The sequence below is a fragment of the Halocatena marina genome (genome assembly GCF_023276375.1).
GTDB lineage: Archaea > Halobacteriota > Halobacteria > Halobacteriales > Haloarculaceae > Halocatena > Halocatena marina.
Window position 1 is genome coordinate 3041403 of record NZ_JALLPK010000001.1, and the last position, 115343, is coordinate 3156745.

Sequence of the window (115343 nt, forward strand, 5' to 3'; positions counted from 1 at the left end):
GATGTGTTCGCTGACGAGCCACTCTCTACAGACAGTCCGCTGCTTGCTGTCGAAAACGTCGTTGTCACACCGCACCTCGGTGCAAGCACGGAAGCCGCACAGGAGAACGTCGCAACGAGTATCGCAGATCAGATCGTGGCTGCCACCAACGACGAGCCGGTGATGAACGCGCTCAATGCTCCTTCGATCGATGCGAGCGCGTTCCCGCGGGTCGAGCCGTACATCAAGCTAAGCGAGACCGCAGGCCGGATCGCAATGCAACTGTTCGATGGACGCGCCAACGAAGCGCACGTCGAATACGCGGGGGACATCGCCGGAGAAGAGATCGATATCGTCACTGCAAGCGCACTCAAAGGGATGTTCCGTCCGCTCGAACCACAGGTCAACGCGGTCAACGCTCCATCTGTCGCCGAAGAGCGGGGCATCGATGTTATCGAGTCGAAAACGCAACAGGCAGAGGACTTCCAGAGTCTGGTTACAGTGACCGTCAGAAATGGAGAGGACACTATCAGCGTCTGTGGAACGCAGTTCACCGGGAGCGACCCGCGTATTGTCCGTATCGACGGTTATCGTGTAGATGCGATCCCGCACGGACACATGCTCGTTGCCCGCAACTACGACCGACCCGGTGTTATCGGCTTCATCGGTACCGTGCTGGGCGATCACGAGATTAACATTGCAGGGATGTACAATGGCCGTGAAACCATCGGCGGTGAAGCACTCACCGTCTACTCGCTCGACAATGAGATCCCGAAAGAAATCATCGATCAACTGGAAGCCGACGAGCGAATCATCCGAGCGAAATACCTCGCGCTGAACAACCAGTAGGTCTACTGTTGCTTGGTTTGTGAAGTGATTTATCGTCCGTCTCCCAGCCGTCGTGGTGTTTCCGGCACGCTTTAACCCAATCTGTTCGTACTGACGGCATGGAACTCGGTGAGATGGTGATCGCAACGGTCGCGCTCGTGGCGGTCACGTTGAGCTTCCCGTTTCTCCTCTATGGCGCATGGATCGTCATCGACGCCGAGGAAGTCACGTGGGACGTACTCACCCATCACCTCAAATACATTCTCACCGGACTCGCGCTGACGACGATCCCAATGGTGACGTGGATGATACCGCGAGTGTTCGATCAGTTGCGGGGAGCGGCCGTGGTGCACGCTATTCTCGGTGTGCAGGCCTACGCGATGCTCTTCTTTGCATTCACTGGAATCGTTCCAATCTTCCGCGCGAAACGCGAGTACGATCTCTATCACAGCTACGACGAACAGCTGTTACTCGATGAGATCGGTGATGAGAACATGCGCCACTGGCGCCGTCATCTCCGTATTGGTGTGTTCGGCTACGTGATTTTGTGGATTCTTACCTATTTCGTCGGCGTCATTCGGTACGTCACACGCTACCTGATTGGGTGAGCACTCGACGATTCGTTCGTATCGAAAATCGACTACTGTTCCCACGGCTCGCCGCTTGCCAGATCCACTTCGCTATCGAGTTTCGATGATGGACAAATATCTTCGAGAACACACCCCTTACAGTCTGGGTTGCGTGCCGTACACGTCGCCCGACCGTGGTCGATGAAGAGATGAGTGAGTTGCTGCCAGTGTGTCTCCGGAACGATTGGCATCAATTCCTGTTCGATTCGTTTTGGAGCAGATTCCTGCGTGAGGCCGAGGCGCTGGGAGAGGCGTTGGACGTGCGTGTCGACGACGATTCCCTCGACGATATCATGTCCGTGCTGGAGAACAACGTTCGCGGTCTTGCGCCCGACGCCAGACAGCGACGTGAGCTCTGTCATCGTATCTGGCACCGTACCGTCGTACGCTTCGATGATGGTTTGGGTCGAACTACGAATGTACTTCGCCTTGTTGTTGTAGTAGGTGATCGAAGAGATGTCCGCTGCGAGTTCTTCCTGATCGGCGTTCGCGTACTCTTCTGCAGTTTCGTATTTCTCGAACAGGTCGGCGGTGACTGAGTTCACTCGCTCGTCGGTACACTGTGCCGAGAGCATGACCGCGATGAGGAGTTCGAGACGATTCGAATAGACAAGCGAGATGGTAGAGTCAGGATATTCGTCCTCCAACCGATCGATAACTTCCGCAACTTGGCTCTCTCGAGGCTCCAAGCTCGTTCCCATACCGAATCGCCGACCGGTTCGAACTTGTGAGTATCGGCTTCGATGGATGTTCACGGAGTCGAAGGCGACTCGATATCATATTTGAGATGCGAAACTAATTTGAGAACACTTTTGTTGGGAGTCCGCGTCCACTCGGCCAACGATGTACACGGGTGTTGTCGAAGCGACCGGCGAGGTTACTGCGAACGAGCGGACTGGAGATGGTCGTCGACTCCGGGTGGCGCTCGATGCGGCCGATATCACATCGGGAGAGAGCATCGCGGTGAGTGGTGTCTGCTTGACTGCAGAGCGTGTCGGTGACGGCTGGTTCGAGGCGTTTCTCTCTGAGGAAACTGTTGCCCGAACCAACGTCTGGGAAGCGGGCACGACAGTCAATCTCGAACGGCCGCTCGCGCTCGACGACCGACTTCACGGACACGTGATGAAGGGAACCGTCGACGCAGTCACTGAGGTCGTCGGAATCGAACAGCGCGGTGAGGGATGGTGGTTCGAATTCGCCATGCCAGCAGCGTATGCCCCGTATTTCGTCGAGAAAGGAGCAGTTGCACTCGATGGCATCAGCCTCACTGTTGCGTCACTTACGGACGAAACGTTCGCTGTTGCGGTCGTTCCGGCGACCTACGAGCGAACGACACTGTCCGAGATGGCTGTCGGTGACCGCCTCAACGTCGAAGTTGACATCCTTGCCAAATACGTCGAACGCCAGCACCAGAGCCTGCAATGATTCAGACAACGCTGTTTCAACTGGACGATTACGGTCCGTGGACGGTTCAGCCCACCCCGAGATCGGAGATGGATCTGCAAGTGCTGCAAGCGCGATTGTACGCGAATATTGCAGCGTTTGTCGGAGATCGGGAGGGATACGCGTTTTACACGCGAGGAGACAACATCATCGGGATCACGAACGGTCTCGACAGAGAGGAACACGAACGACTGCAAGCATCACTCCGAAACAGATATCCCGTGACGGTCAGCTTCGGGATCGGAACCGGAGAGACACCACGAACGGCGCTCGAAGCAGCAAGCACAGCGCTACAGACCGCTGGGAGCGCTCAAGACGAGACGAGAACAGGAGTGTGTCGAGGGAAGACACTGATTGAAGACCGAATGAAAAATGGAACAAGTGATGAAAATACCGTTCACGTCGCTCATTTCGACATAGAGAGCGCGACAGAACAGTTCACCGACCGTCTGGACGCGTTCGAGACCTACACTGCGATCCATCGCTGGTGTGGGTCACTCGCTCGCCATCTCTACCGCACACACGACGCTCTCTCGTTTTTCGTCGGCGGTGATAACGTCGTGTCGATCTGTCCAGCGATGGACGAACAGGCCTACCACGACGTGATCGACCACGTCACTGAGAGTGTCGGAATTCCGTTTCGTGTTGGTGTTGGTGCTGGTCGAACGGCACACAAGGCGGGACTAGCAGCAAAGTACGGGCTCGAACGAGGACGTGAACGAAAACAGCCTGTCGTGATCACCGAACAGCCACAGACTGTGAGTCTTTGAGGCTGTGTTTTTCTCCACATAGATACGGCAGTCGTTTCAGAAGTCATCTGTCGATCACGATTGGCCGTCTCGAAGTACAAGCGATAGCACGATGATGAATGTGGGGCATGGCTTCTGCAGATTACAAAAGTAGTAACCTCTTGGTGCAGATCCGATTACATATTGCCGAACAATATCACCAATTAACCACAATAACTCCTTGCTACTGAAAGAAGAGCTTTTAAATCTACTGTGGTAAGTGATACCTATGAGCAGAGCATCGAGTAGAGAGTCAACCGTCTTTCCCAGCCCTCCATTTATGGCAGTGAGAGACCTGCTTCGTCGACGTATCGTTGCTCTACTTTTAGACCGAGTCTCATCAATTGATGAAGAGGAGCTAGCCATACAACTCGCAGCCTTGGAAGAAGAGAAGTCGCTCATCGATGTCACCAAAGAGAGTGCGCAGTCGATTCGTGCTGAACTTCTCCACGTCCATTTACCAGCACTCGAAGACACTGGTCTCATCGAGTGGGATAGAGAAGCCAAAACCGTCACAACAACGGATCATCCGGTTCTCGACGATCCAAAATTCAGGCAGATCATTGAGACAGAAGCGACAGAGTGGGATGGCATCTTAGCCAATCTTGCAAACCAACGGCGGCGAATCGCACTCTCGGTGCTCAAAAATAGGGAGGAGCCGATGGCGAGAGCCGACCTCGCTGGTCGGATCATCCAGCACGAAATGGACGAGGAGATCACACCAGACCTCGAAGCCGTTGCAGATCTGTGCATCGCACTTCATCACATCCACCTCCCGAAACTGGAGAAGGCAGGGCTCATAACGTACGATATCGAGACTGAAACGGCGACATACGAAGGATATTCAGAGTTGGATGACGAATGGCTGGACTTCCGTCTAAACGAAACACCGCGCGCTATTTTACCGTCTGCCCACCAATCCGAGAATATTTGGAGCATTGAAGGCCGAGACAACGTTATTGCCCGGGGCCAGTCACTGTTTGAACAAGCAGACGACGAACTCTTCTTAATGTTTACCACGGATGGATTGTTAGAAGAAGGATGTATCCGGAGACTGAATGACGCAGTCGATCGAGATGTGGACATCTATCTCGGATCACAAACTCCCGAGGTGCGTGATCTCGTTCGAGAACACGTCCCAGATGCTGTGATTTGGGAACCCCAGATGGATTGGTTGAATCTCCCACCAAAATACGAGAAGGTCGGGCGTCTTGTCTATGCCGACAGAAATGCCGTTATGCTCGCAACACTCGGTGAGGAGGACGGCGAAGGATTTCACGATGAAACGGCGATTACGGGCGCTGGTGAAAACAATGCTCTCGTCATTTTGCTACGCGACTTGCTCGGCTCGCGCCTTGATCATTTGGATGCACAAAGCGAAGACTTTCGCTCACAGATTCCACTGTGAGTTCTAACACGGATAAACGAACACCGGAAGCTCGTTCACGAGCGTAGGACGCTCAGTTCGTGTGAGGAGCAGACAGTGATTTATTTACAATCCGATTTCGCGTCCGAGCACCAGCCGCTGAATCTCGCTCGTCCCTTCTCCGATCTCCATGAGTTTCGCGTCGCGGTAGTACCGTTGTGGGGCAAAGTCGGTCGTGTAGCCGTAGCCGCCGAGTACTTGGACGGCGTCTTCTGCGACCTCACGGCTCGTCTCGCTTGCATCGAGCTTTGCGAGCGATGAGAGACGTGTCACTTCATCGGTGTCGTACTTCGTTGCCGCTTTGTGCGTCAGGAGGCGCGAGCGTTCGATCTTACGATCCATCTCAACGATCATGTCCCGGACAGCGTCGAACTTCGAGATTGGTGATCCGAACTGCTCGCGTTCGGTCGCGTACTCCCGGGCGGCTTCAAATGCCCCTTGTGCGAGACCGGTCGAGAGTGCCGCGATGGAGATGCGTCCGCCGTCAAGGGTCTTTTTTGTCTGCTCCCAGCCCTCTCCTTCCGTGCCGAGTAGTCGATCCTCGGGAATTCGACAGTTCGTGAACTGAATCTCACAGGTCGGAGAGGCGTTGAGACCCATCTTGTCCCACGTTGTCGTCACCTCGAAACCGTCGTCGGCGCGTGGATCGATGATGAACGTAGAGATGCCGTCATACCCTGCACCGGGGTCCGTGACTGCCTTGACGAGAATGGACCCTGCTTCACTGGCGTTCGTGATGAACTGCTTCGTACCGTTGAGGACGTACTCGTCGCCGTCCGTCTCCGCGTGTGTCTGCATGTCGCTCGCATCGCTGCCGCTTCCTGGTTCGGTCAGCGCCCACGATCCAATGTACTCTCCTTCTGCGAGCGGGCGGAGCCAGCGCTCCTTTTGTTCTTCGGTGCCGAACATCTCGATCGGCTTCGAGGCGAGACTCACGTGGGCAGCATAGGACAACCCCACAGAGCCAGAGGCGCGCCCGATTTCCTCGGTAACGAGCGCGTACATGAGCTGATCGCCACCGAGACCACCGAACTCCTCGTCGATCGGGACGCCCATCATATCGAGCTGGGCTAACGAATCGAAGATCTCGGCGGGATAGCGGTGCTCCTCCTCAATTTCCTGAGCGATCGGAGCAATTTCTTCATCACAAAACTCCCGCACCGTCTCTCGGATCATCCGGTGCTCGGACGGCAAGTTGAAGTCCATATCCATGCTGAACGAGGGGTGCGTATAAAAACTCCGGCAATCTTTGTCTTTACCGGAACGATACCCAGCAAACAGAGACCCGATAATTCGTCGGCACGTCGAAAGCTGCTCGGTTCCAGAAATCGCAGTGAGGCAACGAGAGAAGACACGTATCAGACGACAGTACGCATCGAACGTTTCGTGTTAGAATGCGTATTCGATCGCTTCGAGAAAAGCGGACGATCGAATTCGAAACAACAGCGCGAGGAAACCACGACCGGATGGTGTGTGTCCGGCGGTAACACTCATACGCCGGGATCACGATCATTCAAGTGAATGGTGTTTCGTCGGCTCATCAAAGGGAACATCGAGTGGGACCGACTGGAGAGCGTCATGCGTGAGTTTGCGCGCCGGTATGGGGAGGACGAACTCCGTGTCGAGTTCCTCGAAGCCAACAACTGGCTATCGACACCGTGTGTGGTCAACGACCGGTGGTTCGTGAAGGTCATTTCGGACCAGCACACACTCGTCCACACGCTGATCACCACTGGCCGGAATCTCGGTGCGCTCTCAAGCGGTCGGATGCGGTTTTTCGAACACGTCGGGACGCCGTTCGAGATGGCAGAACAGGAACTCCACGCGACGCAGACGATGCACGAGATCGGAGCGAACGTTCCCGAGCCGATCGAGGCGTTCGAGCACGACGGACTCGGCGTGCTCGTCGTCGAATACCTCCTTGATTTTTCCACGCTGAGCGAGCTTCAGGACGAGTCGGTCGAGCGATTCGCCCCCGAGCTGTTCGCGTCGCTCGCTCGTATCCACGACATTGGTCTTTCTCACGGTGATCTCCGGGCAGAGAACGTGCTCATCGCAGACGACGAACTGTATCTCATTGACGCGACGAACGTCCGCGAGGATTCGATCGAAGAAGCGCGCGCGTACGATCTCGCCTGTGCGCTCGCAGCACTCGAACCACACACCGGCGCACGTGTCGCTATCGACGCCGCGGCGAAAAGCTACACTGTTGGCGATCTCCTCGCTGCTCGTGAGTTTCTCGATTTCGTCAATATGCGACCGGATCACGATTTTGATGCTGCAGGGCTCAAAGGCGAGATCGAGAAGGATGCAGACGAAGCCGGTTCACCAGCGAGCACTGCTCGGTAGCTCTGTGCGCAGTTGCGATTCTGACGCGGTGTCATTCCATCATCGGCCGGTCGATTGATTAGTATCTATCCCCGAGAGAGTGTATGGATCGTGCGGTGCTGCGAGACGACATGGTTGACAGCCTCGAACACGAAGCCAAGGGCTGGATCAATACCGAATCCGTTAGTCTCGCCATGCGGTCAGTTCCGCGTCACGAATTTGTCCCCGACGAACAGCGCGCGTACGCCGATTGCTCATTCGAACAGTTCGGAACGCGTGTGCTCGCGCCGAGCACCGCTGCACGGCTCGTCGAAGCACTCGATCCGACACCCGATGATTCCGTTCTCATCGTCGGCGTTGGCGTCGGATACACTGCCGCAGTTGTCGCCGAGATCGTCGGTGATCAGAACGTACAGGCGATCGATATTACCCGGCGGTTGGTCTGGGAAGCCCGAAACAACCTCGCAAGAGCAGGCTACAACGGTGTGCTCGTCGACCGTCACGACGGAAGCGATGGGTTACCGGCGTATGCTCCCTACGACCGAATTCTACTCGAAGCTGCGGCCATCGAACCACCGCAAACGCTTCTTCGACAGCTCGATGCCAGTGGACACCTCGTTATGCCACTCGGTGCGAGTACGCAGCGACTTGTGAGTGTTTCAAAAGACGGTACCACAGTCGATGAATTCGGCCGCGTCGCGTTTTCACCGATGCTCGTCGACGGCGAACAGGTCGATACGGTTGAGCGAAATCGAACGGTGCGCGAAGACCGTGAGTTCGCTGCGCGAGAGAGCGAGGGGCGACACGGCTGGGAACAACACTGGATCGACTGGACACACGGTCAGAAGCACTAATCGGTACTGATCGGTAATTGTATTGAATGAGAAGACGGACAACGGGATTGCCCGGCGTTCCGACACGGGGAATGCTGCGCACCTTCTCCACCCCGCGACCCTTCGAGCGGCAGGTGTCCATGGTTCCGCTGCTCGCTTCCGCGCCTGGCGGGATAACCATGATCAACCACGCTCGAACGCCCCTGCAGGCGTTCGGTCGTGGACCGCTGCCCCCGACGGACGAGGCTTCTAAGTTGGCTTGCAGGGCCCGTGCCGGTCGGACCGGACGCACCCGGGTTCGGTCCCCGCTGAAGACCATAGTGCGGGTTCAGAGCAGGGCCTAACTGCCCGACCTAGTCCATCGTCTTGGTAGCCGGTATCGGCATAAACCCCTTTCGGTATCGTGGTTTGTATGACGATGACGCGGAACAAAATTCCCCATCCATCACTGCGTAGACGGTAAAACAACGGTTAACGCTCTCGGTGGACGTATACAGTCCGAGTACTGTCCATTTGTGTTCAACCAAGATCCGCATCGGAATTCACTCCGTGAACGAGCTGGCTCACGTGCGATGGGATCGAAGCGGAGACGGGGGAAATGTATCAAAGAGATTTACAAACTTCAGTACTGCACATGCGAGGAAAAGAGAATCCTCATTCGAGACTGCAGATGGACTACTACTGATAGTCGACTTCACCTTCTCCTTCGCCGACCCACGCGCCGCGGTCCGGTTCGCGCGAGGCGAGCGGGTCAATGTCCTTGTACCACGGGACGTTTTTCAGCTGCTCTTTGTTGTACGCGAACTCGTCTTTCGTGTCTGCAGTGAACTCGAAGTTCTGTGTGAGCAAGATGGCGTCAACGGGACAGACTTCCTCACAGAGGCGACAGTAGATACACTGGCCGATGTGGAGGTTGTACTGTTCGCCGTTTCGCTGTTCGTCCATGACGATCTGTATCGTGTCATTCGGGCAGACGTTTTCGCACTGTCGACACCAGATGCAGCGCTCTTGGCTGAACTTGTGAACACCACGGAACCGGGGGCTGACCTCCGGTGGGTCATCTGGATACTCGACGGTGAACGTCGAGCCATCGAGTGCGTGTTTCATCGTCGTCGCCATACCCTTGAGAATTCCAATCATTGTGTGTTTGTAATTGTGAGAGTGGTTTGAGTCCACCGCTAGGGTTAGACGATCACCCCAACGATAACGGCGGTGAGGATGAGGTTAGCGAAGCTCAGCACGAGCATTCCCTTCCATCCGATTTCGATGAGCTGATCGATACGCACGCGGGGCAGTGCCGAGCGCGCCCACTGTGTGAACAGGAAGAACGCCCAGATCTTGATCGTGAACCAGACGAATCCCGGCAGCACCGGCCCGGCCGGTCCACCGAGGAAGACGGTTGCGAGGATAGCCCCGCCGAGGAAGATGTGGATGAACTCACCGAGATACATCAGCACGAAGTAAACACTCGAATACTCCGTCTGGTAGCCAGCGACAATTTCTGTGGGTGCCTCGGGAACGTCGAACGGGTTACGTCCGACCTCTGCCATGTTCGCCGCGACGAACAGCACAAATGCGAACGGGTTGACGAACGCGTACCACGATGGGATTGTGACTCCCGCGAGCGTGAACAGTGGTTCGGCCTGTGCACCGACGATCTGGCTCGTCTGTAGTGAGCCAGTGAAAATGACGACCGATGCGGCCGTGATGACAAGTGGAATCTCGTAGGCAAGGTTCTGTGCGACCGCTCGCAGCCCACCGAGGAACGAGTACTTGTTGTTCGACGCGTAGCCTGCCATCACCAACGCAATACTAGCAATCGATGCGACGGCAAACAGGTAGGCAAGACCAACCTCAGGGTCAGCGAGCTGAATCCCGTTGCCCATCGGGATTACGGCAAAACCCATCAGCGCCGACGCGACTAGCACGAGCGGTGCGAGGTCGAACGCCGGTCGATCAACATCATCGGGGATGATGAGTTCTTTCGAAAGCATCCGGACAGCGTCTGCGACGATGATGAGCAGGCCGAACGGGCCAACGCGGTTGACCGCGATTCGATCGGTGAACGCGGCCGTTATCTTTCGTTTTGCCCACGGTCCCGCGATAGCGGTGTTGAGCAGGATGAATGTCCCGATGAACGCTGCACCGAGAAACGAGATGAGTAAATCCTGAAGCGGTCCGAGTTCGCCGAGACCGAGCGCGCCACCAATGATGTCCGTGAGGCTCATCGATCCACCTCACCGAGCACGATATCGAGACTCCCGAGTGCTGCGACGAGATCGGGGATGTACTCCCCTTCGGACATCTCTGGGAGTGCCTGCAGGTTCGAGAAGCACGGACTGCGGATCTTAAAGCGTGCGGGTGTGTCGGTGCCGTCGGCGCGGATGTAGATTCCCAGTTCGCCCTTGGCTGCCTCGACTGCCCGGTAGATCTCCTGGTCGGCGTCCGGTTTGAGTGTCCGAGGAACGTTGCTCTGGATCTCTCGATTGTCCTCGGGCCAATCCTCGAGCAGATCGATGCACTGTTCGATGATCTTTGCGCTTTCTTCGACTTCGCGCAGGCGCACCAGCACGCGTGCGTAGTTGTCACCGCCGTCTTCGGTGATGACGTCCCAATCGAGTTGGTCGTAGTAGCCGTAGGGATCGTCTCGTCGGAGATCGTAGTCGATTCCAGATCCACGCGCGACCGGACCCGTACAGCCGTAGTCCTTTGCGACCTCAGGTTCGAGGACGCCCGTGTCGAGACAGCGCAGCTGGAAGATCTCGTTTCCAGTGATGAGATCGTGGTATTCCTCAAGCTTTGATGGCAGCCCGTCGAGGAAGTCCCGCGTCTTTTCGAAGAACTCGTCTCGGGGTTCGGGGAGGTCCCATGCAACGCCGCCGAGACGGAGATAATTGAACATCAGCCGTTGGCCGGTGAGGTCTTCGAGAATGTTCTGGGCAATCTCCCGGTCACGAACCGCGTACTGGAAAATAACCGTAAAGTCACCGTAGATATCGAGCGCGAACGTTCCGACCGCGAGCATGTGCGAGGCGATGCGACACAGCTCCGCGCTCATTGTGCGGATGACTTGTGCGTACGACGGAACCTCGATGTCAGCGAGGTCCTCAGCAACCCGAGCGTACGCCCATTCGTTCAGGATACCAGCCGAGATGTAGTCCCACCGGTCTGGGTAGGGCATGATCTGATGGCGGTAGGTCCCCTGCTGGCACATCTGCTCTTCACAGCGGTGCAGGTAGCCGATATCTGATTCGACGTCGGCGACCTGCTCGCCATTGAGCGTCGTCTTGAGGTGGAGCACACCGTGAGTCGCTGGGTGGTGTGGTCCGATGTTGACGAACATCGTGTCGGCCCCGGTGGCGTGATCTTCCTGAAGCGGATTCACGTGCTCGCGCAGTGTGACGACCTGCGGTTGCTCTTGATCGTAGTTCAGATCGAGCGGATGACCCTGCCACGTCTCGGGCAGAAGAATCCGTCGAAGATCGGGGTGTTCGTCGTACTCGATTCCGACGAGGTCGTAGGCTTCGCGCTCGTGCCAGTCGGCCGTCCGAAATACCGCTTCACCGCTCTGGCTCGTCGGGTTGTTCACGCTCGTCGGAACGACAACACCCACCTCCTGTGTCGGATCGTCGTACTTTTTCAGGTGGTAGATGCTCTCGTATCGGTCTTCGTACTGCTGTGCTGTCACGCACGAACAGTGATCGAAGCCAGCGTCCTGTTTCAGTGCCGAAAGGGCATCGACGACTCGCTCTGGACGAACGACGAACGCCTCGGCGTTGCGGTGGGTCTCGCGGCCGATGACCGCATCACCCAATAAGGCCTCCAGAACGTCGTAGTCGAGACCGCTCTCGGTCACGCCAACGTCAGTACTTGCGTCAGAGGGTACTTCCAGACTCATGGCGACTCAGCCCAGTTATACCGCATTACGAGATCGTCTTCGTCGATCTGATCTGCGAGATGCTGTACGAGTTCGTCCTGTTCGAGATCGCCGAACTGTTCGAGTTCGTATGGCTTGACAGTCACTGGAGAACTCTCGCCGTTGGCGATCCGCTCCTGAAGCTTTGCGACACCGTAAATGAGTGCCTCGGGTCGGGGAGGACAGCCCGGAACGTGAATATCGCATGGAATGACCTCCTCTGCTCCCTTGATGACGTTGTACCCCTCTTGGAAGGGGCCGCCAGAGCATGTGCACGAGCCCATGCTGACGACGAACTTCGGCTCGGGCATCTGGTCGTAGACTCGCTTCATCCGGGGGGCAAACTTCGAGACAATCGTCCCCGGAACGATAATAACGTCCGCCTGACGCGGCGAAGCGCGGGGGACGCCCGACCCGAATCGATCGAGGTCGTGTTTGACAGCGTACGTATGCATCATCTCGATGCTACAGCAGGCAATTCCGAACTGTAGCATGAACATCGAGGAGCCCCGGACCCAGTTCATGAACTTGTCAAATTTAGTCAAGATAAACGGAGAGGATCCGAACGCCTCGCGGAGCTTCGAATTAAATCGATCATCGACACCCTCGCCCATGCGGGCCTCCTGTTTGGTCTGTGCGCCTGTCGTGTCCTGGTTGTGGCTACTCATGACAACTGATTCATGGTTGTGTTATGATTCTCTCGGTCGGGTCGATTCGCGCTGGGGAGCTCGTACCCAGCGAACCGCGCCGTTCCGCCACGCCCACGCGAGTCCAACGAGGAGGACACCGATGAACACCAGCATCGGTACTAATATTCGAGTGAGTCCGACTTCGGGCCGAGAGACGGCATTTCGGTAGATAACCGTCCACGGGAAGATGAGAACCGTCTCGATGTCGAAGACGACGAACAACAGCGCAACCATGTAGTATTGGATGTTAAACCGGATGCGCGTGGTCCCCGTCGGCACCTCGCCGCTCTCGTAGGTCGTGGTTTTTCCCTGCTCGGGCACGCGGGGGCGCAGGAGGCTCGAAATGGCCATCATGCTGAGCGGGATCGCAACCGCTACTACCGCCAGCGCGCCGATCGCTATCCATGGATTACTCATCGTGCTTGTATCGTATCGCCGCTTAGAATGCCATCCATATAAGGATTCATTTCCACAGATCCGGCGGTTTTCGGTCTCGCTGGCGGTTTTTCGGTCATTCGATCGATTCGAGCACTGGAAGCGACAGTGCCTATATCGGTCCGCCTCAGCGCTGTTCTCGGAACGTCTCTGTTCCGGACGCGTGGAGGTCGCGCGAGACGCTTCCCACGTTGGCTTGGAGTCCGTCGTGGTATCGGAGAAGACGCTCTTCGAGCTCAGCGTGTTCGCGGGCCAACATTTGGATCGCAGACAGCGCGGCATTGAACGATTTGCCCGCATCGACGGCGGTGATTGGGGCTCCAGTCGGCATTCCGATGACCGAGTCCACTGATTTTTCCTGAACTGGAACACCGATCACGGGCACTGGGAAGGCGAGCGAAGCGGTCATGTTCGGCAGATCGGCCGATTTTCCGCCCGCGCCGGCGATGATGACATCGAGCCCGCGGTCACTGGCCGTCTCGGCGTAGGTGTACATCAGCTCGGGGGTCCGGTGTGCGGAGACGACGTACGTTTCGAAGGTGAATCGGGATTCAGGAATCTCGTCGCCAGTCTCTTCTTCGAATCCGAGTTCGGTCAGGGCTTCGTAAGCCCCGTACATGGTGTCGAGATCCGAATCTGAGCCCATGATGATGCCGATATCAGGGGTCTCTTCAGCGGAGCGATCGCTGGTTGCTTTGGCTTCTAAGTCGTCGATGAGTGATTGGATTTCGCTCACAGTCATGTGAAGGTCACCTCCTCACGGAGAGTACGCGTTCGCTGTAAGAGTGTGTTGACGCTGTCCACAGCGCTGTCGGCCGCATCGCTAGTAACGGCTGTGACGTGTCCCATTTTTCGCAACGGTCGCGCTTCGTGCTTACCGTACCAGTGAAGGTTCGCTTTCGGTTCATCGAGGATCGATTCGACGCCGCTCAGTTCAGCCGCCTGAGGTTCGGCAACATCACCGAGGATGTTGCTCGTCACCGTTGGACACCGCCGTTCGGTCGAGCCGAGCGGCCATCCCATCACCGCTCTGACGTGCTGTTCGAACTGTGATGTAAACGCTCCCTCGATGGTCCAATGACCCGAATTGTGGGGCCGTGGGGCGATTTCGTTGACGAGGATTCGCCCGTCGACTTCGAACAGTTCGATCCCGTAGACGCCACGCCCATCGAGCAGAGAGAGGACATCGCTTGCCACGTCTGAAGCTTCCGCTTCGATGTGCGATCCGTCTCTGTCCGTTCCTCTCCCGACGCGGGCCGGAACAACCGTCTCCCGGAGAATTTCATCTTCGTGGATTGTCTCTGTAAGCGGAAACGCGTCGATCGCCGACGCTCCTTTCGCTCCGATAACGGAGAGTTCTCGGTCGAACGGGACGAACGCTTCGGCCATCGCTTTACCAGCGATGGCTGCCATTGCATCCTCGGCAGCGTCGGGTCCATCGCAGGGTACGTTTCCTCGACCGTCGTAGCCGCCGCGGCGGGCTTTCAGCATGACCGGCCATCCCAACTCGTCGCCAGCAGCTCGGAGCTCGTCGGCATTCTCGACACCGATGAATTCGGGAACCGGAATTCCAGCCTCGGTCAAGGCCTCCTTCTGGACGAGCTTGTCCTGAATCATCCGGAGCGTTGCTGGCGACGGCTCGACGGGAACACCAGTCTCCTCCGAGACGGTCTCTAACAGATCTGGGTCGGCGAGCTCAATCTCGAACGTCAGTACGTCGGCGCGATCAGCGAGTTCACGCAGTCCAGCGGGATCGTCGAACGCACCGACGATCTGCTCTCTGACGACGGGGGCGGCCGGACAGTCGGGAGTCGGATCGAGAACAACGACCTCGACACCGAGTGGGGCGGCTGCCTCACCGAGCATCCGACCGAGCTGCCCACCACCAACGACGCCGAGTGTTGGACCCGGCGATGTGAGTGTCACGCTCATGTCCGAACCGTTCGTAATCCGGCGCATAACCGTTGTCGATACAGAAGTTTCGCGACTGGTATCCACGAGAATCAGGTGTCTGTTATCTGTAACATCTCGTTCGCTCCCGTCTGGAACTCGAATGGAACACGCCTCCGTTCGACGGTGAACCCGTCCGATTGGAGCTCTTCGATGATGGCATCGAGCTGTGAATAGACGCTCGTGTCAAGTTCTGTGAGCGGGAATATCCGTACCTCATCGGCCGCAACACGGGCCAGTTCACGGAGGGACGTGATATGAAATTCGTAGTCCAACCGATCACCGTACAGAAACAGAAAATGCGCAGAAAGCACTACCGAAAACGCATTCGACACGAACGGGAGTTCGGGAAGCGCCGCGGGGACATATCGATCGCTGTGTTTTGGATAATCATCGAGAAATGTCTCGTACGCCTGTCGCAGTAATTGGCAACGCTGCTCGACATCACCGTAGAAATCCCACTCGAACAGCTCTTTTTTCGCCGAGAGTTCAGAAACAGCGTGTTCGTAGTCTCTCTTGCACTGACGTTCGAGATCACTGACCGATTGTCCGTAGATCAGATCAGCGCCAGTGGCTGGAATTTCACGCTCATGAGCAGTCGCAACGAATGATGCAACCCCAGATGGACAGTCGAGGACGGACCGATCGGTGAGTGTGGCCGGCTCAAGATCGAACATATGCGCGTACTCCTCAAACGTGCGCCCGATACGTGCGAACTCCTCGACCTCGTACGTGTCTGTATCCGTCATTCGTACAGACAACAACACTCACTAATGAATAAATCTATTCACTAATGATCAGTGTTGTACATTACACGAATGTCGACACAGACGTTTCGTGAGAGGTACGAACACTGGAGGAGTGAGAAAAGTGTTATCCTGATTCAGTCAACTACAGAGTGTGACGCCCATCGCCAGGCGCAACGTGACGGTCAGGTGGAGAAGCTAACTCGTTCATCTGTGAAGCATTCTGAGTGCCTTGCAGTTCATTGCGGTCGATGAGGAACACGATGTCCGTATCCGACGTTCGTATTCGCTTGATTCTCGTGTCGTACCCCTCGAATCGGGTCTTGAGTTCGTCTGGAACGGTCGGGACGGTGACGGTCTGACCGCTCTCGTTTTTCGTGACGTGCTCTGCTTGCGTGATGATCACCGGGGGCGTTCCGTTGATCGCGTTGAGATCAGACTCGGATTCCGCACAGGCAACGGTTGCTTCGCTCCGGACGAGATACCACGGTAAGGGCAGCGTATCGAACCACCCCTCATTGCGCGTACACGATGGTTTGTTGTAGATCGGATTACCCTTGACGAGCGGCGAGCCGTAGATCAGAACATCAGTTCCCTCGTCTTCCTTTTGTGCGATCTGTTCGATCTCGTGTACTGTTGGGTGGATATCGTCCGTCGGCTGGGCGTACTGGACGAGTTCGTTGTCAGGTGATTGTGGTTCGAGATAGACGCTGTGAACGGCCATACCGACAACCTGTGTGCTGGCGAGCAAGAGCACCAATCCAAGTACGCCCGCGTTCGCCCATCGACGAGCAGTAACGGCCCCATAGGTCTTTCTGACGATGACTCCAGCACCGACTGCTGCTGGCACTGCCAGTGGAAGCACCACGTGAACTGCAGCCCACGGGGCCTTGATGTCGGTGATAAGTGGATAGCCGATCAGCGATGCCACACCCCAAGCGAAGGTGAACGTGACGATCGGGCGCGGTTGATCTGCGGCGTAGCGGTTTACCAGAAAGCCAATGAGTGCAAGTAGACAGAGCGCCACCGAGCCGTAGCCAATCGTTAGGAGAAGATCACCAAGATACGGCAGATAGGCGTGCTCTGCCCGTCCACCGACGACCCAGAAACTGTAGAGGCTGCTGAACGAGCCGGCGGTCGATTCTACGACAACGTCGAATAAGAGCGACGGATTGGTTATGGCGTTCAACCCGACGTTCGTCTCCGAGACGTGAATGGATCCGTTCTTTCGTGGGGCATAGAACATCACGCTGATAATCAAGAACTCGACGAGACCAGCGAGAAGAGCGGTTCGGTGTCGTGAAAGTCCATCAATAACGCGTTTGCTATTATCTACGGCGACGGCCAGCCATTCTTGATCTCGGTACCGCGCGACGAGAAGTCGCTGATCGAGAAGCACAGCGAGCGCACCGATCCAACAGAGGAGATACACGAGCGCGTTTTCTTTCGCACTGAACCCCAACGCAATCGCTCCAGTGGCCCCCAAGATGTATCGGGTCCGGGGGGTATCGACCGCCCGTACGAGAAACGCAAAGGCAGCGAACATGAACGCACCAACGAGTGGGTCACCACGCATGAACCGCGAGTAGTAGAGAACGACGGGGTCGATAGCCAGAAACAGCGCCAGTGCGACAACTTCGAGGCGTCGTAATCGGTCACGGAGCAAGAGCGCGGTGAGCGGGAGGAGACCAGTCACCAACGCCGGAGCAATGCGCATGGTTGCATCAGTGGTTCCGAATAGCTCGAACAGGAGCGGGTTGACGTGGTGATAGAACGGCCCGTGGATGACGGGCATGTAGCTGTAGTTCCCGGTCTGTATGTAATCGAGCGTCCAGAAGCCGACACGAGCCTCGTCCCAGTGCGCAACTCGGTCGCCGAGGAGCATGAACCGGGCAATCAGCGCGAAAACGGTGATCGAAACGACGAATGCTATCGTCCGATAACGATCGCTATTTCGTTCCCAATCCCGGTTCGTGTGGGCGGGGAGTTCCATTGTATGCTCCCTGACCACCTCGGGTTAGAATTCTTGTGATTCAACTCGACAGTCGCTATCGATCGACATACGTCGACCATTACTGTCTCCTCGACTCGATTCAAAATCCACTATCTTCCATTATAATTCAATCAGCTTATCTATAAATTATCTATTTATAGTGTGTATTTTAATTCGGTTTTGCTATTAGATGGACAGATAACAGTCGTTAGACAGCGGTACACCTTTGAGTGTCCCTCGCCACGCGGTGGGTATGGTTTCACTCGGGTTAGTGGTTGCTCAGTTCAACAAGGAAGAGCCGATCACCCACGAGATGGAAGAGCGTGCGCGGACAGCGGCGACAGAACGCGGGGCCGAAATCGTCGAGACGCTCGCGGTTCCAGGTTCGTACGATACACCGCTTGCGGCCGATCGGTTGGCGCGCAGAAAGGACATCGACGCCGTCGCAGTGCTCGGTGCAATCATTACGGGAGATACCGATCACGACCGCGTCATCGCCGATGCTGCTGCGCGCGGACTGACCGACGTTTCGATTGACCGGGATACGCCAGTTACACTTGGAATTACTGGGCCAGGAATGAGCGCATCGGAGGCGAAAGCGCGCATCGACTACGGTGCGACTGCTGTCGAAAGTGCTATCGATCTTGCGAAAGCGTTGTGAGTATGGGCATGGATTTCACGGAGCGCGTTCAACGAGTTGAACCGAGTGCGACGCTTGCGATCAGCAACCTCGCATCGGAACTCGAAGCAGATGGTACCGATATTGTCGATTTGAGCGTTGGTGAACCCGATTTCCCGACGCCCGAACCGATTGTGCAGGCCGCAAAGGAGGCCATCGACGCTGGACACACTGGCTATGCCCCATCCAACGGGATTCCTGCGCTTCGGTCGGCGATCGCGGATTCGCTTACCGACCGCGGTCTCTCGTACGCTGCCGAGAACATCATCGTCACGCCGGGCGGGAAGCAAGCGCTGTTCGAGGTTGTGCAGGCGCTCGTTGAGGATGGCAGCGAGGTAGTCCTGCTCGACCCCGCATGGGTTTCCTACGAAGCGATGGTGAAAATTGCTGGTGGATCGTTGAAACGCGTCGATCTCACGCCGCACGACTTCCAGCTCGAACCTGCACTCGACGAGCTTGCGTCGACCGTCTCCGAAAACACCGATCTTCTCATCGTGAACTCACCGAGTAACCCCTCGGGTGCGGTGTTCTCTGATGCGGCGCTGCGCGGTGTGCGCGATCTAGCGACAGAGCACGATATCACAGTTATTGCGGATGAGATGTATGATCAGATCACCTACGGCGTCGAACCGACGAGCCTCGGGACGATGGCTGGTATGGGTGATCGGACAGTCACCGTCAACGGCTTCTCGAAAGCGTATTCGATGACTGGCTGGCGGCTCGGCTATCTCGCTGCACCGTCTGAGCTTGTCGGGCAAGCCGGAAAGCTCCAGTCCCATTCGGTTTCGTCTGCGACGAACTTCGTCCAGCACGCGGGTGTCGTCGCGCTCGATGAGTGCGACGACGCAGTCAAAGAAATGCGGGATGCATTTGCGCGAAGACGCGACATGCTTGCTGATCTCTTTGCCGATCAGGGCGTCGATGTCCCGGTCGGTGACGGCGCGTTCTATATGATGGTACCCGTTGCTGAGGACGATCAACAGTGGTGTGAGGGCGCCATCTCCGACGCCCACGTCGCTACTGTCCCCGGAAGTGCGTTTGGAACGCCCGGCTACGCGCGACTCTCCTACGCAGCGAGCACCGAGCGACTGAAAGAAGGCGTCGAGCGGTTGGTCGAAAACGGATATCTATAACACAGTCGAAACAATTCCTATGCGAGAATCGTACGGGCGACCGGATAGTGCTGTGTGATGCAGACTGAGCGTCGGTTTTGTATTAACAGCGTTCCTGACAGATCCGGTCGATGATCCGTCCCGTAGAAAACAGCTCGCTCTCGGATCGTGGCTCCATTCCTGATGCCCGCTTGACTGCACAGGAAATACCGCGTTCTTCGAGCGCCGATTCGATCGCAGACTCATCGTGGTGTTGGTCGTGTCCAAGAAGAATAATGTCTGGCCCGATCCGTTCGATTGGAATGAAGATGTCCTCGGTGTGACCGAGGTGCGCTTCATCAACCATATCCAACGCAGCAACCATGTCCCGTCGTTGGCGATCTGGCAGGATCGGCGACTCCTTGTGTGTGACGTTGTCCCGTCGAGCGATAATAACGTGGAGTTCATCGCCTATCTCCGCCCCCTCACGAAAATAATGTAGATGTCCGGGATGGAGAATGTCGAATGTTCCCTGTGCGACAACCGTTCGCCAGCCTTCTCCATTCCCATTCCCGTCCAGTTCGACATCCGTGTTTGTATTCATACTCATATCTAGATCCGGAGCCACATTCTCAATCTCGTTCTCATTCGCATCCACATTGATATTCAAAGTTAGATTTAGATTTGGATTCAGATTCGGATTCAGCTTCGAATTTGGATTTATCGGCGTAGTTCTTCGTCGATATCCTCTTGTGTGAAGTCGAAGAACTCCTCGTCGGGGAGTTCGACATCGAGAACTGGAAGAGAGGTTGGTTCTCCTTGCCGGTCGAATGCCTGCCAGTGGTGTGGACCGTAGGGTGCACCGAGGATGATGTGGACTGGTCCTTTCCCGAATGTTGCAATATCGGCGTCACTTGGTCGAAGCACACCGTTCGGATGGGAATGGATCGATCCGATCGTATGGCGATCGTTGGGAACCATACTTGTTTTCACCGTTGCACTCACAGGATTCGATTCCGTTCCGGGAATAACGAGGACCTCGGTTATGACGGTCCCTGATTTATCGAGCCCGAGCGTCTGAGCGTCTTCGCCACGAAGCAGCCCCATATACTCGTTCGGATGGGTATTCTCCGCGGCCTCACGCGCGAATGCGAGCGTCTCTTCGGCGATGCCGAGGATCTCGTCCGACCGGAACAGACCCATACATATGTGAAGTCGCGGTTTCCATCTAAGGGTTCCGAAACGAATGTCGCTTTCCTGAAGCGCTATCCTAAGACGATACGAGGGGTGATCACGTTAGAATTAAAACGTAGGTCTTCCATCAGCTATCGGAAAGGGAAACGTTAAAACCGATGAGAGACGAGTACGGGGAAATGTCACCTTCGCGTGTCTCTGTCACTATTGTCTACGATCTCGCACCGAACTGTACAATTGACGATGTCGAGGTCGGCGAGCACTACCACGCCACTGTCAACGGTGTTGTTGACTACGGTGTTTTTGTTGACCTCTCGGATCACGTCTCGGGACTTGTCCACGAGTCCGAACTCGATGGAAGCTACGAATATGGCGATTCGTTCATTGTTCGCCTCGAAGAAGTGCTTGAAAACGGCGATCTGAGTTTCAGTGAAACTCGTCCCGTAGAGTATCGCACAGATATTGTCGAACCGGGACGACTCATCACGGCCGCAGATCTTCAGGACGCTGTCGGTAAAACGGTCCATCTCGTTGGTGAAGTTGTTCAAATTCGACAGACATCGGGACCAACGCTCTTTCAGATCCGGGATGAGGTCGGAGTCGTGCCGTGTGCAGCCTTCGAAGAGGCTGGTGTCCGGGCGTATCCGGATATCTCGGTGGGTGAAGTTGTCCGAGTAATTGGTACCGTCGAACAACACGGTGGCGCTCGGCAGCTCGAAATCGAATCACTCGAACCCGTCCCGAACCCGGAAGAAGTTCGGGCACAGCTCGATGAGTCGCTCGACGCTATTGCGGAACCGAACGAAGTCGATCCACTCGTTGACTGGTCTGGACTTGAAACGCTTCTTCCTGACCTCAGAACCGTCGCGAAGACGCTCCGCCGTGCCGTGCTTGACGGTCGACCGATCAGAATTCGCCATCACGCAGACGGTGATGGTATGTGCGCTAGCGTTCCGCTGCAGCTCGCGCTCGAACGGTTCATCGCTGAGCGCTACGAAACGCCCGACGCACCTCAGTACCTCTTGCGACGACTGCCGAGTAAAGCACCCTTCTACGAAATGGAAGACGTTACGCGTGATCTCAACCACGCGCTTTCCGATCGTGACCGTCACGGACAGAAGCTTCCGCTGTTCTTGATGCTCGATAACGGCTCGACGGAAGAGGACACACCCGCATACCGGACGCTCGCCGAATACGACGTCCCGATTGTCGTCGTCGATCACCATCATCCAGATCCAGAAGCAGTCGAGCCGTTCGTCGCAGAACACGTCAATCCGTATCTCCACGGTGAGGACTACCGTGTCACGACCGGGATGATGTCCGTCGAACTCGCACGGATGATCGACCCCGAACTAACCGATGATGTCAAGCACGTTCCTGCAGTTGCAGGACTGTGTGATCGATCGCGTGCGGACGCGATGGACGACTATCTCGCGCTCGCCAGCGAAGCGGGCTACAGCGAAGAGAACATCGATGACATCGGTGAAGCACTCGATTACGCCGCGTTCTGGCTTCGATATGACGATGGAAACGGATTCGTCAACGATGTTCTGGATGTGGGATGTGACGATGCTGCTCGTCACGAAGAGCTGGTTTCGTTCCTCGCAGACCGGGCTAGCCGCGACCGCGATCGACAGCTCGATGTGACGCTCCCACACACAGAACACGAGCAGCTCGACAACGACGCACACCTCTACCGCGTCGATGTCGAACGTCATGCTCACCGCTTTACCTACCCTGCTCCGGGGAAGACGACCGGCGCAGTCCACGATCACATGGTCCGCGAACACGATGGTGATCCAGTAATCACGATTGGCTACGGACCCGATTTCGCTGTACTCCGAAGTGACGGTGTGCGCCTCGATATTCCGGAGATGGTGTCCGCACTGGCTGATGAGCAGCTTGGAGCGGGTGTCAGTGGTGGCGGTCACCTCGTCGTAGGGAGTATCAAATTTGTCTCCGGACGACGCGAAGAAGTGCTCGACGCGCTCGTCGAGAAGATGGCCGACGCAGATATCGATGAAGAGCTCCGAAGCACTCTTCTCCGTGATTAATGAGACAGTATCTGGATTATAAGTCTCAGATCCAGATTCTCGAACATTTGTTCGTATGAGTTTGAACTCACCATTTGGGTTCGAATTCGAGCGCGTTAGCGAGCACTAACGCTATCAGGATGGCGATACCGAGGGCGGCGATGATTCCGACGGGAATAGGAGTGGGCAATTCCTCGTTCTTACCGCGCCAATCCGCATCAAACACGCTGCTGAAGTACTCCCCGACCGCATCACCCATCAACACGACTGCTATTTCACGATTTTCCCGCGCTGAATAGGGATTCCAATTGAGACTTCCAACGACTACCTGATCGCTGTCGACGATCACACCCTTGGCGTGGATCTTCTCAAACCGTCCGTTTGGCTCTGCCAATCGCACTTCGAGCGGTGAATCTCCTGCGAGCCGATTGAGCCGCTCGGCGAGGGCTCGGTTCTCGTCTTGCACATACCAAGCGTTACTCAGAAGGATACGAACCTCGACCCCACGGCGTGCGGCTTGGAGTGCCGCCTGTGTGAATGGACCGTCGAATCCCTCTATCGACACCTGTACGACACTAATGCTCTCGGTGGCATTGTTCATCACTGCAAGAAGCTCCGGTTCCGCATTATCGGGTGCAGCGAGAAGTCGTGTCTGTTCGACTGGAACTGTTTTCGGTGGAACGGTCGAAGGATACGATTCGAACGACGGCTCCGATGGCTCGAACGTCTCATTTCGACTGAATTCTCGCCACCGTTTCGTGTCCAGCCATCCAGTATCGGCCGCAAATACTGCTGCAAGCTCATCTGCGGTGACTGAATCGCGAACGATCGCTCCCCACCCCCGGTTCGAGTGACCGCCAACGCCGGACGGTTTCCAATTTTCGGTCATCACGAGCGCCCGGTCGTCGACGACAGCGTACTTCGCGTGATGATAGGCATATCGCGCACGCTCCCCCCCGAGAACGTGGACATCGATGCCAGCGGCTGTCAACCGATCGAGTACAGTTTTTTCCTGTGTTGTGATGCCACCGACTGGCCCACTCTCGACGAGCACCTCGACGTGGACACCACGGCGGTGCGCCCGAACGAGTGCAGAGGCGATCCGATCGGACGTGAAGGTGTATCCACCGAGGAGAATTCGATCGGTGGCCGAATCGAGCGTCGAAGCAGGGGCTTTGGGTGCGTCCGGGAGCACGAACAGCCGAGCGGCGGACGGGCCACTTTCGACAACCGAAAGATCGGTAGCACCGAACGGTTCCCACGTCCATTCTCCACTATCCCGTTGATACAACTCACCTTCCGGCGCATCACTGTATTCGACCGTTGTGACCGAGGTGCCATCTCTCACGAGACGAACCCGTTCGCCGGCGTTCGAGAGACTGATTTTGCCTGTCAGTTGCAGAACCGGCTCGTCGGTCATATTTTTAACCGCTTTCGGTTCCGTCGAAAGCACGATCCGGCCGCTCACGGTTCTGTTCGGCAGTGATACCACTGATTCCTCATCACGAAGCTCCCAACCGCTCACATTCGTTTTCCGAGGCACATCGATAACGACGAACTCACCTCGATCATCGTCAGTGACAGGATTCGGATAAACGCGAACGATTTCGATTCCAGCTGCGCGTTCGGTATCAGAAGCGATGGTTGTAACGCCCGTACTGTTCGTGGGTCCGACAGCAAGAGCGATCGAAGACGTTCCGAGGAGCAAAACACTCGCGACGAGGATCAGCTTCAGACCCCACCCTCGCTCAGACCCCGACTCGGACTCGGAAACACGCTCAACTGTGACCACACGGTCCGCTGGTTTCGGTATTGAATATAAAACTACGGATGAGCTGAGTCTCGTTACAGCGCTGTTTCCGGTTCGGCTGTCGCTTTTGCTGCTCGTTCGGCCTCTACTTGCACGATGTACGAACGGTCGTCGGTGTATTCACGGGTACGTTCGAGTGCGCTTTGGGTGCCAATCTGGTTGAGTGACCAAGCTGCGCTCGCCCGTACATTGTCGTCTCCGTCGTCCGCAAGGAGGTCCGAAAGCGGTTCGATGGCTCGGGTATCACCGATGCGTCCGAGTGCTCTCGCAGCTGCACTACGGACCTCCGGTTCATCAGCAACGAGTCTGTCAGCGACGGTTTGGGTCGCTTCGTCTGATCCGATCTCCCCGATAGCTTTGAGCGTTACTTTCTGCAGAGCGGGATCAGTGTCGCCCTCGATGTACGGAAGGACCGTTTCGAGAGCTCTGTCGTCGCCGATTTTTCCGAGCACTTCGATTGAATCTTTGTCCCGCTTTTGTGCGCGCTGATTCATCTCTTCAAATGCCGCATCAGGACCCATCCGACACAGCGCATCGATGCAGTTCTCCTGCATGAACTGGGAATCGAGCTTATCTAGCGCGAGGAGAATCTTCTCAGGATCATTTTCCGACTCGGCAATGCGCACCACACTGAGTTCGGGTGGGTAATCCTTGCGATTCTCCGACGTCAGCTCGTCGTAAAATCCCAACTGTTTGAGCTGTTGGTGGACAGTTAGATCGCTCCACTCCTGTGCTTCTTCGAGCTCGTTTTGCAGCTCTTCTGACGCTGCGAGAAGCGTATCGATGGTTTCCGCGTCGTCGTCTGGATCGAGGTCTGCTGATTTGGTCGCATCCATCACGTTCGTGATGGTTCCCGTCACCGATTCGATGGATTCGTTTTCGATGGTGAAATCAGAATCGAGCGCCTCATTCGCCGCTTCGAGAAACGACGCGACAGCTTCGATGACTTCCGATTTACCCTGCTCGGTCCATTGGGTCTCTGCGATCTTGACGCCGACCGAATCGAGTGTTTCGACGACGTCGCTCGCGTACGGACCGCGCTGTTCCTCGATCGCGTCACGAATCTCTTCGATACGCTCTTCGAGTTGAACGCGTGGATCCTCCTCATCGTCATCGTCATCGCCGTCGTCTTCGTCTTCGGCGTCTGCATCGGGTTCTGGCAGTGCTTCGACGTCAGTGGCGACCGCATCGAGTCTTGCTTCGATTTCGTCGAGATCTGACTCCGTTTCTGCTGATTCGAGGTCTGTTTCGATCGATTCGAGTCGTTCAGAGAGCGCTTCTGGAGTGACTGGCTCATCGTCGTCGGTCGTTGGCTCCTCACTCTCGTTGGTCTCGGAAACGTCGGGATCGGTGTCTGTGGCTCCCGAGGCCTCCGTCGCGTCGGTCGTGGCCTCGGAGTCGTCATCCCCGTTACTCATGCATCAGAATGCGATAGTCGGAGCCAAGAGCGTTTCCTTTCATCACTGATCGTGCGATCCGATTGGGTTGGGTGCTGATGTCAATTCAGGGATTGTAGCAAACCGCGAGATCTATACCTCGGTGCTCGCTACCGGCGAGTATGGACCGTCGCACATTTCTCGCGACAACAATCGGTGTTACGAGTGTCGCACTTTCTGGATGTCTCCGCCGAAGCGGTGCCCTCGCTTCCGATGAGTACGATATCGGAATGTCGTCGAATGCATTCAAACCCGAACAGTACACTACATCGGTCGGAGAGACTGTCGTCTGGGGCAACACTAATTCACGTCCACATTCCGTGACGGCATACGAAAGCGCGATCCCGAACGACGCTCAGTACTTCGCTTCAGGAGGATTTGAGTCCGAACAAAATGCACGAAAGTCGTGGCAGAATCAAAAGGGACGCAAAGGCGGGAAAATACTCACTGGTCAAACGTATTCACACACGTTTGAAATCCCCGGCACGTACAGCTACTTCTGTATCCCACACGAACCAGCTGGAATGGCGGGCTCAGTTGTTGTCGAAGAGGAATAAGAGAGTATAAAACCTTGTTTGATTCCTATCTCCTTCTGCATCCAATAAGCGAGCGCGATTGTAGGTCGTGAATCTGATACTAGAGACGAGAAGCCCCAACAAGAGGTAGTACAGAATATCATCCACGACCTCCGACGACATTCACACGTGATCGTTCGTATGACAGATCGCTCGTACAACAGAGTTATAGTACACGTGTGACCGTATCGAACAGCATGTGTAGACACATTTCTTTGAATCTGGCAAACTACACACATTTCCAATACGGCTATAGACAAACAGTACTATTGACATATCCTGTGTCTAAAAGCGCACAATAATTACGAAGGCAACAATAATAATGTCAATACCGAATAGACACCCGCTCAGTCTTCGATTTCGATATCGTCTTCTTCAATACTGACGGAAGTCTCTTCTTCTTCTGCGACTTCGTCAGGATGCGCTTCGAGCGTCGTTTTCTGGACTTCGACGCGTCGGAGCGGATAGATCGTTTTCGCTTCGTTGTAGATGCCACCCGAGAGCCGTCCGGTGACGATGCTGTCGATTAGCTCTTCGAACGTTCGCTCGGTGGCAGCGTTCTCGACGATGTCGATCATCTGTCGCCGGATGGCCATCTCTTGGCTGTGGTCTGCCTTTTTCGTCGTGTACGCGACAGGCTGGACCTGAAGACGGTAATCATCGGCCGTAAGAACGGTCACGTACGCGCTGATTTTCGAGGATCCTCGACGGACGAGGCTCCGGAGATAATCGCGCGTGAGTTCGTGCTTAACGAACCCTGTGTACGCGCTGTCGCTTCCCGTATCCGTGATTCTGAATGTAAGCTTCGTGTTGTTCTCGCTGGCGTCGCTTTGCAGCGCGCCGAGCGTCGTTTCAATAGTGCGCCCGATGACTTGATCGGGCTCTCTTGCTACAGTTTCGCCGAGTTCGGCCCGGTCGAACTGCTCCGGGGCGAACACCGTATACCAGCGTTTCTCTCGTCTTCGTCGTGAGACTGATCGTTCACTCATGATTAGTTTCGTTCACTCATGCTTTTTCTCGTTCGTAAGCTGTGCTGCAACCGTGAGATTCGTGACATAGTCGTCGGCTGTTGTTCGTAGCCCACCCGTCGTCGGCCGCTCGATGACGGTTTCGACCGTCGCGTCGGTTACGGTTGTCTTCATTTCGGCGGTGTTGTCGGGACAGAGTGCGTCCGCGATGACCGTTGCGCGCTCATCGTTCCATTCCGTCCGGATAATCGCACGTCTGGCAGGCATCAGATCGCCTCCCGAAATGCGTCGACAAACGCGTCTTTCCGCGTCGTGATCGCTGATTGTGCGTACGCGTACCGTCCACGACCAGTTGCGCTCGCTTTTTCATCGACAGCAGCCACCGCTTCAGTCAGTGCCGCCGTTACATCTCGTTCTCGCTCGACTGCAGTTCCCGCAACCGCATCGTCTGCGATAGCGAGTACGACCGGCTCCTGCGAGCGGTAATCCCGAACGAGTCGGGCAACCGTTCCGATCGTTCCACTCTCGGAGGTCGTTTCGGTGATATCCGCAACGACGAGTCCCCGATATCGGGAGATATCGGCGTTGTGGATGGCTGTGTGAGCAGCGCGAGCGTGCTCGCGCCAACCGTCGAGTGCAGCCTCATAACAGTCGTGGCCAAGCGCCAGAGCGAGACCGATGCCGGGCCACGAACGCGCGAGCGCATCGAGCACGTCGGCATAGCCCGCGAGCGTGGCAAATGGCAGCTGTGTCGTTCCACCGACCTCCGCTACTCCGTACGGACAAACCGCCCGATCAATCGTCTCTGATGCCCGCGTTTTCGCTTCTCGAACGACCGAAAGAGCGAGCATCGACGCGACTACTCTACCGTGTTCGTCAAGATCGGGAGTGGCGCTGTCGGGAACGATGTCAGAAAGCGCCTCTGTTGCTGCTTCGAGATCACCGGAGAACGGCGCGTGGACGAGCGTCGTGTGCGCTAGTCCGTCAGCGAGATCCGTCGTCGGAACGCCGATTCCCGGGGTGCTATCGATGTCCGTCGCTTCGATGTCGAACGCGTCCGTGTGTGCGCTCAAGTCTCGTTCAGCTGCAACGATTCCCGCGAGCGCGAGCACGAGTACAGGACCAGGATCTGAAATAGAATTAGAATCCGATTCCGATTCATTCAGTGCCTGTGCAACTTCGAAGGCTCGGACGGACAGTGGCTCCTCGATAATCGCTACGTTGCCATCTGCGCGGCCGATGGTAACCGTCATATCCGCTTCACTCTCGCCAACCTCGTTTCGGGCGACGCTCGCCTGAAACGGTACTGTAAGCGTCTGAGCGAGGACGCCCGTTGCAGCTAGTGCGTCACCGTCGGGTGTCGTAACGAGGCGGACGAAATCCGCCTCGCAGAGCTGTGCAGCGATCTCGCTCGCTGCGGGGGCAGGCTCAGATCTGGAATGATCGGCGGTGGACATCTGTCGTGTCTGGTTCTACGCTGTGCTTTCCGCTCTTACTCGTCTTCGAGGAGGCGCTTTGCCGACTCGTAGGTGTACTTGAACTCCTCATCGAGGACGTCGCCACGGTGGTAGTCCGCCAGCCGGCGAACCTTCGATTCCGTGTTCTGGAGCGCCCGTTTGTTCTGGTGGTCGCCAGGATTCTTTTCCATGTGTTCGTACAGACGAACAGCACGTTCGAGGAGATTCCTGAGATCTTCTGGAATGTCAGATCTGGCGTCGTGCTCCTCAAGGATCCCGGTTACTTTCTTCCCTGTCGCCAACTTGATATTTGGAATTGGGACGCCCTGTACGCCCTCGTCGCGGAGCTTGAGCCCGATGGTACTCGGGTCGTGGCCCTGCTCTGCAAGGTCGACGACGCGCTCTTCGATTGCGTCGGTGTCTACGTCACTCCACTCCGGTGGTTCGTCTGCCGCAGGGCGGTCCGAACCGGACGACCCTCGACGGCGTGTATGCATTCGTGCCATAGAGATGAATTGGAACCGCACGAATCGCTACTCCATGCAGCCGCTCATGCGAACGGCTGCTGCACTACCGCACTCCCAGAGCCGCGAAATCTCGCGGCCACGTCGGATATGCGGCCGTGCCGTTCCCATTTGGAACTATCCCGTCGTCCTCAAAACGGTTTCTACTCTCTTGCGGTCTCGACGCTTCGATGGGGTTAAGTTACAGGACAAGGTACGATTTGGTGCGGGCTCGTAGATCAGGGGTAGATCACTCCCTTGGCATGGGAGAGGCCCCGGGTTCAAATCCCGGCGAGTCCATTCACGTCGTGTGTTCCCACACTGAACTGACGGCGATAACTTCTATTTAATCTTTCACCACGAAATAGATCCGTTTCCGGAGTCATTACAATGACTGGAGTCGGCATCCATCACGGAGTCCCATCCCTCGCAGTAGAGCGATTAGGCGCATTGAAATAAGTTGGTTGACAATAAGACGTTCGCAGATATTGGTGTGGGTGGGAAGTTCCTCATTTTTGATAATAACTTTATATTGTTTTGTGTGATAGAGGAGATTATGTTTGTTCCGACGGGCACTAATTCTCCTCTCAAAACAGTTACAACAGATCAACGCGAGGCTCTCCGGAATTTTTTCGGAAACTGTGTCGAGAATGATGTATTTGATTTCACTGACCCATTGATGGTTGCACTTGTGTTATCTGGAGATAAGCCCGCTGCATCGATTGACCCATCAACAGATCACTTTCCAGACCATCGGTGGACACCGCACACGGGACTCAAAGAACTGTGTGATACGATGAATATCGTCGCGTATAAGCGCCGAGACCTTGGGTGGTGGTTCGTTGCCCCCGTGTACGGACGGCTCGATCTTTTACCGTCAAGCAATCGTACCGAACGCAGTGATGAATGGATGCGGCGTCTCGGCGTCATCTTCGGATATCCATCCAGTGCCATCGATTACTTTCTTGGAGCCAAGGGAGAGTGGACAGAGCCACGAGAGCGTGTTGCAAACGGCCAGTTTTCGTCCGACGAAATGGTCGATGCAGGATTCGTCGTCTATCGGCATGATGATTCGGTTGAGGGATACGAACGGGCGATTGAGACAGGGAGGCGCATCCGCGATCGACTCGAAGGGCTTGCCGAGGAGTGGGATGTACCAGAACTCGCAACGGTAGTCTCTGAACATCAACAGCAACTACTCGATGAAGTCACACCCGAAAAAACAGTCCAATAGGGCCTAAAGGAACATATTGCAGCCGTTACATCTTTGACTCCCGTTCGCGCTGGGGTCGATTTTGTGCTTTCTACCGCAATTATCACATACTACTGTCTTTTTCGCCATCATATATTAACCTCCAAATTAATACAATGTCCTTTGAAAGATTATTTGTTGTCGTTCAACAGGATACCGGCCATGTGCGGCCAGTACGTCCTCAATCACGAAGCGGTTATTTTTCGGTAGCGGTCGGTGCCTCCCTCTGTGTAGACTGGAATGTCTTATTCGTCTCAACTGAGATCTCTTCGACTGTTTCTCCGTTCTCCGATAACAGTATCCAGTCTCCAGACCCCGGAGTAAAATAAACCGTCAGCAGACTGTGTTCAAATCCGGTTAATCACAAATAGAATAAAGATTCGTGGATAGTTCACAAGCACAAAGCAGTCGATCGCTCCTCGTCACGAACAACTAAATCGAGACATCATCGAAGGACGAACGAGTACGCCGACCCTATATTCATGAAAACATCATCGATAGATAATAATAGTGTATTTTTTGCAATAAAACTGTGCTATACGCCGTCTGATTACCTCAGATACCTGTCTCTCGACACTCCTAAATGAAAATACGTGTCAAAATTAATATTTATAGAATATTCCGAACGCTAGCGAATGACGATTCTCGCTGATGACTCGAAGAGCTATCAGTAGTATCCGATCTTTACTCTCGATCCAGTATGGAAAAATTTAATACTGGCGGAACAATCAGGTTGATAGAACCAATGTCTAAATCAGAACGGTTCAAATTCGGAGAGATAACTCTTCCGAACGCCTCACTTCCTTCTTCAAAAGACGTTTACGACGCGGTCAAAGCGATGGGCAAAAGCGGTAAAAAAATCGATCAACAAAATCAAATCACAGACAGTGTTTCACCGAGCGGTAGTGAAAGCGGTCAGGCTGCGTTTCTCGGAGATGCTCACGACGAATACTCGTACTGTCATTTCCAATACCAGTTACAGACAGAGAGTCGAACGATTATCGCGAAAAACACCAGGAATCACAGAGAATCAGGAACGGAATCGGCAGCGGTCTGCTCTCGTGTCTTCTATTTCGAAAACGGACAGTTCGCAGTCGAATCGACACGAGACGACGTAGATCGACGGATACCAGAATTCATCGGAGAGATAACAAACACCGACACAGACGGTGGATACGAATTTTACGACACAGTCCCAATTGCTGCAGAACGCAGAGTGTGGGAGCACGATCTGGATAACAAGTCAGATTCGGTAGACCGGAAAGATAACGAGAGTGGCATTCACTCACGGCAACAGACATCAATTGATCTCACAGAAGAGACAGCGTATGCAACATCCCGCGAGACGTCAGACGCCAATCAAGAGACTGATATCGTCGATGAAATGGCGAAGAAAATGCACCAGTTGGGCGCTGGAACACACGATGACCAAACTGGCGAAATCTTCGCCTCGGGAACAGTGGTGACAACGTGGAGTGAAACGGACTGGCCGAGTGACGCAACGACAGAGCGGAGAGCCGAAACGATTCGTGAGAAGATTGTGCCCTATCTCCGTCAACACTCTTAATTGTGCGATCGTTGAATCCGAGTATGACCGAATATATCGGACAGAAGATTATTTCCGCTACCGAAATAGGAAATCACCTCCTCGTCGTAGTGTCTGTCCGAAATGTATTTTCTCATTGAATTTCAAATTTTATAACCATAATGGATTCGATGCACGTGCTAATAGAAATGCAGAGATGGCTGTGTGACTTCGAATCACGAGTACCATTGTGGTATAAAGTGACTGAAATATGTTAAGATCGAAATTATGAAATTCAGAGTATACTATTTCTAATAATTATTTCAACATATCATGGAAGACTACTGAACGTTATAATCGGCAAAATAGACGGTGGTGGCAGTAATTTTTTAATTCTGTATTTACAATAGTCCGATATATGTTATATCTTCTATCTGTATCAGAACCATTCATTTCTGATTACGACATAAAATAAAATGATATACGAACAGTCATATTATCTCTTCACTTGAGCACACATAATCGATAGGTGGGCCATGCTTCAACTCATCATCATCATGGGATTCGAGATATCTTATTTGATTTCTTATACAATACGATTGCAGTAGCATTGAGAGTACGGTAATAGGATCCGGTAGGTCTCAACCACTCATCACAGGCCTCTACGAGAGAATAACTGGGTCTGAGTCATAATGATCGATCACAGCATCAGCGACTTTGCTTGGTACAACAGTTTCCTCGAACTGTCCACACAATTGTTGGCAACGAAAACAGAGCGAACAACTAACAGTCGACACGTGAGTGATCGAAGAGATAAAGTAACGAATGGGAAATCAACGTTGCTATCGCAAGCAGATACATCAAGAACAACTGAAAATTCAGTGAGTGATTAGCAGAGATATTCACGGTAACGAAGTCTCTAATTGACGTTGACGATGAATAACTCCTTTGTAAACGGGAGAATCAATGTTCTCGAATCATCTGAATACGTTGCAGCATCTCGATTACGAGTGCATCAAACCGGCAAAGTGTACTCGACATCCGTCGAAAGATCAATTGAGAAACATTTATCGGTGGGTTTTTTGATAGGAACTAAGCAAACAGTATCGATACCGGTACTGTCGATACGATTCGGTAGACGAAACCGACCAACTACTGGTCGGAAATTTTGACGATATACCAGTAAGTCCACATTAACCAAATAGACAATCCCCGGTATTAAACGGTCTTAGTCAATTTTCTGTTATTAAACTCAGAGGACAGCATGATGCATTCGTGAATCGGGCGACAATCGGTAGTATATCCATCATTCTCGGTGTGCCAAGGAGTTTCTTGTATTCCCCAACGATAGACTTATTTGTGAACGGATACAACGTAGGCATATGCACGACTTGACTGGTTTCCAGCGTGACCTGCTGTACGTGATTGCTGGTCGTGAAGAACCACACGGTCTCGCGATCAAAGATGAGCTCGAAGACTATTACGAAAAAGAGATTCATCACGGCCGCCTATATCCGAATCTCGATACCCTCGTCGAAAAGGGGCTGGTCGAAAAGGGACAGTTAGACCGACGCACCAACTACTACGAAGTGACTCGACGCGGGCAGCGTGAGATCGAAGCCCGCAACGAGTGGGAGGATGAATATCTCGAAGCAGAAGGCGTATAACGTCAACGAAAAATTATTTTTGGCAGAGAATCACCGACAACCGATCCAGAACTACTGACACCGCTGATAACTATTGAGGAAGTAAGCGCAAGTAATCTTTTTCTGGTTGTCTCCTGATTCTACGAATCATGTCGGATACGACCGCACCCTCCCGTACGCTCGAATTGTTTGTCCGGTCGTTGTCATCGAGTGATATGGGTGTTCGAATCGACGAAGTACTCGATCAACTCAATCGGTTACGGGCTGATGGGTGTGTTGATGAGTATACAGTGACTGTCTGGGGTGAACGCATGAGTACTAATCCAATTACCACCCGGACAGACGAGGGAGCGTTCATTCGCAGTCGTATCGTCGAGTTCAGACAGTGGGCCCATGAGCACGATGTAACACTCGAAGGTGGATTTGAGACCCGAACGATCCACTCAGCTATAACGGGCGAGACTCATGAGTTCATTACACTCCCCAGTTTGGTCCTTACAGCCCGACACAACGACACACTCGAATGGATCGTTCCCTTTTCGGGATCCGATGGTCCGGTAACATCGGTGTGGGATCACCTCACAAGCCTCATGAACGAACAACCCGACTCAGAAGAAAGGAGATCACTGCCTGCTGTGGATGTCTGAGTGAGATCAGTAGGGACGGACGTTGTTCAACGTGAACCCCAATTCGGTATACCAACGGAATACATTCTTTGTCCAAACGTAACTATTTGATGATTGTTCCAAACTGGAATCTAAGATAACGATGGCATCCGTAGCTGATAGTCCAGATAACGTAGTGCACAGATAGAACCCGATCGAATAGGGGAGGGGATATTTATTTGGTCAGACCCCAAAGCGACGTGTCATGGTTCAGTCCAACTGGGGAACGTGGTTCATCAACGATGAGGTAGAAGCCGTCGATCCGGACGGACTGTCGATCTGGTATCTCGGTTGTAACGGTTTTATTCTCCGAACCAAATCGACGACAGTCTACATCGACCCGTATTTTGGGAGTGGAACAGCACCGGAGACGATACGGATGCTTCCGATACCGATGGCTCCGACGGACGCGACGATGTGTGATGCAGTGCTTGTTACGCACGAACACATCGATCACATGCATCCGCCGTCCTATGGGCCGCTCGTGGAGACACTCGAGGCCGACCTCTATGCACCCAAAGCAGCATACGACAAGCCGGATTACGATGGCGATATGCTCATCTCAGACGATCAAAAGCACGTTATTGAGGTGGGCGATCACGTCACGATCGGTGATCTCACGGTGAACGTCAGAGAAGCGAATGACCCAGACGCTATCGAACCGGTCTCGTACGTTGTTGAACACACATCGGGAACGTTTTTCCACGCTGGTGATTCCCGTCCTGCAGACGCGTTCAAAGATCTTGCCAGAGAGTTCGATATCGACCTCGGGGCGCTAGCGCTTGGCACGGTTGGGAACGTCTACAAACTCGATTCGAACACAGCAGAAACGACTGACTGGTACAATGATGAAAATCAGATCATTGAGGCTGCGAACGCGCTTGGTCTCACTCGTCTTCTCCCATCACATTATGATATGTGGAAAGGCGTTGGTGCTGACCCAAAGGTGTTGCACGAACACGCCCGTTCGTACGAATATCCCCGCTCTATCGAGATCGTCGAAATCGGAGACCGACTAGAGATTAATAAATCAGGAGTGATCCCGCCAACAATGTTTCAGTCGGTCTAACGACCCAGTGAGTCGATTTACCCCGGCACCGTATCGCATACGTAGGAAATTAACGAAGCCGAAAAATATTCGGTTGTTACTACACAGTGCGTTCACGGCACCACACTTCAACGAAGTAACATGATCTCACTTCCTCACTCATTTCACCGAGTATCGCTTAAACTGACCAACTCATAGCACCACGGCGACGGTATATTCACTAGGATTGGATGAAATAAACTCACCACTAATACGCTCTCCCTGCAATTACAGGCATACACGTGTAATGTTTGTGTGAAAATATTGGAGACAGTAACGCACAATAGATATATAGCTCATTCGTTACAACGGGTTGCTCAACTGGTGGCAGACAGTACGGATAGTAAACGCGAACTAACTCTCTGTTTGAAGTGAGAAGCGTTGTATCGTTTTCACAGCGCTGCCGACAGGCGTAAATCGGCACGATCTGAGGAAAAAGCGCAGATGATGAGAGCTGCGTGCCATCGGTTACGGGAAGATAAACAGTAGCAGTGACCGAAAGGGTCGAGAAAATTCCAAGAGACAGTTGTCTGAATACGTATCACTCACTCGTCTCACACCTGGCTGCAGTGACGAGAGTACAGACAATATCGTATAAAAGGAATTACCTTGCGAATACCGATACTGTACTGGGTGGAGATGGTGATACCATACGGTGAAAAATCGAATGGATGTCATGTCGTGAAACACCAGAACGTATTTCTTCACGTGCGTGGGAGAGACCGTGACAAGATGTTCGAGCCGCAATCATCGGGTGATAAAGACGTAATCGAGTAAACCCGTTCAAATGGATCAAATGGGGCGAAACCCCCCGGGATCATCCCGGTCTCACGTAGACTCGTGTGCACGATATCAACAATGATGAAGTATCGTCGCTGATACTGCACACGGAGGGAGACTCGATAGTCAAAACGTCATTTCACTCCGAAGAACGGCAGTCTGCTCCTACCAATCGATAATGCTTAGTTGTAAACGATTTTGATCAGATACTACTCACCACATAAGATAAACAATACGCGGTTCCAACAATGCCACTGCGGGATACGTGGCCAGCGTAGGCACGAAGTTGTTCTATCAACACACAGTCATTTTTGTGTCAGGTTGGTATAATTTATGATTTAATTTTTTGGTAACAAAATATATACGCCCGAAGTACGACTACTGTCATACTATGGCAACTCATATTACATGCCATCTCCCCACCGACGAGTTCGCCTTGAATCAAACGTTGAGCAGTATCTCTGGCATCTCGCTCACGTGTGAACGAATAGCGGCACTCGGTGACAAGGCAGTCACACCGCTTCTCAGGTTCCGTGGGGCAGATCTCGAACCACTCGAAGCAGCACTCGAGGATGATCCGACAGTCGATGAGTTCGAGGTGCTGACTCATGGGAGAGAAGAAGCGCTGTGTTATATCAGCTGGAACAGCCGGGTGACCCTGCTCGTCCGAATGCTGACAGCGACAGAAGCGCTTGTCCTCTCTGGCGCTGCCACGAAAGAACGCTGGACGTTTCGACTTCTCTTTCCGACGCGGGATGCTCTTTCTCGACTCGACGAATTCTGCACAAACCACAATCTTTCGCTGGACGTGAGCTGCGTTGAGACGTGGGACGGTAACGGCCCCGATCCACTCGGACTTACAGCTGACCAGTACGAGGCGCTCGTTACCGCCTACAAACATGGATACTTCAAGGTTCCGCGCGACATCGTTCTCGACGATCTCGCTGTCGAGATGGGTATTTCTCACCAGGCGCTCTCCGAACGTCTCCGGCGTGGTCACGACACACTCGTCCAGCGAGTGCTTCACCCAGCATCGATCGAACCCGATACCGACGACGAAACAACAAGCACGGAGTCAAAGTCGTCGGAAACATCACCAGTGCCATCGTCTCGGCTGCCAACGGTCAACCTCGACTAGGAGTTTGCGTCGGGAGGGAGAAAAGACGAAATTTGCGATTCATTCGATTTTCAGTTCAATCGAGATACATCGTTGCGAGAGCATAGATGAATGCAGCGTGCGACCACGCTAGTGGAGAGGCAAAGTAGTAGGAACCATCTTGGCTTCTCGTTTCGACGAGATATCCCGTCTCGGTCGTTTCGTTGCTCATCTCTTTGATCAACGCATCACCCTGCTCCTGATCGCCACGCGAGTAGAACATCGCGGCCGACATCAACGATGCCGGAACCCAATCGTCCCACGCTGAGCCAACCATATGGGACAGTTCAGCGAACAGCTGATCATCTGTGTCGTACGCGTCGGCCCACTCGGTCGGATAGATGGCACAGGCATCGTACAGCATGACTTCGCTACCGCCGTTCATCACGAGACGAGAGGGATTACTCGGTCCCTGATCGAACAGCTCACGCTTGATCGCATTGCCGACGATTCGAGCGGCGCGCCGGTACGGCGTTCCATCCTCGCCTCGCAGTTCGGCGAGCATCGCTCCGTCCTGAAAGCCTCGATAGGCAAACGCGTTCGTCCAGAGACTCTGGCGGACATCAGAGGGATACTCTGCGATATCGGGTGACGCTGCGAGCAGACCATTTCCGTCGATCACATCAATTGTGTAGTCGAGCGCCTGTTCAACCGCTGGCCACGCTCTCTCGACGAACTGCTCGTCACCGGTTTCTCGATAGACCTCCGCGACTGCCCACACGAACAATGGTTGTTGATCGTTTTCGACAGCAATGATTCCGGTGAACCCTCCCTTGCTGTTGTAGCACTGCCTGAACGAGCCATCCGATTCTTGCACAGCAGGACAGAAGCCGGCCAGAAGCTCCTTGGCCGGTTCCGGTTTCCCCATCCGTGCGAGCGCGACGGCTCCAAACGCGTTGTCTCGAATCCACGACGGATAGTACATCGGTTGCAGATTCGGAGAGGCCGAGAGCGAACCGGATTTAGGATCGATGAGTTTTCCGAGTGTGACCGCAGAGCGGACGTACAGATCGGTGAATGAATCTGGAATATTCTCCAGCTCAAGGTCTGAAATCCACGTCTCCCACCACGATTCAACGGCTTCCTGTCGCTCTTTTTGATCGGCGTCGGTGAGTATCGACGGTGTTGCAGTCGGCTGTGCACTCCCAGATGTACCGCTGATGAACACCGAGATATCCTCTGTTTCCCCCGGAGGGAGAGTAACATCGACCAGCAATCGCCCGCTGAGATACTTCCCAACAGCACTGTTCCCGAGAGAGAGCGCTCCATCGGTCTCAGTACGGACTCGATCGGCGTTTGACCAGATTCGGAGCTCGTACGGGCCTTGGACGTCGTCCCAATGGAGATCGTCCGACCCTGTGAGACGGTTTATATTCGAGTTCCAGACAGCGAACGTCTGATCGTTGTCGTTCACGTTTGCACGCGTGTGGTAAACAAAAGAACACGTTTGGCGCTCTTTTGCCGTGTTTTCGAGTGTGAAATCGCGGACGACTGTCTCCGAACCGGGATAGACGTAGGCGGACTCGGTGACCACGAAGTCATCACAAGCAGCCGTAATGTCGAGAATCCCGGAGTGGCCACGGTACTCGATCTCGTGTCCGGTGCCATCGTCCCAGAACCACGTTCGTTCGTTCGCCAGTTCGATCCCGGCGAACCCACCTTCCATCGGCTTAGATTGCTGCTCGTGGCCACGACCACTGACGTAAAACGGTATCTGATGGGTGAACCCAGTGTGTGGAAACAAGAGCGTGCTCAATCGACCCGTCGCAGTGAAGCCCGCACCGATCCCGTCGATCGGCGTGGAAACGAATCCAGCCGTTGGATTGAACTGCTGTAACGCCTCTAACTCTCCTGCAAACAACCACGAACAAAGCGACGAAATATGCGAGCGATTGTACACCCAGTCAGCCACCGACGGTTTCGATAGATGTCGGAGTCCGTTTGCCGCCATTTGCATCCGCTGTCGTGTCCCTGTAGACAGAGATGCTAGTTGTCCCACCGATTCGATAACAGCGTTCTCGACCGTTGATCTGCCTCGTGTCATAGCATCCACGTAGTAACACACCCCAGCGACCACATCACGCTACGCCGATGAATGCGCCACCTATCGTCGCTCTATTCGTTTCATAGCTCGTAAACGTTTCTGTGCCCCTGTGGAAGACTGCCCTGAGTCCATCTTTCGACGCGGGAGCGGTGCGCTGTCGACGAATCGAGATGGATACGAGCGGACAGACGACATCCCAGCGAACGTTCCAGAACATCAGCGACAATCCCCGGATAGCGTTCAGACCGTGAGTTCCTCACTGTGAGTGTGTTACCAATAGCTCACTCAGGGAACCCACAAAAACGTTCGCTCCACGCGGAACACGAATCAGCACATAGACTTCGACGAACCATATCTTCCGTTCGATCATCACTAATTCGTGGCGTTCTTCTCAATCCGTTATACGATGACTCACGAAGATCCCGCTCGATACTCTATTACATCCCATTTGAGTATTCGAATATATCGCTTTATTTCATCATACATCCCCCAAAGGAGGATGATGATACTGCAAGCACTATCAATATGAAGTTACCCCACATCACACCATCCATGCCTCACTGCCAGAACTGTGATGCATTCGTGTCGAGACAGTACGCGCGTGTCTTTACCCCCGATGGTATCGCCAACCCTCGCGTCTGCCCGAACTGCGAAGACAAGGTTCGTGATGGAAACAGCGTTCGGGACGTGCACAATTGATCATCCGCGATCTATCGCCGTCTTGTCCACAGCAGATCGAAGCAGAGCTTCCGAGAGTGTCGTCATGTGTCGTCAACCGTGGCCCTCACGCTACCCACGATTGATACGATCGACGGTTCGTTTTCGAATGTACATTCGACGGCTCAACGCACCAGTAGAACACACAACCAATCGCTGAGAATCAGCTCCAAAGACAACACAAATACAAACACGAAGAGACGTAGTGCACAGTAAGCAACGAATACACGTTTTCTATCCCGAGCCTATCGATTCAGTAATCATCCATTTCCATACCACCACAGACGGCCCAGTACACACTCACCGGGATGTGTGCGATGATGGGGAGTAAATTCTACAGCACGGCGGATGATCAGGTTCGTTTTTGGATTTCTTCACGGAGGATGCTGCTCACCAGCTCGCCGTCCGCTTTCCCTCGGAGGGCTCCCATACACTCACCCATCAAAGCAGAAAACGCCCCCATTCCTTCTTCACGGATCTGACCCTCGTTGCGCTCTGCGATCTCGGCGATCGTCGTTCGCACAGTCTCGTCGTCGACACCGGAAAGACCGGCCTCGTCGACGGCTTGGTCGGCAGTTAGATCCGGCTCGTTCGCCAGCACGGTCAGCACGTCGGTGACACCTTCCTTTGCGAGTTCGTCTTGGGTGACGAGTTCGAGCGTCTCAATGAGATGCTCCTCGCGCAACGTTTCCACCGGAACATCGTCTCGTCGTAGTTCTGTGATGGTTCCTTCGAGCGTCCGTGCAGCGAGCGTCGGATCGATTTCCTGTTCGACTGCTCGTTCGAAAACGGGCATCCAGCGGCCATAGGCGACCTGTTCTGCGAGCGTCGAATCGAGATCGAGATCGGAGACGTAGCGTTCGCGCTTTTCGGTGAGCAACTCGGGCGTCTGGACATCCGAAGGGTCGATACTGACCGGCGAAACGTCCGTTTCGGGGTACATTCGTGCTGCCCCAGGGAGCGGTCGGAGATACTCCGATGTCGTATCGGGGTTCGCGCCTCTCGTCTCCTCGGGGACACCGGTAATCGCATCACGAGCTCGTTCGGCAACTGCCTCGATCGCCTGCGTGGAGATCGATTCTGGTGCGGCGACCAGCGCAACTGCATCGTCCTCGCTTGCACCGACAGCCTCGCGGAGCGCATCAACTTCGTCTTGTGTGACGCCGTAGGCGGGTAGCTCGTCGGTATGGAAGACGCCGCCCGCGCCGCTTCGCACAGCGTGATCGGAGAATTCGGTACCAAGGCGTCGGTCGGACTGTATCTCACGACCAACGAGACCGTCGAAGCCAAACAACGGAACAGCGCGTACTGCGTTCGCGCTTGCGATGACGCCGCTGTCAGTGTCCTCGAACACGCCCGTTACGTCTACGGGATCACCGACGCTCGCGCTTCGTTCCTGAAGGGTTTCGCTGATTTCGATCAGGTGAACCTGCCGTTTTACCTCGTTTTCGACGATTGCTGCGATGTCGTCGAGACTCTGGACACCCTTTAGTTCGACACGCGCCCCATCCTCGATCGAGACGTTCACGTCCTGCCGGATAGTGCCGAGACCGCGCTTTACTGCCCCTGTCGATCGGAGCAGCATGCCGATGGTAGCGGCGGCTTCCTGTGCCTGCTCCGGTGTACGGAGGTCCGGCCCGGTTCCAATCTCGACGAGCGGAATGCCGAGCCGATCGAGGCTGTAGGTGACACCGGCATCTGTCTCCTCGACGCGCTGGCAGCTCTCCTCTTCGATGAGAAGGTCTGTGATCGTCACTGGACCGTCGTCGGTTTCGATCTGTCCATCAGTAGCGATCAGAGTAGACCGCTGAAACCCGGACGTGTTCGAACCATCGACGACGATCTTACGCATGATGTGTGCCTGATCGACGGGGTTCATATCGAGGAGCTTCGCTATTTCGAGCGCCACCGAAAGTGCCTCCTCGTCGATTCGATGTGGTGGTTCATCGTCCTCCTCGACGAGACATGTCGTATCATATCCGAGATACGTGAACTCACGTTCGATTCGGCTCTCTTCGAGCGCAGCCTCGTCGATTTCGCCAAGTTCGCTCCGAGTAGGATGTAAATACCGAGTGATCTGTCGTGTCGCATTTGCCGGCTCGCGTCGAACTGTTGGACATTCACAGAAGAGTTTCGTGGCTGTATCGAGCTGCTGGTGGATCTCTAATCCGGACATGAGACCAACCTCCTCATAGTCGTATGCGGTCATTATGCGACGGTCAGGGATGGAACAATAAAAAACCGTTTAGTCGCGTTCGCCGATCCTCACACTGACACGACGATTACGGTGGAAGCCAGTGTTTCGTGTCGCTGCTCGCTAACTCGTCCGGATCGTCGCTCGTCGCGGACTGTCGGACTGTCCGATAGCGCAGACCAGCTTCTTTCATCAACCGCCGACAGCTCGGTAGTGAGTAATCGACGCCAAAGATATCGTCGATGTACTGACTGACGAGCTCTGGCGACCACGTCAGAGCGTCGTATCCGACCTGCTGTGGTGGCTGATGGAGGATCTGTTTCAATCCGTCTTGTTGTTGTGACGAGAGTTTCCGGGGACGACCGGATCTGTGCGCGTCGTGAACGGCCTCTGTAAGCGGTTGCTCTTCGAGCCGTTTGAGCCAGCTGTAAATCGTCCTACGCTGTACCCCATACCACTCAGCGAGTTCGGTCTGCGTTATACCGTTTTTGTACGCAATAGCCGCGAGCAGCCGCTTAGTCGGTTTCTTTCCCTCGACAGTATCAAGGGCCTGCTGGAGATCTTCGAGCGAAATTGATTCGAAGTGATCCATTACCATTGGTTGTGGTTCCGAGTAGAAAGTTCTAACGAATACCATCACAGATCGCCCAAAGAGAAACCCTCACGGTTGTCGAATGATTGCAGAGGGTCGAGAAACGTTCGGAGGTCAAACCCAATTGGTCGGGGGTAGGGTCTCCGTATCGTGTGCTCGCTCGATGATCGGTTGTGAGTAGAGAGTACGACTGCGATACGACACAGCAGAGGATCGGAGGAAAATCAGCACGGTCATCGGTTCAGCGCATTACAACGGTACGCGTGTAATTAAACACACTCGAAACGAAAGGCTAATTCGACCCGAGAACAGTGCTTGATCGGTGTCTACCAGTTGGTTGGCGCTCCATCACAGATTCTTTACTGCTGTCTCCGGCTGGATTGGTAATCGAATGGGAGTACGACACCCAACAAAAGAGTAAATAAATTCATACCGATAATAACAACTCTTCTCAGAGCAATTCTCTCGCTATATACGGAATAAATTATACATTCGTGCTATTCAATGCTGAATATTATTGGCGGTGTGGTGTCGTACAGTTCCGACAGCACGACTCTCTTCGGACTCGTATTACCGCGCGGTATACACACTCACATCTGCTTCGATCGGTGAAAGAAGGGCTTCACAAGTATTTTCAACATCTAAGATGCCGTAATAAAATATACCGAGTTTTCTGCTCTGTCTCTTTCGTCCTGATGTCCATTGCGATGCAGAGGTGTGATTCAGCAATATACACATAACAAAATATCATAATAAAGTCAGATAGTACGGTATCGAATAGGTGAGATCCATCGTAAAGTGATGAGATAGAAGTCGAAGAGTCGCCTAAAAGCAGTCGTACCGTGTGATGAGCCGCCTATCGAAAATATAAATTCTAGATGTAAAGGATAAGCAGTAATTAAGTAAGAGTGAGAGTTCTCATCAATGCGGGAACGAACAACACAAGAGCAGCAGTGTGATTTCTACATCGTCGATGTATTTACAAACAAGCCGCTTACAGGGAATCCACTGCGTGATAGTCGGACGATTCAGTACAAATACTTTTATTGACTAAAATTTAACATATCGTTTCAGTATATACGGTATACTACGAAATACAATCATTTATTTGAAGTAAGGCGTTGTTATGCAGACGATCTGTGGCAAATATCGTTCGAGCAATTCGAGGAAGTCAACTCTAGACCGACCGTTGGGATGGCTCAGTCGTCGAACGAAGAATCATCAGAGCGTGATGGTGGGATTCATCTATCGTGTGCGTGAAGACGACTCATGAGTGAAGCCGCTGGTGAGTTTCAGCAGTTCGCAGCGCAGGAATCTCGTGGTTCGTCACCACTCTATGCCCACCTCTCAAGAGAAATCTGCGAAGATCCCGAACTGCTTGCGCTTGCCGAGTGTGTTCCCACAGCTCAGCCGACGCCAAATCTATTGTTCGCTGCGGTCCAGTACCTGCTGTTCGAGACGCCGGAGCACCCACTCGCCTCGTACTATCCAAGTATCGCTGCGGATCCCTTGCCGGTTGATGATGAGACGTATCCGCTCTTTCGCGCGTTCTGTCTCGATAACAGGGATCAACTCCAGTCGATTCTCGGGACGCGGCGGGTCCAAACCAACGCGGTGCGCCGTAGCGCGGTGTTACTGCCCGCGTTTGAATATTTGTTCCAGCGCACAAAGCGCACCCCGCTTGCGTTGCTCGAAATCGGTCCGAGTGCGGGGTTGAATCTCTGTTTGCACCAGTTCGGCTACGATTACGGAGACGCTGGCCGCTGTGGTGAGCAGACGGCAGCCGTCCAACTCAATTGCACTGTTCGCGGAGCGCTCGCTCCACCCCTTCCAACGACCATGCCGACCATCGGCTCTCGAATTGGGATTGACGTGCGGCCGCTCGATGTCAGTGCCGTCGAGGACAGTAAGTGGCTCCGAGCGTTGATATGGCCAGAACACACAAAGCGCCAGCAGCATCTCGCTTGCGCAATCGAGACTGCACAACGCGATCCACCGACACTCGTGGCGGGGGATGCAGTCGATCGCCTCGAAGCGGTCTGTTCACGCATTCCAACCGACGAAACCCTCTGTCTATTCAATACACACGCGTTGTATCAGTTCTCACAGACGGCACGCGAGCAACTCCTCGATCGGATCACAGCACTCGGAAAACAGCGGGATCTCTTCTGGCTGTCGTGTGAGTACTCCCCGCGATTACTTGCGCCAGTTGCGCAGTTGCTCGCCTTCGAAAACGGTACTAAGAGCGCATCACTGTTGGCGATGTACCAATCACACGGCGAATGGATCGAGTGGATCGATGCGGCCTCGGGAGTTCGGTAATCACTCGTCTCCGAGAATGCCCGGCTCGGTCATCTTCACTGGATCGAGCACTTGGTCGGCTTCCGCTTCGGTGAGATATCCCTTCTCGACAGCGACTTCGCGGACGGTTTTCCCCTCTTTGAGTGCAGTCTTCCCGACTTCGGCGGCCTTATCGTAGCCGATACTCGGATTGAGCGCAGTTGCAAGCGCCATGCTCCGCTCAACCTGTTGTTCACAGTGTTCCCGATCGGCTTCGAGTGGGGCAATGAATCGCTCTGCGAACACACTGCTAGCGTTCGAGAGCAACTCGACCGACTGGAGAACGTTGTGCGCGAGGACGGGCTTATAGAGGTTGAGGTCGATCTGTCCGTCCGCCGCGGCGACCGAGACTGCCGCGTCGTTACCGACAACCTGCTTGTGGACCTGATTAACCGACTCGGCAACAACAGGGTTGATCTTCCCTGGCATGATCGAAGAGCCGGGTTGGTTTTCAGGCTGGTCAATTTCGCCCAATCCGTTCCGTGGTCCCGAAGCGAGCAGACGGAGATCGTTCGCGATCTTGTTCACCGAGCCAGCGACGACCCGGATCGCGCCGTGGATCTCGCTCATCGCGTCGTGGGCGGCTTGGGCCTCGAAGTGGTTGTCTGCCTCACGGAACGGAAGTCCCGTCTCCTCTGCGATATATTCAGCGGCGCGTGGTGGGAACTCAGGATCGGTGTTCAGGCCGGTTCCGACCGCTGTTCCACCGAGAGCGAGTTCTGCCAATCGTGGCGTGGCGTCTTCGAGGCGGGTAATTCCCTTCTCCACCTGCGCGCGGTAACCACCGAACTCCTGCCCGAGCCGGACCGGTGTCGCATCTTGTAGATGCGTGCGGCCGGTTTTTACGACATCGTCGAACTCCGTTTCTTTCGCCGCGAGTGCATCACGAAGCGCTTCGAGTGCGGGCAACAGATCGTCCTCGACGGCTTCGAGCGCAGCGATATGCATCGCGGTCGGGATAACGTCGTTGCTCGATTGGCCGAAGTTGACGTGATCGTTCGGATGTATCTCCCGTGAACCGATCGTCCCGCCGTAGCGCTCTGTTGCTCTGTTGGCGATGACTTCGTTTGCGTTCATATTCGAGGACGTGCCGCTCCCGGTCTGGAAGACATCGACGGGGAACTGATCGTCGTGTTCGCCATCGATGACCTCGTCCGCAGCCTCGATGATACAGTCCGCTTTGTCGGTGGCAATGTGATCCAAATCGCGGTTCGCCCGTGCAGCCGACTTTTTCACGATTCCGAGCGCGCGGATGAAGCGCCGACCGAACGTGACGGAGCTGATCGGAAAGTTCTCGACTGCCCGCTGAGTCTGTGCGCCCCAATATGCGTCTGCTGGGACCTCTACCTCACCAAGACTGTCTCGCTCGATTCGATAACCCTGATCGCTCATGTACGTGAACTCTCTTCTCGAACAAGCGTAAAACCCATCGAAAGCCATCGGCGACCGATCTCACCTACGATTTGATCACCATTTATTGGTCCATCGGTGTCCATTCACCAGAAAGCATTTATAAAGATAGGACCACCTTCGAGTTATGTCACAGAGATGGTGACAAAACGAAGTGAAAACGGGTGATTATCTATTCATCTACTTATTTATAATTCGAATCGGAGAACGGGCAAAAGTGTCTGACGAAACAGGGATAGTAAGAGTATGACGGATACAACGACCACAATACGTAGTCAGATCCTTACAACAATAGTGACGTGTTCGGTCTTTGTTGGAGCGATCGTGGTGGGATTGCTCGTTGTCGTCGCAAGCGTTGGAAGTGTGAGTGCTATCGCCACGCACGATAGTGAATCATTCGTGACTAATGACGTCACCGAAGCGAACAGCGACGCTATCGATGCTACGATGGATGTCGGGGGGAATGTAACCGTCCAGTCCCTCACGTCGGATACTCAGGGGACACTGACGATCCAAACAGCCCCATCATCCAGTTCATTGGATACAGTCACCAACGTTTCTGCAGCTGCTGTGGATGACCAGACGATCGCCATCGATGACGCTCTGATCCTCCGTCTGTCGTCGACGGAGCTGTCGAACGCGATCGCTTCGGGTAACGGATCGTCGGGCACCAACGCCGAACGGCTTCTCGAGCTGGAACAGTCCGGCGACATCGACATCGACATCACACAGACAAATGACGACGACGCCAAGAGACTCGACCTCGGGGCAACGGTGGAGAACGGCGGACTCAAAGTACTCCACGCAGGAAGTGTTCTGTATATTGTCATCGACACAGAGCGGGCGGAGTTCAAGCGCGGAGAGCAGACAGTCGATGCAGCGCCAGATGATCAGTTCGAAGTGACCGTTACCGGAAACGAGACGTCGGTGTCAGCGGATTTCGAGATTGAACCACGGGCAGCGTCGTTCGATACCACAGACGATCAGGGAACGATCGCTGTCAAAGCAGAAACCAACCAAACAGTATCTGGGGAGACAACCGTGGCTCCGGGGACGTACCTCACAATTCGGGCGCAATCAGACAAACGATCTTCGTTCGTTATTACACGGACGACGTCGGTGGAGTCTGACGGAACATTCGATCTCGATTTCGACTTTACCAACGTCACGAAAGGGACGTCATTCGATCTAACAATTCCGAATCAAGGATTCGAAGACAACGCATCAACCGCAGGAATTGTACAACGGCCATCGACTGCTTCGGTGAGCGTCAACAATCAGAATATCGGAGCGAACGAGACACAGACCATCGTTGTCAGGTCTGTTAATCTCTCCGAGGGTGGGTTCATAACGGTGCACGATCGGTCGTTCTTCGATACCGAGAACGAGACAAAGCCAGCACAAAGTCTTCGAGGGGCCAAATATATTAGACCTGGTCTACAGAACAACACATCAATTGAGCTTGATATTCCATATAAACGCAGCGGTACGGTTGTCGTTGTTCCGTACCACGATACGAATGGAAACCATGAATTGGACATCACGACCGGAGACGAGCCATACGTAGGGGCCGACGGTGGGCCGATCGCCAACTCGGCGAACGCGTCTGTCGGAGACGGAATCGGACAAGGAACGACCACAGAGCTTGATCCCCAGAATGAGACGGTGCCGTCTGTGCCGTCGCCGGTCAATGGCACAGACGATTATGCCCTCCCGAATGGGAGTGATGGAACGGGCACTCACGCACTCGACGGCGCAACCGGATCGAACGAAGACGGCGAAAGAGGGGACGAATCGAATATCGGTAACAAGAAAACGACGCTCAAAGCCGATGGAACCACAGAAACAGATGGTCCCGGATTCGGACTCGCTGCGGGAGTCGTAGCTATCGGCGTGATAACGTTGCTTTCAGCCCACAGAACGCGAGAGAACTGAATTGACATCACTCCAGCTTGTCCGACCATGTCACAATACCAGAGCGTTTCTTCGTGTCATTATTCGACGCACAATAGCTATGCGTTCTCTGGTTCATGTGGTAACTGATGGTTGAGTCGTTGTTTCGCGTGCTTGATTGGGCCCAACAGTTCTCTGATCCGTTGGCATGGTTGGTGCTTGCTGCTTTCCTCGGTGGCGCAGCACTCGAATACGTGGGGCGAGACAGTGCTCGAACGCTCACTGTTGTGGCGTGGATCCTGTTCGCTGCGTTTTGGTTTTCGTTGATCCACCACTACCTCATCGATTCGAAGAGTATCATCGAAGGCATCGGTAGTATTATCGCAGTCCCAGCAAGCGTCTACACGGGATATCTCCTCTTGCGCGGTCGGGATTCGCTTTTCGTTCTTTCCCGAGCTATTGCCGCCATGGGGCTCATTTTCCTGCCATTCGAGGCGATCCCTATGTTGACAACGGGATTGATCGAGATCGTAACTCATCAGACAGAGCTCCTAATGGGAGTGTTTGGGCAGACTGCGCCCGCAGATTATCGTGTTGTTAGTGGTGCAGTCGTCGGACGCCCGGATCGCAGGAGCACATTCCTGTTTGTCGCAGAGAACGGCCATCGGCTAACGTATACGATTCGTATTGCCTGTACAGGACTCGGGAGCATGGCTATCATTGGCGGCCTCATCGCCGCCGTTCGTGCTCCACTCGCACAAAAATTCCGCGCGCTTTCGGTGTCGCTGCCCGTGATCTATGCGCTCAATCTCGTTCGCAACACATTTATTGGGCTTACGTTCGGCCAGCAACGCCTCCATATCGCTCCGGATCTCATTCTGGGGCTGTTTTCTGCCACCGACCCCTACAGAGTGTCGTACTTCATCGCTGATCGTATCCTCGCTCAGAGTCTCTCGGTCGTCGCACTTGTTGGAATTACGTGGCTCGTCGTCCGCGAACTCCCAGTCGCACTGGTCGTCGTCGAGGACCTCCTCTACATGGTGACCGGAACCGAGTACGACTTGCACGCGATCAATTGAGGACGGCTCAATCGAGCGTTGGCAGGAGGCCCACCGGTGCGCCTGCGAGTTCTCGTAGTGCGTCGCTTTCCATGTGGTGGAGATCCCCCGGAATGACGAGCAAGTGGAGAGGAGCACCGAAGTTGTGGTCTGCGAGCACAGAGAGACTATCTGCTTCAATAACGGGATCGGAACTCCCAGCACGACAGACCGCAACGGCAAGCGTCCCGTCATCATCCTCAGTCTCGTACGCCGACGAGAGCAACGCAGCAGCGGTATCAGCGGTCATGTACTCACCTCGGTCTGCTTTGATATCCAGATAGACGAGCGTGTGCAGACCGCGCTCGCGGTTGTCGTCGATGGTGTCGATAACGCTTTGTGGGACACTGTCTCCGCCGTGAGCGTACGGGAACGGAAGCGTCGTGGCCTTTCCGAATCGGTAGTTCTGCAGCCCAGTTAGTGAGCTTGCTGCCGATGCGGCCGTGGTCCCGTGGATGATTCGGGTGTCGATATTTCGTGCTGTGGCTCGGAGACGGAGATCGACGTGTGTGGTCGAAATCATCGGATCGCCCCCGGTGAGAAAGACGACCTGTTCGGTTTCCGCAGCGTCGAGAATCGAACCTGGTTCCTGTTCGATGCCTGCGCGTTCGCGCACCTCAATCGAGACATCGTGATACGATTCGAGTTTTTCGATGGTGGTTCCGGCGAGTTGGCTGGTGTAAAATTCCGCAACAACGTGATCCGCACCGGCGAGCGCCTCCCGTCCCTCGACGGTGATCGAGCGCTCGTCGAACAAACCGAGACCGACGAACGTGAGCATGGACGAACTGCGTGACCGACCGGGTTAAAGAAAGCGAACGGCAGACGGGGTGATAGATACTACTGCGAGGAACGAGTAGTTGGGTCGAAGCGTCAGACTTAGCCTCGCTGGACGGTGATCACGCTCATGGTTGAGGTCCCCTGTGTCCGCGTTCGACCCTCGGAGGGCGAATCGACTCGACGAGCACTTGCTGGGGGTGAATTCTTGCATCCGAGCTATGAGATCACAGTTGTAGACGGATGGCTCTACATCCCTGTCGTGGATGCGCCCGACGACTACACTGTCGTCGTTCGAGACGCTCCCGAGCGCAATCGCCAGACGATGCCCAGCGATATCCTTGGATACGAGCCGAGTTACGAACGACTCGGCGAACTCGCAATCCTCGATGAAGACGACCCAGAGCGAGCACGAGAGATCGCCGACGCGCTCTGTTCCTCAGACCTTCCCATCGAAAGCACCGTCAACCGAGCGTCGAAGGTGAAAGGTGACCTCCGCGTGCGCGAGTGGGACGTGCTCGCTGGCGATACAAACACAATTCACCGCGAGTATGGCAACGAATTCGCACTCGATGTCGCGCAAGTGTACTTCTCACCACGGCTCGCAACTGAACGCCACCGCGTTGTCGAACAAGTTCAGGGAGAAGAGCAGTTCATCGACATGTTCGCTGGTGTTGGTCCGTTTGTCGTCCCCGCCGCAGCACGTGGCGCGAAAACGGTGGGTGTGGATCTCAACCCGGCAGCGATCGAGTTTCTCCGGGAGAACGCCCGTCGGAATGGCGTCGAAGAACGTGTTACGGCCATTCACGCCGACGTACGAGAGATCGCGTACGACGATTGGGCAGATCGACTCGTGATGAACCTCCCGCACAGCGCAAACGAGTTCCTCGAGACGGCTGTCCGGCTGGCGGGTGATGAGTGTGTGCTCCACTACTACGATATCCAACACGAAGACGACCCGTTTGGACCCGGTGAGCGAGCGATTCGGGACGCAGCGTCGGAGTACGACGTCAGTGTCGAAACACAGCACACGGTGCGATCGTACGCTCCACACGAAGTGAACGTCTGTCTCGATGTCCGACTGATGCGGTGACTGAGATTTCGACGCTGTGGCGACCCAATTCCTGAGTTGATGAAAGAACTCATCGCAGGGGTTCTCTTGATTGCCAGTGGTATTCGTTCATCGAAGGATCCACTACCGAAACGCAATACGTAGCAGTGTGGGCTTGTTCTTGGTGTTTTTCTCGGGAGCCTTGTCTCGCTGCTCGAAGTGGTTACGGAGATCACGTCATAGAATCCAACAGATTCGGCCTGACACACAGACTGCGGTACGATGTTGTTTCAGGAACATCAAATGTACCCTTCCTGAATGTGGCACAATGCTCCGCAGGTAAACATCAATTCTACCAAATCGCAGCAAAGATTGTATACTGTATAGAGCTTCTATGCATTTGATAAAGTAATTCCGTACAAAGCCAGTGGAGGGATTTGAACCCTCGGCCTAATCCTTACGAAGGATTCGCTCTGCCGGCTGAGCTACACTGGCGCGTTTGTACACCACCGACAGTTACTATTCGATCCAAGAGCAGTATAAGGATTCCGGAGTGCACTCGCCGTCGGGAGACGAACGCATTGCACACTATCAAACACTCTCCATCAACGTTGCTGATGATGATCCCGAGAAGAATGAGGAGGAATACGAGCAACGTGACAAACAGGAAAAACCGATCGGCAGTGCTCATAGGAGCCATCACGAGTACCTCTTTCGAAGTCAGTGGATCCGTCGACTGCTGTCGGCGTGAGCAGGTGGCGATTGGTCGGATTCGATCGCCTCCGTTAGAATTGAGGCAAGCGTTTTAACAGCCTGTTCGTGCTCCTGTTTCGGATGATACACCGCTGTCGGTGACGTATCGAGTGTCCGGTACGATGTGAGCTCCTCATCGGAGAGATCACCTCGGGTTTGCATCACAACGCACACTCGATCGAGCAGCCCGTGGAGATAGATGAAATCTTGCTTTCTCACAATATTATCGCTACGTGTTCAACATTACTGAACACTCCGAGGGTCGTGTTACCTACCCACATATATCAATTCACACCAGTAGCGAGTTCACTTTCCGAAGCACACCAGACCCATCAGGGCCACAAGCGTCTTCACACAATTCGTTTACTGCTGTTCTCGTTCTTGTCCGTGTTCGTGTTCTCGTTCGCTCTCACGCGTTCCGAGCGTTGTGATTGTTGGTGATTGCGTAACCGGGTGTCGATGGACGTGAGGGCGGCCACCGAACGCTTCCGCGATAGTGGATTCGGTGAGGACAGATTCAGGGGGACCGGCTGCAAGCACACGGCCGTCCGAGATGACGACGATGGAATCACAAAAGCGTGCTGCGAGATCGAGATCGTGGATCGCTGCAAGAGCTGTCGCGCTCTCGTCGACCAGATCACGAACGAGTTCTAGCGTTCGCACTTGATGGGTGATGTCAAGGCTGGCTGTCGGTTCATCGAGCACCAGCGCGGGTGCATCCTGTGCGAGTGCGCGGGCAAGAAGAACCCGCTGGCGTTCACCACCACTCACGGAACCAGCAGACCGATCGGCCAGATGGCTGATGTGAGCCCGTCGGAGCGCTCGTTCGACAGAGTCATCGTCATCGGCACGCTGAAACCGCGAGCGGTGTGGTGTTCGTCCCATTGCGACGACATCCCGGACGGAGAACTCGAACGAGATGGTTGTGTCCTGTGGAACAGTTGCGACCAGCCGAGCAGCAGCGCGGCGAGAGAGAGAGCGAACGTCGTTCCCATCGATCGAGACGGTTCCCGAATCGGGCGTGAGTACGCCGTTGATCGTCCGCAAGAGCGTCGTCTTCCCGGCTCCGTTCGGACCGACGAGTGCGACGAACGACTGAGCAGGCACCGAAAACGAAACACTGTCGAGAATTGGTGTTCCGCCGAGCGATACTGCGACGTTTTCCACATCAATCATCGGGGTGGTCTCACGGGTCACAGTCGATGCACCTCTCGGCGGCGGAGCAGATACAGGAAAAACGGCGCACCGAGTGCTGCTGTCACGATACCGACGGGGAGTTGTGCGGTTCCCGAGCGCGCGATCGTATCCGTCGCAACGAGAAACACCGCACCAGCGATAGCGCTTGTCGGCAACAGAATGCGGTGGTCCGGACCGACGAGCAGGCGAAGCATGTGGGGAACGATGAGTCCGACAAATCCGATGACTCCCGCTACCGAGACCGCGGCCGCAGTGATGAGACTCGATACTGCGAGGAGAATCCGCTTTGTTCGCTCGACGTTGATTCCGAGTGTCCGAGCGTCCTCTTCTCCGAGCAGGAGAACGTTCAAGTCTCGCGTGAAGACACAGAGGAGGACGAACGCGATCAGTGAGATACTCAACGAAATGGTGACATCATTCCAGCTCGCGCGAGCGAGATCACCCATCAGCCAGTGGAGCACTGTATTGATGCTCCGACCAGCCTGTAACAGCATGTACGAGACGACCGCCCCGAGAAACGTCTGAACCGCGACACCAGCCAAGAGAAGCGTCGCAACGGGCGTCCGTCCGTTTTTCGTCGCAATGAGATAGACAGAAAACGCAGTGACGAGCGCAGACAGGAAGGCGATCCCCTGCAATCCAAACGGGATTGACAGCGAAAACACGAGCGTCGCTACTGCACCGACCGCTGCACCAGAGGAGACGCCAATAATCGATGGGTCCGCCATCGGATTACGGAAGAATCCTTGCATAACGGTCCCCGCGGTCGAAAGGGCGAATCCGACGACTGCGGCGAGCACGATCCGAGGGAGACGGAGGCGATTGACGATGATCTGTTTGGATCTTGGTACAGGAAAATCGAACGGATGGACGAACGAGATATCGAGCGCCAACCACGGAGCGTGCCCGATGGTGGTCGCCATCCAAACCGGATCGATCGTCACTGCGGGGACTGAGACCGCGTTGAGTATGGCCTTTGCTACGACCAATGCCGAGATGCGCACCGGCCCGATGGTCACGCTCCAAATAACGGTCAGAACGAGCAAACATAGCAGACCAACCGACCACCAAATGGTCCGCATCCATCGTCGCATGTTCACAAGCTTGGTTGGATTAGATAAATATTTATTGCAAACGAACGCTCCAAATGAATGATGAAACAGAAGCGACTGATAGCATGCTTCGCCGTCGTGCTTGTGCTCACCGCCTCACTGGCAGCGGGAGCAGGAGCAGGGGTATCAACAGGAACGGTACAGTCCGCGTCCGCACAGCCGACGTGTTCGTTCCCGTTCGAAAAGACCGATGCGACGGGGACAGCGGTAACAGTCGAGAGTGAACCTGGCCGCGTTGTTGCGCTCCAACCGAGCGCGGCACAGACCATGTGGGAGATCGGCGCAAAGAAGAAGGTTGTCGGCTTGCCCGTTGGCCCGTACACTTCGTTCCTGAACGGTTCGAAATCGGGCGATCGAACAGACATCACAAAGCAAGACGGCTACACCACGAACATCGAGTCGGTTGTCTCGCTGACTCCCGATCTCGTACTCGCGCCGAACGTCGTGAGTAACGAAACGGTAGAGAAGCTCCGTAGCGCGGGGCTAACAGTCTATAAGTTCAAAAGCGGTCGATCAATCGAAGATATCTACAGGAAAACCACGCTAACGGGGCAACTCGTGGGTGCGTGTCAAGGAGCAAATCAGCGCGTCGAAGCGATGAACGAAACCGTCTCGTCGATTGAGTCGGCTGTCGAGAATCGTGACCGTCCGCGCGTTCTCTACCTCATGGGTGATGGGTACACTCCCGGAAACGGAACGTTCATCAACAGAGTGATCACCCTCGCTGGCGGCGAGAACATCGCAGCGAGCGCCGGTATTACGGGCTATAAGCAGATCAATCCCGAGTCTGTGATCAAACAGGATCCACAGTGGATTGTCGTCGGAAGCGATACGCCGAACATTCCGAACCAAACTGCCTACACGGAAACGACCGCACTCAAGCAAAACCAAACCGTGGTCGTGAATTCGAGCTACATCAGCCAGCCTGCTCCACGAGTCATCACCCCGATGAACTCACTGGCGAGATCGTTCCATCCGGACGCTTTTGAGCAAACGAATGCGACTGACGAGAGCACAGCAACCGACGGAAAGACGACAGCGGCGACGAACGCCACGGCCACCACTGGAACCACCGAGACGAACGGACCCGGGTTTGGGGTTATCGCCGCAATGCTCGCGCTACTCGGAGCCACACTCGTTGCCCGACTGCGCCAGTAGAACGTTTCTCACTCGTGGTCTGGTGCTTTTCCGGTGTGTATCTCGTCTCTCAGTGACCGATTCGAGTTTGATTGCTGTTCTCTCTCGACCATCACATCAATCAGAAGGACCCTCTGTACACACACCACGAGCGCTTCGTAAGATTCGTTTCAGCGCCCGTCGTTGGTGTTGCTATGGTCGAGAACGTCATCTGGCCCGCTGCGCTCGATTCGAGGCTGTCGCGGAACGAGGGACGCCGTGTATCCCTCGAACTCGCGGTCGAAAATCCGACGGTCGACGAAATCGCTCGCGCTGTCCAACAGATCGGATACGACGCTGTTATTGAGCGCGATAAAACGTACTCACGAGAGTACGAATCTCGCGGCCGCGTGCTCATACAGAACGCAGATGAGGCGGGAAAGAGCGATCTCTTGCAAGCAATTGCAGCGTACGTCGGCGCACTCCGGTAATGAAACTAAAACGCATCGGTAGTGTTGTGCGAACCGCACAAGGACTCGCTGTCGTCCGTGCACCGGACGAGACGCATCCCGATATCGGAACGAGCGTCATCGACGAGAATCTTGATAGCGTCGGTCGCGTGGTGGACGTGTTCGGTCCGGTCGATCGACCGTACGTTGCCGTTTCCCCCGATTCGGACGTGCAACTCCCGTTGTTACTCGGCTCCATCGTTTACGCCCGGTGAACGGGTGACGATTGAGATGCCTGGAACGGTGAGGCTTATCCGCCATCCGCGTGAGCAATGCGTATGAACAGCAGGGTGTACGCGGCGGGGGGCGCGACGATCGCCATTTTCGTTCTCGTTCAGATCGGGGCGTTAGTGCTCGTTGAACCGTTTCAGAGCGCAGGCTACCAGCCTGTCGAAAATCCAGCCAACCCAACGAACACCCTTCTCTATCTTCTCGGGGTGTTCGCTGCGACGGGCGTGATGCTCACTGCGTTCCGATTTGGAGCCGACCGACTCGTTCACGTGCTCATCGTTGGCTCCAGTGCGTTTCTCTCCTACTACGTCCTCTCCGTGGTGCTCCCCTCTTTTGGAACCGGAATCGGGGCTACGCATCTTCCCGCGGCAGGTATTTCACTCGTGCTCGCAATCGCGTTGTTCGTCTATCCAGAGTGGTACATCATCGACACCATCGGCATCATAATGGGAATGGGAGCAGCGGGGCTGTTCGGCATCAGTCTCGGCCTCCTCCCAGCAATCCTCCTCCTAACAGTACTCGCAGTCTATGACGCGATCAGTGTCTACAAAACAGAGCACATGCTCACACTCGCTTCGGGCGTGATGGATCTCAAGATACCCGTCGTGCTCGTGATCCCGCTTACGCTCTCGTATTCGTACATCGATTCACCGCCCGAACGCATGGATCAGACGGACGAGAACGAAGAAAGCGAAGAGAGTAACGAAAACGAAGCAGAAACCGCGGCTGCTGGATCGCCGGATTCGCGCGGTGCGTTTTTCATCGGTTTGGGTGATGCGGTGATGCCGTCGGTGCTGGTTGCAAGTGCTGCTTTCTTCCTTCCGACAGCACCACTCGTTCCGGGATTCGCACTCACGCTGCCTGCCTTGACCGCCATGATCGGAACACTATGTGGGCTCATCATCCTCATTAAGATGGTGATGGAAGGTCGTCCGCACGCCGGACTCCCCCTCCTGAACGGTGGCGCGATTGTCGGCTACCTTCTCGGTGCGTCCGTAAGCGGCGTTCCGCTTGTCCGTGCCCTCGGGCTGATCCCATACTTGTAACGACGCTGTATCCCCACCGCTGACGATAGCTTTAGCGCTGCAATCAGCTAAAACACCAGAAATTTTAATATGAAATATATATCATACTGGTATGTGTTTTCCCCTGAATCGGTCCGTTTAGAAGAGTATAGTTACTCAGAGATCGAGCGAGCGCTCGAAGACGGAACACGGACTGCTGTTGTAGCCGTCGGGTCTGTCGAGCAACATGGTCCACACCTCCCGCTGATCATGGACACACTTGCAGGCGACGAACTGTCACGACGGATCGCAGAGCGGCTTGGAGATGCGCTGGCCGCTCCCACGATTCGACCCGGCTGTTCAGGCCACCACATGGAATTTTCCGGAACGATCACAATTTCGCCAGAAACGCTGATGGATACAATTCGTTCGTACTGCCGATCGCTGGCCGAGCACGGCTTCGAGTACATTGTCCTCGTCCCGACGCACGGCGGGAATTTCGCGCCAGTCAACACTGTTGCTCCGGAGATTGCCCGCGAAATTGATGCCGACGTGATCGCGTTGGCTGATCTCGACGAGCACATGATACTGATGAATCAAGGACTTCACGAGGCGGGTGTAGCGTACGAGGAGCCGGTGATTCACGCGGGCGCTGCCGAGACAGCCATCGTCATGGCGATCAATGAAGGACTCGTTCGAACGGACGAACTCGCAGCTGGATACGAAGGCGAAATTCGCACCGCTCAATTGCTCAGCGAAGGATTCCAGTCAGTCACCGAGACTGGTGTTCTTGGCGATCCTCGAGAAGCAACCACCGAGGCTGGCGAGGCTATTCTGGAGAAAATAACGACGACGTATGTCGAACAAATCGAGACAGAACTGCGGTCTGAGTGTGGTACATAGGCTGTTATAAATCGAGAACCACACGCATCTCACTCCGATCGTTCTCAGATATTACCGAAATGCGCCGAACACACTCGCCTCAATCTTTTGTAGATGTTCCGTGACGGTACCAACAGAGAGTCCCAATTGTTCGGCAATGTCGTGGTGAGTAGCCTGCCGTGGAGCGTCGTAGTAGTTGAGTTCGAGGGCGACATCAAGCACGTCCCGCTGACGATCGGTCAGTACCGCAAGCACAGCTCCAGATTCGTCCGAATACGCACTGATACGTTCGATGGTGAAATCCATTGTCTCAGGCATATCAGCTAATGCCTGCTGTAACACCTCGTTAGTCTCGCCAATCATGACAAAACGAAGTTTGCCATCGCGGGTCCCTTCGACCGGAAAATCGAAGAACACCTCGTGTTCCCGTGGAAGTTCCAAAAACCGCTTGATTTCTGTCGGCGGATGGACGTGGATATATACCAGACCACCATCCCCGTCGGTCCCAGAAATACTGAAACCGAGTGTGTCTAATTGCGCTTCGACTACCAGTCGTATCTGTTCGAGATCACCACGAACTCGACCCAGCAGGACCATCGTCCCGTCCTCTAACACATTGAGATTGTAGATTCGTTCTCTTGTGAACTGAGACTCCTCGTCGAACATCTGGTAGGCCGGGTGGGACTTCGGCGGCGTCACGACGAACGTTATCGCTCTCATTCGATGTTTATCTGCAGTTTCGCTTTTCTCTGTGCGTATTGGTGCATTTCGAATACTGACTAGCTATTTGAACCACCACTAGTGCTAGGCAGTTATTGAATCTTTCTACCATCCGTACATTCACCTGTGAAACCGAGTCAATCACCCACAAAAACACCGATCCGACAAGGGATGACCCAACGTGACGATGAGAGGAGATCGAGTTCCACGTCTACTCTCGGACGCGTTCTCGATGGTTTGCAAGGGCTGGGGGTCGTGATGCTTCTCAGCGGTGGTTCGAAGTTGGCCGGGACCAGCCAGCACGTTCAGAGCTTCGAACAATGGGGCTCCCCACGTGGGTCCGAGTCACAACGGGAGCGTTGGAAGTCAGCGGCGGAGTAGAACTGCCTGCAAGACGCTCCCGACCGACGATTGCCATCATCAGTGAAAGCCTAACGCTCACGACGATGCTGGGAGCACTCTCCACCCACTCCAAAAACCGTGATCCACCGACTGAAGCTGTCCCTGCGATGGTTCTCCTGCTGCTCACAGCACTCGTGACCAGACGGCAGTTGAAGCTGACAGAGAATACAGCAAACGGTCATCATACGGAGGAATCACATCCAAGATTCCATCGAGAGTGAAACGGACGTTCTCATCGTCGGTGCCGGCTCGATAGATCTAACGATAGCGATCGAACTCCAGCGTCGCGGTATCGACTGTCGGATCGTCGAGAAGGATGCGAGTTCGATGGAGTACCGAGGACTGCGCTGTCCAAGATCCACTCGGAATCACCGCTGAGTGGACTCCTTGATGCACAATCGAAGGTAGCATTAGTACGACGAGCACGTCAGGCATGGAATGCGCCGAAAGCGGGTGAACGACCTCCCGATGGTTCGTGTCACACTCCAAACGGGACTGAGACGTCACTCTATCGGGAGATCCACGGAAAAACGGAGTTCGTGCTACTCTTGTTCGCTGGCACCGACCCAGCCGAAAGTGACGAGCTACGACAAATCGCCCAGACAGTCATAGAACGCGTGGGAGATCTCGTAACGCCGTATTTCATCGTCCCAGATACCCAACGCGCTACCGAGACCTACGGAGGAATTCTCCTGAGAGATGACGGAGCGCAACTTCACGAACGGTACGATGCCACAGTGCCGTCGCTGTCTCTGCTTCGTCCTGATGACTACGTCGGCTTTCGAAGCCAACCGGCGCGCCAGGTCCACTCCTGACGTCTCTCGACGAACAACGACAGCTGACAGCAATGACTGAGCCGCGTTCTAGATGAACTAATCGGCGGAGAACGTCGAAGACCAGCAACGATTCTCGAACGATCATTGTCGCCGATTGTATAGATTCGCAGTCGTACACATTGATCGTCGTGAAGGTATAAACCACCACTAGTTCTAGGCAGTCATCACAACCCACACTGCTTGCTATATACCACTATGAAGCAGAACATAGCAGCGACGATGCGAAATACCGTGAAGAGCAACCGATCAGAATCCAGAGACGGCTCTGACACCGGTATCATCGCTCGTGAGAGGAACCGAACCATAGGACAATGAGTAACAGAACACACCGTTTTCAATCCGATCCTGATCAGTACACACTTTCGCTGAATGACGAAGGTGCAACACAACGCACGCTAACAGGGGGGAAGGGAGCGAATCTAGCGCGTCTTGTGGCGGCCGATTTTCCGGTTCCTGACGGATTTTGCGTGACGACCGCCGTTTATCATGAATTTATTATAACTTCGGAAGTGCAGACAACGATCGAGTCTCTGGAATTGCTCGAACCGGACGACTCAGAGCGAATCACTGAGATGAGTGCAGAGATACGTTCAGAGATTCGACAGCGTGACCTCCCAGAAACGGTGCAAACTGCCATTGTGAACGCACTGAAGGGACTGGATGCAAGCGCGTACGCCGTCCGATCGAGCGCGACAGCAGAAGATTTACCGACCGCATCCTTTGCGGGACAACACGAATCGTTTCTCGCTGTCACTGAACCAGAAACAGTTCTCGATCGAATTCGAGACTGCATTGCGAGCCTTTTCACCGATCGTGCCGTCGCATATCGGTTGCAGAACGACGTTTCCCACGACGCTGTTGCCATGGCGATCGTCGTTCAAGAGATGGTTGATCCCGAGATAGCAGGAGTCCTCTTTACTGCCGACCCTGTGTCAGGAAATCGCCACATCGCATCGATCGATGCGAACTACGGTCTCGGTGATACAGTCGTTGCTGGCGAGGTTTCTCCGGATAACGTCCGCGTCGATCAACGAACCGGAGACGTTCTTGAATACGAGATCGGCGAAAAAAGCCATGCGCTCTATACAAATAGGGAAGAAGAAGGAACGAAGGCAGTAGATATCTCTCCGGAAGATCAGGAGTCACGAACACTCTCGGACACCAAACTGCGTGAACTCGTCGAACTCGGGACACAAGTCGACAAATTGCTCGGAGGACCACAGGACATCGAGTGGGCGTTCGTAGACGGAGACGTCATCCTACTCCAATCGCGCCCAATTACGTCATTGTTCCCGCTTCCGTCTCCGTCTCCATCTCCGCCACCATCTCTGTCTCCGTCTCGGTCCTCGGACGACGATCGCCGTCACATCTACTTTTGTATGGGACATCAGCAAGCGATGCCGGAGGCGATACCGCCGCTCAGCGTTGGTTTGTTGCAAGAGATGGTGAACAGTTCAGCCTCTCGACTACGACAGACCGACGAACCGATCGCAGTCGAGGCTGGACATCGGATCTACGTTGATCTCACACCGTTACTCCACAACCGTCTCACACGGCGCGTGGTTCTTCGGATTCTCACTTCGATGAGCGAACCGGCGGCGAGAACGATTGCAGAGCTGATCGAGGAACGCCAAACACCGCCCCCAGCAGGTGTGGCCGACCGATTGCAAACAATCAGTCGTGTGGTTCACACGCTTCCAGTTGCTGTTTCGGCCGCACCACGGCTAGTCGCTCGCTTCGTTCGCCCGTTCATTCGTGGACCACAAGATTCCGAACGCGTGTATGAAGTCGTCGAATCGAATGGTCAGCAGATCGCAGAACGCGTTTCTCAGCCGCGTTCACAAGCAGACCAGGTGCGAGTGATCTACGAAGAGATCGGGCTCGGGACGCTCGCCACAAAAATAGTCAGTCAGTCGATGCCGTTGTTTTTAGCAGGAGCCATAGCGGGGAGCATCCTCGAGCGGCTCTATCCGGACGCCGAAGACGACCTCGACGCCCTCGGCAAAGGGTTCGATGACGAGATTGCTACCCAAATCAACCAGCGGCTCGGCGATCTCGCCGATTTGGCCCGCCAACATCCAGCGGTGGTCGACGCACTCGAATCAAAAGCCCCGCTTTCGGAGATCGAGCAGGTCGAAGGTGGAGAGAACTTCGTGACTGCGTTCGATGCATTTCTCGATGACTTTGGTCACCGATCGAGTAGCGAGATTGATTTCAGTCGTCCACGTTGGAAGGACAACCCTGCGATACTGTTTCAGACGATTCGGAGCACCCTTGCACAGAGCGACCACGGAGAACACCGGGAGCATCTGGAGCGTTTGAAACAGAACGCAGCGCAGTCAGCCGCTGCCCTCGAAGCCCGCGCTGGCCGTGGCCTAGTTGGATTCATCAAAAAGCCAATTGTGCGGCGGTTGATTCGTGTCTATCGAGGAGGAATTCAGCTCCGAGAGTATCACAAGCACGGAGCAGCCCATTTTTTCGCTATCGCTCACGATGTATTCGCCGACGCAGGAGAAACGCTTGCTGCAGAGGGTCGGATCGACCAATCGTCTGACGTATGGTATCTTCGTAAAGACGAGTTGCTCGCTGCACTCGAAGGTGAGACACCACTCGACGTAGATTTCGAGCAGCGACAGCGCACTCACGATCGATTCGCCTCAATGACTGCTCCACCACTACTCATGAGTGACGGAGAAACTCCCATGGTGGCCGCAGACACCAAAATTGCAGCGGATGCGCTCGTCGGAACGCCGGTTTCTTCGGGAGTCGTCGAAGGACCAGCTCGGGTAGTGTACGACCCCTCGAAGGAGTCACTCGAAAAAGGAGAGATACTCGTTGCGCCATCGACAGACGTTGGGTGGACACCGTTGTTCCAGAACGCAGCCGGACTCGTGATGGACGTTGGGGGCCAGATGACCCACGGAGCACTGGTTGCACGCGAGTACGGGATTCCGGCTGTCGTCTCCGTTTCAAACGCAACCACAGACATTCAGACCGGTGAGTGGATTCGCGTCGATGGGAAGCGTGGGACTGTTGAACGTCTCGACAGAGAGGAACAGTCACCAGCCAACGAGGATCTCGGAGATCGGGAGTGAAGATGGGCCGTAGCAAGGGAGACCGATCCGAACAGAAAACGTTCGTGGCTGCGTTTAAGTTTCTCGTGCTCGTGTTCGTCCTGCTGTTGCTTCCGAACAAAAATCTTGATTTGGTATTCGGTTTGAATCCTCGACGTCTCTGGTTGATCGTTGTGTTCATCGCTGGGCTGAGTTTCCTCGGATATCTTCTTTCGAAAGTCGTCGATCCGGCAACAGCGATCAGCCTCACGGGGATACTGGGAGGTGCTGTCTCCCCCGGCATGACGATCACGTCACTCACTGAACAATACAAGCGATACCCGGCGTTCGATCTCGATTATACATTCGCTGGGGCGATCGCATCGACGATGCTGTTCTCTCGGAACTTCATTGTCGTGAAGATACTCAGCCCGGAACTTGCCCAATCGTTGCTGGTACCGTTCACAGCAATGGCCGGGGTTGGAATTGTCGTAATTGGCCTGTTGCAAGTTCGTACTCGAAGCCGTGACCCACCGGCCAGTGAACTAGATACCCCATTTCGAATTCGCTCGGCACTGATGATCGGCGCGGTGATCGCCGTCGTTCTTGTTCTCATCAACAATCTCGAGGTGTCACTCCCTTCGAACACTACCCGAGTCGGGATTGTAGTTGCGACAATCGCACAACTGTCCATTTATGTCGTCGTCACATGGACAGCCGGTGCCAAGAAGATGGCACAGGTGATCGCTGTAATATTGCTTGGCAGTGCGAGTGTCGGGATTTTCCTCGTTCTCATTCTCTAGCGTAGATAGTTCGTATAGCGATATGCAGTATATCACTACAGACGCGTGGAGCTTTTACCCGCTGCAAGGGTAGCGAGGGCATGGTACGGAACGTCGCCGGAGAGATACGAGAGCTCGAGGCGGAGGATTTCTATCTACTCTCGGGCGTCGAGCACGGGATGCGCTTTAGCAAGTGGGTCGATCGGGAGACCCTCACAGAGTACGCTCGTCTCGACAGCGAGGAGGTCGATCACCGAATCGACCGTTGTGAGCGGCGTGGATTCATAGAGCGCAAGACGATGCAGTACCAAGGATTTCGTCTTACGTTCGAGGGCTACGATGCGCTTGCGCTCCACACGCTGGTCGAACGGGGAACGATCGAGGGGTTCGGTGCACCCCTTGGTGTCGGAAAGGAAAGCGATGTGTACGAGGTTGCTTCGTACAAATCACTCGCGTTAAAATATCACAGAGAGGGGTATACGAACTTTCGAGAGGTCCAACGCGAGCGCGAGTACACCGCCGATCGCCAGCACCGGTCGTGGCTCTACACGGCTCGAAAGGCTGCCGAGGGCGAGTACGAGGCACTCGAAACCGTCTATCCCACGGTGGCTGTACCGAGACCAATCGATCACAACCGCCACGCCATCGTGATGGAAAAACTGGAGGGTGTCGAACTCTCCCGGGCGTCGCTCCCGGATGAACAGGCGGTTGGAGTACTCGATCTCATTCTCGACGAACTGGCGAGTGCATACGAAAAAGGGTACGTCCACGCCGACATGAGCGAGTACAATGTCGCCGTAAGTGAAGACGGTGTGACGATATTCGATTGGCCACAAGCGGTTCCGACGGACCATCAGAACGCAGACGAGTTTCTCGAACGAGACGTTTCGAACCTCGTCAGTTACTTCAGACGAAAATATCCCAACCAAATCGATGTTCAAGACACAGCATCGATCGCACGCGCACTCTGCGATGGAACGTTCGAGTCGGTGGATGACTACCAATAACAGCGACAGAGATCAGATGGCATCGAGCAAGACCGTTCGCATCCAGTCTGCGAGTTCAGCAGCCCGGTCGTGCTCGTACGCCTCGGCGTAGATCCTGATGATCGGTTCGGTTCCACTGGGACGAACAAGCACCCACGAATCACCGTAATCGAGGCGGTATCCGTCGGTTGTGTCGAGGTCGGTGTTTTCCTCCCGAGCCGTCTCTTCGATGACATCGAGCAGTCGTTCGCGTTCGACATCATCTTCGTAGCTGACGTTGCGCCTGACGTTTACGTAGCCCGCGTGATCGAGCGCTATCTCACTCGCCGTCCGATCTGCAAGGAGTTCACAGAATCGAGCGGCGGTGTACGCACCATCACGGGACAAGCGGTACTCGGGGAAGAGTACGCCTCCGTTGCCTTCGCCAGCGATTGGGACAGACTCACCTTCTGCGGTCAACTTCTGGATTTGCGTGACGATGTTCGTGCTCCCGATCGGCGTTCGTTCGAGTGATGCGCCGCATGCTTCGACCACATCAACCAAGCGCTGGGAGACGTTTACAGCCGAGACGGTCACGTCGCCCGGTTCCAGTTCGGCGGCTGCGAGCGCAGCAAACGCCGCATCGCCCTCGATGTGTTCGCCTCGTTCATCGACAAAGATGGCACGGTCTGCGTCACCGTCGTGGGCGATACCGAGATCTGCGTCCGTGGTCGTGACGAGTCGCCGGAGATCAGCGAGGTTTGTCTCGACTGGTTCCGGATCGCGTCCCGGAAAGTGCCCATCCGCTTGGGCGTTCACCGTCACGACCGAGCAGCCGAGTTCACGAAAGAGCCGTGGACTGGTGAGAACGCCCGCTCCGTGGCCGGGATCGAGCGCAACCGTTACCTCGGCGTCGGCGATCCGATCACGATCGACCGCAGCAAGAATCTCATCGATGTAGGAGTGCCGGGCACTCTCAACGCGGCGTCGGTGGCCAGTCTGATCCCATTGAACAGTTGCAAAACGCTCCGTGAGCAACCGATCCTCGACCTGTTCGAGCGTATCACGGACCAGTTCGATTCCGTTCGCACCGATGAGTTTCACCCCGTTGTACTCCGGCGGATTGTGACTCGCAGTCACCATCAGAGCGGGCACCTCTTCGCGCTCGGCGTACGCCTGCACTGCTGGTGTCGGAAGGACGCCGATGTCAGTCACGTCACAACCGACACTCGCCAATCCGCCCGCCGCGCTGTCGACGAGCAACTCACTGGTCGTTCTTGTATCCCGGCCGAGCACGACCCGTTCGTTTCCCGTTGCGGCGAACACCGATCCCGCAGCCATCGCAATACGACCGACAAACTCCGGTGTGAGTTCCTCGTTCGCGACGCCCCGAACGCCGCTAGAGCCGAAGACCTTCATTACCAATCCCTTGTCGGCGAGAGACAAAAACAGTCGCAAACGCACGTCATAAATCATATGCCACGATATGAAATGGAGATGTACGGCGATTCGACGGTCGCGTGCGCATGACTTGTGGGTCCGATCGGTAAGGAGGTCGAAATACGAGAACACGATCCCTCCCACCAGAGCCTCTCGATGCTACCGACCAGCGCCATCTGGGATGTTCACTGCGAGCGCCGCTACCGTAGTTGCCAGCCGATCGCACGGTTGCGTCCCCTTACAATACCGAAAGAACTGCTCAGTCAGCCATTCCGACGCGTTCGACCGGACCACGGAATGCGAAATAGAGAACAGCGAAATACCCGAGCACCAGCGGGAGCAGCACGCTTGTCATGATCGTCATGAGATTGAGCGGCAGCGTCGAAATGATAGCATCACGAACCGTGAGTCCGGTTGCGCGGTCGATGAACGGGAACATGAGCACCGCGAGCAGTGCAACGAGCGTAAAGACGAGGCTGGCTGCGGTTGCAAACGCGAGATAATACCGCTGTTGACGGGTCGCGGCGGCGTAGCCAGCGGTCAGCAACCCAGTCACGAGAACGAGGACGACGACAACCGGCGACTGGAACGAAGAACGCAGGCTTGGTGCGGTTGCGTATGTGACACACAGTGTGATAACTGCCAACACGAGATAGCTCACAACAGCACGAATGCCGTACTCACTGGCATCGTCTCGGAGCGACCCCCGGGTTTTCAAGCCGAGAAACGCCGCACCGTCGACGACAGTGAGTGTGACAACCGTGAGACCAGCAAGAATCCCGGGGAGAGTGAGAATCGTCGCCGATCCGAGTATCCAATTCATCACGAAGAGTCCCAGGAGAAACGGCGTCGCGGTGCTCCCAGCAACGAACGCAGATCCCCAGAAACGTCGCCATTGGTCGTCATCTCGTTCTTCGTACATCTCCGGTGCGAGGCCTCGCAACCCTAACGCAGCAAGAATCGCAAACATCAGCAGATAGTGCCGGCTGAAAAGGTTCGCATACGCTGCTGGAAAGGCAGCGAACAGCGTCCCACCGAAAACGACGAGCCAGACCTCGTTACCGTCCCAGAAAGGACCGACGGCTGCGAGTAACTGCTCTTTCTCGTGGTCATCGCGGGTGGCAAACAGAACGCCGACCCCGAAGTCGAAACCGTCGAGAAAGAGGAACATCCCGAAAATGAAAAACAGCAGTGCAAACCAGAGTTCCGGGAGCGCCAGCCCAAACAGCGGTTCGGTCGCCAGCGAACCAAGATCAGTCACTGTCAAGCACCTCCGAATCGACATGTGACTCGGTGGTCGTCTGCAAGCTGTCGCGTGATGGCGGGCCAGCTCGAATGAGGCGGCCAACGACGTAGATGTACAGACCCAACAGCAGTGTGTATCCAGTGACAAATCCAAAGAGCGTGAACGTCGCTTCGGCACTCGTCAAACCGGGAGAGACGCCGTCTGACGTCCGCATAACGCCCTGAATGACCCACGGCTGGCGTCCAACTTCGGTGACGATCCATCCGACCTCGACAGCGACGAAGCCCAAGAGCGATGAACCCATCAACGCTTTGTGTAAGAGATCGTCGTCGAACAATTCTCCTCGCCGCCAACGATACGCACCCCAGAACGCCAGAAGAATGAACCAGAAACCGAGCGCAACCATGATCCGAAACGCCCAGAAGACGATCGCTACCGGGGGCGCTTCCGTCGAGAACGATTCGAGACCACGTATCATCGCCTGCGGATCACCCCCGCTTGCAAGCCACGACGCACCACCTGGAATCCCGATGCCGAAGAGTTCCTTGGTTCGCGGATTCAACAGCTCGTCGAGTTCAGTCGGAAACGCGACTATGTACTCGGGAACGGAGGCGTCAGTCTCCCAGACGGCTTCCATCGCGGCGAACTTCTGGGGTTGGGTTTCGGAGACGTGACGGGCATACGCATCACCGTGCAGTACCTGCAGCGGGGCTGTAATGAGCAGCGCAACGAGTGCGATCTTGAGTGTTTTCTCCCAGAAGTCGATGTGCTCGATCGAGTAGCCCCAGATGTGATGTCTGAAGACGTAGTAGGCGGCGACACCCGCCATGAAGAGAGCGACCGACTCGACCGCGGAATTTTGCATGTGAACGAACATGTACGGGAATCGTGGATTGAAATACGCCGCAAGCGGGTCGGTGAGTTTCACGACACGGTGTCCGTTCTCGACGACGACGTCGAATCCACGGGGCGTTTGCATCCAAGAGTTTGCGATGAGGATCCAGACGGCAGAGAGCCACGTTCCGAGTCCGACGGCGATACTCGAAAGCATGTAGAGGCGGTCGGAAACACGGTCGCGGCCGAAGACAAAAATTCCGAGAAACGTCGCTTCCAGCATGAACGCCATCATGCCTTCGAGTGCGAGCGGCCCGCCAAACAGTTCACCAGCCGTTGTTGAGAAAGCAGCAAAGTTGGTCCCGAATTCGAATTCGAGGACGAGACCCGTCACTGTGCCGACGACGAAACTCACCGCGAAAATTTTCGTCCAGAACCGTCGGAGTTGCTCATAGAGCGGTCGTTCCGTCCGTATTTCTTTCCATGTGAAATAGATGAGGAACGGCGCAAGGCCCATGCTCATCACGGGGAAGATGATGTGGACAATGGTGGTGATCGCAAACTGGAGTCGACTCGCGGTGACTGGATCAACCATCGAGATCACCATCACACTTATCTCCGAGACAGATCGTCCGGGAATCGCCACACGACCGGGGTGGATGAGTCCTCTGTGACGATATACCTCTGTACGTCGGTATTTCCCGAGAAAGAGCATTGAGGACGGATCGAGTCGTCATCAACGAAACTTCGATCGAGGTGTAAATCAACCGAAGGCGAATTCCCAAGCGATGGGAATCCGCCATCCACTCATGGTATATCGGTCCATATCCTTACTAGAGAAATAGCTGGCTGCCAAGGATCAGTCCGAACGATAGCATGATGAAGACAGCTCCTAGATTCGAGACAGACCGTATCAGTGCAGGGAGACAGTCCACCAAGCCGCAGTTACTCACTACCAACGCGGAACGTAAAGAGCGGGCTGTCGATTTACCCACTTCGACAGCCTATCCTTCTATTTCAGTCGCACTCCAATCGGATGCCATATTCCGGAGCCAATCCGAGACTCGATAATGGTGCGCGATTCAGCGTCGTCGGAGGACTCTCCTTCCTTACAGGAGATCCTAGACGCGTTGGATGACGCCGACTGTCGAGCCATTCTTCGGGAAACAACCGAACCCATGACCGCAAACGAACTCATCGATGTCTGCGACATTCCAAAGTCGACGCTGTATCGGAAGCTTGACCTCCTCAGTCGGGCGTCGCTCGTCCGCGAACAGGATACCATCAATCCCCGAGGCGGACGCATCACTCGGTACGAACGCCACTTTGACGATGTATTGATCTCGATGGACGAAGCAGACACCTTCACAGTGACCGTCGAGCGTCCGCCACGCAAGGCAGACGAACGACTCGCAGACATCTGGTCAAAGATGGGGGATGAGCTATGACGTGGATGGGGACAGCAATCGTCGCTGTGAAGACGGTGATACTGCTGTTGGGAAGTGCAATTACGTATATTGCTTTTAAGGCGTACCGACGGACAGATGCGCCCTCACTGCGCGCACTCGGCATTGGATTCGGCAGTATCACTCTCGGAGCACTGCTGGCAGGAATCGCTCACCAACTTCTCTCGGTCACGCTCGAAGTTGGCGTCCTGATCAACAGCATTCTCGTTGCAATCGGCTTTGCGATTGTCATGTACTCACTCTATCTCGAACGTGGGTAAACGATTGGCGAGCAGCCAGTGACGTTCACCACGAACTCCCGAACCCACCGACCCCGGCTTGGTTGTGACACTGCTCGTGCCCAACGTCCTGCGTGCAAGCGCACGCCGATGGACACGGTACACTCGAATGGAGAGTTACACTCGAATGGACAGTCGAAGATCGCTATCGAGAAACCAACTTACACCACATCACATCACATCACATCACATCACACCACGCCACTGGGCTACTCGGTTTCGACTGTCGCAGACGAGAGAGCGATTCTTCGAATAAGAACAATACAGAACAATATTATTTAATTAGTCTCTCACAGAGATGTTCTGGATAGAAGACGGTAACCGATCACCTCTCAATCACGCATCTGATCCAATTACAGGCAAATATTATCAGATGCTAGATGATGTCGGAACGCTATTACAGATGCGTGCCAAACGGACGACAATATGGGCGAACGAGAGTCGAACTGCTCTGGCGAAACACTGGAGCAACACTCACCGACGTTCGCTGCGACAACAGACAACGACGGTCACACGGGAGATGAGTACGATTCGAACAATCACTTCGCTCTTTTGTATGAGACACAGGAAGATCAACTCTCGACGATGGTCCCATTCATCCGTGAGGGACTCAACCAAAACGAACGATGTCTGTATATTCTGGCCGAGAACACGGAAGCCAACGTAGTGTCAGCACTTCGAAATGGAGGTATTGATGTCGATGCCGCGCGTGAATCCGGCCAACTGTTGTTTCACAATGCCGAAGACTCCTACCTCGGTTCAGGTTCATTTGACCGGGATGCTGTACTCGACTTCTGGGAAACATCACTCTTGACAGCGTACGATAAGGGGTACGCAGGGATCCGAGTCACAGGTGAGATGACGTGGGTCTTTGATAGTGACATTGATCCCGATTCACTCGTGGCATACGAAGAAGCACTCAACAGCCGTTGCTCCGATGAGGACTATGTTTTACTCTGCCAATACAATCGCGAGCGGTTTTCATCGGAGCTGCTCTCAAAGATCATCGACCATCACCCAAAGCTCGTCTACGACGACACCGTCGCTGAGAACGTCTATTACATTCCACCTGATGAAGACATCGACCAAGAGCACTCTAACCGGTACATTGATTGGCAGCTTCAGTCGCTCGTCGAGCGAGCACGGGCCGAGAAAGCCTCAGAGCGGCGCGAACGGGGATTACGTTCACTCACAGCAGCAACACAAACACTGATGTCTGTCGGTTCTGATTCGATCGGTGATCGCGTAGCTGATATCGCGCGAGACGTACTGAGAGTTGAATTCACGTCGTATTGGCCCTACAATGAAAACTCGGGCGAACTCGAACTGCACAGTAGCAGCACGGATCTGCAGGCAGATGTGCCATCGCTTGCTGATCTCTACGAAGATCGTGCGTGGCAGACGTTCATAACCGAGCAAACCGATGCGAGCAACGATCTGCCGTCACCATCTGGAATTGCCGCCTCCGAGACACCGCTTCGAAGCGGCGTAATCGTCACACTCGGCCGTCACGGCGTTTTCTGTGCGGGTTCAACACGTCCCAACGAGTTCGACGAGATGACGGTAAACCTCGCAAAGATGCTCGGAACGAGTATCGAACGCGCGTTAGACCGATCCCACCGGGAACAGACGTTGCAAACACGAAATAATCAGCTGGATCGACTGCGTCGTATCAACAGCGTCATTCGAGAGATCAGCAATGTATTAGTGGAGGCCGATACGCGTACTGCCATCGAACAGAAGGTCTGTGAGCGACTTGCGAAATCAGATCCGTATCAGTTCGTGTGGATCGGCGAGCAAGACGTTAAGACAGATACAGTCACCCCACGCGCACAAGCAGGCATCCAAAATGGGTATCTCGATAGTATCACGGTCACGACTGACGAGACACCCACAGGGCGGGGCCCAATCGGGACTGCAGTCCGAACGCGAACGGTGCAGGTCGTCCAAGATCTTCTGACCGATCCGATGTTCACACCGTGGCGAGAAAAAGCACTCACCCACGGCTTTCGTTCCTGTATCAGCGTTCCACTCATGTACGAACAGTCGTTTTACGGCGTGCTGAGCCTGTATACAGACACACCGAACGCCATCGATGAGATGGAACAAGACGTGATGGGAGAACTCGGCGAGACGATTGCTCACTCGATCGACGCAGTGGAGACCAAAGAGACGCTCCAGACAGACAGTGTTACCGAGTTGACGTTGACCGTTCAGGGATCGAACGACGTGCTCAGTCGGATCGCTCGAGATGTCGGCTGCCAAATCCACTTCGATGGACTCGTCCCCCAAACGGCCGGACCAGCGCACTTTTTCTTTACGACTCAGAACGTCGACCCGAACAAAATCCTCACACGCGGCAGTCAGCTCGCTGGCATCACAGAGATACAGATTATCAGGAACGAGGACACCGACTGTGTCTTCGAAGCGATCGTCACCGAGCCGACGCTTGCCTCGCATGTGGTTGATCAGCAAGCCGTTATCCGTTCTCTCACTATTAGCGAGGAGAAAAGTACGATCGTTGTCGATATTCCACCAACAACCGACGTCCGGACGTTCGTCGAGAGGGTGTGCACGGCTTACCCTGTTGATCTCGTAGCCCGACATACCCGTGATCGATCAATCACGTCACAACAAGACTTACACGACACTGTTGACGAACAGCTCACCGACCGACAGCGAGAAGTGCTCAAGACGGCATATTTGAGCGGATTCTTCGAATCGCCCCGAGTACGAACAGGAACGGAGCTGTCCGATACCTTGAACATTTCTCAATCAACCTTCACACACCACCTTCGGGAAGCCGAGCGGAGACTCTGTGAAACGGTGTTTGAGAACGGCTGATCATAGTACAGCCTGAACGATCCCAACTGCTTGCACGCTGCGCTCGCTACGTTGCTCTGTGAGAAATAAAATTTCCACCGATAACGGACTTAAACCACCCGGAGCACGTTCGTAGACAACGAGTTTGGCATCGTATATCTGTAAAATATGATCGCCAGCAGATACATATCTAGATATTACGCATCATCCTCACGATAGTCGAATATTTTCGAGATCACATTTTCACTACTGCCGTCCAACGGTCAATCTGTGATTAATAACAAGAGTGGTGAAAAAGGAATGTACCCGGCTCCGTATCCGTCTGTTCGGGCGGATAAGCTACTGCTCTTGTTACGTTCGATACCGTATTCAGACACTCACTTCACAGACGTGCTCAATGGTCAGTGTAACATATGACTGAGAACGATAACCACGGGCGTCACTGCCGCTGGATACACTGTTCGAATTTGTTGCGAGGAGAGTCACGACAGACTTCTCGTTACATCTCCGAATCACCAGATAGAACAGATACTAATACTAATGACCCAATTGACTGAAAGCAGCGACAAACGGGGTTCAAATACGATAATGACTGGAAATATCACACCGAGCGACCATTCCCTCGATCAGTGGTTCGCGCTCGCTGCCGACCGGCGCTGTCGAGGAATACTAGCGATATTACAGCAGTTGCCAGACGAGACAGTAGCGCTCGTAGAACTGATACACCATCTGAGTAACGCGACAGACGAGCCAGTCGATGTAACGTCTGAACGCGACCGGATGCGCCTACGGAGTGAACTGCACCACTCAATCCTCCCAAAATTTGCTGCTGCTGAAATCATTGTCTACGTAGATGAGGAACGGACAGTGCGGTACTCACCCCCCAAGAAGTTCGAATTATTACTCTCACACCTTCCAGTCGATTTGGAGTCAAGAACGTCACGAAATACCACCTCCACAGCGGATATGACTGCTCACACGAAGGTGCTCATCGGGCTTGCGAACTCCCGTCGCCGGTTCGTTCTGCATCAGCTTCGAACCAACGAAAGCATGACACTCTCTGCGCTTGCTGATGATATCGCGGTTCACGAACACGATCAGCCGCTTGCAGACATCGCCGCAAAGAATGTGCGCCAAACGTACATTTCGCTGTATCATACCCACATTCCGACACTCGAATCGGCAACCCTCGTACAGTATGACCAATCGGTGGAGAAGGTGAGTCTTACAGAGCAGGCGAAAGCGGTTGAGCGCTACGATGACTTTCTTCCCTAACTGATTTTGATCACTCGAAGGTGTGTTCTACCACTGATCGAGCCACGGCCTCAGCCTCTAATGAGGTAGAGACAGCCCACACAAACTCATTCAGCCGATCGCTTTGTGCAAAGAGCCGCTGACTGTCTATATTAGTGGTGACGCCGGGGGAGCATCAGCACATCAGTTCTGTGAATTTATTCGTTCCGTCGTCCGTCCCTGCGATGAGTAACCAATCATCGGACCGAATTCGGAAGTCAGGACCGACGTCCGTGATGATATCACCATTCCGCTCTACGCCAACAACAGTACACCCAGTTCGTGTCCGGACCCGTGCACCACCGACCGTCTGTCCACCCAAACGAGGGGCGGTCGTTCGAATCACCTGAACCTGTGTATCTGGGGATATGACCTCTTCGTCCTCTAAAATCGTCGACGCAAGCATTCGTCCGCTGACTGTTGCCAACGAGAGGACGTAGTCTGCACCTGCCCGGTACATCTTCGCCATCGTTTCTGCCACCTCTGCTCGCGCGATGATCTCGATATCTGGGTTCAGATCCCGAATGATGAGCGTTGCAAACTGTGCAGTTGTATCGTCGGGAAGTGCAAGAATGACTGTGTGGGCTTCTTTCACTCCAGCCTCGCGCAGTGTTTCGAGCTCGGTCGCATCACCGACAACGTCCACACCATCCTTTTCGATCCAATCGACGACGGTACTCGGTAGTCCTGCCTCAGAAAGAATGTTAGAAACGTATGCTCCAACCTCACCGTATCCGACGATGATCGTCTCGCCTCGGTTGAACTCTCGCATATCCGACATCGTGAGTTGTTTGAGCTGCTCAAGTTGTGGTTCACGCCCAGCAGTTAGGAGTATCGTTCCCCCGTCCAAAACAGAATCGGGCGACGGCGGGCTTTCGAATTCACCGTGGAACCACGCACCAATCACGTTTGCACCGGATCGTTCTCGAATACCGCTTTCTGCAAGCGTCCGGCCGACGAGATCGCTCCCTCGGTGAATCGGCAACTCGGCAATTTCGAAGTCCTCACCGATTTCGATCGCATCGCCGAGATCAGTCGTCACGGCTGTCGTTACTTTCGTTGCCAAGCTTTCGCCCAAAAGTTGGCGTGGTGAGAGAACGACATCCGCTCCGGCAAGACGGTGGTATATCGATCGATCGGGTTCTTCGACGACACTGATGACTCGGACATCTTCGGCAACCTCCTTTGCCGTCAGAACGATACTAACATCCACCTCATCCGAAACATCTGCGACAACCGCCTGTGCATCGGACATGCGAGCGTTTTCGAACCCGGTCACGGATTCTGGATCCTGATGGATAACGCTGTATCCTGCTTCGTAGAGGTCTGATGCCCGATCACGGTCTGGTTCGACGATCACGTACTCAACGCCCCACGAGTTGAGTTCCGCGATCAACGTCTCACCTCGCGGCGTGTAGCTGCAGATGATAACGTGATCAGAGAGTTCTTCTTCGAGTGCCGTCGGAACGGTTATCGATAACACCTCCTCGAAGAGCGGGATTACAAACACCGGAAGGGCGACGAGGAGAAGCCCGACACCAGTAAGATCCATGAGGATGACGAAGATGTTCATTTCGGGGCTGAGCCAGGGTGCATCGGAGCCGAATCCTGTCATCGTAAACGTCTCGATGACGACCTGCAACGAGCGGATGAACGTCTTCGGCTTGTCCTCGTACATCCGCATCCCGTAGTAGTAAGCACCGGTATAGCCGAAAATAATGATTATGAGAGAGAAGAAGTAGTACATCGCTCTGCGTCGCCATTTGCCCATGTGCCCTCTTTCCGATGGCTTCAGAAAACGGTTCGGGCACGGATCGTCTAACACGCCAATGTTTCGAGGGTTCAACAGTGCAATGTTCCAACACACTGTCTCCGATCGTGTCGTCTTATCGCGCTGTTCTCCGATCGTCAGTCAGTCAACGCACACAGATACAGATTTGGAGCGAATGGTAGCTTCGGCTAGTAGGTGTCCATTTGGATTAAGTCGGTACCGACTCATACAGCGAATATGGAAACGGTTTCACTCGGTCAGACGGGGACAGCCGTGAGTGCCGTCTCGCTTGGTACGTGGCGCTTCGGACACGAAACTGACGCGGGGACGTTCGAAATCGACCGTGAAAGTGCTCACGCACTGCTCGATGCGTACGCGGATCACGGTGGCAATTTCATCGACACCGCCGATATGTACGGCAAGGGAAAGAGTGAACGATGGATCGGCGAGTGGCTCTCAGAGCGCGACCGTGAGGAGTTCGTCATCGCCTCGAAGGTGTACTGGTCGACACGCGAGGACGATCCGAATGGGCACGGACTCGGTCGGAAGCATCTCCGCCGGCAGATCGATCGAATCCTCGATCGGCTCGGCACGGACTACCTCGATCTCCTCTATACACACCGGTTCGACGATCGAACGCCTCCCGAGGAGTTCATGCACACACTCAACGGATTCGTTCGTGACGGATCTGTAAACTACCTCGGCACGTCTACCTTTGAGCCTCGAGCGTGGGAAGTCGTGCGAGCGAACGAATTCGCCGATAAGCACAACTACGAGCCGTTCACAGTTGCACAGCCTCGCTACAACCTCATCGACCGTGAGATCGAGGCTGAGTACCTCGCTATGTGCGAAAGCTACGACATCGGGTGTTGTCCGTGGAGTCCGCTGGCCGGTGGATTTCTCACGGGAAAATACCGGCACGAAGAACGTATTCCGGACGGAACGCGCGGTTCGGAGTCGGATCAGTTCACCGACCGCTACCTCACTCCTGAAAACTACGATACGCTACGCGTGGTCCGTGAGATCGCAGACGAAATCGATGCGACACCGGCGCAGGTGTCGCTTGCGTGGCTGATCGCTCATCCACAAGTGACTGCACCAATCGTCGGTGCACGAACGACAGAGCAACTCGCCGAAAACATCTCGGCTGTAGATATTTCACTCACTCAGAGCCAGTTCGACCGGCTCTCCGAAGCAAAAGCGACGCCGTCACTAGTGTGACCGAGGAAACACTCAGCCGATATCCATCCCTTCTCTGATTTCGAACGTCTCGTCGCCATCGAAGCGCTTCGGGTCGAACGCCTCGATACCGTCGCCGTCCACGATCTGCTCTGCAATCATTTCACCTAACGCGGGCGCGCGCATGAAACCATGCCCCTGCCAGCCGGCGGCGACAAACACGTTCGGTGCAATTTCTCCGAGGAGTGGGTCACCGTCGGGCGTTGCGGTGCAGAGACCGGCCCACGCTCGATCACGAGCGAACGTCCTTCCAACTGCTGTCTCCAGATGCGTTTCGATTGCTTCGAGAAACCATTCGTCGGCCTCACGTTTCCAGCCGTCGGGGTCACGCTCGATCGGTTCGGTCCCGTCTCCGACGAGCAGTCCATCACCGTGCGGTCGGAGATAATAGCCACCAGTAGCATCGAACAGCATTGGCACGTCGATAGCTATCGGCTCGGTTGTGAGCGCCTGAACGCGGTACGGTTTGAGCGGAATCGGGATGTCAGCGGCTGCGAGTACGTGTTTGGTGTGCGCGCCGGTAGCGACGAGGACAGCGTCGAACGATTCGTGTCCATCCGGAGTCTCGATTTCCGTGTTTGCGTTCGAGGTCGTTTCTGATTGTGCCCGAAGCGTCGCCGGTGTGTTGGTCAGGATCGTTGCTCCCGTCTCGACTGCGTGGTCGGCGACCGCACGGACGTAGCTCGCAGGGTCCGTGTGTCCCGCGTTTCTGGCAATCGCAGCAACGGCTACGCTGTCGACGTTGAGGGCCGGATACCGTTCTGCGAGTGTCTCACTGTCGATGAGAGAGACGTCCCGGCCATTGGCCCGCATCCGGGGGACCTGTTCGCGGATGGCGGCCGCTCGTTTTTCATCATTCTCACGCGCGAGCCAAACGTAGGGGCATAGAGTAAAATCGAACCCATTCATCCCAGAGAATTCCTGAAACCGGGCCAGCGCTCGATCCCCGATTCGAGCATCGATACGTCCTGCATACGCATCGTAACAGACGCCTGCCGCGCGTCCGCTACTTCCGCTCTCGATCGTCCCCTGTTCGTAGACGGTAACGTCAACATCCTGTGAAGCGAGTTCGAGCGCAGCAGTGACACCAACTGCACCCGCACCGAGAACAGCGACCCTCATCGACACGGCAGACACCCCATCGGAACACCGAAGCGACACCGAACATACGAGTCATCATCCGTCCGAAAAATCCCCGATGGAGAGCAGCCATCGCTCCCCCGATCGCCCGTTGCATGCGTCATAGCACCGTTTCAGCACGACCACACTTAGAGATTCGTTGCGCGATGCGAACGACTCGACAGCCAACAGCAGCGTAGCAGTGCAATCGGCGGTAGAACGAGTGGTGATACAAAGACGATCGAAGCTCAACCGTCACGCTAACGAGGACTCCCCTCTAATGGTTTGACAATGAGTGATGGCTCCGACGAACAGGAAAGCGGAGAGCCTTCCGATTCGGGGGCTGAAACAGGGACTCCCGACACGAAAGAGGTAGAGGAGCCTTCTGTGGAAACGCTACGGGAACAGGTGGAAGAGAAGTACGACTTCGATAATTTCGGGCCGGATGACATGGCCCGTATGACGCCGGAAGAGTGGGATGCGGCGTTCGATATCGAGACGTGGATCACGGGGACCGAGCTGCTCGACCGGGTCGAGGCAGACGTGAAACAGCGCGTCGCCGACCGCGAGGTGTTCGCCCGTCTCGAACGGCTTTCGAATCCCGAACGGCTCATCGCGTACTCCGATGAAGGCTACGCCGTCGTCTACAAAGATGGAAGCGTCGCGGGCGAGGGAACCGTGCTCCGGGACGTCAAACCGTCTGTTGCCCTGTGCTCGATGGACGAGTACGATCCGCCAGAGATGCCAGAAGGCACTGTCCTTCCTAGACCGTCCGAGGTCCCAGAGGGAACTGGGACGCTCGGTCACCGAGTGATCCAGGTCGTTGGTGCAGTGCTGGTGTTGATGGGACTGTTCCTGCTAATTGGCGGTATGGTCGGCCTAACCGGAGAGGCCGGAGTTGTCGGCATCTTCACTGGCTTCATCTTCATCGGAATCGGGATCGTTCTTTTCGTTCTGGTTGCGAATGCCCGTCTCTCAGACCGGTTCCGATCGGAGGAGTACCGCGACCGACTGCGTGCCGTTGGTCTTTCCGATGCAGATTCGGACACAGGTTCGAACGCGGACGAACGGCCGGCAATCCTTGAGGATCTCGACGATTTCACGAAACGCGATGACGTAGACGATTCAAACGATACGCCATCATAAGGGCTGTAGCGGCGCTGTCGGCGGCTTCGGTGGGTTTATACGAACTCGGTTCTGAAATCAGCTTGTGCATGAACAGACGGGAATTTCTCCGCACTGCTGGCGGCGCAGCGGGGGCCGTAACCACTACATCTGCGGTTTCTGGAGCCGCCGCCGCGCAAGAAGGGGGTGGTGGCTCTGGTCCGATCGATTACGGCGGCTACTTGGACGACGCCGGCGGGTGGAGCGAGGGCAGCACGGCCGACATGACTGGCAACAATCAGGTGACGATCAAAGTCGGGCCGGGTGGAGAGAACGTCTACGATCCGGTTGCGGTGCACGTTGATCCCGGGACGAAGATCATCTGGCAGTGGGAGGGCCCAGGCCACAACGTTCAGGCCGAAGACGGCCAGTTCGAAAGCGAGATCAAAGGCTCGGGCACCTTCGAGTACACCGCCGAAGAAGAAGGTGTCATCCCGTACTTCTGCCAACCACACAAGAGCGTTGGCATGAAGGGCGCGATCGCGGTCGGAAATGTCCCGCGTAAATCACCAGCTGCAGCAGCAGAACTCAAACCAGAAGAGATGGGGGTTCCGATTCAGCCCCACTACGTTGGAATCGGAGCGGTGCTGATGATGATGTCATCGCTCGTCTTCACGTTCTACCTGCTCAAATACGGTGAAAGCGCTCATACGAAAGGAGGGAACAACTAATGCCATCCGGTGACAACAGCTACGGATCGATTCATCGCTACGAACCGGCGCGAGAGAGCACAGCAGCCGCGATTGCGATCGTTCTCCTCACAATCATCGAAGTCGTATTCGTGGGTATGTTCACCTACGGACTGTCGACCGGATGGGGGAGAGATCCGTTCGGAAATATGTTCCTCGGAGGGATTCTCACAGTGATCTTCATCGATCTCTCGTTTATTCTCTTACTCTACCGAAAAGAATTCCTCCCCGACGTGATGGTCGTGAAAAAGCGTCGGCGGAAATGGGAGGACCTCTACGTTGAAGAAGAAGACGCTGATGGACAGTCCCCAGATGTCGACATCTGGGAGGGTGTGAAACACGCGATTTATCCGTACTATAAACGATAATTCATGGCAGATAGCGACAAATATCCAATCGAGTCAGGGAGACGGCGCTTTGTTAAGGGCGTCGTTGGTGCGGCATCGCTCGCAACGGTCGGGACAGCAACCGGAGTCGGACTGACGTCGGTTACCTCTTCAGCGGGAGAGGGTGGTGGTGTCACGAGATACAAGGCACTCGAGAATATTGCAGGTCCCGCTCCTCGTGGAATGCCACAGATTCCAATCGAGATCGACGGCAGCGGCACTATCAAAGGTATCTGGCCCGAGCCGAAAGAAGTCCAACGAGGATCCCAGACAATCACCGTGGCCGAAACCGATATCGGCGGTGTAACGTACTCGACTGAATGGTTCCAGTACTGTGGCGTCCAGACCTACGCAGGGATCGCACCGGACGCTGATCAGGAAAATTCCTTCCTCTCCGGATCGAACACGCCGTACAGCTGGCAGCAAGAGCAACTCTCATCCGGTGATCCGCTGAAAGTCGAGCACTTTCAGGACTACAAAGAGTGGGGCAACGACATCGGCAAAAGTGGTCTCGGCAAGCCCGCGATGGGAACGTGGCGTTCGAAGGACACGAAAAGCACAATCCCCATTCAGGTCATCCGGAGTACGAAAGTCGAGGAGATGGCCAAGAACGACCCGTGGTTGAAAGCAAGCACCGCCCAGGGCTTTATTGCGTGGTTGGATAAGTGTACACACTTCTGCTGTGTCCCGGCATACAAAGCGTTCCCAGGCAGTGCGAAATTCAACGCGGAGGACAAAATCTACTGTCAGTGTCACCAGTCGGTGTACGACCCGTATCAAATCGTGGACACAACGTTTGTGTCGCTTCCGCGTCCATCGGGTGACAGTGGCAGTGAGAGTGGCAGCGAATCAGAGTGAACGGACACCATGAGCTTAAAACCAAAAGACGAACACGATCATATGGCTTGGGTGGAGAGCAAGGATCTCTCTCCAGTTGAGCGGGGGTATCTCACCACGCTCATCTGGCTCGACAAGCGCTTTCGCGTTGTCGATTACCTTGAGATCTTAGAGAATCTCTACTACAAGGTCAACCTGCAGATGCCGAAAAGCCACACGGAGCAGTACAATCTTGATAACAAGTTCTGGTACTGGTATCCGTTGTATTCGCTTGGGTTTTTCTCGCTCCTCGCGTACATCGTTGCCTCCGTCAGCGGCGGACTCCTCGGGTTCTACTACACGCCCGGAGCAGTCGGTGCAACCGGTGATCCATCGATGGCCTACGAGCAGATCGAGTTCATCATGACCCAGTTGAACTTCGGGTATATGCTCAGGAGTATTCACCGGTGGTCTGCGCAGGTGATGACCGCAGCGGTCTTCCTGCACATGCTTCGGGTGTACTTCACAGGCGCGTACAAGGAACCTCGTGAAGTGAACTGGCTCATCGGAATCGTGCTCATCTCACTGACGATGGTCTTTGGATACTCGGGCTATCTCTTGACGTGGGATCAGCTGGCGTTCTGGGCGAGCCAGATCGGTGTCGAAATGGCGCTCTCGATCCCACTCATCGGGGAGTGGATCGCACAGCTCATCTTCGGCGGCTTCACACCGAACCCAGCGACACTCCAACGGATGTACATCTTACACGTGTTCTTCCTGCCGTTCATCGTGACGGCACTCATTGCGATCCACATCGGCATCGTCTGGATGCAGGGGATCGCAGAACCACACTGATCGACGACTCACTTCTGTTCTCGTCGGTTGTGGAGCCAGCAGGTGTCTTTCCTCGAATAGCGAATAGCGAATACCGTATTTTCAAATGTTAGGATGGTTCACAGTGTCGTAAATCGACGAGGCGAAGTCACGAACTCGGTTACTGCCTGAACGATTTCTGGGTGGAGGAGATATCCAGCCGTTATATGATATCCAATTGACTACGGATCGGGATTATCTCGTTCACAAGTAGTTGTGGGCTCTGGAGAGACTGTCCTAGCTCTGATTCGACGACACTCAGAGTGTCGGTGTCAGACAGGCCAACAGGTGGAGTAACAAAACGTTGAAGGTAGCGCGAAGCCAATTTGCGGTAACGAATAATGACCGAGAGCGACACAGGCGACGAGGTTCGGACAGACGGGACCGGCATCGTCGCCCCGGACGACGAAACGCCGACGTGGAGCGAGCGAAAAGCTCGCGCGGAGGGGTTGTCCCGGCTGACCTACGAGTATTTCGAACGCGCTCGTCGAGAAGACCAGGATTTGCGGACGGACTCGAGTTACATCGAGCGCGACGTGCTCGGATTTCCGTCGTGGCCGCACGAGACGATCCGAAATATCGCGATTTCGGTGTTTTTCATCGGGATGATCATCTTTCTTTCAGCGACGATGCCACCACACATCGATGCCCCTGCGGACTCATCTACCACGCCAGAAGTCATCCTGCCAGACTGGTATCTGTACTGGTCGTTCGGCCTGCTCAAGCTCGGCCCGCTCAATCCTGAGCTTGCATTGTTAGGTGGGAAGAAGCTGATGGCAGATCGGACGTACGGGGTGCTTGCAAATCTCGTCGTCGTCGGTGCCATCGCTATTGTGCCATTCCTGAACAAAGGCTCTGCGCGGCGTCCAGTCGAACAGCCGTTCTGGGCCTCCATTGGTGTGGGTGGGACCGTCTTTGCGATCACGATCGCTGCGCTTTCGGTCAAGAATCTGTTCCCAGAGGCGATCGACCCACACCTGATCTTCGATCTGACGTTCCTGCTCCCGTTCGTCGTCGGATGTCTGAGCTACGCGGTGCTCAAAACGATGCGTGAGGGATACATGTTCGAACTGAACCGTCGGTACTACCGGCTTCGCCCACCGCGATAGCCTCGGTTGCAAACTCAGGCGAAGCGGCAAACAAAACAAGCTCAAGTATCTCTGTCTCCTCTGTTTTTGCATGGTCGACTCCGATGCGTCTGACGAGCAGGCGGTGGACGACGGAGATATTATTGTGCCGGTCGGATTATACAAGATCGTCACCGTCTTCTCGACACTCATTGCTGCGGCTGCCGTTGTCGGTGGGTTTGTGATTCTCGACACAGCAACACAGGGAGCGAACGCATCGGCTGAGGAAGTGAACGTCCTCCTTGCACTGCTTGGTGTGGCGAGTATCCTGATCGGATCGGTTATTTACGTCTTCTCGACACGGTTTCGAGCTGAAGGGATGGGAATGGGAAACCCTAAAGACGGCGCTGACTAAGAACCGATAATGGCTGACGAATTCATCAAGGGATTCGCTATTCTCACGGGTGGCATGCTCGGATGGATGGTTATCGCGGGCTGGTACAACACCCCGAGCTTCACGGAGGCACAGCTCTCCGTGCCAGTTGAACAAGAGTTACAGATGCTTGATCAGTTGGCTCTCACGTTCAAAACGGGTTTCCTGTGGTTTGCGATCCTCGGCGCACTCACCTTCTGGGTGTTGATCCCTGCAGGCAGAGAGCTCCGGAGTGCATGGGCAGCCCGCTGATCGCTTTAGCAAAGCGAAGCGAAGCTAATCTAAGCATTCCCATCGTTGAAATTGAGCGCTTTCAGTTGAGCCCGTAGTGCCCGATCTATTACTCACAACCCAGAAGACAACAGACTGTAGTGATTGAGAGCGTCGGCTCTGTCGGTACTGTCGGTGCTGTGTACTGTACTGTAATTCTGCTGTGTCCGTACAGAGTAGGCAGTAATAATCAGTAATCGAGAACACCACGAGGGTCGAAGCAGTACTATTACTATTGTCTGTCACTATCGTTTCCTATGGCTCCCGCGTATCCACAGCTAACGGCGTTCCTCAACGAGACAGAAACCGACGGATATCTGATCGACGCTGCAGGCAATGACAGCAATCAGTACTACCTTTCGGGTTTCAAAGGTAAATCCGTCACACTGTATGTGGACGGCGAGGTTCGACTCCTTGTTCCCGATCTCGAATACACGCGAGCAAACCGTGACAGTGACAATGTCCACCGATTCTCGGAGTTCGACTACGGAAGCATGGTCATCGAGCACGGGCAATCGAAAGCCGGACCCCTTGCAATCGCGGCGTTTCTCTCTGAGTATGGGGTCGACTCGGTCTCTGTGCCAGCCTCCGTTCCGACCGGAACGACAACGATGCTGCACGATCAGGGTATCGAGGTCGTCACGGATTATGATGGCTGTGTGGGCAGTATTCGGGCGGTGAAATCCGACGAAGAGATCGAACAGATCGCGGCGACACAACGAGCAACCATCGAAGCAATGACAGTCGCAGCGGGGTTCCTCGAACGCGCAACAGTCGAAGCGGGCGTCTTGCAGCTCGATGGAGACGTGCTGACGAGCGAGCGGGTCCGCCACGCGATCAAAACGACAGTTCTCGAAAAGAACTGTGAAGTGAGTGAGTGCATCGTTGCCGCCGGTGCAGCAGGTGCTCGCGGTCACACAGCCGGATCTGGACCAATCGAAGCAGGCGAGCCGATCATCGTCGATATTGCTCCGTACAATACGGAATCGCAGTACTATGGAGACATGACCCGGACGTTCGTGAAAGGCGAACCGGAAGCGAAGATTCAGGAGTGGTACGATGTGACCCATGAGGCTTACGAGGTGGCACTAGCGATGATCAAGCCAGGTGTGACTGGTGAAGCGGTAAACGAGGCTGTCTGTGACGTCTTCGAACGCGAAGGATACCCGACGCTTCGAACCGACGAGGCCACAGAAGATGGGTTCGTTCACTCCACTGGCCACGGTGTCGGACTCGATGTCCACGAACAGCCCAAACTCAGCTGGGGTGGTGAGAAGTTACAGCCTGGGCACGTCGTCACGGTCGAACCCGGACTGTACGAACAGGAAGTCGGCGGCGTCCGCCTTGAAGATCTCATCGTCGTAACCGAAACGGGTCACACAAACCTGACCGACTACCCACGAGAGCTCAGCGTAGTATAATACAGTTAGGACGGTACAGCGTTTCGATCCGCTATCCCGATTGAGTTCGAATTGGCAGGCCGCTCCTGTGAGGAACTGAGAGGCTACAACAAACGCAGTTCGACACGAGTCAAAAGGAAGGTGGTCGAAATCTCAGACAACTTTGGTCCAGAGTGGTTTGATGATGAAGAACACACTGAGGTAGGCAGCGTACGACAGCACGAATAACGACGCGACGATCGCACCTTTTGGACGCTCGATCGGGAGGCTTTGACGGGCTTCGACTTTTCGCGCTTCGAACTCGAAGAAATCTGTGAGAACCATGCCGAGAACGAGCACGGATAACACGACGCCGGAGTGGAAATGGAGCGTCGTGTAATAGAACACGGAAACAATAAGTAGGACGTGCGTGGCAACGAGCGCGGGATGACGTTTGATCGCTTCTGCATCACCCTCTTTGGCCTGACGAACAGTCGATCGGTGCGCGATAGCACGGGCTGCGAGATTCATCAGTACGAAAGCGAGTAGCACGTACTCAAGGTACGGACCGATGGCCGTCTCAATCGAGCCGAGCTGTAAGACCGAAAGTTCCATACCTACATCGGGGAGGTGCTTCCATTAGAGCTTTTCCAATCCTTATTTGTTGGTTCGAATCGTTTCGATCGCAGAAACTGGTTTCAGCCGAAGCGTGTCGGTGTAGGGAACCGTTCCAACCGAACGACCGTCAACGAGAAGTTCGACGGCCGCATCGTCGCGCTCAATCGTGAGTCGAATATCCGAAAGGGAGAGCACCCAGTGATTGTGGGTAACAGAAAACGGGGCGATCGGGACAACCGAACCAACGGCTGTTTCAGGAGCGATGTGCGGTCCACCAGCATCGTGAGCGTATCCATGACTTCCCGCAGGAGTCGCAACAACGATACCATCAGCGCGGACGCTCGCAATAGGTTCGTCACCGGTCATCACCGTATACTCAGAAATACGCGCCTGCTCGGACGTGAGGAGCAGGACATCGATAAGCGCATAGACCATCCCATCTGGACGATCAATACCAATGACAGGATGGCTGACTGTCAACTGCGACCGAGAGGAAACATGAGAGCGATCTTTTGTGTGTGTTTGTGACTGTGACTGTGACTGAGAGTGGGGCTGGGACTGGATACGAGAGTGTAGCTGTGGTTCATCGAGGAGGTCTGAAAGCACCACTGGTACGTTTTCACGGGACACTGGATTGAGACCGGGGGTTCCGGTTTCGACAGGGAGAACGGGTGCGGGGGCGTCCGGAATGAGCGAATAGAGGGCGGCTTCGCCGACGGCAATAACGAACGTCGGGTCGGAGAATGGATCCTCAACGAGCGTCGCGCTAGTGTCATCAACTGCTTGCACTATCGTTTCGCTCGACTCTCCGACGACACCAACTCGTGTGTCGTTCATCAGTAGAGTTGTCGTCCTGACGGTCTAAAAACGTATCTCACGCAAGATCTCCAATGATACGCATACCCTCGGCTTTGTTTTCGCGTTCGAGGGCAGCGATGATCTCCTCGCGGGACTGGCGGGCGAGGGTGACATCGTCAGCCGAGAGGTGAACGATGAGTTCAGTGAGGAGAATCGCGCTCTCTCGAAGCGTTCGTGATTCCAGCTTATCAAGTGTGTCCGCGCGCGTGTGACCCCACCCACGACCTCGGGTTCCGGTTTCGCTCATGAGATGGACGCTTGGGACGCCGCCTTTGATCACGAACGGCCAGTGATCGCTGTGTGGTCCTTGTTGGGGGGATTTCGATATCGGGTGATCGAACGTCTCCTCGATCTCGATGAGAGCATCGTCGAGATCATCGAATCCGTGTGTGTATGCAGAAACTGTTCGACCACGCGCGATGCCATCGTTGTTCACGACTGCTTTGATGCGGTCTAGATCTGCCCGATCCGCTTCGTACTCTGAACCGCACAGACCGACCTCCTCTGCGCCGAAGACGACGAAATGAACCCGGGTTTCGAGTTCGTCCTCGCGTCGTGAAAGCGCAGCGGCAAGTTCGAGGACCATGGCCGTCCCCATCCCGTTGTCCAGCGCACCCTCTGCGATGTCGTGTGCATCGATGTGACTGGTTACGAGGATTTCCTCAGCTTGCTCATCATCTTCGTTTTCATCGATTTTTGGCCCGAGGTACGCGTGGACGTTCTGGCTCGTCGCATCGTCGTAGGTCGCATCGACCTCAACCGTGATCTGTTCGCTCTCGAACTGTCTGGCGAGACGTGCACTAACCTCGCTGGAGACGCCAACCGCTGGGATGTCTCCGATCGGTGCCTCAGCAGTCCCGACGCTGCCCGTCGGTGCGAGACATCCCTCGACGTGATTTTCGAAAATGAACCCGGCTGCTCCCGACTGTACCGCACGGTAGTACTTCTCACGGCGGTGGATGAAGCGGCTATACCAGTCAGGAACGGTACTGGAAACCATAACGATGCTTCCGTCGAGATCGACATCGAAGTCTTCTGGAAGACCGTACCCGAGATCGATGAGTTCACCAGTAGCGCTTTCTGCGGGACTGCGTGGGAGCGCGATGCTCTCGTGATCGGTACCGCCCGCGTGGACAGCACTCGATCCTCGTGTCCAGCCCTGAATTTCGAACGAATCGAGGTGGGCATTGCGCGCTCCCACCTCATCGAGCGCATCACGGGTTGCGATTGCCGCTTTGTGTTCACCGTCACTGCCCGCCATCCGATTTCCGATGTCAACGAGCTGTTCGAGATGATCCCATCCGACGGTGCTCGTAAATGTTCTACCGATCCAGTCAGTCATACTACGACAACGATCGACATTCGAATAATAGTTATGTGTTTGTATGTCAGTGTTTCAAGACTGAAACTTCAGATATTGTCCAAATATTAAGATGATTGCTGTCAGACGACGGTGTGGAATGGTAATCAGATATACCATCAAGTCCGGAGATACGCAGAGACAGGTTCACAGACTGTGTATGTGGATGCCATAATCCGTCGCTATTGCCATACCACAACCAAGGCAACGCGTGTATTTCCTCGATTGTGTGCAAATCGGTGTGAAAATGAACGAATAAGACTATCCGTCACCGTTTTCGTCGACAATGACGACCTCCCCCGAGACGACATCGACGTTGATGAGTGTCTTTACGTCGTGGTTTTTTACCTTGTTCTCGCCACCGACTTTCTTGATAACCGCGACAATATCTGAGACATCTGCGCCGATTTCTCCGAGTGCAGTCGTGATACTGTGAAGTGTGCCTCCCGTCGAGAGAACGTCATCAAGCAAGAGCACGCGGTCGTCAGCCTCGACATCGTTCAAATACATCTCGTTCTCAGAATATCCTGTCACTTGTGCGAGCGACACCTCCCCCTCAAGACCATACTGGCGCTTTCGGATGACGACGAGCGGAATGTCAGTCATCAGCGAGACCGCTGTCGAGATGTGAATGCCCATGGCCGCAGGAGTGACAATCTTATCGACGCCATCGAGGTCGACTTTCCGGATGATACCGATGACGATCTCACGGAGAAGTTCCGGCTCTAGCATCGGGACGCCGTCGCTGATGGGATGAACAAAATATTCATACTCTCCCTTCCGGATGATCGGTGCGTCACGAAGCGACTCGGCCAGTCTTTCCATGTTGCCCGTATACTACGAAGACGTAAAAATACGGCTAGTTCATACTGAATGCGTGATCGTTACACCCACACCAAAGAAACGACATTCACATAACTGCAATATCATAATTTTTAATAATGTATTTTAAGACGAAACACAAGAGTTAGAGGGAAGACCGACACAGAAGTCGTGTACGGAGCATCAGCTGACAGTACATTATAGCTCCGAGACAATGATGCCCGAAAGCCAATCGAAACAGACGCGGCGGACACTACTTCGGGGGGCAACCCTCGCACTCGCCGGTGGCCTTGCTGGATGCACCAGCATTATGGATTCGGACGGATCGTCGCCCAAATCGAATCAGACGAGTTCACCGTCAGGTACGACATCAACCGGGACGTCCATGCCGGGAACAGCAACTGAGGCGCCATCAGACGGTCCCGAGGGATCGTTCCCATTCATGCATAGTGCGACGGGGACGACCAAGTTCGATGTGAAACTAGATCAAAGCCCAGTGATGGGTTCGAACGATGCTCCGGTGGACCTGTACTACTGGAGTGATTATCTCTGTCCATTTTGCCAAACATTTGCGATGAAGATCCATCCACAGATTGCCAAAAGTGCGATCGCTGATGGGACGCTTCGGGTGGTCTTTCTCCAACTACCAAACATCGGTGAAAACTCGTTCCCAGCGGCTCTGATGGCCAAATGCGTCTGGCGTCAGGTTGCAGACGATGACCCTGACCTATTTTGGAAGTGGCACCACGCTGTGTTTGAACAGCAAGGGGAGGAAGGGAGCGGCTGGGCGGATATCAAGAATCTCTACAAGATCACAGAGGATGTCGGTATCGATACTGACGCCATCACGACGTGTATCGAGAATCGTCAAGACAAAATCAGAAAGGACATCAAAGCCGAGGTTACCGTTGCCGACCGGGAGAACATAAAGGGAACACCCGCGTTCATCTTTTACAATCGAAAGACGGGCACATCAAAGAAGCTCGCGGGTGCACAGCCCTACGCAACGTTCAAACAAGCGATCCAAACGGTAAAGAACGGCTGAGTTGCGTTTCAGATACGACTGATTCTCCATCGTTTGTATCGAATCTTACGAATACCGTGTTAGATACGTCCGCACCGTAAAATTGAACTCAGAAGTCGTGTTCTACCTCCTCTTGATCCGCCTTCTGAATGATAATCTTGTCTTCGCGGACGCGGACAAACACCTCATCACCGATCGACATCCCTGCGACGGTCAACTCATCCTCGTGTAGATTGAGGTGAGCATTATGGTACTGGCCGTCTGCGTCTTTGGTCCCGCTGGGACTGAGTTTCTTCTTCCGTACCATCGAACTAACCGTTAGCGACTGTCGGGGAAGCGGCCATTTAACTCTTATCAGGTTGGGTACTCATTTCACTTGCACAACCAGCCAGATCACGACCCGGATCGGGGCTTTCTTTACCCGCCATCATCATTATTAAATGCTATATTCCTCATTTGTTGTGAATTCGATTCATTCGATCGTGTGACCGCCGAGTATTCATTAGCTAATTCCCTCGAACAAACACAGTAGGAACTACATCTATATTATATTTTATCATTCTATAGTAATATTTACTAAAATTTTGTGAGGATAGTGTTGGTCTGGTAACGGCCAGAGAACAAACAACGAGAGTTCACCAGCTCAGTCAAGAGGGCAAGCACCGATGTCCAACAACGATCTCCCACGTGATGCATCCGAAACGAGCCTCATGGAACAGTTGTGCGGCTCAGGGTCGTCGTCGTATCACCGGATGGATTACGCCAAATGATCCGAATCTCGTCACCACTGTCGACACCCCCTGAATAGATCACCTCACCAGCAGTGTACTTTTCGTCGGAGCCTCCTGATTCGAGAGCTCCCTCTCCAAGCGCCGAGCCACCAACGACGACATCGATGTTTGCCCGAGTTATTGCATCGCCACTGCTGTGGCTGATCACAACACCCTCGCTATCGAAGTCATAATCCAGTCTCGTTTGTGGTGGATCTGGCTGTTGTCCACCGATTCCGAGAACGAACGCCCCGATCACTGCTGCCAGTATCACTGTGATTGCAACCATCAGTATCACACCAATGACCGGCGAAACCGCCCGGTTCTCCTCGAATACCACCTGTTTCAGTTCTGTTCGAGATCGTCCGTCCATTGTTATTTTTGGCACCGCTGTTTTCGTCGCACTCTGACACACTGTCGCAGCTTTTTTTCAAAAATTTCCTCGATCATTACTTGAATTATATTCGACCGTCGTGTTTCGCTCGTGGATTAACAGACAAACCAACTGGTCCGTTTTCAGTCGTTGCTCAGCGTCACCCAGAAACGACTGGGTGATGTGCACATGCTGATCCGTAGGGGGAGTCCGGAACACCGTGATTCGAGATGTTGTGACACGATCTGCAGGGACAGTAAGCGAACCACCACTGGACGCAACCAACGCTGACTGACTCGACTGCACCGAATCCGAAGGCTGTACGTCCAAGCGGCGATGACCGAACGCATCGGAGTACGGACGACCCCATTGCATGTGCATGCCGGATTGCTCTCGTTTTTGGATTTAAACCTTCACCAGAAAGTACCACCATACAACACCATGCTGTAGTATATTCTGTGTGAGGATTCAAGACAGTATTTCGTACTTCAATACAGTTAAGGATGAACTGACGCGAGTAAGAGTGTGCAACCAGATCCGGCGATCCTCCTCTCCGTGTTGGCGATTCCGTTCGTCGGTGCGGCAATGGTCCCGCTCGTCTACCGTCTACTCGGTGAGCGTACTGCCTACTTTGCGGCAGGCATTGCGATGCTCTGCTTTGTGCTTTTACTGAGTCAGTACGAGAACTGGGGAACGGTCACAGTGAACTGGATACCCTCACTCGGTGTCTCGCTCGTGTTATATCTCGACGGACTCGCGTACCTCATCGCACTTCTCGCAAGCGGTGTTGGGGTGCTCGTTTTCGTCTATTCTGGCGGATATATGCACGGAGAACCGGGGAGGATGAAATATTACGCGGCGTTGCTCGCGTTCATGGGGTCAATGCTCGGTGTTGCGTTGGTGGTCGATCTCATCTCTCTATTCGTCTTCTGGGAACTGACGAGCGTTGCCTCGTTTATTCTCATTGGACATTATCAGCGCACTCCAAGCTCGCTGTACGCCGCGCGCAAGTCGATGCTTATCACCGTCTCCGGCGGGCTCTTCATGCTCGTTGGCTTTCTTATACTGCATCTCGTATCCGGGCAGGCACTCGGTGGAATGACGTTCACCCTTATTGGGACTGAGCAATCGCTCATCGGTATCCCGGGTGAGGTTGACAATGCAGCGGCGATTCGGGGAGCGCTCCACTCGGCAGGATTGTTCATTCCCGTGCTCGTGCTCCTCGCTATCGGTGCAGCGACGAAGTCCGCACAAGTTCCATTTCACATCTGGCTCCCGAATGCGATGGAGGCCCCAACGCCGGTTTCTGCGTTTCTCCACTCAGCCACGATGGTCAAAGCAGGAGTTTATCTCATTGGACGGTTTCGCCCGTTGTTCGTTCCCGAACACGTGGTGATCGCCGAAGGATGGACGCTCTTGTTCGTTGCCCTGGGACTGGCGACGATGACCATCGCAGCGATACTCGCTGTCGGAGCGGTCGACATCAAGGAGCTACTGGCGTACTCGACGGCTTCGCATCTCGGTCTCATCGTTGCCGGCTTCGGATTCGCCGAGGTGATCGGCGGCGAAGCGGGGGTGTTCCATATCCTCAACCACGCATCGTTCAAGGCCGCGCTGTTTCTCATCGCAGGGATCATCGCTCACGAGGCAGGTACGCGGTCGATCGCTGATCTCGGTGGACTGCGGCGCGATCTCCCAGTTACGGCGATCATAGCCGTTATCGCATCGCTCAGTATGGCAGGTGTGCCGCCATTCAACGGGTTCTATTCGAAGGAATTCCTGTTCGATGCCGCATGGGAGACGGCCGCCCAGACAGGTGGTGTTGCGTGGGTGTTCCCTGTGGTCGCCGTCTTCGGGAGCGTGTTTACGTTCCTCTACTCTGTTCGCTTCATCATGCTGTTTTTCGGCGAGCGACCCGAGGAGTTAGGAGAGGTGCATCGACCGCCGCTTTCGATGCTCGCGCCAGTTGGCGTGCTCGGGCTTCTCGTGCTCGGTATCAGCATCAGTCCACAGACCGCTTTCAACCTCCTCGTGGGAGACGCAATCGGGAGTACCATGCTCGGAGAACACCACTTCAAGGTGTATTTCCCGACGAAGGTCACACCACCAGTTCTCATGAGCACCATCACCATCGTCACGGGACTCCTCGCGTACTCCGTTTACGACCGACTCCACAACGGGATCCGACGCGTGCGATCGATTCCGCCCGTCACGGCGAACTACTACTACGATTCAACGATCGAGGGACTAGGACGATGGAGCAATCTCGTTCCCCGATACGTGCAGACCCGAATTCTACGCACGTACGCAGCCGTCGTTCTGCTTTCGGTGAGCGCGATTGCGCTTGGCGGATACGTCGTCGGAGGCGCTGGTGTGTCGCTCGCTGCCCCGACGCTGGCGGCACCGATCATTATCATTCTCTGTGTCGCTGTCGTCGGTGCGATCGCGGTTAGCGTCGCACCATCACACATCGCGGGCGTACTCACGCTGTCGATCGTCGGGTTCATGGTCGCCGTGTTCTACGTGCTCGCAAGCGCACCCGATCTCGCGCTCACACAGCTCGTCATCGAGACGCTCGTACTCGTGATCTTCCTGCTCGTGCTCGATAAGCTCCCAGAGTACTACGGCGAACTGAAACGGAGCCGAGCGGTCGTCGATGGACTCATTGCAGGCGCTGTCGGTGTCACCGTCGCACTCACTGTCTTGTTGACGACCGCAGCCCACCCGAACGATAGCATCGCACATTTCTTCCTCGAACGGGCACCAGTGCCACCGAATCCCGATCCAGTCTTTGTGGACTGGGGTGGCGGCGGGAATATCGTGAACGTCATCCTCGTGGATTTCCGAGCATTCGATACGATGGGAGAAATCTCGGTGGTGGCGATGGCTGCACTCGCAGTTCTCACGCTCATCGGTATGCGAAATCGGGGTGAAAGCGCATGACTACTCAGCCGACCATTATCGCTCGGACCGTCGTCCGAACCGTTGTTCCGATCATCCTCCTGACCGCCATTGCACTGGTTCTCCAAGGACACAACCTCCCTGGCGGTGGCTTCATCGGGGGCGTACTTACGGCGACCGCGTTTGCGCTCGTTTACATCAGCTACGGCTCGGAATACCTCGTCCAAGCGTTGCTCTCGGGGGCTGAAGGAGCCGAGGGAACAGGAGCAGAGACAGAATCCATACAAGCAGAGTCAAGATTCCTCTCGGGAGCGATCGGGACGTACACTCGGATGTTTGCGTTCGGATTGGCGCTTGCGGCTGGTTCGGGTGTGGTCGCAGTTGTGCTTGGAGTGCCGTTTCTCACACAGGCCGTCGCGCTTGTTCATCACGTGCCGATCTACAAAGAGCTCGAATTTGCAAGCGCACTCGCGTTCGATCTTGGCGTGTACTTCGTCGTCGTTGGGTCACTCCTGACGATTCTCGCGGTGGTGGGAGACGAATGACAGAGGTCGTTCTTGCCGTCGTGCTCGGACTGTTGTTCGCGCTTGGGACGTTCCTCGTCCTCCGACGCGACGTGGTTCGCGTAACGTGGGGTGTAACCATCATCAGCCAAGCAACGAACGTCTATCTCGTGACCATGGGTGGTATCGGCGGAAGTATCCCCATTCTCGGTCACGGCGGCGGTGGCCACGGGAACGTGACCGATCCACTCGTGCAGGCGTTAGTCCTGACAGCCATCGTCATCGGCTTTGGGACAACAGCGTTCGCGCTCGTGCTCACCTACCGCGTCTATCAGGAACACGGAACACTCGATCTGCGTGAGTTCGGACACGAAGAGTGGGACGGGGTGAACCGATAATGAGCGATCTCGTTGTCGCACCGCTGATCGTCGCGTTGCTGACGGCAATCCTCTGTCTCCTGATTCGCTCTCGGTCGCAGTTACAGCGCGGTGTCAGCCTCCTCGGTGGCGGCGTCTATCTTGTAGCCGTTGGGCTGCTCTTCCGAGCAGTGCGGTCGGATGCTGACAGGACGCTCGTCTACCAAGTGTCCAACTGGAAGGCCCCATACGGGATCACGCTCGTTGCAGACGACCTCTCTGTCATCTTTCTTGCGCTCACAGCGGTCGTCTCACTCGCCGCACTCGCCTTCTCCGTTCGTTCTATCACCGCAGCGGGCCAACGGCTCTCGTATCATCCACTGTATCACTTTATGGTGGTCGGCATTACCGGGTCATTCCTCACAGGTGATCTTTTCAACCTCTTCGTATGGTTCGAAGTAATGCTGATGTCGAGTTACGTACTCGTTGTCTTCTACAGCGGTCCAGAGCACACCCGCGCAGCGTTGCAGTATACGGTTCTCAACCTCCTCGGTAGCGCCGTCATGTTGCTTGCGATCGGTGGGTTGTACGCGACGACGGGCACGTTGAACATGGCCGATCTCGCACGCCGACTCGCGGCCCCTGACGCGTACAACGTCGCTGTTGCACCGGTACTCGGGCTGACGGCCCTCCTGTTCTGTGTGTTTGCGCTCAAAGCCGGCATCGCTCCGTTCCAGTTCTGGGTACCTGACGCCTACCGGGCGGCACCAGCCCCAGTCGCTGCGATGCTCGCAGGCGTCGTCAAGAAGGTGGGTATCTACGCCATCATTCGTCTCTACTTTTCGATCTTCGCTGTTGTGACGATTCCAACAGGAACGGGGATCGAAATCGGTGGACAAGGACTGTGGATCGGAACAGGAGCGTGGAGTCTGGTACCGTCGACCGGCGGAGGGACATTCCTTGCCTTCTTTGGCCCGATCATCCTCGTGATGGCTGTTGTAAGCATTATCCTCGGCGGTATCGGTGCAGTCGGCCGAGATGACTTGGATGGGCTGTTAGCGTATTCGAGCATCGGTCAGGTTGGATTCATCGTCCTCCCGCTCGCGGTTGCGGCGACTGCCTCTCCAGGCGATCAGCTGTTCCAACTCGGCATCGTTGCCGCCATCATTTATTCGATTAATCACGGATTCGCGAAGGGGATGCTGTTTCTCGTGAGTGGGACAGTTAGCGAGGCGGTTGGAAGCCTCAAATTCAATCGGCTCGGTGGTATCGTCGAACGCGACCCAGTGCTCGCGGGAACCTTCTTCGTCGGTGCACTTTCGCTCATCGGCGTTCCACCGCTGTCTGGATTCTTCGGAAAACTCCTCGTGTTCGATGTGGCTGTTACCGCCCAAAACACGGTCGGCCTCATCGTACTCGTCTTCGCACTCAGTGGAGCGATCCTAACGATCGCATACCTGTCACTCGCATGGACGCGTGGCTTTTGGGGTGCACCGAGCGAATCAGTCGATCAGGTAAACATGGTTCCGACGTTGGTTGCGATCAGCGCCGTACTCGCACTCGTAATCATCGGCCTCGGAATCGGATTCCAACCCCTGTACGACGCTGCAACTGACGCCGCAAACGCGGCTATCGACACACAAGGATACGTCGACGCAGTGCTCGGGGGAACGGGAGCATGAGACGGACAACAATGACAGTATTTCATCAAACATATGACAACTGAATCGAAGATGAAGGTGAAAAAGTGGCCCGTCATCGGGGTCGTACTCGCTCTCGTCTGGCTGTTCGTCAAGGGCGCCACACTGTCTCCACAGAGCATTCTCGGGACGTTTCTCGTTGGCCTCGTTGTCGGGTTGTTCGTCGCATACGCCACCCGGAACATCTACGCTGAGGCGGTTGCTCTCGGGCCAGTCGTCCGGTCGACGCCAGCAGCCGTTCGCTACCTGCTTCACTTTTTGCGGGAGCTACTAACGGCGAACGTCGATGTGGCATACCGCGTCCTCTCTCCGTCGCTTCCGATTGATCCAGATGTGGTGGCCATTCCGCTTCGTGTTCAGACTGATGCAGCCATCACGACCATCGCAAACAGCATCACGCTCACACCGGGAACGCTCACTATGGACTATGACGAAGAGACAAACACCCTGTTCGTCCACGCGATCACCGGGAAACAAAATATTCATTCGATCATCGAACCCGTCCGAGCGTGGGAAAACCTCGCGCTCGTCATCTTCGATGAAGAAGCAGACCCCGAGGATCCCGCACCAGAATTGCCCACCATAAATGTGAACGAAAGTGGAAACGAACGCAAACACGAACAGAGCACAGAGTCAGAACCGGAAACAGAAACGAAATCGAAATCGAAAGAACAGCGTGAGGGACGTCTTTCTGTAGACCGAGGGGTAGAAGATGGCGAGTGAGCTTGCGCTTCCGTGGTTCCTTGAGCTTGTGATTCAGGGAGGACTGCTCATCACGAGCGCTGTAACGTTGCTCGCTGCGTATCGCGTCATCGTCGGTCCGACCACCCCCGACCGTGTCGTTGCGCTTGACGTCATCTCGACGAACGTAGTGGCAATAGCTGTCCTGTTTTCACTCGAAACAGGTGAGGGAGTACTCATCACTGTTGGACTGGTGCTTGCGATCATCGGCTTCATTAGCACGGTCGCAGTTGCACGGTACATCACGGAAGGAGACATAATCGAGTAATTCAATCCAGTATGCCTTCGAACATCATTCAGGCGAGTATCGTCACCGCACTCATCGTCCTCGGGAGTTTCTTCCTTCTCGTCGGAACAATCGGGTTGCTCCGTCTTCCGGACGTGTACAACCGGATGCACGCAACCAGCAAGGCCACGACGCTCGGAGCGGCTTCGCTCTTCCTCGCAGGGTTCGTTTACTTCGACGCCCAAGCAGCAGGACTCACGTCGCTCGTCGGGATCGTGTTCCTGTTTTTGACTGCCCCAACAGGCGCACACATGATCTCACGATCAGCACAGAAGATGGGTGTCGAATTCGAATACGGCGCGACGTGGCCCGGCGAAATCGATAGCAGACCAGACCAACCAGCAGACACACAGCCGGAATCTGACCCGTCTCAGACAGCAGAGTCAGAGACAAAGACAGAGTCTGAATCTGAATCACAGTCCCAGTCTGACGTCGATTCCGATTCGGAGCCAGACCACGGAACCGACGCGGATCGGGAGCAGTCCAACTGAGAACGCAAATTTTACAGCCCGAATTGAGACGAGAACACGTTCTCAATCGAGTTCTGCTGTGAGTTCGTCGGCTATCGTGAGACCGAGTTCGGATTTCGAGCCGGAGAACTCCTGGTAGTCGTTTTCCCGAACAATGAGCACACGGCTTTCTTCTTCGCCCATTACGCTCGCGTCGTTGGCGACGACAAATGAGAGATCAGCCCGATCAAGCCGATCGCTGGCTGCGTCGACGAGCGCAGCATCGTCTCCGTTGGTTTCGAGTTTGAATCCGACGATTGGGAGCGTCGGATGTGCGTCACGGATCGTATCGATCAACTTTGGCGTTGGTTCGAGATCGAGCGTCAGACTCTGGCCAGAGCGAATCTTCTCAGCTCGCGTTTCGACGGTATAGTCGGAGATAGCGGCGGCCGAGACGAGTGCATCCACGTCGGGAGCGTATGCCTCGACCGCATCGATCATTTCCGTCGCGCTTTCGACGTGTTCGACGGCAGCGTACGGAACCTCTGCTCCGTTGTGGACGAGCGTAACATCCGCACCACGGACGTAGCAAGCACGCGCAACTGCTCGGCCTGTTCGCCCAGATGCGCGGTTTGTGAGCGTACGCACAGGATCGATGCGCTCTGCTGTTGCACCACTTGTAATGAGGATGTGCCTGCCAGCAAGCGGGGTCGGTCCAGCGTTACGGGCGACCGAGAGCACGATCGACTCCTCAGCAGCGATCTTTGCTTTTCCCTCCTCGATGCGCGGTTCGACGAAGGACACACCCCACGACTCGACGCGTTCGATGGCGTCGAGCACACCTGGATGGTCGTACATCGGTTCGTGCATCGCTGGAGCAACGACAACAGGAATGCCTGCTCCGAGCGCAGTCGTTACGCACGTGGTAACCGGCGTATCGTCGATCGCAGCCGCGATCTTACCGACCGTATTCGCAGTCGCAGGCGCGATGAGAACCACGTCCGCCCACCCATCATATCCACAGAGATCGACGTGTTCGACCGATCCGGTGATCTCGGTGACAACTGGCATTCCAGTGGCGAACTCGACCGACCACGGATGGACGATCCCGCAGGCGCTGTCGGTCATCACTGCTCGCACGGTCGCTCCCTGCCGTCGTAGCTCGTGGGCGAGTTCAACCGTTTTCACCGCAGCGATCGAACCAGTCACACAGAGCGCAACCCGTACTCCTTCGAGCATTATTCTGCAATGGGACCCATACCGTTGTAAATGATCGTTCTTGCGAGAGTGTGTGATGGAATGCATGATCGAGCGAGAGATCAGAATACTTTAACGTGATGGCAGGCAACCGCACTGCGTGGAAACAGTAGAAGCCAGCACCTTGGTCTACCTGCCGCCAGAGGAGATCTACGAATTCCTCGTCGATTTCCAACAGTACGGTAAATACACGAAATACGTAACGAACATCGATCGTGAAGGAGAGGACGACGCCGGTGCAGTGTACGATATCACGGTATCGTGGTGGAAAATCGACTACACCGCACGTTCAAAGGTCACGGACGTTGACCCACCGAATCGAATCGATTGGGAACTAGCCAAAGGCGTCGATGCACACGGCTACTGGGAGATCGAACACGTCCCAGACGAAGCACCAGACGACAAACCGGACGCCTGCCGGGTACGGTGTTTCGCGGAGTTCGATCCGGACACGTTGGACGGTGATACGCTCAACCTTCCCGGATTCGTCCGCAATAAAGTGATCGACAAAGTCAAGCCAAAGATCGAAACAGCGGCTCGCATCGTTATCCGACGCATGGTCGCTGACCTCGAAGGAGAAGAGCGAGAAATCGATCTGAAGGTGCACAAAACACCGGTTTCGGTTTGAACCCCCTTCGCCCAGAAGGGCGAAGATTTCCACATTAGGGTAGTAGCTTATACAGCGTGTTTTACGCGATGCAAAGCCGCTACTTTCGTAGTCGAACGGAAACACCGACTGTCCTCTCAAAATCGTAACGCTATCGGTGGATTATGTGATAGCCGGAGTCAGCTCCATCCGGGAGGATGGATCCTCTCACTCGGTGGTATGAGTATCAGCTTATTCGTAGTCGCCACCGTACCTGAGGAAGAAGTACGCCAGCCCAAGTGTCGAGACCATTGCGATGAACGTCGAAACGCCGAGCATTTTTGAGCCCTCACTGACTGCTGGCGTAACGGGTGCGGCTGGTTCCTTCCGTTCAACGTTTCCGACCGCGATCGCACCCTTCATCCCCATGCTCTTGTGTGGTTGGCAGAAGTACGGGATGACTTTCTCTTCTTCGGCGGTGTATTCGAAGGTGCCCGAGCCTTTGGTCTCACTTTTGAATTCGCCGTTCTCGGCCTCAACGTTGTGGCCTGGGCCCTCCCACTGCCAGACGATCTTCGTCCCGGGGTCAACGTGCACCGCAACCGGATCAAAGACGTTCTCTCCACCCGGCCCGACTTTGATCGTCACCTGATTGTTGCCAGTCATGTCAGCCGTGCCACCCTCGCTCCACCCGCCGGCGTCGTCCAAGTAGCCGCCGTAGTCGATCGGACCAGAGCCACCGCCACCCTCGCCACCACTGCTGTTCCCACCAGCACCGCTGCTGTTGTTTCCACCGGCACCACTACTGTTGTTCCCACCAGCGCCGCTGCTGTTGTTCCCACCAGCGCCGCTGCTGTTGTTCCCACCGACACCGCTACTGCTGTTATTTCCGCCGCCGCCTTCCTGTGCGGCTGCGGTTCCGCTCGCGCCGACAGCGGTAGCGGTAGCAGCGCCCCCGGTCATCCGGAGAAAGTCACGACGATTCATACCCTCGTCCGTGTTCATGTGGGGGACTATGGAATCGGTCGTAGTGAATACTTTGATTCATCTCCTGCGCTATAGTCGGTATTCGTTATTTCCTGATTCGTTCTGTAGGAAGACGGTTAGGAGGTCAATTGTCGCCGAAATATCGTTCTGATGTGCACTTTCGGTGACGGTGTGGAGATACCGGGTTGGTATCGAAATCGCTCCAACGGGTTTCGCACCGTAGGTGTTCTGGAAACCAGCGGTGTCAGTCCCGCCACGTGGGAGGATTTCGAGCTGGTATGGAATGTTGTTCTCGTCGGCGACTGCTTGCATCCGACGATGTACTTTTGGATTCGTGATGACGCTTGAATCTTTGAGCTTGATGGCCGTTCCGTCTCCAAGTTCAGTAACAGACTCCTCGTCGTCGTAGTCTGGGATGTCATTGGCGACGGTCACATCGAGCGCAATAGCGAGATCAGGATCGAGATCGACACCGAGTGCGCTTGCTCCGCGCAGTCCCACTTCCTCTTGGACGGTGGCGGCAAAGTGGATCGTGACTTCGGGCTGGTCGATGCGACGGGCAGCTTCCAGCATGGCAAACAGGCAAACGCGATCATCCAGTGCCTTCCCCGTGATATGCTCACCGACCTGTTTTGTGGTCTGCTCCATCGTGACGAGATCGCCGACGCTCACCCGTTGTTCGACAGCGTCTGCGTCCATTCCCACGTCGATATACACGTCCGTGAGAGACGGCTCTTTCTTCCGATCTTCCTCGTTTTGTGTGTGTGGCGGTGCTGAACCAATGATGCCCGGTAGATCGCCTTCATCGGTGTGGACGATCACCCGCTGGGCGCGCAAAACACGAGGATCCCACCCACCGAGCGCATCGATGGTAAGGAATCCGTCGTCGGTGATGTGCCGAACCATGAATCCGATCTCGTCCATGTGCGTTGCGACGGCAACGCTGTACTCGCTCTCGCCGTGTAGTGTTCCGACGACGTTTCCCATCGCATCCGACCGGATCACGTCTGTCGTTTCTTCCAGCTCTCGTCGGACAATCTCACGAATGCGGTCCTCGTATCCCGGGACACCACTCGCTTCAGTCAGCTCAGTCAATAACTCCGTATCGAAATCGAACGCAGACATATACAGGGGTTAGAGAGGACGTATATCAGTGATGCGGCTTAGTGATCAGTACCAATATAACTCACGTGAATACTGCACCAGAAAACGACTCACACACAGTATAAGTCACAGAGAATAACACGATGAGGGCTATCTATTCACGCGTTCCGCTCGATCACGAACTGTGTGAATTCAGAGAGCTGTTCGGTGACCACTGGATCGAGATCCAGTTCTGCGAGATTTTCGCGCGCACTCTTAGAGATCATCTGTGCCTGTTCACGCGCGTACTCGACGCTGCCGGTCTCATAGAAGAGATCGACAACGGTCTCAATTTCTTCGGGGGTGTTATCGTCGGCCCAGAGGATCTCTTCCATGCGTGCGACCTTCTCAGGAGGTGCGTGGTTTGCGGCATGGATTGCCATCAGCGTCTTCTTTCCCTCACGAATGTCGTTTCCAGCACCTTTACCGAACGAACCACCGTCCTCGTTGCTTGTCTCCACGTCGAGAATGTCGTCACCGATCTGGAAGGCGACGCTCATCAGTTCAGTGAACTTCGCTGCGGTCTGCTGGACCGACTCGTCCTGTCCAGTAACGATCGTAGCGAGTTGAGCGACGATACGACCGAGACAGCCTGTCTTACACGCACACATCTCCAGATACTCCTGCTCGGTGATGTCGATCTCCTGTTTGTTGTGCCAGCAGATATCCATTCCCTGACCGAGATGGGTCCTGTTGAGTTCATGCATCAGCATTTCGTAGGCGCTGAGTCGGGTCTCAGCGGATAAATCGGCAGGATTGTGAGTGATGATCTTAAGCGGTAAGAAGTACATTGCGTTGCCAGCATTGAGTGCAACATCGGTACCCTTGATGTGATGTAGTGCTGGCTGTCCTCGGCGCATGGTAGCACCATCTTCGACATCGTCGACGATGATCGTCCCATTGTGGAGGATTTCTGGGATGCAGGCGTAGGGAAGATAGTCGTGTGGATCTTCGCCAAACCCATCTATGAGTAACAGAAACACGATCGCACGCCAACGCTTGCCGCCGCGATCAAGCAAGTTCCAGATAGGAACTGAAAGTGCTCGCTGTAGACTATCGGGATCGTACTCGTAACTCGCAGGACCGAAAAACTCCGAGAGATACGTCTCGTTAATAGCTCGTGGTAGTAGCCGCTCGATCTCCCCGTCGACGATTGGACGCCACTCCTCAAGGACCTCCCGCATACACCGAGTCACTCCGCCCTTGCTCAAAAACCCTCGTTATTTCCTCTGGACAATGAAATCAGTATTAGTTACCTGTATCCATTTGGTGACTTTCCCGAAACAGAGAATGGATATACTCGATCCGGATGACTGAACGATCAATTCACCATTGAAGCCATCCTTACACTTTTTATCTCGCAAGTAGTACATTAATTGTCGGCAGAGAGACACAGCGATTCTCGCATACCCACCTCTCTGCCGGAGCTACCGTCACTCAGTCCGTTTCTGTGGTTCTCGTTACCAGTTACTTGTATTAAACCGCCTTGTATAGCCGGCAGTATCTTCGTGCTTAGCACACAGCTTTTGTTGAGTGGGTATGCGAGATAGAGACTCTCAGATGCGCCGGGCGTTATTGCCGTTGTGCAGGCGCTACGGCCCTCCTTTGCGGAGATGTGTGAGAAGTTGCCGTTTCGTGGTTCCGAAAATCAAAGGCCCCGATTTTCGACTGTCACTGTGGTCCACCAAAGCTGATCAAAGGCGCAGCACAAGGAGAGATGGCGTTCAGGACAGAGACACTCCTTAACGCCGTTTCTCCGCTATCGGGTTGGCAGGAAGGAATGGTACCCGAACCAATTGCTTGATACGAGCATACTATCACCATCACAGATATAGACGTATCGAATACATTCTCATTAGTCTATCAATCGATAGTCATACAGTAGTCGGAAAAAGGGATGCCATATGACACAGAGGGGAGGTGTGCATGACACCGCGTTGGACAGTGATTCCGGGCTATCACCGAGAGAGTATCGGGTGTAGACGACATTACCACCGATAGCATGCTTCCTTGTCAACCATTCATCATGGGTGGGTTCGTGATGAGTGGCGACAGCATTAATTACGATACGGTGTAACAAACATGTTCTGGAACAGGAAGCTCGTTGTATATAGTTGTTAGAAGACAAAGGCCGAGTCCGGAAAAATCGAAGAAAACGAATGATCGATGCTATCGTGCTTCCTCGACTTCGTCCAGTGCTTCGGGGTTCTCAATGCTCGATAAATCGCCGAGATCTTCGTCGTTGTAGACGGATTCGATGGCTCGACGGATGATTTTACCGGATTGAGTTTTTGGGAACGCATCGACAAACAGCACTTCACGTGGTCGGAACGGTTTCCCGAGCTTATCACCGACCTGCTCGCGTAGTTCCTCTCGTAGTTCATCGTGTTCCTCGCTTTCCGCATCCACGATGACGTACGCGATGACAGCTGTTCCCGTCGTTTCGTCGGATGCGCCGACGGCGACGGCTTGATTGACTCGATCGCTGTCCATAAGCGCACCCTCCACTTCGGCCGGACCAACTTTGCGTCCCGCCACATTGAGTGCATCGTCGGCTCGACCGTGGAGGAACCAGAACCCGTCTTCGTCCATCTGTGCCCAATCGCCGTGATCCCACATCGGAGGATCCTCGAACGTCGACCAGTACTCATTGAGGTAGCGCTCATCACCCGACCAGAGTGATTTCGTCATCGAGGGACACGAGTCGCGCGCGACGAGAAAGCCTCGCTCGTTATCCTCGATGACGCTTTCACTGTTCGAGTTCACGATGTCGACATCCATCCCGAGACCAGGTTTTCCGAGGGTACAGGGCTTGAGCGACATACCAGGAAGCGGCATAAGGAAACAACCACAGATCTCGGTTCCGCCTGAGATGTTGATGATCGGTGTCTCACCCCGACCAATGTTCTCGAAGAACCACTGCCACGACTCTGGATCCCACGGCTCACCGGTCGAACCGAGCAGCCGTACTGAAGAGAGATCGTGGCCCGATAGCCACTCGTCGCCTTTCTTTCGGAGCGCACGTATGGCAGTCGGAGAAATACCGAACACAGAGAGCGAGTGGCGATCGATCATCTGCCAGAATCGATCGGGATTGGGGTAGTCAGGTGCCCCCTCGTAGATGAAAATCGTTCCTCCGAACGTGTGGTTGCCAATGAGCGTCCACGGACCCATCATCCAGCCGATATCTGACACCCAGAAAAACCGGTCGTGGTCCTTGTGATCGAATCCGAAGTAGATCTCTTTTGCACACTGCATCTGGACGCCCGCGTGGGTGTGAACGATGCCCTTTGGTGTGCCCGTCGTTCCCGAGGAATACAACAACATCGACTCTGCGTCTGCATCGAGTTCTCGCGTTTCGAACGTATCGGAACAAGGAGCGACGGCGTCGTCCCACCACTCATCACGCGCATCGTCCCACGGAACATCAGCACCGAGCCGGTCGTAAACGATGGTGTGCTCGACCGCTCCAGCCTGCTCGATAGCCCCATCAGCAGTGTCTTTCAGGATGATATCGCTCCCTCGTCTGAGAAAGCCATCGGCCGTGAACAGAACCGAACACGCAGCATCCTCGATACGCGTGGCAGTAGCATCGAGACCGAATCCGGAGAAGATGGGAACTGCGATGGCTCCCACTTTGAAACAGCCGTACAAAATCGATACGACCTCGGGCACCATCGGCATGTAGAGACCGACGGTATCGCCTTTCTCGATGCCCCGCTCGACCAGCGCGTTTGCCACTCGGTTCGACTGCCGGTGCAGTTCGTGATACGTGATTTCTCGGACGGTTCCATCCTCCCCTTCCCAGATGGTAGCGACAGCGTTCCGGTTCCCACTTTCGAGGGCAGCGTGCCGGTCCAGCACGTTATGCGCGATGTTAATACTACTACCGGGATACCATTCGGTGAACTGCGGACCGTCGGTATCATCACGAACCTGATCGTATTCCTCGTAGAACTCGATGTCGAGATAGTCGACTAAAACATCCCAAAACCACTCGACATCCTGACTGCGCTCGATGAGTGCATCGTAGTCCTCGATCCCGTACGTCTGCATGAACTCGTAGACGTTCGTCGAGTCGACGAACGCCTGATCGGGCTCGTAAACGATGTCGTCCACCGATTGCGTGTCGCTCATACTGGCGAATGTTATCCAGAAGGTAAGTAATTTTCCGGATGCACGGTGCGTTTCCATCTCTAATCGAATCGACAGCCCGATTCAGAACGAACGGACAGTATTCGAGAACGCTGGCAATCAATCGATCCGAAGTCGAGCATCGTTGCTCAAAGAGTGAAACGCGTTGGATGGGGTCCGGTAAACGCTTTTGTCGGCTGATAGCCAACCATTTAGTATGTACGTCCGGGACGCGAAAAACCGCGAGGAGGTCTGGTTACTCGACCACATCGAGGGGATGGGGCTTGATGAGACCACGTTCCGGTCGCGCGATTACGTCATCGCTATCGACGAGCGGTCGAACGAGAAGGCGGGATTCGGACGGATTCGGCTCCACAAAACCGGCGGAGAGACAGAGCGAATTCCCAGCGGACAGGGCACCGGTGGTGAGATCTGTGAACTCACGAGTATCGGCGTGCTCGGTTCGTGGCGACAGCAGGGCGTCGGCGCACACGTCATCGAACGCCTCGTCGAGACGGCTGCGGACCAAGAATTCGAGACGGTGTACTCACTGACCGACGAGCCGAACTACCTCGCACAGTTCGGGTTCTCCACCATCGAGGCGACAGAACTGCCAGCGGTTCTCCAAGAGCGACTCGAAGAAAAACGCGAATCATTGGCTCCCGAGGCGGTTCCGATGCAGATCAGTGTCGATGCGTTCGAGATGCCAACCCGACTCCGCGAACGGTTCAAACACGCCTCCGAGCAACCAACTGAAGACGAATCAGAGGAAAGTTCCGAAGATTTCGGCATCGACAGCGAATCAGCAACGTACAAATACGATACTGGACGGTGACGACGTCAATTGAACACGACAATTGTCAATTACATACCGAATACGCTCATGTAGTATAGGTCGATAGCTCGCTGTCTCTCGATTCGCGTCGGCTGAATCGGTTCCACCTTCGAGACTGTGAACAGTGACAACGCCCGACACAAACTAGCTCTCACTGACTTCGTATCAACAATTTCTGCAAAAGCTCGTTGCTGGATAACAGCAAGTAGGTACTACCGCGACGAGTTATTGTTTTGCGTTAGTAAATGCGTATTGTTATGCAAATGGCCCCTAAAATATTGTATTCCAGTTCGTGTTTTCAATCGGCACAGGGTGAGCTACGAGATCTATTCGGATGGCTGATTCTTACCGTGATCACAGCGGGAATCACTGCGTTATTACAGTTGCCGCTTACTCGAACTCTTCCCATCGTTGGTGTCTTTCTGCTCGGAAGTAGTATTGAATTGTGTATCGCCGTATTCGATCTTCCAGACATTCTCTATGAAATCTATCCGGGAGTAGTTCTCCTCATCTTGTGCGTTTGGCTCATCATCAACGGTGGATCTTCTCTGCTTATCGCCGGTATTGCTTTCGCGAGCGGCTGGATTTTCCGCGACGTTATGATCTCTACTGATTGATTTCACAATATTAATTGTTGACATTTGTAGGATTACGCCACACTCGCTGAATTAGGAGTGTCTTCATCGCCCTTGATTCACTTCTCAAAATAGTGAACAATGCAGTTGAGAAACGGTACAGGTCGTTTGCTGTACTGAGTCCACTGTCTTTTTTCGGATCGTGTCACAGATCGAACCGTCGAGAGAGCGCGACTCACCAAGGATTAAGCCTGCGCACCGCCACGTTGGATGCATGTTCGATGAGGACGACCTCCAGTCGATCCGCGAGGGTCGAGAGGAGTGGGAAGACGAGACCCTTCAGCCCACGCTCGATCGATTTGGTGAGCGAAAAGAGGAGTTCACGACCGACACCGGCGGACACGAGGTCGATCCCCTCTACACTCCGGACGATATTTCGGATCTCGATTACAGAGACGACATCGGATATCCCGGTGAAGAGCCCTACACTCGTGGTGTTTACCCGACGATGTACCGTGGACGGCTCTGGACGATGCGTCAGTATGCGGGGTTTTCGACCGCCGAAAAGACGAACGATCGGTTTCATTACCTGCTCGATGAGGGACAGACCGGTCTGTCGATGGCGTTCGATCTCCCGACACAGATGGGGTATGACTCCGATGCGGAGATGGCAGCGGGTGAGGTAGGAAAATCCGGTGTTGCCATCGATTCGCTGTACGACATGGAGACGGTCTTCGATGGCATTCCACTCGATGAGGTTTCAACGAGTATGACCATCAATGCGCCCGCGTCTGTGCTGTTGGCGATGTACATCGCTGTTGGCGACCGTCAGGGCGTCGATCGCTCGGAGCTCCGGGGAACCATCCAGAACGACGTGCTCAAGGAGTATATCGCCCGGAACACGTACATCTATCCGCCAGAACCGTCGATGCGCATCATCACCGATATTTTCGAGTTCTGTGCTGCCGAAGTGCCCAAGTTCAACACCATCTCGATCTCGGGCTATCACATCCGGGAGGCCGGTTCGACCGCCGCACAGGAGATCGCCTTTACGCTCGCTGACGGCCTCGAGTACGTCGAGACTGCCATCGACGCTGGTCTGGAGGTCGATGACTTCGCCCCACAGCTTTCGTTTTTCTTTGCAGCGTACAACAACATTCTGGAGGAGGTCGCAAAATTCCGCGCTGCTCGCCGATTGTGGCACTCACTCATGGAGGAGCGATACGGCGCAGAGAACCCAAAATCGAAACAGCTCAAGTTCCACACACAGACCGCTGGATCGACGCTCACCGCCCAGCAGATCGAGAACAACGTTGTTCGCGTTGCGTATCAGGCACTTGCGGCCGTCCTCGGCGGCACACAAAGTCTCCACACCAACGGCAAAGACGAGGCACTCTCGCTTCCAACCGAAGAGAGTGTTCGGACCGCCCTCCGGACCCAGCAGATCCTCGCCCACGAATCGGGAGCCGCAGACACGATCGATCCGCTCGGCGGGAGCTACTACGTCGAACATCTCACCGATGAGCTGGAACAGGAGGCGCGGGGTATCATCAACGAAATCGACGAACGTGATGGGATGCGAAACGCCATCGAAGAACAGTGGGTTCAACGTCAGATCCAAGATGCGGCCTTCGAACGCCAGCGCGAAGTCGAGGAGAACGAGCGCACTATCGTGGGCGTCAACGAATTCACAGTAGACGAAGAACCGACCGAGGACGTTGCAGAAGTCGACGAAGAAGACGAGAAACTCCAGATCGAGCGCGTCGAAGACGTTCGGTCGAGACGGGACGATGAAGCGACCGAGGCCGCACTCGATGCGCTCCGGGAGGCAGCCGAAGGTGACGAGAATCTAATGCCGTACATCATCGACGCAGTGAAAGCCTACGCGACGACCGGCGAGATCTGTAATGCGATGCGGGATGTTTTCGAGGAGTATCAGCCTGGAACGGCGCTTTGAATCACTGTGTACGGCGTTCCTTTTTGATGCAGCATAGCCATGCACAGTACCAGTTGATTCGATACAACCAACAGAGTGAGTGAGCCAGTAGTCGAGAACGTAGACTACGGCCCACAATTTAAAGAAATACTACATATTAGTTGCGTGTTTTAGTCATAATTCGGATCACGTTATAGATGAGGCGTTTTGGTAGACGGATGGTGAAAGTATATTCATCTCGCGGTTCACCGCCCACGCATGCACTTTGATCACGCCGGTATCGCCACGGAGGATGCCGACACGCTCGCCGCACAGTACAGTGATCTGTTCGAGACGCAGATCGTTCACGAAGAGGAACTCGAGGATCTACGCGTTCTGTTTCTCGATGTCGAGAACGGTTACTTCGAGTTCCTCGAACCAACCGAATCGGGAACAATTCAGCGGTATCTCGACCGCAACGGACCCGGGATTCATCACCTCGCGCTCGCAACACCAGATATTGAACAGGCCCTCGCTCGCGCGCGCGATCTGGACGTTACCCTCATCGACGAAGAGCCTCGCCCCGGCGCATGGGGTCATGATGTTGCCTTTCTCCACCCGAAATCAACCGGTGGAATTCTGATCGAGTTCGTTCAGCACTGAGACGATACGCAGCCACGGTCAGCTGTTCACGAGGAGGAGTGAACCTGTTGCCAATCGGTAATAGCGGCGTGGATGGACAACGGGGTAGTTTCTATGACATGCCCGGTCACATCAGACAGCGCGTATCGTAAAGTGTACTCGGAGTAGTCTTTTCACGTAGAGGTCATCAATCGAACTGTGACAGATCAACAGTAGGAGAGGGGGGCTTACACCCCACTAGGACGTCAGACAACCAGTTAGAATTAAAATAGTATAGAGACATCCAAGGATTTCAACAATGAAAGACACACCAACGCGACGAACGGTTCTGAAGACCATTGCTGGCACAGGTATTGCAGCGGTCGGTACCGCGTCGGTACTGCCCGGTATCACTGATGCAGACGCCACAGGCGACATTCCGTCGCATTACCTTGACCAGTACCGCCAGACGGGGACCAACTGGGGACTCGACTGGACGTATCTCGCGGGCATCGGTTGGGTTGAAACACAACACGGTCAGTACGAGCCAGGATGTGATACCTCCCCAGCGGGCGCGGAAGGTCCGATGCAGTTCATACCGTCGACGTGGGATGCCTACGGTGTCGATGGCAACGGCGACGGCGTCGCCAACGTCTGTGACTATCAGGATGCGATCCCTGGCGCGGCCAACTACCTCACAGCGAGTGGTGCGCCCGGCGACTGGGACTCTGCGTTGTACGCCTACAACCACAGTTGGGATTACGTCAACCACGTGAAAGACACCGCTGCCGACTACCGTGCTCGCTATGGGGATGGTGGCGGTGGCGGCGGTGGATTCAGCGACGGTGACCGTATTACCCCAACGACCGCGCTTAACACTCGCCATCGGCCGGGAACTGAATCGGAGATCCTCGCCACCATGAGTCCCGGAACCGTCGGTGAGATCATGAACGGCCCCACAAACGAGGACGGCTACACGTGGTGGGGCGTCCACTGGCTGGCTGACGACATCTGGGGCTGGTCGGTCGAACGCTACCTCACCAACGCATAGACGCGCACAAAGCAACGATCAAAACAACCACAGAACAATGACAGATAGACTCTCACGTCGGAACGTACTCAAAGCGACAGCATCGACACTGGCACTTCCCATCGTCATGAGCGGTTCGGCCAGCGCATTCAGCGACGGCGACCGCGTTGAGCCGACGACTGGCTTGAACACCCGCCACCGACCGGGAACTGAATCGGAGGTCGTGGGCACGATGTATCCGGGCGACGTCGGCGAAATCATGAACGGTCCCACAGACGAGGACGGCTACACGTGGTGGGGCGTTCACTGGCTGGACGATGATATCTGGGGCTGGTCGGCTGGACAGTACCTCACACCAGCTGGCGGTGGCGGTGGTGGAGCAGACTTCACGTGGCCAATCTCTGGGTATATTACCTCTCCGTATGGCGCTCGTCCCGGACACTACGCAGTCGACTTCGGCAACAACGGTCAGATTGGAACGCCAATCTACGCGGCGCGCGATGGCGTCGTAGACATCAGAAGTTACGAATCAGGCGGCTGTGGTAACTATCTCAAGCTCGGTCACGAAAATGGGTATCAGACGCTGTACTGCCACCTGAACAGCTTCGATGTCTCCCAAGGAGAAAGCGTATCGAGAGGACAGCAAATCGGTGGGATGGGTGATACGGGGAATTCGACCGGTCCACACCTCCACTTCACCATCGAGCAGAACCAGACACACTTGTCGATTCCAGGAAGTGACGGGCAGAACGTCACTGCTGGTAACGAAATTCCGAAGGACTACAGCGGAATCTGATCCGCGCGGAAATTACAATGCCACACAGATTCACGCGACGGACGTTCGGCAAGGCACTCGGTACCACAGCAACAGCGCTGGCAGTACCCACTGTCTTGAGCGGTTCAGCTATGGCATTCAGCGACGGCGACCGCGTCACCCCGACGACCGCGCTCAACACTCGTCATCGACCGGGAACCGAATCGGAGATCCTCGCCACCATGAGTCCCGGAACCGTCGGTGAGATCATGAACGGCCCCACAGACGAGGACGGCTACACGTGGTGGGGCGTCCACTGGCTGGACGATGATATCTGGGGCTGGTCGGCCGGACAGTATCTTACCCTCGAAGACGGTGGAGGAGGCGGTGGGAACAAACCACCTGTGAACTACGACCAAGCTGCATCAGGCAATTACGGCTCGGCGAACCGCGGAACCAGCGATATTCGCTGGGCGATCATCCATACGATCGAAGGATCCTACGAGACAGGCATCAACGTGTTCAACGACCCGAGTTCGGGTGTGAGCGCACACTACGTTGTCGGCAACTCCGCGGGGCAGATCACGCAGATGGTCGATGATCCTGACATCGCGTACACGGCTGGGAACTACGACTACAACGCTGCGGGAATGAACATCGAGAACGAGGGATACGCCGCGGAGGGCCATCCCGATAGCCTCTATCAGAACGCTGCAGACATCGTTGGCTGGATCTGTGAAGAGTACAACATTCCGAAAGAACGCCCAAGTGGTGTGGCACCCGCTGATCCGAACGATGGTGCTGGTGTGATCGGTCATGCGCAAGTCCCCGACCCGAACGACCCGAGCCGCGGTGGTGGAATAAACCACCACACCGATCCCGGTTCAGGGTGGGACTGGGAATACTTCATGAGCCTGCTGTAACCCGATTTCAGCGTACCTCTCGTCCGAACGTTTTCCTCACGCCAACCGACTGTTTGTTTCCTTCACAGATGCTTCACTTTCACTAGCAACCACATACACAGATAGAAAATATCATTCGGGATGAGATCTGATACAGGGTATGTTCCGCAGTGGACAGTTCGTCCGCGAACAGTGTTCACCCGTTTCAGACGAGCAACGTCAGCCAAACGGGATAGATCTCACACTTGATCGGGTGTTCGAACAAATTGATGCCGGACGCATCGGCTGTGATGGGAAAGAAGTCGGCGATCGGCGCGCCTGTGAGGTAGAAGAGCTCGACGAAACGCACTCAGCGTACTACCTCGATCCCGGAGGATACATCGTCCGCTACAACGAGACGATTCGAATCCCTGAGGGGCACGTCGGATTCGTCTATCCACGCTCGACACTCATGCGCAATTCGTGTATGCTCAATACTGCTGTCTGGGACGCAGGGTACGAAGGAAAGGGCGAAGGACTGTTGCAGATCCACCACGACATCGAACTCGAACGCGGTGCACGAATCGCACAGCTCGTTCTCGCCCAAGCAAATCACGACGATTCATACGACGGAACGTATCAGAGAGAAAACATCGATAGCGAGTAATCGAAAAGCGTCCAATCCGTTTTTTACTCACTAACGGAGAAATGTGTTGTTGACGATTACTGTCGAAAAGGACTTCGACAGACGTTCTCAGAGACAATCAGAGTATAGTGATCAAAACACATATCAGACCAGATTCGCTCTAGTTAACAGCAATTACGAATATATACGATGTTTCCCATTCAAATATCTGATAGGATCACTATTACCGTCTCGATTGTGATACTAGTGACCGTTTCGATGGCAACTGTTTTTGGAATCACCTCAGCGTTTCCAAACACAACCGATTATAGCCACAAATCAGGAGCTGATGGACTACACGACTATAGATATATACAGGATTCGAGAGCGAATATGTCCGTACGAGCATCCCAAACGGAACGCTCGGAAGATAATAGCCAGAATAGTATCTCACACACACTCACCGAAACAGCCAGCAAGACGATTCCTTCGAGAATCATACAGAACACCACGAATAGAACGGCTGGCATCGTCGAGAAAACCACTCATCTAACAGCAACGATCATCGAAACAACAGATAACGCACCAAACACCACCAACGAAACGACCAGCCAACACCTCATCGATCGGCCCGGTGTTGTTACCGAAAAGCTCAACGACACAGTCGAGAGGCTCATCGAATCAGATAACGCAACCGACCGACAGATGGACCCCGACCGTCTCGGAGATCGTAACTTCACAGACAGATTCGAGAGGATGATCGACCACACTAAGGGAAATAATCGATCGATGCGACGGTGGATTGAGTCTCGTATATCGAACGAGGCATCACCTCTACCAAACGAAACGGGAGCGTCTCCATCGAACAGTACACCCCTCTTATCGAACAAAACAGGAGCGCCTCTATCGAATAACACATCCCTCCTGCCGAACAAAACGGGAGCGTCTCCATCGAGCAACCCATCTCACACACCAGACAGTGGAAGAATCGTCGATTCCAGCAATGATTCAGTGTCAGCACCGATAGATGAAGGCGCTCGAGCAATCGACGAGATAGCAGATACTGACAGTACGCAGACGACAGAAGAGGAGCAGGAGTCCTCGTCAGCTTCAACACCAACAGCAACTTCGAGTGA

At 54.8% G+C, this 115343-nt stretch carries 109 protein-coding genes, 2 tRNA genes, 1 other RNA gene and 1 pseudogene (2 of these 113 cut by a window edge); 66 read left to right on the forward strand and 47 right to left on the reverse strand.

What is annotated here, in order from left to right; genetic code table 11:
- On the forward strand, nucleotides 1-828 hold the 3' portion of the coding sequence (serA, locus tag MW898_RS14315; RefSeq protein WP_248908435.1) for a phosphoglycerate dehydrogenase. 756 nt of this gene lie to the left of the window's left edge; the window shows 828 of its 1584 coding nt (coding positions 757-1584); the start codon falls outside the window, past its left edge; the stop codon is at nucleotides 826-828.
- Nucleotides 829-926: 98 nt separating this feature from the next.
- Nucleotides 927-1415, forward strand: coding sequence for a DUF7321 family protein (locus MW898_RS14320; protein WP_248908437.1), 489 nt, complete (start codon nucleotides 927-929; stop codon nucleotides 1413-1415).
- Nucleotides 1416-1447: 32 nt separating this feature from the next.
- Here MW898_RS14320 and nth read toward each other — a convergent pair whose 3' ends face one another.
- Complete coding sequence (gene nth, locus MW898_RS14325) at nucleotides 1448-2137, reverse strand: endonuclease III (protein WP_248908439.1); 690 nt, start codon at nucleotides 2135-2137, stop codon at nucleotides 1448-1450.
- Nucleotides 2138-2279: 142 nt separating this feature from the next.
- Here nth and MW898_RS14330 point away from each other — a divergent pair, with 142 nt between their 5' ends.
- The 3 genes from MW898_RS14330 to MW898_RS14340 all read left to right on the forward strand — a co-directional run bounded on the left by MW898_RS14330 (nucleotide 2280) and on the right by MW898_RS14340 (nucleotide 5075).
- Nucleotides 2280-2861 carry a riboflavin synthase gene (locus MW898_RS14330; RefSeq protein WP_248908441.1) on the forward strand — a complete coding sequence of 194 codons (582 nt, stop codon included), beginning with the start codon at nucleotides 2280-2282 and terminating at the stop codon, nucleotides 2859-2861.
- Complete coding sequence (locus MW898_RS14335) at nucleotides 2858-3649, forward strand: GTP cyclohydrolase IIa (protein WP_248908443.1); 792 nt, start codon at nucleotides 2858-2860, stop codon at nucleotides 3647-3649. The genes MW898_RS14330 and MW898_RS14335 overlap by 4 nt, the downstream gene beginning before the upstream one ends.
- A 247-nt stretch (nucleotides 3650-3896) precedes the next feature.
- Nucleotides 3897-5075 (forward strand): DUF7344 domain-containing protein, encoded by a 1179-nt coding sequence (locus MW898_RS14340; protein ID WP_248908445.1) that lies wholly within the window; start codon nucleotides 3897-3899, stop codon nucleotides 5073-5075.
- An 84-nt stretch (nucleotides 5076-5159) separates the two neighbouring features.
- On the opposite strand, the gene MW898_RS14345 is transcribed toward MW898_RS14340, so the two are convergent.
- The gene (locus MW898_RS14345; RefSeq protein WP_248908446.1) at nucleotides 5160-6299 is read right to left on the reverse strand and encodes an acyl-CoA dehydrogenase family protein; all 1140 of its coding nucleotides are present in this window, start codon (nucleotides 6297-6299) and stop codon (nucleotides 5160-5162) included.
- A gap of 315 nt (nucleotides 6300-6614) precedes the next feature.
- Between MW898_RS14345 and MW898_RS14350 the strand changes: the two genes are divergently transcribed.
- Both MW898_RS14350 and MW898_RS14355 read left to right on the forward strand, forming a co-directional pair.
- Nucleotides 6615-7442 (forward strand): RIO1 family regulatory kinase/ATPase domain-containing protein, encoded by an 828-nt coding sequence (locus tag MW898_RS14350; RefSeq protein WP_248908448.1) that lies wholly within the window; start codon nucleotides 6615-6617, stop codon nucleotides 7440-7442.
- 83 nt (nucleotides 7443-7525) lie between these two features.
- Nucleotides 7526-8275, forward strand: a complete 750-nt coding sequence (locus MW898_RS14355) for a protein-L-isoaspartate O-methyltransferase family protein (RefSeq protein ID WP_248908450.1) — start codon at nucleotides 7526-7528, stop codon at nucleotides 8273-8275.
- 32 nt (nucleotides 8276-8307) lie between these two features.
- Here MW898_RS14355 and ffs read toward each other — a convergent pair.
- The 10 genes from ffs to MW898_RS14405 all read right to left on the reverse strand — a co-directional run bounded on the left by ffs (nucleotide 8308) and on the right by MW898_RS14405 (nucleotide 17983).
- An RNA gene (gene ffs / locus MW898_RS14360) (signal recognition particle sRNA) lies at nucleotides 8308-8618 on the reverse strand.
- A gap of 314 nt (nucleotides 8619-8932) precedes the next feature.
- Nucleotides 8933-9394, reverse strand: coding sequence for a NuoI/complex I 23 kDa subunit family protein (locus MW898_RS14365; protein ID WP_248908451.1), 462 nt, complete (start codon nucleotides 9392-9394; stop codon nucleotides 8933-8935).
- A 44-nt stretch (nucleotides 9395-9438) separates the two neighbouring features.
- Complete coding sequence (locus MW898_RS14370) at nucleotides 9439-10482, reverse strand: complex I subunit 1/NuoH family protein (RefSeq protein WP_248908453.1); 1044 nt, start codon at nucleotides 10480-10482, stop codon at nucleotides 9439-9441.
- Nucleotides 10479-12152 (reverse strand): NADH-quinone oxidoreductase subunit D, encoded by a 1674-nt coding sequence (locus MW898_RS14375; protein ID WP_248908455.1) that lies wholly within the window; start codon nucleotides 12150-12152, stop codon nucleotides 10479-10481. The genes MW898_RS14370 and MW898_RS14375 overlap by 4 nt, the downstream gene beginning before the upstream one ends.
- Nucleotides 12149-12838, reverse strand: coding sequence for an NADH-quinone oxidoreductase subunit B (locus MW898_RS14380; protein ID WP_248908457.1), 690 nt, complete (start codon nucleotides 12836-12838; stop codon nucleotides 12149-12151). Before MW898_RS14380 ends, MW898_RS14375 begins: the two co-directional genes overlap by 4 nt.
- A gap of 21 nt (nucleotides 12839-12859) precedes the next feature.
- Nucleotides 12860-13276 (reverse strand): NADH-quinone oxidoreductase subunit A, encoded by a 417-nt coding sequence (locus MW898_RS14385; RefSeq protein ID WP_248908459.1) that lies wholly within the window; start codon nucleotides 13274-13276, stop codon nucleotides 12860-12862.
- A 145-nt stretch (nucleotides 13277-13421) separates the two neighbouring features.
- Complete coding sequence (gene purE, locus MW898_RS14390; RefSeq protein ID WP_248908460.1) at nucleotides 13422-14036, reverse strand: 5-(carboxyamino)imidazole ribonucleotide mutase; 615 nt, start codon at nucleotides 14034-14036, stop codon at nucleotides 13422-13424.
- On the reverse strand, nucleotides 14033-15220 hold the full coding sequence (gene purK, locus MW898_RS14395; RefSeq protein WP_248909776.1) for a 5-(carboxyamino)imidazole ribonucleotide synthase: 1188 nt from the start codon (nucleotides 15218-15220) through the stop codon (nucleotides 14033-14035). Before purK ends, purE begins: the two co-directional genes overlap by 4 nt.
- 77 nt (nucleotides 15221-15297) lie before the next feature.
- Nucleotides 15298-15993, reverse strand: coding sequence for a hypothetical protein (locus MW898_RS14400; RefSeq protein ID WP_248908462.1), 696 nt, complete (start codon nucleotides 15991-15993; stop codon nucleotides 15298-15300).
- 142 nt (nucleotides 15994-16135) lie between these two features.
- Complete coding sequence (locus tag MW898_RS14405) at nucleotides 16136-17983, reverse strand: flippase activity-associated protein Agl23 (RefSeq protein ID WP_248908464.1); 1848 nt, start codon at nucleotides 17981-17983, stop codon at nucleotides 16136-16138.
- A gap of 253 nt (nucleotides 17984-18236) precedes the next feature.
- On the opposite strand from MW898_RS14405, the gene ribH reads away from it, so the two are divergent.
- Nucleotides 18237-18644: a 6,7-dimethyl-8-ribityllumazine synthase gene (ribH, locus tag MW898_RS14410; RefSeq protein ID WP_248908466.1), complete on the forward strand. Its 408-nt coding sequence runs from the start codon at nucleotides 18237-18239 to the stop codon at nucleotides 18642-18644.
- A 2-nt stretch (nucleotides 18645-18646) separates the two neighbouring features.
- Nucleotides 18647-19795 (forward strand): pyridoxal phosphate-dependent aminotransferase, encoded by a 1149-nt coding sequence (locus tag MW898_RS14415; protein ID WP_368409105.1) that lies wholly within the window; start codon nucleotides 18647-18649, stop codon nucleotides 19793-19795.
- Between the two features lie 82 nt (nucleotides 19796-19877).
- On the opposite strand, the gene MW898_RS14420 is transcribed toward MW898_RS14415, so the two are convergent.
- Entirely contained in the window at nucleotides 19878-20357 is a 480-nt protein-coding gene (locus MW898_RS14420; protein ID WP_248909778.1) for an FAD synthase family protein, read from the reverse strand.
- Between the two features lie 116 nt (nucleotides 20358-20473).
- Nucleotides 20474-20956 (reverse strand): Mov34/MPN/PAD-1 family protein, encoded by a 483-nt coding sequence (locus tag MW898_RS14425; RefSeq protein ID WP_248908468.1) that lies wholly within the window; start codon nucleotides 20954-20956, stop codon nucleotides 20474-20476.
- 170 nt (nucleotides 20957-21126) lie between these two features.
- On the opposite strand from MW898_RS14425, the gene han reads away from it, so the two are divergent.
- Nucleotides 21127-23001, forward strand: coding sequence for a Hef-associated nuclease (han, locus tag MW898_RS14430; RefSeq protein WP_248908469.1), 1875 nt, complete (start codon nucleotides 21127-21129; stop codon nucleotides 22999-23001).
- A gap of 67 nt (nucleotides 23002-23068) precedes the next feature.
- On the opposite strand, the gene MW898_RS14435 is transcribed toward han, so the two are convergent.
- Together MW898_RS14435 and MW898_RS14440 are read right to left on the reverse strand one after the other, a co-directional pair.
- Entirely contained in the window at nucleotides 23069-24772 is a 1704-nt protein-coding gene (locus MW898_RS14435) for a phospholipase D-like domain-containing protein (RefSeq protein WP_248908470.1), read from the reverse strand.
- A gap of 53 nt (nucleotides 24773-24825) precedes the next feature.
- Nucleotides 24826-26208, reverse strand: a complete 1383-nt coding sequence (locus tag MW898_RS14440; protein WP_248908471.1) for a HEAT repeat domain-containing protein — start codon at nucleotides 26206-26208, stop codon at nucleotides 24826-24828.
- Nucleotides 26209-26348: 140 nt separating this feature from the next.
- Between MW898_RS14440 and MW898_RS14445 the strand changes: the two genes are divergently transcribed.
- On the forward strand, nucleotides 26349-26783 hold the full coding sequence (locus MW898_RS14445) for a plastocyanin/azurin family copper-binding protein (protein WP_248908472.1): 435 nt from the start codon (nucleotides 26349-26351) through the stop codon (nucleotides 26781-26783).
- A 365-nt stretch (nucleotides 26784-27148) separates the two neighbouring features.
- Here the strand turns inward: MW898_RS14445 and MW898_RS14450 are convergent, their stop codons facing one another.
- The 4 genes from MW898_RS14450 to MW898_RS14465 are packed head-to-tail and all read right to left on the reverse strand — an operon-like array spanning nucleotide 27149 to nucleotide 29732.
- The gene (locus MW898_RS14450; RefSeq protein ID WP_248908473.1) at nucleotides 27149-27790 is read right to left on the reverse strand and encodes a 30S ribosomal protein S3ae; all 642 of its coding nucleotides are present in this window, start codon (nucleotides 27788-27790) and stop codon (nucleotides 27149-27151) included.
- A 12-nt stretch (nucleotides 27791-27802) separates the two neighbouring features.
- The gene (locus MW898_RS14455) at nucleotides 27803-28036 is read right to left on the reverse strand and encodes a KEOPS complex subunit Pcc1 (RefSeq protein ID WP_248908474.1); all 234 of its coding nucleotides are present in this window, start codon (nucleotides 28034-28036) and stop codon (nucleotides 27803-27805) included.
- Nucleotides 28036-29226, reverse strand: coding sequence for a hypothetical protein (locus tag MW898_RS14460; protein ID WP_248908475.1), 1191 nt, complete (start codon nucleotides 29224-29226; stop codon nucleotides 28036-28038). Before MW898_RS14460 ends, MW898_RS14455 begins: the two co-directional genes overlap by 1 nt.
- Before the next feature lie 35 nt (nucleotides 29227-29261).
- Entirely contained in the window at nucleotides 29262-29732 is a 471-nt protein-coding gene (locus MW898_RS14465) for a 30S ribosomal protein S15 (RefSeq protein ID WP_248908476.1), read from the reverse strand.
- Nucleotides 29733-29957: 225 nt separating this feature from the next.
- Between MW898_RS14465 and MW898_RS14470 the strand changes: the two genes are divergently transcribed.
- The 7 genes from MW898_RS14470 to MW898_RS14500 all read left to right on the forward strand — a co-directional run bounded on the left by MW898_RS14470 (nucleotide 29958) and on the right by MW898_RS14500 (nucleotide 37822).
- Nucleotides 29958-30029 (forward strand) — tRNA-Ala (locus tag MW898_RS14470).
- A gap of 379 nt (nucleotides 30030-30408) precedes the next feature.
- Entirely contained in the window at nucleotides 30409-30963 is a 555-nt protein-coding gene (locus tag MW898_RS14475; protein WP_248908477.1) for a hypothetical protein, read from the forward strand.
- Nucleotides 30964-31726: 763 nt separating this feature from the next.
- Nucleotides 31727-32548 carry a hypothetical protein gene (locus tag MW898_RS14480; protein WP_248908478.1) on the forward strand — a complete coding sequence of 274 codons (822 nt, stop codon included), beginning with the start codon at nucleotides 31727-31729 and terminating at the stop codon, nucleotides 32546-32548.
- A 1340-nt stretch (nucleotides 32549-33888) separates the two neighbouring features.
- Entirely contained in the window at nucleotides 33889-34173 is a 285-nt protein-coding gene (locus MW898_RS14485) for a PadR family transcriptional regulator (RefSeq protein ID WP_248908479.1), read from the forward strand.
- A gap of 128 nt (nucleotides 34174-34301) precedes the next feature.
- Nucleotides 34302-34799, forward strand: coding sequence for an HTH domain-containing protein (locus MW898_RS14490; RefSeq protein WP_248908480.1), 498 nt, complete (start codon nucleotides 34302-34304; stop codon nucleotides 34797-34799).
- 223 nt (nucleotides 34800-35022) lie between these two features.
- Nucleotides 35023-35886, forward strand: coding sequence for an MBL fold metallo-hydrolase (locus tag MW898_RS14495; RefSeq protein WP_248908481.1), 864 nt, complete (start codon nucleotides 35023-35025; stop codon nucleotides 35884-35886).
- A gap of 1189 nt (nucleotides 35887-37075) precedes the next feature.
- Nucleotides 37076-37822, forward strand: coding sequence for a helix-turn-helix domain-containing protein (locus MW898_RS14500; protein WP_248908482.1), 747 nt, complete (start codon nucleotides 37076-37078; stop codon nucleotides 37820-37822).
- Between the two features lie 55 nt (nucleotides 37823-37877).
- Here MW898_RS14500 and MW898_RS14505 read toward each other — a convergent pair whose 3' ends face one another.
- Both MW898_RS14505 and MW898_RS14510 read right to left on the reverse strand, forming a co-directional pair.
- Nucleotides 37878-39884, reverse strand: a complete 2007-nt coding sequence (locus MW898_RS14505; protein WP_248908483.1) for a glycoside hydrolase family 15 protein — start codon at nucleotides 39882-39884, stop codon at nucleotides 37878-37880.
- A 34-nt stretch (nucleotides 39885-39918) separates the two neighbouring features.
- Nucleotides 39919-40101, reverse strand: a complete 183-nt coding sequence (locus tag MW898_RS14510; protein ID WP_248908484.1) for a hypothetical protein — start codon at nucleotides 40099-40101, stop codon at nucleotides 39919-39921.
- Nucleotides 40102-40436: 335 nt separating this feature from the next.
- Here MW898_RS14510 and MW898_RS14515 point away from each other — a divergent pair, with 335 nt between their 5' ends.
- Nucleotides 40437-40583: a DUF7563 family protein gene (locus MW898_RS14515; RefSeq protein WP_248908485.1), complete on the forward strand. Its 147-nt coding sequence runs from the start codon at nucleotides 40437-40439 to the stop codon at nucleotides 40581-40583.
- A gap of 370 nt (nucleotides 40584-40953) precedes the next feature.
- Here MW898_RS14515 and gatE read toward each other — a convergent pair whose 3' ends face one another.
- Both gatE and MW898_RS14525 read right to left on the reverse strand, forming a co-directional pair.
- A complete protein-coding gene (gene gatE / locus MW898_RS14520) occupies nucleotides 40954-42810 on the reverse strand; it encodes a Glu-tRNA(Gln) amidotransferase subunit GatE (protein ID WP_248908486.1) in 1857 nt (618 codons plus the stop codon).
- 112 nt (nucleotides 42811-42922) lie between these two features.
- Nucleotides 42923-43387, reverse strand: a pseudogene (locus MW898_RS14525) (IS630 family transposase); the annotation flags it as partial.
- 1269 nt (nucleotides 43388-44656) lie between these two features.
- Between MW898_RS14525 and MW898_RS14530 the strand changes: the two are divergent.
- The gene (locus tag MW898_RS14530) at nucleotides 44657-45709 is read left to right on the forward strand and encodes a DUF2332 domain-containing protein (RefSeq protein WP_248908487.1); all 1053 of its coding nucleotides are present in this window, start codon (nucleotides 44657-44659) and stop codon (nucleotides 45707-45709) included.
- Here MW898_RS14530 and MW898_RS14535 read toward each other — a convergent pair whose 3' ends face one another.
- Complete coding sequence (locus MW898_RS14535; RefSeq protein WP_248908488.1) at nucleotides 45710-47119, reverse strand: class II fumarate hydratase; 1410 nt, start codon at nucleotides 47117-47119, stop codon at nucleotides 45710-45712.
- 345 nt (nucleotides 47120-47464) lie between these two features.
- Here MW898_RS14535 and MW898_RS14540 point away from each other — a divergent pair, with 345 nt between their 5' ends.
- Together MW898_RS14540 and artA are read left to right on the forward strand one after the other, a co-directional pair.
- Entirely contained in the window at nucleotides 47465-49072 is a 1608-nt protein-coding gene (locus tag MW898_RS14540) for a DUF7282 domain-containing protein (RefSeq protein ID WP_248908489.1), read from the forward strand.
- Nucleotides 49073-49179: 107 nt separating this feature from the next.
- A complete protein-coding gene (artA, locus tag MW898_RS14545; protein ID WP_248908490.1) occupies nucleotides 49180-50109 on the forward strand; it encodes an archaeosortase A in 930 nt (309 codons plus the stop codon).
- A 7-nt stretch (nucleotides 50110-50116) separates the two neighbouring features.
- Here the strand turns inward: artA and dph5 are convergent, their stop codons facing one another.
- Nucleotides 50117-50908, reverse strand: a complete 792-nt coding sequence (gene dph5 / locus MW898_RS14550) for a diphthine synthase (protein WP_248908491.1) — start codon at nucleotides 50906-50908, stop codon at nucleotides 50117-50119.
- A gap of 126 nt (nucleotides 50909-51034) precedes the next feature.
- On the opposite strand from dph5, the gene MW898_RS14555 reads away from it, so the two are divergent.
- Nucleotides 51035-51997 carry a class I SAM-dependent methyltransferase gene (locus MW898_RS14555; RefSeq protein ID WP_248908492.1) on the forward strand — a complete coding sequence of 321 codons (963 nt, stop codon included), beginning with the start codon at nucleotides 51035-51037 and terminating at the stop codon, nucleotides 51995-51997.
- Between the two features lie 380 nt (nucleotides 51998-52377).
- On the opposite strand, the gene MW898_RS14560 is transcribed toward MW898_RS14555, so the two are convergent.
- Nucleotides 52378-52450: transfer RNA gene (locus tag MW898_RS14560), tRNA-Thr, on the reverse strand.
- Between the two features lie 4 nt (nucleotides 52451-52454).
- Here MW898_RS14560 and MW898_RS14565 point away from each other — a divergent pair.
- Nucleotides 52455-52706, forward strand: coding sequence for a hypothetical protein (locus MW898_RS14565; RefSeq protein WP_248908493.1), 252 nt, complete (start codon nucleotides 52455-52457; stop codon nucleotides 52704-52706).
- Here the strand turns inward: MW898_RS14565 and MW898_RS14570 are convergent.
- The 3 genes from MW898_RS14570 to btuC all read right to left on the reverse strand — a co-directional run bounded on the left by MW898_RS14570 (nucleotide 52676) and on the right by btuC (nucleotide 54999).
- Complete coding sequence (locus MW898_RS14570; protein WP_264383063.1) at nucleotides 52676-52927, reverse strand: UPF0058 family protein; 252 nt, start codon at nucleotides 52925-52927, stop codon at nucleotides 52676-52678. The two genes, MW898_RS14565 and MW898_RS14570, sit on opposite strands and share 31 nt — an antisense overlap.
- Before the next feature lie 144 nt (nucleotides 52928-53071).
- Nucleotides 53072-53905, reverse strand: a complete 834-nt coding sequence (locus MW898_RS14575; protein ID WP_248908495.1) for a heme ABC transporter ATP-binding protein — start codon at nucleotides 53903-53905, stop codon at nucleotides 53072-53074.
- Nucleotides 53902-54999 (reverse strand): vitamin B12 ABC transporter permease BtuC, encoded by a 1098-nt coding sequence (gene btuC, locus MW898_RS14580; protein ID WP_248908496.1) that lies wholly within the window; start codon nucleotides 54997-54999, stop codon nucleotides 53902-53904. Before btuC ends, MW898_RS14575 begins: the two co-directional genes overlap by 4 nt.
- A gap of 60 nt (nucleotides 55000-55059) precedes the next feature.
- On the opposite strand from btuC, the gene MW898_RS14585 reads away from it, so the two are divergent.
- The 5 genes from MW898_RS14585 (at nucleotide 55060) to MW898_RS14605 (ending at nucleotide 58780) form a co-directional block, all read left to right on the forward strand.
- Nucleotides 55060-56175, forward strand: a complete 1116-nt coding sequence (locus MW898_RS14585) for a PGF-CTERM-anchored ABC transporter substrate-binding protein (protein ID WP_248908497.1) — start codon at nucleotides 55060-55062, stop codon at nucleotides 56173-56175.
- 173 nt (nucleotides 56176-56348) lie between these two features.
- Complete coding sequence (gene srp19 / locus MW898_RS14590; protein ID WP_248908498.1) at nucleotides 56349-56624, forward strand: signal recognition particle subunit SRP19; 276 nt, start codon at nucleotides 56349-56351, stop codon at nucleotides 56622-56624.
- A complete protein-coding gene (locus MW898_RS14595; protein WP_248908499.1) occupies nucleotides 56624-56857 on the forward strand; it encodes an H/ACA ribonucleoprotein complex subunit GAR1 in 234 nt (77 codons plus the stop codon). The genes srp19 and MW898_RS14595 overlap by 1 nt, the downstream gene beginning before the upstream one ends.
- A 57-nt stretch (nucleotides 56858-56914) precedes the next feature.
- Nucleotides 56915-57919, forward strand: a complete 1005-nt coding sequence (locus tag MW898_RS14600) for a presenilin family intramembrane aspartyl protease PSH (protein ID WP_248908500.1) — start codon at nucleotides 56915-56917, stop codon at nucleotides 57917-57919.
- 93 nt (nucleotides 57920-58012) lie between these two features.
- Nucleotides 58013-58780 carry a creatininase family protein gene (locus MW898_RS14605; RefSeq protein WP_248908501.1) on the forward strand — a complete coding sequence of 256 codons (768 nt, stop codon included), beginning with the start codon at nucleotides 58013-58015 and terminating at the stop codon, nucleotides 58778-58780.
- Nucleotides 58781-58831: 51 nt separating this feature from the next.
- Here MW898_RS14605 and MW898_RS14610 read toward each other — a convergent pair whose 3' ends face one another.
- Nucleotides 58832-59479 carry a helix-turn-helix domain-containing protein gene (locus MW898_RS14610; protein ID WP_248908502.1) on the reverse strand — a complete coding sequence of 216 codons (648 nt, stop codon included), beginning with the start codon at nucleotides 59477-59479 and terminating at the stop codon, nucleotides 58832-58834.
- Nucleotides 59480-59676: 197 nt separating this feature from the next.
- Between MW898_RS14610 and MW898_RS14615 the strand changes: the two genes are divergently transcribed.
- From MW898_RS14615 to MW898_RS14635, 6 genes are all read left to right on the forward strand, one after another.
- Nucleotides 59677-60102: a DoxX family protein gene (locus MW898_RS14615; RefSeq protein WP_309242240.1), complete on the forward strand. Its 426-nt coding sequence runs from the start codon at nucleotides 59677-59679 to the stop codon at nucleotides 60100-60102.
- Nucleotides 60092-60259: an FAD-dependent monooxygenase gene (locus MW898_RS26205; RefSeq protein WP_368409148.1), complete on the forward strand. Its 168-nt coding sequence runs from the start codon at nucleotides 60092-60094 to the stop codon at nucleotides 60257-60259. The genes MW898_RS14615 and MW898_RS26205 overlap by 11 nt, the downstream gene beginning before the upstream one ends.
- Nucleotides 60260-60420: 161 nt before the next feature.
- On the forward strand, nucleotides 60421-60696 hold the full coding sequence (locus MW898_RS14620) for a hypothetical protein (RefSeq protein WP_248908504.1): 276 nt from the start codon (nucleotides 60421-60423) through the stop codon (nucleotides 60694-60696).
- Nucleotides 60697-61028: 332 nt separating this feature from the next.
- A complete protein-coding gene (locus MW898_RS14625) occupies nucleotides 61029-63812 on the forward strand; it encodes a PEP/pyruvate-binding domain-containing protein (RefSeq protein WP_248908505.1) in 2784 nt (927 codons plus the stop codon).
- Nucleotides 63813-63814: 2 nt separating this feature from the next.
- Nucleotides 63815-64573: a DUF4010 domain-containing protein gene (locus MW898_RS14630; protein ID WP_248908506.1), complete on the forward strand. Its 759-nt coding sequence runs from the start codon at nucleotides 63815-63817 to the stop codon at nucleotides 64571-64573.
- An 80-nt stretch (nucleotides 64574-64653) separates the two neighbouring features.
- A complete protein-coding gene (locus MW898_RS14635) occupies nucleotides 64654-65559 on the forward strand; it encodes a serine/threonine-protein kinase RIO2 (protein ID WP_248908507.1) in 906 nt (301 codons plus the stop codon).
- Nucleotides 65560-65571: 12 nt separating this feature from the next.
- Here MW898_RS14635 and glmM read toward each other — a convergent pair whose 3' ends face one another.
- The 3 genes from glmM to MW898_RS14650 all read right to left on the reverse strand — a co-directional run bounded on the left by glmM (nucleotide 65572) and on the right by MW898_RS14650 (nucleotide 69632).
- Nucleotides 65572-66936, reverse strand: coding sequence for a phosphoglucosamine mutase (glmM, locus tag MW898_RS14640; RefSeq protein WP_248908508.1), 1365 nt, complete (start codon nucleotides 66934-66936; stop codon nucleotides 65572-65574).
- A 280-nt stretch (nucleotides 66937-67216) separates the two neighbouring features.
- Nucleotides 67217-68218, reverse strand: coding sequence for a cytochrome d ubiquinol oxidase subunit II (cydB, locus tag MW898_RS14645; protein ID WP_248908509.1), 1002 nt, complete (start codon nucleotides 68216-68218; stop codon nucleotides 67217-67219).
- Nucleotides 68211-69632 carry a cytochrome ubiquinol oxidase subunit I gene (locus MW898_RS14650; RefSeq protein ID WP_248908510.1) on the reverse strand — a complete coding sequence of 474 codons (1422 nt, stop codon included), beginning with the start codon at nucleotides 69630-69632 and terminating at the stop codon, nucleotides 68211-68213. The genes cydB and MW898_RS14650 overlap by 8 nt, the downstream gene beginning before the upstream one ends.
- A gap of 475 nt (nucleotides 69633-70107) precedes the next feature.
- Here MW898_RS14650 and MW898_RS14655 point away from each other — a divergent pair, with 475 nt between their 5' ends.
- The 4 genes from MW898_RS14655 (at nucleotide 70108) to MW898_RS14670 (ending at nucleotide 74879) form a co-directional block, all read left to right on the forward strand.
- Nucleotides 70108-70485: a winged helix-turn-helix domain-containing protein gene (locus MW898_RS14655; protein WP_248908511.1), complete on the forward strand. Its 378-nt coding sequence runs from the start codon at nucleotides 70108-70110 to the stop codon at nucleotides 70483-70485.
- Nucleotides 70482-70763: a DUF7521 family protein gene (locus MW898_RS14660; protein WP_248908512.1), complete on the forward strand. Its 282-nt coding sequence runs from the start codon at nucleotides 70482-70484 to the stop codon at nucleotides 70761-70763. Before MW898_RS14655 ends, MW898_RS14660 begins: the two co-directional genes overlap by 4 nt.
- 444 nt (nucleotides 70764-71207) lie before the next feature.
- Nucleotides 71208-73625 carry an MEDS domain-containing protein gene (locus tag MW898_RS14665; protein WP_248908513.1) on the forward strand — a complete coding sequence of 806 codons (2418 nt, stop codon included), beginning with the start codon at nucleotides 71208-71210 and terminating at the stop codon, nucleotides 73623-73625.
- Between the two features lie 567 nt (nucleotides 73626-74192).
- The gene (locus MW898_RS14670) at nucleotides 74193-74879 is read left to right on the forward strand and encodes a DUF7344 domain-containing protein (RefSeq protein ID WP_248908514.1); all 687 of its coding nucleotides are present in this window, start codon (nucleotides 74193-74195) and stop codon (nucleotides 74877-74879) included.
- A 154-nt stretch (nucleotides 74880-75033) separates the two neighbouring features.
- Here MW898_RS14670 and MW898_RS14675 read toward each other — a convergent pair whose 3' ends face one another.
- The gene (locus MW898_RS14675) at nucleotides 75034-76668 is read right to left on the reverse strand and encodes a potassium channel family protein (protein WP_248908515.1); all 1635 of its coding nucleotides are present in this window, start codon (nucleotides 76666-76668) and stop codon (nucleotides 75034-75036) included.
- A 237-nt stretch (nucleotides 76669-76905) separates the two neighbouring features.
- On the opposite strand from MW898_RS14675, the gene MW898_RS14680 reads away from it, so the two are divergent.
- Nucleotides 76906-77889: an aldo/keto reductase gene (locus MW898_RS14680; protein WP_248908516.1), complete on the forward strand. Its 984-nt coding sequence runs from the start codon at nucleotides 76906-76908 to the stop codon at nucleotides 77887-77889.
- 12 nt (nucleotides 77890-77901) lie between these two features.
- On the opposite strand, the gene MW898_RS14685 is transcribed toward MW898_RS14680, so the two are convergent.
- Nucleotides 77902-79029 (reverse strand): NAD(P)/FAD-dependent oxidoreductase, encoded by a 1128-nt coding sequence (locus MW898_RS14685; protein WP_248909779.1) that lies wholly within the window; start codon nucleotides 79027-79029, stop codon nucleotides 77902-77904.
- A gap of 288 nt (nucleotides 79030-79317) precedes the next feature.
- Between MW898_RS14685 and MW898_RS14690 the strand changes: the two genes are divergently transcribed.
- From MW898_RS14690 to MW898_RS14730, 9 genes are all read left to right on the forward strand, one after another.
- Nucleotides 79318-80172, forward strand: a complete 855-nt coding sequence (locus MW898_RS14690) for a DUF308 domain-containing protein (RefSeq protein ID WP_248908517.1) — start codon at nucleotides 79318-79320, stop codon at nucleotides 80170-80172.
- Between the two features lie 68 nt (nucleotides 80173-80240).
- Complete coding sequence (locus MW898_RS14695; protein WP_248908518.1) at nucleotides 80241-80861, forward strand: plastocyanin/azurin family copper-binding protein; 621 nt, start codon at nucleotides 80241-80243, stop codon at nucleotides 80859-80861.
- The gene (locus MW898_RS14700) at nucleotides 80861-81247 is read left to right on the forward strand and encodes a DUF7318 family protein (RefSeq protein WP_248908519.1); all 387 of its coding nucleotides are present in this window, start codon (nucleotides 80861-80863) and stop codon (nucleotides 81245-81247) included. Before MW898_RS14695 ends, MW898_RS14700 begins: the two co-directional genes overlap by 1 nt.
- Before the next feature lie 3 nt (nucleotides 81248-81250).
- Nucleotides 81251-82123 carry a ubiquinol-cytochrome c reductase iron-sulfur subunit gene (locus MW898_RS14705; protein ID WP_248908520.1) on the forward strand — a complete coding sequence of 291 codons (873 nt, stop codon included), beginning with the start codon at nucleotides 81251-81253 and terminating at the stop codon, nucleotides 82121-82123.
- Nucleotides 82124-82132: 9 nt separating this feature from the next.
- Entirely contained in the window at nucleotides 82133-82936 is an 804-nt protein-coding gene (locus MW898_RS14710) for a cytochrome b (protein ID WP_248908521.1), read from the forward strand.
- A 359-nt stretch (nucleotides 82937-83295) separates the two neighbouring features.
- Nucleotides 83296-84063, forward strand: a complete 768-nt coding sequence (locus MW898_RS14715; protein WP_248908522.1) for a cytochrome b family protein — start codon at nucleotides 83296-83298, stop codon at nucleotides 84061-84063.
- A gap of 70 nt (nucleotides 84064-84133) precedes the next feature.
- Nucleotides 84134-84436 carry a DUF7315 family membrane protein gene (locus tag MW898_RS14720; RefSeq protein WP_248908523.1) on the forward strand — a complete coding sequence of 101 codons (303 nt, stop codon included), beginning with the start codon at nucleotides 84134-84136 and terminating at the stop codon, nucleotides 84434-84436.
- 9 nt (nucleotides 84437-84445) lie between these two features.
- Nucleotides 84446-84706 carry a DUF7314 family protein gene (locus MW898_RS14725; protein ID WP_248908524.1) on the forward strand — a complete coding sequence of 87 codons (261 nt, stop codon included), beginning with the start codon at nucleotides 84446-84448 and terminating at the stop codon, nucleotides 84704-84706.
- 275 nt (nucleotides 84707-84981) lie between these two features.
- The gene (locus MW898_RS14730; protein WP_248908525.1) at nucleotides 84982-86145 is read left to right on the forward strand and encodes a M24 family metallopeptidase; all 1164 of its coding nucleotides are present in this window, start codon (nucleotides 84982-84984) and stop codon (nucleotides 86143-86145) included.
- A 132-nt stretch (nucleotides 86146-86277) separates the two neighbouring features.
- Here MW898_RS14730 and MW898_RS14735 read toward each other — a convergent pair whose 3' ends face one another.
- The 4 genes from MW898_RS14735 to hpt all read right to left on the reverse strand — a co-directional run bounded on the left by MW898_RS14735 (nucleotide 86278) and on the right by hpt (nucleotide 89764).
- Nucleotides 86278-86718: a DUF7313 family protein gene (locus MW898_RS14735; protein ID WP_248908526.1), complete on the reverse strand. Its 441-nt coding sequence runs from the start codon at nucleotides 86716-86718 to the stop codon at nucleotides 86278-86280.
- A gap of 42 nt (nucleotides 86719-86760) precedes the next feature.
- Nucleotides 86761-87558 carry an NAD(+)/NADH kinase gene (locus MW898_RS14740; protein WP_248908527.1) on the reverse strand — a complete coding sequence of 266 codons (798 nt, stop codon included), beginning with the start codon at nucleotides 87556-87558 and terminating at the stop codon, nucleotides 86761-86763.
- 37 nt (nucleotides 87559-87595) lie between these two features.
- Entirely contained in the window at nucleotides 87596-88921 is a 1326-nt protein-coding gene (locus MW898_RS14745) for a M28 family peptidase (protein ID WP_248908528.1), read from the reverse strand.
- Between the two features lie 279 nt (nucleotides 88922-89200).
- Nucleotides 89201-89764, reverse strand: a complete 564-nt coding sequence (hpt, locus tag MW898_RS14750) for a hypoxanthine/guanine phosphoribosyltransferase (RefSeq protein WP_248908529.1) — start codon at nucleotides 89762-89764, stop codon at nucleotides 89201-89203.
- Nucleotides 89765-89978: 214 nt separating this feature from the next.
- On the opposite strand from hpt, the gene MW898_RS14755 reads away from it, so the two are divergent.
- On the forward strand, nucleotides 89979-90806 hold the full coding sequence (locus MW898_RS14755) for a DsbA family protein (protein WP_248908530.1): 828 nt from the start codon (nucleotides 89979-89981) through the stop codon (nucleotides 90804-90806).
- Nucleotides 90807-90894: 88 nt separating this feature from the next.
- On the opposite strand, the gene MW898_RS14760 is transcribed toward MW898_RS14755, so the two are convergent.
- Together MW898_RS14760 and MW898_RS14765 are read right to left on the reverse strand one after the other, a co-directional pair.
- Nucleotides 90895-91092, reverse strand: coding sequence for a hypothetical protein (locus tag MW898_RS14760; RefSeq protein WP_248908531.1), 198 nt, complete (start codon nucleotides 91090-91092; stop codon nucleotides 90895-90897).
- Nucleotides 91093-91493: 401 nt separating this feature from the next.
- On the reverse strand, nucleotides 91494-91928 hold the full coding sequence (locus MW898_RS14765) for a type IV pilin domain-containing protein (RefSeq protein ID WP_248908532.1): 435 nt from the start codon (nucleotides 91926-91928) through the stop codon (nucleotides 91494-91496).
- A gap of 525 nt (nucleotides 91929-92453) precedes the next feature.
- Here MW898_RS14765 and mbhE point away from each other — a divergent pair.
- Genes mbhE through mnhG form a run of 7 tightly spaced genes read left to right on the forward strand, consistent with a single transcriptional unit; the run spans nucleotide 92454 to nucleotide 98906 of the window.
- A complete protein-coding gene (mbhE, locus tag MW898_RS14770) occupies nucleotides 92454-94871 on the forward strand; it encodes a hydrogen gas-evolving membrane-bound hydrogenase subunit E (RefSeq protein ID WP_368409091.1) in 2418 nt (805 codons plus the stop codon).
- The gene (locus tag MW898_RS14775; RefSeq protein ID WP_248908533.1) at nucleotides 94868-95374 is read left to right on the forward strand and encodes an MnhB domain-containing protein; all 507 of its coding nucleotides are present in this window, start codon (nucleotides 94868-94870) and stop codon (nucleotides 95372-95374) included. The genes mbhE and MW898_RS14775 overlap by 4 nt, the downstream gene beginning before the upstream one ends.
- A complete protein-coding gene (locus MW898_RS14780) occupies nucleotides 95371-95730 on the forward strand; it encodes a sodium:proton antiporter (RefSeq protein ID WP_248908534.1) in 360 nt (119 codons plus the stop codon). The genes MW898_RS14775 and MW898_RS14780 overlap by 4 nt, the downstream gene beginning before the upstream one ends.
- Nucleotides 95730-97370 (forward strand): complex I subunit 5 family protein, encoded by a 1641-nt coding sequence (locus MW898_RS14785; RefSeq protein ID WP_248908535.1) that lies wholly within the window; start codon nucleotides 95730-95732, stop codon nucleotides 97368-97370. Before MW898_RS14780 ends, MW898_RS14785 begins: the two co-directional genes overlap by 1 nt.
- A gap of 57 nt (nucleotides 97371-97427) precedes the next feature.
- Nucleotides 97428-98111: a Na+/H+ antiporter subunit E gene (locus tag MW898_RS14790; protein ID WP_444881623.1), complete on the forward strand. Its 684-nt coding sequence runs from the start codon at nucleotides 97428-97430 to the stop codon at nucleotides 98109-98111.
- Nucleotides 98101-98397 (forward strand): MrpF/PhaF family protein, encoded by a 297-nt coding sequence (locus MW898_RS14795; RefSeq protein ID WP_248908537.1) that lies wholly within the window; start codon nucleotides 98101-98103, stop codon nucleotides 98395-98397. Before MW898_RS14790 ends, MW898_RS14795 begins: the two co-directional genes overlap by 11 nt.
- A gap of 11 nt (nucleotides 98398-98408) precedes the next feature.
- On the forward strand, nucleotides 98409-98906 hold the full coding sequence (gene mnhG, locus MW898_RS26210; RefSeq protein WP_373689860.1) for a monovalent cation/H(+) antiporter subunit G: 498 nt from the start codon (nucleotides 98409-98411) through the stop codon (nucleotides 98904-98906).
- Between the two features lie 42 nt (nucleotides 98907-98948).
- Here mnhG and coaBC read toward each other — a convergent pair whose 3' ends face one another.
- Nucleotides 98949-100103 carry a bifunctional phosphopantothenoylcysteine decarboxylase/phosphopantothenate--cysteine ligase CoaBC gene (gene coaBC, locus MW898_RS14805; RefSeq protein ID WP_248908538.1) on the reverse strand — a complete coding sequence of 385 codons (1155 nt, stop codon included), beginning with the start codon at nucleotides 100101-100103 and terminating at the stop codon, nucleotides 98949-98951.
- 118 nt (nucleotides 100104-100221) lie between these two features.
- Here coaBC and MW898_RS14810 point away from each other — a divergent pair, with 118 nt between their 5' ends.
- A complete protein-coding gene (locus MW898_RS14810; protein WP_248908539.1) occupies nucleotides 100222-100749 on the forward strand; it encodes an SRPBCC family protein in 528 nt (175 codons plus the stop codon).
- A 210-nt stretch (nucleotides 100750-100959) separates the two neighbouring features.
- On the opposite strand, the gene MW898_RS14815 is transcribed toward MW898_RS14810, so the two are convergent.
- The 4 genes from MW898_RS14815 to MW898_RS14830 all read right to left on the reverse strand — a co-directional run bounded on the left by MW898_RS14815 (nucleotide 100960) and on the right by MW898_RS14830 (nucleotide 106974).
- Nucleotides 100960-101712, reverse strand: a complete 753-nt coding sequence (locus MW898_RS14815; protein WP_248908540.1) for a plastocyanin/azurin family copper-binding protein — start codon at nucleotides 101710-101712, stop codon at nucleotides 100960-100962.
- A gap of 51 nt (nucleotides 101713-101763) precedes the next feature.
- Complete coding sequence (locus MW898_RS14820) at nucleotides 101764-102819, reverse strand: M42 family metallopeptidase (protein WP_248908541.1); 1056 nt, start codon at nucleotides 102817-102819, stop codon at nucleotides 101764-101766.
- Between the two features lie 137 nt (nucleotides 102820-102956).
- Nucleotides 102957-104021 carry a polyprenyl synthetase family protein gene (locus MW898_RS14825; protein WP_248908542.1) on the reverse strand — a complete coding sequence of 355 codons (1065 nt, stop codon included), beginning with the start codon at nucleotides 104019-104021 and terminating at the stop codon, nucleotides 102957-102959.
- A gap of 985 nt (nucleotides 104022-105006) precedes the next feature.
- Entirely contained in the window at nucleotides 105007-106974 is a 1968-nt protein-coding gene (locus MW898_RS14830; RefSeq protein WP_248908543.1) for an AMP-binding protein, read from the reverse strand.
- A gap of 214 nt (nucleotides 106975-107188) precedes the next feature.
- Between MW898_RS14830 and MW898_RS14835 the strand changes: the two genes are divergently transcribed.
- From MW898_RS14835 to MW898_RS14870, 8 genes are all read left to right on the forward strand, one after another.
- Nucleotides 107189-107806: a GNAT family N-acetyltransferase gene (locus tag MW898_RS14835; protein WP_248908544.1), complete on the forward strand. Its 618-nt coding sequence runs from the start codon at nucleotides 107189-107191 to the stop codon at nucleotides 107804-107806.
- Between the two features lie 849 nt (nucleotides 107807-108655).
- Complete coding sequence (locus MW898_RS14840; RefSeq protein ID WP_248908545.1) at nucleotides 108656-110338, forward strand: acyl-CoA mutase large subunit family protein; 1683 nt, start codon at nucleotides 108656-108658, stop codon at nucleotides 110336-110338.
- 237 nt (nucleotides 110339-110575) lie between these two features.
- Entirely contained in the window at nucleotides 110576-110959 is a 384-nt protein-coding gene (gene mce, locus MW898_RS14845) for a methylmalonyl-CoA epimerase (RefSeq protein WP_248908546.1), read from the forward strand.
- A gap of 277 nt (nucleotides 110960-111236) precedes the next feature.
- Entirely contained in the window at nucleotides 111237-111968 is a 732-nt protein-coding gene (locus tag MW898_RS14850; RefSeq protein ID WP_248908547.1) for a lytic transglycosylase domain-containing protein, read from the forward strand.
- A 37-nt stretch (nucleotides 111969-112005) separates the two neighbouring features.
- Entirely contained in the window at nucleotides 112006-112743 is a 738-nt protein-coding gene (locus MW898_RS14855; protein ID WP_248908548.1) for a peptidoglycan DD-metalloendopeptidase family protein, read from the forward strand.
- Nucleotides 112744-112760: 17 nt separating this feature from the next.
- Nucleotides 112761-113624, forward strand: coding sequence for an N-acetylmuramoyl-L-alanine amidase (locus MW898_RS14860; RefSeq protein ID WP_248908549.1), 864 nt, complete (start codon nucleotides 112761-112763; stop codon nucleotides 113622-113624).
- 139 nt (nucleotides 113625-113763) lie between these two features.
- A complete protein-coding gene (locus tag MW898_RS14865) occupies nucleotides 113764-114249 on the forward strand; it encodes a deoxyuridine 5'-triphosphate nucleotidohydrolase (RefSeq protein ID WP_248908550.1) in 486 nt (161 codons plus the stop codon).
- Nucleotides 114250-114600: 351 nt separating this feature from the next.
- Nucleotides 114601-115343, forward strand: the start of a protein-coding gene (locus MW898_RS14870) for a winged helix-turn-helix transcriptional regulator (protein WP_248908551.1). It continues 979 nt past the right edge of the window; only the first 743 of its 1722 coding nucleotides appear in the window; its start codon is at nucleotides 114601-114603; the stop codon falls past the right edge of the window.

Excerpts from the sequence above, each read along its gene's own strand:
- MW898_RS14320 (WP_248908437.1), top strand. The coding sequence starts at position 927 with ATGGAACTCGGTGAGATGGTGATCGCAACGGTCGCGCTCGTGGCGGTC.
- nth (WP_248908439.1), bottom strand. The coding sequence starts at position 2,137 with ATGGGAACGAGCTTGGAGCCTCGAGAGAGCCAAGTTGCGGAAGTTATC.
- MW898_RS14330 (WP_248908441.1), top strand. The coding sequence starts at position 2,280 with ATGTACACGGGTGTTGTCGAAGCGACCGGCGAGGTTACTGCGAACGAG.
- MW898_RS14335 (WP_248908443.1), top strand. The coding sequence starts at position 2,858 with ATGATTCAGACAACGCTGTTTCAACTGGACGATTACGGTCCGTGGACG.
- MW898_RS14340 (WP_248908445.1), top strand. The coding sequence starts at position 3,897 with ATGAGCAGAGCATCGAGTAGAGAGTCAACCGTCTTTCCCAGCCCTCCA.
- MW898_RS14345 (WP_248908446.1), bottom strand. The coding sequence starts at position 6,299 with ATGGACTTCAACTTGCCGTCCGAGCACCGGATGATCCGAGAGACGGTG.
- MW898_RS14350 (WP_248908448.1), top strand. The coding sequence starts at position 6,615 with ATGGTGTTTCGTCGGCTCATCAAAGGGAACATCGAGTGGGACCGACTG.
- MW898_RS14355 (WP_248908450.1), top strand. The coding sequence starts at position 7,526 with ATGGATCGTGCGGTGCTGCGAGACGACATGGTTGACAGCCTCGAACAC.
- MW898_RS14365 (WP_248908451.1), bottom strand. The coding sequence starts at position 9,394 with ATGATTGGAATTCTCAAGGGTATGGCGACGACGATGAAACACGCACTC.
- MW898_RS14370 (WP_248908453.1), bottom strand. The coding sequence starts at position 10,482 with ATGAGCCTCACGGACATCATTGGTGGCGCGCTCGGTCTCGGCGAACTC.
- MW898_RS14375 (WP_248908455.1), bottom strand. The coding sequence starts at position 12,152 with ATGAGTCTGGAAGTACCCTCTGACGCAAGTACTGACGTTGGCGTGACC.
- MW898_RS14380 (WP_248908457.1), bottom strand. The coding sequence starts at position 12,838 with ATGAGTAGCCACAACCAGGACACGACAGGCGCACAGACCAAACAGGAG.
- MW898_RS14385 (WP_248908459.1), bottom strand. The coding sequence starts at position 13,276 with ATGAGTAATCCATGGATAGCGATCGGCGCGCTGGCGGTAGTAGCGGTT.
- purE (WP_248908460.1), bottom strand. The coding sequence starts at position 14,036 with ATGACTGTGAGCGAAATCCAATCACTCATCGACGACTTAGAAGCCAAA.
- MW898_RS14400 (WP_248908462.1), bottom strand. The coding sequence starts at position 15,993 with ATGACGGATACAGACACGTACGAGGTCGAGGAGTTCGCACGTATCGGG.
- MW898_RS14405 (WP_248908464.1), bottom strand. The coding sequence starts at position 17,983 with ATGGAACTCCCCGCCCACACGAACCGGGATTGGGAACGAAATAGCGAT.
- ribH (WP_248908466.1), top strand. The coding sequence starts at position 18,237 with ATGGTTTCACTCGGGTTAGTGGTTGCTCAGTTCAACAAGGAAGAGCCG.
- MW898_RS14415 (WP_368409105.1), top strand. The coding sequence starts at position 18,647 with ATGGGCATGGATTTCACGGAGCGCGTTCAACGAGTTGAACCGAGTGCG.
- MW898_RS14420 (WP_248909778.1), bottom strand. The coding sequence starts at position 20,357 with ATGAATACAAACACGGATGTCGAACTGGACGGGAATGGGAATGGAGAA.
- MW898_RS14425 (WP_248908468.1), bottom strand. The coding sequence starts at position 20,956 with ATGGGTCTGTTCCGGTCGGACGAGATCCTCGGCATCGCCGAAGAGACG.
- han (WP_248908469.1), top strand. The coding sequence starts at position 21,127 with ATGTCACCTTCGCGTGTCTCTGTCACTATTGTCTACGATCTCGCACCG.
- MW898_RS14440 (WP_248908471.1), bottom strand. The coding sequence starts at position 26,208 with ATGAGTAACGGGGATGACGACTCCGAGGCCACGACCGACGCGACGGAG.
- MW898_RS14445 (WP_248908472.1), top strand. The coding sequence starts at position 26,349 with ATGGACCGTCGCACATTTCTCGCGACAACAATCGGTGTTACGAGTGTC.
- MW898_RS14450 (WP_248908473.1), bottom strand. The coding sequence starts at position 27,790 with ATGAGTGAACGATCAGTCTCACGACGAAGACGAGAGAAACGCTGGTAT.
- MW898_RS14455 (WP_248908474.1), bottom strand. The coding sequence starts at position 28,036 with ATGCCTGCCAGACGTGCGATTATCCGGACGGAATGGAACGATGAGCGC.
- MW898_RS14460 (WP_248908475.1), bottom strand. The coding sequence starts at position 29,226 with ATGTCCACCGCCGATCATTCCAGATCTGAGCCTGCCCCCGCAGCGAGC.
- MW898_RS14465 (WP_248908476.1), bottom strand. The coding sequence starts at position 29,732 with ATGGCACGAATGCATACACGCCGTCGAGGGTCGTCCGGTTCGGACCGC.
- MW898_RS14475 (WP_248908477.1), top strand. The coding sequence starts at position 30,409 with ATGGTTGCACTTGTGTTATCTGGAGATAAGCCCGCTGCATCGATTGAC.
- MW898_RS14480 (WP_248908478.1), top strand. The coding sequence starts at position 31,727 with ATGTCTAAATCAGAACGGTTCAAATTCGGAGAGATAACTCTTCCGAAC.
- MW898_RS14485 (WP_248908479.1), top strand. The coding sequence starts at position 33,889 with ATGCACGACTTGACTGGTTTCCAGCGTGACCTGCTGTACGTGATTGCT.
- MW898_RS14490 (WP_248908480.1), top strand. The coding sequence starts at position 34,302 with ATGTCGGATACGACCGCACCCTCCCGTACGCTCGAATTGTTTGTCCGG.
- MW898_RS14495 (WP_248908481.1), top strand. The coding sequence starts at position 35,023 with ATGGTTCAGTCCAACTGGGGAACGTGGTTCATCAACGATGAGGTAGAA.
- MW898_RS14500 (WP_248908482.1), top strand. The coding sequence starts at position 37,076 with ATGGCAACTCATATTACATGCCATCTCCCCACCGACGAGTTCGCCTTG.
- MW898_RS14505 (WP_248908483.1), bottom strand. The coding sequence starts at position 39,884 with ATGACACGAGGCAGATCAACGGTCGAGAACGCTGTTATCGAATCGGTG.
- MW898_RS14510 (WP_248908484.1), bottom strand. The coding sequence starts at position 40,101 with ATGTTCTGGAACGTTCGCTGGGATGTCGTCTGTCCGCTCGTATCCATC.
- MW898_RS14515 (WP_248908485.1), top strand. The coding sequence starts at position 40,437 with ATGCCTCACTGCCAGAACTGTGATGCATTCGTGTCGAGACAGTACGCG.
- gatE (WP_248908486.1), bottom strand. The coding sequence starts at position 42,810 with ATGACCGCATACGACTATGAGGAGGTTGGTCTCATGTCCGGATTAGAG.
- MW898_RS14530 (WP_248908487.1), top strand. The coding sequence starts at position 44,657 with ATGAGTGAAGCCGCTGGTGAGTTTCAGCAGTTCGCAGCGCAGGAATCT.
- MW898_RS14535 (WP_248908488.1), bottom strand. The coding sequence starts at position 47,119 with ATGAGCGATCAGGGTTATCGAATCGAGCGAGACAGTCTTGGTGAGGTA.
- artA (WP_248908490.1), top strand. The coding sequence starts at position 49,180 with ATGGTTGAGTCGTTGTTTCGCGTGCTTGATTGGGCCCAACAGTTCTCT.
- dph5 (WP_248908491.1), bottom strand. The coding sequence starts at position 50,908 with ATGCTCACGTTCGTCGGTCTCGGTTTGTTCGACGAGCGCTCGATCACC.
- MW898_RS14555 (WP_248908492.1), top strand. The coding sequence starts at position 51,035 with ATGGTTGAGGTCCCCTGTGTCCGCGTTCGACCCTCGGAGGGCGAATCG.
- btuC (WP_248908496.1), bottom strand. The coding sequence starts at position 54,999 with ATGCGACGATGGATGCGGACCATTTGGTGGTCGGTTGGTCTGCTATGT.
- MW898_RS14585 (WP_248908497.1), top strand. The coding sequence starts at position 55,060 with ATGAAACAGAAGCGACTGATAGCATGCTTCGCCGTCGTGCTTGTGCTC.
- srp19 (WP_248908498.1), top strand. The coding sequence starts at position 56,349 with ATGGTCGAGAACGTCATCTGGCCCGCTGCGCTCGATTCGAGGCTGTCG.
- MW898_RS14595 (WP_248908499.1), top strand. The coding sequence starts at position 56,624 with ATGAAACTAAAACGCATCGGTAGTGTTGTGCGAACCGCACAAGGACTC.
- MW898_RS14600 (WP_248908500.1), top strand. The coding sequence starts at position 56,915 with ATGCGTATGAACAGCAGGGTGTACGCGGCGGGGGGCGCGACGATCGCC.
- MW898_RS14610 (WP_248908502.1), bottom strand. The coding sequence starts at position 59,479 with ATGAGAGCGATAACGTTCGTCGTGACGCCGCCGAAGTCCCACCCGGCC.
- MW898_RS14625 (WP_248908505.1), top strand. The coding sequence starts at position 61,029 with ATGAGTAACAGAACACACCGTTTTCAATCCGATCCTGATCAGTACACA.
- MW898_RS14630 (WP_248908506.1), top strand. The coding sequence starts at position 63,815 with ATGGGCCGTAGCAAGGGAGACCGATCCGAACAGAAAACGTTCGTGGCT.
- MW898_RS14635 (WP_248908507.1), top strand. The coding sequence starts at position 64,654 with ATGGTACGGAACGTCGCCGGAGAGATACGAGAGCTCGAGGCGGAGGAT.
- glmM (WP_248908508.1), bottom strand. The coding sequence starts at position 66,936 with ATGAAGGTCTTCGGCTCTAGCGGCGTTCGGGGCGTCGCGAACGAGGAA.
- MW898_RS14650 (WP_248908510.1), bottom strand. The coding sequence starts at position 69,632 with ATGGTTGATCCAGTCACCGCGAGTCGACTCCAGTTTGCGATCACCACC.
- MW898_RS14655 (WP_248908511.1), top strand. The coding sequence starts at position 70,108 with ATGGTGCGCGATTCAGCGTCGTCGGAGGACTCTCCTTCCTTACAGGAG.
- MW898_RS14660 (WP_248908512.1), top strand. The coding sequence starts at position 70,482 with ATGACGTGGATGGGGACAGCAATCGTCGCTGTGAAGACGGTGATACTG.
- MW898_RS14665 (WP_248908513.1), top strand. The coding sequence starts at position 71,208 with ATGGGCGAACGAGAGTCGAACTGCTCTGGCGAAACACTGGAGCAACAC.
- MW898_RS14670 (WP_248908514.1), top strand. The coding sequence starts at position 74,193 with ATGACTGGAAATATCACACCGAGCGACCATTCCCTCGATCAGTGGTTC.
- MW898_RS14675 (WP_248908515.1), bottom strand. The coding sequence starts at position 76,668 with ATGGGCAAATGGCGACGCAGAGCGATGTACTACTTCTTCTCTCTCATA.
- MW898_RS14680 (WP_248908516.1), top strand. The coding sequence starts at position 76,906 with ATGGAAACGGTTTCACTCGGTCAGACGGGGACAGCCGTGAGTGCCGTC.
- MW898_RS14685 (WP_248909779.1), bottom strand. The coding sequence starts at position 79,029 with ATGAGGGTCGCTGTTCTCGGTGCGGGTGCAGTTGGTGTCACTGCTGCG.
- MW898_RS14690 (WP_248908517.1), top strand. The coding sequence starts at position 79,318 with ATGAGTGATGGCTCCGACGAACAGGAAAGCGGAGAGCCTTCCGATTCG.
- MW898_RS14695 (WP_248908518.1), top strand. The coding sequence starts at position 80,241 with ATGAACAGACGGGAATTTCTCCGCACTGCTGGCGGCGCAGCGGGGGCC.
- MW898_RS14700 (WP_248908519.1), top strand. The coding sequence starts at position 80,861 with ATGCCATCCGGTGACAACAGCTACGGATCGATTCATCGCTACGAACCG.
- MW898_RS14705 (WP_248908520.1), top strand. The coding sequence starts at position 81,251 with ATGGCAGATAGCGACAAATATCCAATCGAGTCAGGGAGACGGCGCTTT.
- MW898_RS14710 (WP_248908521.1), top strand. The coding sequence starts at position 82,133 with ATGAGCTTAAAACCAAAAGACGAACACGATCATATGGCTTGGGTGGAG.
- MW898_RS14715 (WP_248908522.1), top strand. The coding sequence starts at position 83,296 with ATGACCGAGAGCGACACAGGCGACGAGGTTCGGACAGACGGGACCGGC.
- MW898_RS14720 (WP_248908523.1), top strand. The coding sequence starts at position 84,134 with ATGGTCGACTCCGATGCGTCTGACGAGCAGGCGGTGGACGACGGAGAT.
- MW898_RS14725 (WP_248908524.1), top strand. The coding sequence starts at position 84,446 with ATGGCTGACGAATTCATCAAGGGATTCGCTATTCTCACGGGTGGCATG.
- MW898_RS14730 (WP_248908525.1), top strand. The coding sequence starts at position 84,982 with ATGGCTCCCGCGTATCCACAGCTAACGGCGTTCCTCAACGAGACAGAA.
- MW898_RS14735 (WP_248908526.1), bottom strand. The coding sequence starts at position 86,718 with ATGGAACTTTCGGTCTTACAGCTCGGCTCGATTGAGACGGCCATCGGT.
- MW898_RS14740 (WP_248908527.1), bottom strand. The coding sequence starts at position 87,558 with ATGAACGACACACGAGTTGGTGTCGTCGGAGAGTCGAGCGAAACGATA.
- MW898_RS14745 (WP_248908528.1), bottom strand. The coding sequence starts at position 88,921 with ATGACTGACTGGATCGGTAGAACATTTACGAGCACCGTCGGATGGGAT.
- hpt (WP_248908529.1), bottom strand. The coding sequence starts at position 89,764 with ATGGAAAGACTGGCCGAGTCGCTTCGTGACGCACCGATCATCCGGAAG.
- MW898_RS14755 (WP_248908530.1), top strand. The coding sequence starts at position 89,979 with ATGCCCGAAAGCCAATCGAAACAGACGCGGCGGACACTACTTCGGGGG.
- MW898_RS14760 (WP_248908531.1), bottom strand. The coding sequence starts at position 91,092 with ATGGTACGGAAGAAGAAACTCAGTCCCAGCGGGACCAAAGACGCAGAC.
- MW898_RS14765 (WP_248908532.1), bottom strand. The coding sequence starts at position 91,928 with ATGGACGGACGATCTCGAACAGAACTGAAACAGGTGGTATTCGAGGAG.
- MW898_RS14775 (WP_248908533.1), top strand. The coding sequence starts at position 94,868 with ATGACTACTCAGCCGACCATTATCGCTCGGACCGTCGTCCGAACCGTT.
- MW898_RS14780 (WP_248908534.1), top strand. The coding sequence starts at position 95,371 with ATGACAGAGGTCGTTCTTGCCGTCGTGCTCGGACTGTTGTTCGCGCTT.
- MW898_RS14785 (WP_248908535.1), top strand. The coding sequence starts at position 95,730 with ATGAGCGATCTCGTTGTCGCACCGCTGATCGTCGCGTTGCTGACGGCA.
- MW898_RS14795 (WP_248908537.1), top strand. The coding sequence starts at position 98,101 with ATGGCGAGTGAGCTTGCGCTTCCGTGGTTCCTTGAGCTTGTGATTCAG.
- mnhG (WP_373689860.1), top strand. The coding sequence starts at position 98,409 with ATGCCTTCGAACATCATTCAGGCGAGTATCGTCACCGCACTCATCGTC.
- coaBC (WP_248908538.1), bottom strand. The coding sequence starts at position 100,103 with ATGCTCGAAGGAGTACGGGTTGCGCTCTGTGTGACTGGTTCGATCGCT.
- MW898_RS14815 (WP_248908540.1), bottom strand. The coding sequence starts at position 101,712 with ATGAACACGGACGAGGGTATGAATCGTCGTGACTTTCTCCGGATGACC.
- MW898_RS14820 (WP_248908541.1), bottom strand. The coding sequence starts at position 102,819 with ATGTCTGCGTTCGATTTCGATACGGAGTTATTGACTGAGCTGACTGAA.
- MW898_RS14825 (WP_248908542.1), bottom strand. The coding sequence starts at position 104,021 with ATGCGGGAGGTCCTTGAGGAGTGGCGTCCAATCGTCGACGGGGAGATC.
- MW898_RS14830 (WP_248908543.1), bottom strand. The coding sequence starts at position 106,974 with ATGAGCGACACGCAATCGGTGGACGACATCGTTTACGAGCCCGATCAG.
- MW898_RS14835 (WP_248908544.1), top strand. The coding sequence starts at position 107,189 with ATGTACGTCCGGGACGCGAAAAACCGCGAGGAGGTCTGGTTACTCGAC.
- MW898_RS14840 (WP_248908545.1), top strand. The coding sequence starts at position 108,656 with ATGTTCGATGAGGACGACCTCCAGTCGATCCGCGAGGGTCGAGAGGAG.
- mce (WP_248908546.1), top strand. The coding sequence starts at position 110,576 with ATGCACTTTGATCACGCCGGTATCGCCACGGAGGATGCCGACACGCTC.
- MW898_RS14850 (WP_248908547.1), top strand. The coding sequence starts at position 111,237 with ATGAAAGACACACCAACGCGACGAACGGTTCTGAAGACCATTGCTGGC.
- MW898_RS14855 (WP_248908548.1), top strand. The coding sequence starts at position 112,006 with ATGACAGATAGACTCTCACGTCGGAACGTACTCAAAGCGACAGCATCG.
- MW898_RS14860 (WP_248908549.1), top strand. The coding sequence starts at position 112,761 with ATGCCACACAGATTCACGCGACGGACGTTCGGCAAGGCACTCGGTACC.
- MW898_RS14865 (WP_248908550.1), top strand. The coding sequence starts at position 113,764 with ATGTTCCGCAGTGGACAGTTCGTCCGCGAACAGTGTTCACCCGTTTCA.